The organism is Shinella sp. SUS2 (assembly GCF_001262505.1).
Lineage (GTDB): Bacteria > Pseudomonadota > Alphaproteobacteria > Rhizobiales > Rhizobiaceae > Shinella.
The window spans coordinates 226032-341374 of record NZ_KQ410727.1 but is presented as its reverse complement, the minus strand read 5'-3'; the positions used below and the strand labels follow the sequence as shown (position 1 = coordinate 341374).

Annotated in this window: 96 protein-coding genes, 1 tRNA gene and 1 pseudogene (2 of these 98 cut by a window edge); 49 read left to right on the top strand and 49 right to left on the bottom strand. The window is 63.5% G+C overall.

Features of this window, described 5'->3' with window-relative positions; all coding sequences use genetic code 11:
- Window positions 1-1380, bottom strand: the 5' portion of a protein-coding gene (locus AKG11_RS10185; RefSeq protein ID WP_050743796.1) for a glutamate synthase subunit beta. Its footprint begins 78 nt before the window's first position; the window shows 1380 of its 1458 coding nt (coding positions 1-1380); the start codon lies at window positions 1378-1380; its stop codon lies beyond the left edge, outside the window.
- 179 nt (window positions 1381-1559) lie between these two features.
- Window positions 1560-6284 carry a glutamate synthase large subunit gene (gene gltB, locus AKG11_RS10180; RefSeq protein WP_050743795.1) on the bottom strand — a complete coding sequence of 1575 codons (4725 nt, stop codon included), beginning with the start codon at window positions 6282-6284 and terminating at the stop codon, window positions 1560-1562.
- Window positions 6285-6419: 135 nt separating this feature from the next.
- Here gltB and AKG11_RS34515 point away from each other — a divergent pair, with 135 nt between their 5' ends.
- Both AKG11_RS34515 and AKG11_RS10175 read left to right on the top strand, forming a co-directional pair.
- Complete coding sequence (locus AKG11_RS34515) at window positions 6420-6746, top strand: hypothetical protein (RefSeq protein WP_156032032.1); 327 nt, start codon at window positions 6420-6422, stop codon at window positions 6744-6746.
- Between the two features lie 56 nt (window positions 6747-6802).
- On the top strand, window positions 6803-7849 hold the full coding sequence (locus AKG11_RS10175) for a threonine aldolase family protein (protein WP_050743794.1): 1047 nt from the start codon (window positions 6803-6805) through the stop codon (window positions 7847-7849).
- A 60-nt stretch (window positions 7850-7909) separates the two neighbouring features.
- Here AKG11_RS10175 and AKG11_RS10170 read toward each other — a convergent pair whose 3' ends face one another.
- Complete coding sequence (locus AKG11_RS10170; protein WP_023515711.1) at window positions 7910-8371, bottom strand: Hsp20 family protein; 462 nt, start codon at window positions 8369-8371, stop codon at window positions 7910-7912.
- A gap of 452 nt (window positions 8372-8823) precedes the next feature.
- On the opposite strand from AKG11_RS10170, the gene AKG11_RS10165 reads away from it, so the two are divergent.
- Window positions 8824-9786 carry an alpha/beta fold hydrolase gene (locus AKG11_RS10165; RefSeq protein WP_050743793.1) on the top strand — a complete coding sequence of 321 codons (963 nt, stop codon included), beginning with the start codon at window positions 8824-8826 and terminating at the stop codon, window positions 9784-9786.
- Between the two features lie 10 nt (window positions 9787-9796).
- Here AKG11_RS10165 and hisN read toward each other — a convergent pair whose 3' ends face one another.
- Window positions 9797-10570, bottom strand: coding sequence for a histidinol-phosphatase (gene hisN, locus AKG11_RS10160; RefSeq protein WP_050743792.1), 774 nt, complete (start codon window positions 10568-10570; stop codon window positions 9797-9799).
- A 270-nt stretch (window positions 10571-10840) separates the two neighbouring features.
- Window positions 10841-11725 (bottom strand): N-formylglutamate amidohydrolase, encoded by an 885-nt coding sequence (locus AKG11_RS10155; RefSeq protein ID WP_050743791.1) that lies wholly within the window; start codon window positions 11723-11725, stop codon window positions 10841-10843.
- A gap of 190 nt (window positions 11726-11915) precedes the next feature.
- On the opposite strand from AKG11_RS10155, the gene cpdR1 reads away from it, so the two are divergent.
- The 4 genes from cpdR1 (at window position 11916) to AKG11_RS10135 (ending at window position 15728) form a co-directional block, all read left to right on the top strand.
- Window positions 11916-12278, top strand: coding sequence for a response regulator CpdR1 (gene cpdR1 / locus AKG11_RS10150; protein ID WP_023512679.1), 363 nt, complete (start codon window positions 11916-11918; stop codon window positions 12276-12278).
- Between the two features lie 94 nt (window positions 12279-12372).
- Window positions 12373-12447, top strand: a tRNA-Val gene (locus tag AKG11_RS10145).
- Between the two features lie 610 nt (window positions 12448-13057).
- Complete coding sequence (locus tag AKG11_RS10140) at window positions 13058-14542, top strand: nucleobase:cation symporter-2 family protein (protein WP_023516035.1); 1485 nt, start codon at window positions 13058-13060, stop codon at window positions 14540-14542.
- A gap of 157 nt (window positions 14543-14699) precedes the next feature.
- Window positions 14700-15728, top strand: coding sequence for a sensor histidine kinase (locus tag AKG11_RS10135; RefSeq protein WP_050743790.1), 1029 nt, complete (start codon window positions 14700-14702; stop codon window positions 15726-15728).
- A 20-nt stretch (window positions 15729-15748) separates the two neighbouring features.
- Here AKG11_RS10135 and AKG11_RS34510 read toward each other — a convergent pair whose 3' ends face one another.
- Both AKG11_RS34510 and AKG11_RS10130 read right to left on the bottom strand, forming a co-directional pair.
- The gene (locus AKG11_RS34510) at window positions 15749-15886 is read right to left on the bottom strand and encodes a hypothetical protein (protein ID WP_023516037.1); all 138 of its coding nucleotides are present in this window, start codon (window positions 15884-15886) and stop codon (window positions 15749-15751) included.
- A 122-nt stretch (window positions 15887-16008) separates the two neighbouring features.
- Window positions 16009-16755 (bottom strand): FadR/GntR family transcriptional regulator, encoded by a 747-nt coding sequence (locus AKG11_RS10130; protein ID WP_050743789.1) that lies wholly within the window; start codon window positions 16753-16755, stop codon window positions 16009-16011.
- A gap of 163 nt (window positions 16756-16918) precedes the next feature.
- Here AKG11_RS10130 and AKG11_RS10125 point away from each other — a divergent pair, with 163 nt between their 5' ends.
- Window positions 16919-18448: a UxaA family hydrolase gene (locus AKG11_RS10125; protein WP_050743788.1), complete on the top strand. Its 1530-nt coding sequence runs from the start codon at window positions 16919-16921 to the stop codon at window positions 18446-18448.
- 3 nt (window positions 18449-18451) lie between these two features.
- Here AKG11_RS10125 and AKG11_RS10120 read toward each other — a convergent pair whose 3' ends face one another.
- Window positions 18452-18802: a VOC family protein gene (locus tag AKG11_RS10120; protein ID WP_023516040.1), complete on the bottom strand. Its 351-nt coding sequence runs from the start codon at window positions 18800-18802 to the stop codon at window positions 18452-18454.
- 10 nt (window positions 18803-18812) lie between these two features.
- The gene (locus AKG11_RS10115) at window positions 18813-19814 is read right to left on the bottom strand and encodes a GntR family transcriptional regulator (RefSeq protein ID WP_050743787.1); all 1002 of its coding nucleotides are present in this window, start codon (window positions 19812-19814) and stop codon (window positions 18813-18815) included.
- A gap of 239 nt (window positions 19815-20053) precedes the next feature.
- On the opposite strand from AKG11_RS10115, the gene ilvD reads away from it, so the two are divergent.
- Window positions 20054-21889 carry a dihydroxy-acid dehydratase gene (gene ilvD, locus AKG11_RS10110; RefSeq protein ID WP_023516042.1) on the top strand — a complete coding sequence of 612 codons (1836 nt, stop codon included), beginning with the start codon at window positions 20054-20056 and terminating at the stop codon, window positions 21887-21889.
- A gap of 45 nt (window positions 21890-21934) precedes the next feature.
- Here ilvD and AKG11_RS10105 read toward each other — a convergent pair whose 3' ends face one another.
- The gene (locus AKG11_RS10105; RefSeq protein ID WP_023516043.1) at window positions 21935-22339 is read right to left on the bottom strand and encodes a GFA family protein; all 405 of its coding nucleotides are present in this window, start codon (window positions 22337-22339) and stop codon (window positions 21935-21937) included.
- Window positions 22340-22424: 85 nt separating this feature from the next.
- Here AKG11_RS10105 and AKG11_RS10100 point away from each other — a divergent pair, with 85 nt between their 5' ends.
- The 16 genes from AKG11_RS10100 (at window position 22425) to AKG11_RS10025 (ending at window position 47435) form a co-directional block, all read left to right on the top strand.
- Window positions 22425-22904, top strand: coding sequence for a MarR family winged helix-turn-helix transcriptional regulator (locus tag AKG11_RS10100; RefSeq protein WP_050743786.1), 480 nt, complete (start codon window positions 22425-22427; stop codon window positions 22902-22904).
- A 63-nt stretch (window positions 22905-22967) separates the two neighbouring features.
- On the top strand, window positions 22968-23702 hold the full coding sequence (locus tag AKG11_RS10095) for a DUF899 domain-containing protein (protein ID WP_050743785.1): 735 nt from the start codon (window positions 22968-22970) through the stop codon (window positions 23700-23702).
- Window positions 23703-23731: 29 nt separating this feature from the next.
- Entirely contained in the window at window positions 23732-24508 is a 777-nt protein-coding gene (locus AKG11_RS10090; RefSeq protein ID WP_050743784.1) for a VOC family protein, read from the top strand.
- Window positions 24509-24697: 189 nt separating this feature from the next.
- Window positions 24698-26944 carry a methyl-accepting chemotaxis protein gene (locus AKG11_RS10085; RefSeq protein WP_050743783.1) on the top strand — a complete coding sequence of 749 codons (2247 nt, stop codon included), beginning with the start codon at window positions 24698-24700 and terminating at the stop codon, window positions 26942-26944.
- A 101-nt stretch (window positions 26945-27045) separates the two neighbouring features.
- Window positions 27046-30366 (top strand): transglutaminase family protein, encoded by a 3321-nt coding sequence (locus tag AKG11_RS10080; RefSeq protein WP_050743782.1) that lies wholly within the window; start codon window positions 27046-27048, stop codon window positions 30364-30366.
- A gap of 43 nt (window positions 30367-30409) precedes the next feature.
- Window positions 30410-32803 carry a circularly permuted type 2 ATP-grasp protein gene (locus AKG11_RS10075; protein WP_050743781.1) on the top strand — a complete coding sequence of 798 codons (2394 nt, stop codon included), beginning with the start codon at window positions 30410-30412 and terminating at the stop codon, window positions 32801-32803.
- A 22-nt stretch (window positions 32804-32825) separates the two neighbouring features.
- Window positions 32826-33713 (top strand): transglutaminase family protein, encoded by an 888-nt coding sequence (locus AKG11_RS10070; protein ID WP_050743780.1) that lies wholly within the window; start codon window positions 32826-32828, stop codon window positions 33711-33713.
- Window positions 33714-33853: 140 nt separating this feature from the next.
- The gene (locus AKG11_RS10065; protein ID WP_024270890.1) at window positions 33854-35095 is read left to right on the top strand and encodes a vWA domain-containing protein; all 1242 of its coding nucleotides are present in this window, start codon (window positions 33854-33856) and stop codon (window positions 35093-35095) included.
- 207 nt (window positions 35096-35302) lie between these two features.
- Complete coding sequence (locus AKG11_RS10060) at window positions 35303-37762, top strand: glycogen/starch/alpha-glucan phosphorylase (protein WP_050743779.1); 2460 nt, start codon at window positions 35303-35305, stop codon at window positions 37760-37762.
- Entirely contained in the window at window positions 37762-39975 is a 2214-nt protein-coding gene (gene glgB, locus AKG11_RS10055) for a 1,4-alpha-glucan branching protein GlgB (protein WP_050743778.1), read from the top strand. Before AKG11_RS10060 ends, glgB begins: the two co-directional genes overlap by 1 nt.
- Before the next feature lie 22 nt (window positions 39976-39997).
- Window positions 39998-41260, top strand: a complete 1263-nt coding sequence (gene glgC, locus AKG11_RS10050; RefSeq protein ID WP_024270891.1) for a glucose-1-phosphate adenylyltransferase — start codon at window positions 39998-40000, stop codon at window positions 41258-41260.
- Window positions 41261-41268: 8 nt separating this feature from the next.
- Window positions 41269-42708, top strand: a complete 1440-nt coding sequence (glgA, locus tag AKG11_RS10045) for a glycogen synthase GlgA (protein ID WP_050743777.1) — start codon at window positions 41269-41271, stop codon at window positions 42706-42708.
- A gap of 4 nt (window positions 42709-42712) precedes the next feature.
- Entirely contained in the window at window positions 42713-44344 is a 1632-nt protein-coding gene (locus tag AKG11_RS10040; RefSeq protein ID WP_050743776.1) for an alpha-D-glucose phosphate-specific phosphoglucomutase, read from the top strand.
- A gap of 1 nt (window position 44345) precedes the next feature.
- Window positions 44346-46319 carry a glycogen debranching protein GlgX gene (gene glgX, locus AKG11_RS10035; protein WP_050743775.1) on the top strand — a complete coding sequence of 658 codons (1974 nt, stop codon included), beginning with the start codon at window positions 44346-44348 and terminating at the stop codon, window positions 46317-46319.
- A gap of 106 nt (window positions 46320-46425) precedes the next feature.
- A complete protein-coding gene (locus AKG11_RS10030) occupies window positions 46426-46914 on the top strand; it encodes a MaoC family dehydratase (RefSeq protein ID WP_050743774.1) in 489 nt (162 codons plus the stop codon).
- Entirely contained in the window at window positions 46911-47435 is a 525-nt protein-coding gene (locus tag AKG11_RS10025) for a GNAT family N-acetyltransferase (protein WP_050743773.1), read from the top strand. Before AKG11_RS10030 ends, AKG11_RS10025 begins: the two co-directional genes overlap by 4 nt.
- A 6-nt stretch (window positions 47436-47441) precedes the next feature.
- On the opposite strand, the gene AKG11_RS10020 is transcribed toward AKG11_RS10025, so the two are convergent.
- The 5 genes from AKG11_RS10020 to AKG11_RS10000 are packed head-to-tail and all read right to left on the bottom strand — an operon-like array spanning window position 47442 to window position 52980.
- Window positions 47442-47990, bottom strand: coding sequence for a sarcosine oxidase subunit gamma (locus AKG11_RS10020; protein WP_050743772.1), 549 nt, complete (start codon window positions 47988-47990; stop codon window positions 47442-47444).
- Entirely contained in the window at window positions 47983-50976 is a 2994-nt protein-coding gene (locus AKG11_RS10015; RefSeq protein ID WP_050743771.1) for a sarcosine oxidase subunit alpha, read from the bottom strand. The genes AKG11_RS10020 and AKG11_RS10015 overlap by 8 nt, the downstream gene beginning before the upstream one ends.
- Window positions 50973-51317: a sarcosine oxidase subunit delta gene (locus tag AKG11_RS10010; protein WP_050743770.1), complete on the bottom strand. Its 345-nt coding sequence runs from the start codon at window positions 51315-51317 to the stop codon at window positions 50973-50975. Before AKG11_RS10010 ends, AKG11_RS10015 begins: the two co-directional genes overlap by 4 nt.
- A 14-nt stretch (window positions 51318-51331) precedes the next feature.
- Window positions 51332-51727: a hypothetical protein gene (locus AKG11_RS10005; protein WP_023514822.1), complete on the bottom strand. Its 396-nt coding sequence runs from the start codon at window positions 51725-51727 to the stop codon at window positions 51332-51334.
- Window positions 51727-52980 (bottom strand): sarcosine oxidase subunit beta family protein, encoded by a 1254-nt coding sequence (locus AKG11_RS10000; protein ID WP_024270892.1) that lies wholly within the window; start codon window positions 52978-52980, stop codon window positions 51727-51729. The genes AKG11_RS10005 and AKG11_RS10000 overlap by 1 nt, the downstream gene beginning before the upstream one ends.
- Before the next feature lie 327 nt (window positions 52981-53307).
- On the opposite strand from AKG11_RS10000, the gene rpsU reads away from it, so the two are divergent.
- Both rpsU and AKG11_RS09990 read left to right on the top strand, forming a co-directional pair.
- On the top strand, window positions 53308-53535 hold the full coding sequence (gene rpsU, locus AKG11_RS09995; protein WP_024270893.1) for a 30S ribosomal protein S21: 228 nt from the start codon (window positions 53308-53310) through the stop codon (window positions 53533-53535).
- Window positions 53536-53758: 223 nt separating this feature from the next.
- Complete coding sequence (locus tag AKG11_RS09990) at window positions 53759-54655, top strand: tetratricopeptide repeat protein (protein WP_023515778.1); 897 nt, start codon at window positions 53759-53761, stop codon at window positions 54653-54655.
- A gap of 118 nt (window positions 54656-54773) precedes the next feature.
- Here the strand turns inward: AKG11_RS09990 and AKG11_RS09985 are convergent, their stop codons facing one another.
- The 6 genes from AKG11_RS09985 to AKG11_RS09960 form a co-directional block, all read right to left on the bottom strand.
- Window positions 54774-56174 (bottom strand): NAD(P)(+) transhydrogenase (Re/Si-specific) subunit beta, encoded by a 1401-nt coding sequence (locus tag AKG11_RS09985; protein WP_023515779.1) that lies wholly within the window; start codon window positions 56172-56174, stop codon window positions 54774-54776.
- A gap of 10 nt (window positions 56175-56184) precedes the next feature.
- Complete coding sequence (locus AKG11_RS09980; RefSeq protein ID WP_023515780.1) at window positions 56185-56595, bottom strand: NAD(P) transhydrogenase subunit alpha part 2; 411 nt, start codon at window positions 56593-56595, stop codon at window positions 56185-56187.
- Window positions 56595-57749 carry a Re/Si-specific NAD(P)(+) transhydrogenase subunit alpha gene (locus AKG11_RS09975; protein WP_050743769.1) on the bottom strand — a complete coding sequence of 385 codons (1155 nt, stop codon included), beginning with the start codon at window positions 57747-57749 and terminating at the stop codon, window positions 56595-56597. Before AKG11_RS09975 ends, AKG11_RS09980 begins: the two co-directional genes overlap by 1 nt.
- Window positions 57750-57836: 87 nt before the next feature.
- Window positions 57837-58061 carry an aa3-type cytochrome c oxidase subunit IV gene (locus tag AKG11_RS09970; RefSeq protein WP_023515782.1) on the bottom strand — a complete coding sequence of 75 codons (225 nt, stop codon included), beginning with the start codon at window positions 58059-58061 and terminating at the stop codon, window positions 57837-57839.
- Window positions 58062-58292: 231 nt separating this feature from the next.
- The gene (locus AKG11_RS09965; RefSeq protein WP_050743768.1) at window positions 58293-59066 is read right to left on the bottom strand and encodes an N-acyl amino acid synthase FeeM domain-containing protein; all 774 of its coding nucleotides are present in this window, start codon (window positions 59064-59066) and stop codon (window positions 58293-58295) included.
- A gap of 184 nt (window positions 59067-59250) precedes the next feature.
- Window positions 59251-61560, bottom strand: a complete 2310-nt coding sequence (locus AKG11_RS09960; protein ID WP_050743767.1) for a putative bifunctional diguanylate cyclase/phosphodiesterase — start codon at window positions 61558-61560, stop codon at window positions 59251-59253.
- A gap of 454 nt (window positions 61561-62014) precedes the next feature.
- Here AKG11_RS09960 and AKG11_RS09955 point away from each other — a divergent pair, with 454 nt between their 5' ends.
- Complete coding sequence (locus tag AKG11_RS09955) at window positions 62015-62836, top strand: gamma-glutamyl-gamma-aminobutyrate hydrolase family protein (RefSeq protein WP_050743766.1); 822 nt, start codon at window positions 62015-62017, stop codon at window positions 62834-62836.
- 26 nt (window positions 62837-62862) lie between these two features.
- Here AKG11_RS09955 and AKG11_RS09950 read toward each other — a convergent pair.
- Window positions 62863-64010 (bottom strand): annotated as a pseudogene (locus AKG11_RS09950) (MFS transporter).
- Between the two features lie 93 nt (window positions 64011-64103).
- Between AKG11_RS09950 and AKG11_RS09945 the strand changes: the two are divergent.
- Window positions 64104-64622 (top strand): winged helix-turn-helix transcriptional regulator, encoded by a 519-nt coding sequence (locus tag AKG11_RS09945; RefSeq protein WP_050743765.1) that lies wholly within the window; start codon window positions 64104-64106, stop codon window positions 64620-64622.
- Window positions 64623-64645: 23 nt separating this feature from the next.
- Here AKG11_RS09945 and AKG11_RS09940 read toward each other — a convergent pair whose 3' ends face one another.
- Genes AKG11_RS09940 through AKG11_RS09925 form a run of 4 tightly spaced genes read right to left on the bottom strand, consistent with a single transcriptional unit; the run spans window position 64646 to window position 67744 of the window.
- Window positions 64646-65053 (bottom strand): hypothetical protein, encoded by a 408-nt coding sequence (locus tag AKG11_RS09940; protein ID WP_050743764.1) that lies wholly within the window; start codon window positions 65051-65053, stop codon window positions 64646-64648.
- A 60-nt stretch (window positions 65054-65113) separates the two neighbouring features.
- On the bottom strand, window positions 65114-66100 hold the full coding sequence (locus AKG11_RS09935; RefSeq protein WP_088016422.1) for a 2-hydroxyacid dehydrogenase: 987 nt from the start codon (window positions 66098-66100) through the stop codon (window positions 65114-65116).
- 29 nt (window positions 66101-66129) lie between these two features.
- Window positions 66130-67158, bottom strand: a complete 1029-nt coding sequence (locus AKG11_RS09930) for a LacI family DNA-binding transcriptional regulator (protein WP_023515982.1) — start codon at window positions 67156-67158, stop codon at window positions 66130-66132.
- Window positions 67159-67216: 58 nt separating this feature from the next.
- Window positions 67217-67744: a MarR family winged helix-turn-helix transcriptional regulator gene (locus tag AKG11_RS09925; RefSeq protein WP_023515981.1), complete on the bottom strand. Its 528-nt coding sequence runs from the start codon at window positions 67742-67744 to the stop codon at window positions 67217-67219.
- A 104-nt stretch (window positions 67745-67848) separates the two neighbouring features.
- Between AKG11_RS09925 and AKG11_RS09920 the strand changes: the two genes are divergently transcribed.
- The 5 genes from AKG11_RS09920 (at window position 67849) to cysE (ending at window position 72122) form a co-directional block, all read left to right on the top strand.
- The gene (locus tag AKG11_RS09920; protein ID WP_023515980.1) at window positions 67849-68640 is read left to right on the top strand and encodes a creatininase family protein; all 792 of its coding nucleotides are present in this window, start codon (window positions 67849-67851) and stop codon (window positions 68638-68640) included.
- Between the two features lie 121 nt (window positions 68641-68761).
- Window positions 68762-69880, top strand: coding sequence for a CobW family GTP-binding protein (locus tag AKG11_RS09915; RefSeq protein WP_050743762.1), 1119 nt, complete (start codon window positions 68762-68764; stop codon window positions 69878-69880).
- A gap of 19 nt (window positions 69881-69899) precedes the next feature.
- A complete protein-coding gene (gene imm45 / locus AKG11_RS34505) occupies window positions 69900-70310 on the top strand; it encodes an Imm45 family immunity protein (RefSeq protein WP_157255814.1) in 411 nt (136 codons plus the stop codon).
- Window positions 70310-71299 (top strand): WD40 repeat domain-containing protein, encoded by a 990-nt coding sequence (locus AKG11_RS34500; RefSeq protein ID WP_050743761.1) that lies wholly within the window; start codon window positions 70310-70312, stop codon window positions 71297-71299. The genes imm45 and AKG11_RS34500 overlap by 1 nt, the downstream gene beginning before the upstream one ends.
- Window positions 71300-71309: 10 nt before the next feature.
- Window positions 71310-72122 (top strand): serine O-acetyltransferase, encoded by an 813-nt coding sequence (gene cysE, locus AKG11_RS09905; protein ID WP_088016416.1) that lies wholly within the window; start codon window positions 71310-71312, stop codon window positions 72120-72122.
- Between the two features lie 88 nt (window positions 72123-72210).
- On the opposite strand, the gene AKG11_RS09900 is transcribed toward cysE, so the two are convergent.
- Complete coding sequence (locus tag AKG11_RS09900; protein ID WP_023516271.1) at window positions 72211-72495, bottom strand: hypothetical protein; 285 nt, start codon at window positions 72493-72495, stop codon at window positions 72211-72213.
- A 248-nt stretch (window positions 72496-72743) separates the two neighbouring features.
- Here AKG11_RS09900 and AKG11_RS09895 point away from each other — a divergent pair, with 248 nt between their 5' ends.
- A complete protein-coding gene (locus AKG11_RS09895; RefSeq protein WP_050743760.1) occupies window positions 72744-73910 on the top strand; it encodes a hypothetical protein in 1167 nt (388 codons plus the stop codon).
- Window positions 73911-73959: 49 nt separating this feature from the next.
- Here the strand turns inward: AKG11_RS09895 and AKG11_RS09890 are convergent, their stop codons facing one another.
- Window positions 73960-74406: a glyoxalase superfamily protein gene (locus AKG11_RS09890; protein WP_050743759.1), complete on the bottom strand. Its 447-nt coding sequence runs from the start codon at window positions 74404-74406 to the stop codon at window positions 73960-73962.
- Between the two features lie 249 nt (window positions 74407-74655).
- On the opposite strand from AKG11_RS09890, the gene AKG11_RS09885 reads away from it, so the two are divergent.
- Entirely contained in the window at window positions 74656-75288 is a 633-nt protein-coding gene (locus AKG11_RS09885) for a LysE family translocator (protein ID WP_050743758.1), read from the top strand.
- A gap of 42 nt (window positions 75289-75330) precedes the next feature.
- On the opposite strand, the gene AKG11_RS09880 is transcribed toward AKG11_RS09885, so the two are convergent.
- The 3 genes from AKG11_RS09880 to odc2 form a co-directional block, all read right to left on the bottom strand.
- Window positions 75331-76017: an OmpW/AlkL family protein gene (locus tag AKG11_RS09880; protein WP_050743757.1), complete on the bottom strand. Its 687-nt coding sequence runs from the start codon at window positions 76015-76017 to the stop codon at window positions 75331-75333.
- A gap of 200 nt (window positions 76018-76217) precedes the next feature.
- Complete coding sequence (locus AKG11_RS09875) at window positions 76218-76808, bottom strand: GNAT family N-acetyltransferase (RefSeq protein ID WP_023517129.1); 591 nt, start codon at window positions 76806-76808, stop codon at window positions 76218-76220.
- Between the two features lie 91 nt (window positions 76809-76899).
- The gene (gene odc2, locus AKG11_RS09870) at window positions 76900-78033 is read right to left on the bottom strand and encodes an ornithine/lysine decarboxylase (RefSeq protein WP_050743756.1); all 1134 of its coding nucleotides are present in this window, start codon (window positions 78031-78033) and stop codon (window positions 76900-76902) included.
- 559 nt (window positions 78034-78592) lie between these two features.
- Here odc2 and AKG11_RS09865 point away from each other — a divergent pair.
- From AKG11_RS09865 to AKG11_RS09855, 3 genes are all read left to right on the top strand, one after another.
- On the top strand, window positions 78593-79498 hold the full coding sequence (locus tag AKG11_RS09865) for a LysR family transcriptional regulator (RefSeq protein ID WP_024270902.1): 906 nt from the start codon (window positions 78593-78595) through the stop codon (window positions 79496-79498).
- 86 nt (window positions 79499-79584) lie between these two features.
- Window positions 79585-80226 (top strand): DUF1007 family protein, encoded by a 642-nt coding sequence (locus tag AKG11_RS09860; RefSeq protein WP_023512024.1) that lies wholly within the window; start codon window positions 79585-79587, stop codon window positions 80224-80226.
- Window positions 80220-81227 (top strand): nickel/cobalt transporter, encoded by a 1008-nt coding sequence (locus AKG11_RS09855; protein ID WP_050743755.1) that lies wholly within the window; start codon window positions 80220-80222, stop codon window positions 81225-81227. Before AKG11_RS09860 ends, AKG11_RS09855 begins: the two co-directional genes overlap by 7 nt.
- Before the next feature lie 111 nt (window positions 81228-81338).
- On the opposite strand, the gene AKG11_RS09850 is transcribed toward AKG11_RS09855, so the two are convergent.
- The 4 genes from AKG11_RS09850 to AKG11_RS09835 form a co-directional block, all read right to left on the bottom strand.
- Window positions 81339-81557, bottom strand: a complete 219-nt coding sequence (locus AKG11_RS09850) for a hypothetical protein (RefSeq protein WP_050743754.1) — start codon at window positions 81555-81557, stop codon at window positions 81339-81341.
- A complete protein-coding gene (locus tag AKG11_RS09845; protein ID WP_050743753.1) occupies window positions 81554-82234 on the bottom strand; it encodes a GNAT family N-acetyltransferase in 681 nt (226 codons plus the stop codon). Before AKG11_RS09845 ends, AKG11_RS09850 begins: the two co-directional genes overlap by 4 nt.
- A 98-nt stretch (window positions 82235-82332) precedes the next feature.
- Window positions 82333-83025 (bottom strand): tellurite resistance TerB family protein, encoded by a 693-nt coding sequence (locus tag AKG11_RS09840; protein WP_023512020.1) that lies wholly within the window; start codon window positions 83023-83025, stop codon window positions 82333-82335.
- A gap of 134 nt (window positions 83026-83159) precedes the next feature.
- Complete coding sequence (locus tag AKG11_RS09835) at window positions 83160-83798, bottom strand: 2-dehydro-3-deoxy-phosphogluconate aldolase (protein WP_023512019.1); 639 nt, start codon at window positions 83796-83798, stop codon at window positions 83160-83162.
- Window positions 83799-83951: 153 nt separating this feature from the next.
- Here AKG11_RS09835 and AKG11_RS09830 point away from each other — a divergent pair, with 153 nt between their 5' ends.
- Window positions 83952-84437 (top strand): CYTH domain-containing protein, encoded by a 486-nt coding sequence (locus AKG11_RS09830; RefSeq protein WP_023512018.1) that lies wholly within the window; start codon window positions 83952-83954, stop codon window positions 84435-84437.
- A 49-nt stretch (window positions 84438-84486) separates the two neighbouring features.
- Window positions 84487-85425: an oxygen-dependent tRNA uridine(34) hydroxylase TrhO gene (locus AKG11_RS09825; protein WP_050743821.1), complete on the top strand. Its 939-nt coding sequence runs from the start codon at window positions 84487-84489 to the stop codon at window positions 85423-85425.
- On the opposite strand, the gene AKG11_RS09820 is transcribed toward AKG11_RS09825, so the two are convergent.
- Together AKG11_RS09820 and AKG11_RS09815 are read right to left on the bottom strand one after the other, a co-directional pair.
- On the bottom strand, window positions 85426-87621 hold the full coding sequence (locus AKG11_RS09820) for a putative bifunctional diguanylate cyclase/phosphodiesterase (protein ID WP_050743752.1): 2196 nt from the start codon (window positions 87619-87621) through the stop codon (window positions 85426-85428).
- An 87-nt stretch (window positions 87622-87708) separates the two neighbouring features.
- Window positions 87709-89082, bottom strand: coding sequence for a GH1 family beta-glucosidase (locus tag AKG11_RS09815; RefSeq protein WP_050743751.1), 1374 nt, complete (start codon window positions 89080-89082; stop codon window positions 87709-87711).
- Window positions 89083-89289: 207 nt separating this feature from the next.
- On the opposite strand from AKG11_RS09815, the gene AKG11_RS09810 reads away from it, so the two are divergent.
- Window positions 89290-90195: an HD-GYP domain-containing protein gene (locus AKG11_RS09810; RefSeq protein ID WP_256364420.1), complete on the top strand. Its 906-nt coding sequence runs from the start codon at window positions 89290-89292 to the stop codon at window positions 90193-90195.
- Between the two features lie 50 nt (window positions 90196-90245).
- On the opposite strand, the gene AKG11_RS09805 is transcribed toward AKG11_RS09810, so the two are convergent.
- The 5 genes from AKG11_RS09805 to AKG11_RS09785 all read right to left on the bottom strand — a co-directional run bounded on the left by AKG11_RS09805 (window position 90246) and on the right by AKG11_RS09785 (window position 96391).
- A complete protein-coding gene (locus tag AKG11_RS09805) occupies window positions 90246-91430 on the bottom strand; it encodes a Gfo/Idh/MocA family protein (protein ID WP_050743749.1) in 1185 nt (394 codons plus the stop codon).
- A gap of 48 nt (window positions 91431-91478) precedes the next feature.
- A complete protein-coding gene (locus AKG11_RS09800; protein WP_050743748.1) occupies window positions 91479-92531 on the bottom strand; it encodes a sugar phosphate isomerase/epimerase family protein in 1053 nt (350 codons plus the stop codon).
- Window positions 92532-92761: 230 nt separating this feature from the next.
- Window positions 92762-93715 (bottom strand): substrate-binding domain-containing protein, encoded by a 954-nt coding sequence (locus AKG11_RS09795; RefSeq protein WP_050743747.1) that lies wholly within the window; start codon window positions 93713-93715, stop codon window positions 92762-92764.
- Window positions 93716-93808: 93 nt separating this feature from the next.
- Entirely contained in the window at window positions 93809-94819 is a 1011-nt protein-coding gene (locus AKG11_RS09790) for an ABC transporter permease (RefSeq protein WP_023517133.1), read from the bottom strand.
- A gap of 45 nt (window positions 94820-94864) precedes the next feature.
- Window positions 94865-96391: a sugar ABC transporter ATP-binding protein gene (locus AKG11_RS09785; RefSeq protein WP_023517132.1), complete on the bottom strand. Its 1527-nt coding sequence runs from the start codon at window positions 96389-96391 to the stop codon at window positions 94865-94867.
- A 219-nt stretch (window positions 96392-96610) separates the two neighbouring features.
- Between AKG11_RS09785 and AKG11_RS09780 the strand changes: the two genes are divergently transcribed.
- The gene (locus tag AKG11_RS09780; RefSeq protein WP_023517131.1) at window positions 96611-97642 is read left to right on the top strand and encodes a LacI family DNA-binding transcriptional regulator; all 1032 of its coding nucleotides are present in this window, start codon (window positions 96611-96613) and stop codon (window positions 97640-97642) included.
- Between the two features lie 36 nt (window positions 97643-97678).
- On the opposite strand, the gene AKG11_RS09775 is transcribed toward AKG11_RS09780, so the two are convergent.
- From AKG11_RS09775 to AKG11_RS09745, 7 genes are all read right to left on the bottom strand, one after another.
- Window positions 97679-99187, bottom strand: a complete 1509-nt coding sequence (locus tag AKG11_RS09775; protein ID WP_050743746.1) for a globin-coupled sensor protein — start codon at window positions 99185-99187, stop codon at window positions 97679-97681.
- A 351-nt stretch (window positions 99188-99538) separates the two neighbouring features.
- On the bottom strand, window positions 99539-100849 hold the full coding sequence (xylA, locus tag AKG11_RS09770) for a xylose isomerase (protein WP_050743745.1): 1311 nt from the start codon (window positions 100847-100849) through the stop codon (window positions 99539-99541).
- A gap of 27 nt (window positions 100850-100876) precedes the next feature.
- Complete coding sequence (gene xylB, locus AKG11_RS09765; RefSeq protein WP_050743744.1) at window positions 100877-102331, bottom strand: xylulokinase; 1455 nt, start codon at window positions 102329-102331, stop codon at window positions 100877-100879.
- 10 nt (window positions 102332-102341) lie between these two features.
- Entirely contained in the window at window positions 102342-103391 is a 1050-nt protein-coding gene (locus AKG11_RS09760; protein ID WP_050743743.1) for a LacI family DNA-binding transcriptional regulator, read from the bottom strand.
- An 89-nt stretch (window positions 103392-103480) separates the two neighbouring features.
- Window positions 103481-104620, bottom strand: coding sequence for a metallophosphoesterase (locus tag AKG11_RS09755; RefSeq protein ID WP_082342392.1), 1140 nt, complete (start codon window positions 104618-104620; stop codon window positions 103481-103483).
- Window positions 104621-104657: 37 nt separating this feature from the next.
- The gene (locus tag AKG11_RS09750) at window positions 104658-106250 is read right to left on the bottom strand and encodes a DHA2 family efflux MFS transporter permease subunit (RefSeq protein WP_050743741.1); all 1593 of its coding nucleotides are present in this window, start codon (window positions 106248-106250) and stop codon (window positions 104658-104660) included.
- A gap of 26 nt (window positions 106251-106276) precedes the next feature.
- The gene (locus tag AKG11_RS09745) at window positions 106277-107479 is read right to left on the bottom strand and encodes an HlyD family secretion protein (RefSeq protein WP_050743820.1); all 1203 of its coding nucleotides are present in this window, start codon (window positions 107477-107479) and stop codon (window positions 106277-106279) included.
- Window positions 107480-107622: 143 nt separating this feature from the next.
- Between AKG11_RS09745 and AKG11_RS09740 the strand changes: the two genes are divergently transcribed.
- From AKG11_RS09740 to AKG11_RS09715, 6 genes are all read left to right on the top strand, one after another.
- Window positions 107623-108282, top strand: coding sequence for a TetR/AcrR family transcriptional regulator (locus AKG11_RS09740; protein WP_050743740.1), 660 nt, complete (start codon window positions 107623-107625; stop codon window positions 108280-108282).
- A gap of 146 nt (window positions 108283-108428) precedes the next feature.
- On the top strand, window positions 108429-109181 hold the full coding sequence (locus tag AKG11_RS09735; protein WP_023515732.1) for a TerC family protein: 753 nt from the start codon (window positions 108429-108431) through the stop codon (window positions 109179-109181).
- Window positions 109182-109476: 295 nt separating this feature from the next.
- On the top strand, window positions 109477-111249 hold the full coding sequence (locus tag AKG11_RS09730; protein WP_023515733.1) for an SLC13 family permease: 1773 nt from the start codon (window positions 109477-109479) through the stop codon (window positions 111247-111249).
- 175 nt (window positions 111250-111424) lie between these two features.
- A complete protein-coding gene (gltX, locus tag AKG11_RS09725) occupies window positions 111425-112894 on the top strand; it encodes a glutamate--tRNA ligase (protein WP_023515734.1) in 1470 nt (489 codons plus the stop codon).
- 13 nt (window positions 112895-112907) lie between these two features.
- Complete coding sequence (lysS, locus tag AKG11_RS09720; protein ID WP_050743739.1) at window positions 112908-114401, top strand: lysine--tRNA ligase; 1494 nt, start codon at window positions 112908-112910, stop codon at window positions 114399-114401.
- A 199-nt stretch (window positions 114402-114600) separates the two neighbouring features.
- Window positions 114601-115343, top strand: partial view of a class I SAM-dependent methyltransferase gene (locus tag AKG11_RS09715; RefSeq protein ID WP_050743738.1) — the 5' portion only. 85 nt of this gene lie beyond the right edge of the window; only the first 743 of its 828 coding nucleotides appear in the window; it begins with the start codon at window positions 114601-114603; the stop codon falls past the right edge of the window.

The following is a 115343-nucleotide window of genomic DNA, read 5'->3' as shown; positions in this document are numbered from 1 at the left end:
GACGACCAGCGACTGGCCGCGACGCACGTCGCCGGCGGTCCAGAGCTTTTCCACCGAAGTCTTGTAGTCGCGGTCGTTGGCGATGACGTTCGAGGAGCCGCGCTTGTCGGTGTTGATCGCGAGCTTGTCGCCGAGATCCTTCAGCACGCTGTTCGTGAAGGGCCCGCGGAAGCCGATGGCGATGAAGGCAAGATCCGCCTTGATGATGAACTCCGTGCCGGGTATCGGCTTGCGGCGATCGTCCACCTGGCAGCACTTGACGCCCGTCAGCACACCGTCCTCGTCGCCGACGAATTCGAGCGTACCGACCTGGAACTCGCGCACGGCGCCTTCGGCCTGCGAGGAGGAAGTGCGCATCTTCGTCGCCCAGAACGGCCAGACGGCGAGCTTGTCTTCCTTTTCCGGCGGCTGCGGGCGAATGTCGAGCTGCGTGACCTTCACTGCGCCCTGGCGGAAGGCCGTGCCGACGCAGTCCGACGCGGTATCGCCGCCACCGACGACGACGATATGCTTGCCGCCGGCGAGAATCGGATCCGACGGCCAACCGACGCTGTCGATGTTCTCGCGGCCGACGCGGCGGTTCTGCTGCACGAGATAGGGCATGGCATCGTGCACGCCGGTAAATTCGACGCCCGGAATACCGGCATCGCGCGGCGTTTCGGAGCCGCCGCAATAGAGCACGGCGTCATGTTCGGCGAGCATCTCGTCCATCGGCTTGTCGACGCCGACATTGACGCCGTAATGGAAGGTGACGCCCTCGCCCCGCATCTGGTCGACGCGGCGGTCGATGAAGTTCTTCTCCATCTTGAAGTCCGGAATGCCGTAGCGCAGCAAGCCGCCGGCCTTGGATTCGCGCTCGTAGAGATGGACCTCGTGGCCGGCGCGGGCGAGCTGCTGGGCGGCCGCCATGCCGGCCGGGCCGGAACCGATGACCGCGGCCTTCTTGCCGGTCTTCACCGTCGCCGGCTGCGGCACGATGTAGCCCATCTCATAGGCCTTGTCAGCGATCGCCTGCTCGACGGTCTTGATCGAAACCGGCGCGTCTTCCAGGTTCAGCGTGCAGGCTTCCTCGCAGGGCGCGGGGCAGACGCGGCCGGTGAATTCAGGGAAGTTGTTGGTCGAATGCAGGTTGCGGATCGCCTCTTCCCAGTTGCCGTTATAGACGAGGTCGTTCCAGTCCGGGATCTGGTTGTGGACAGGACAGCCCGTCGGGCCGTGGCAATAGGGAATGCCGCAATCCATACAGCGCGCGGCCTGCTTCTGCACCTCGGGGTCCGACATCGGAATGGTGAACTCGCGGAAATGGCGGATGCGGTCGGAGGCCGGCTGATACTTCGCCACCTGCCGGTCGATTTCCATGAAACCAGTAACCTTGCCCACTTTTGTAATCCTTGCTCAAAACGGGGCGGCTGGGCCCCAGTACCAGTAGGCAACTCCCGCTACCAATCCCAGTACGATGAATTCGATCCTGATCTCGCCGTTCACGAGGGTCGCAATCCCGGGGACTGCGACCGCAACACCAAGCGCAATCAGTCGGTGAAGGTAGGTGAACCGCTGCCTCACTCGGCAGCGATCCCCATCCTCATGCGCTCCATCTCTTCGAGCGCGCGGCGGTACTCGACCGGCATCACCTTGCGGAATTTCGGACGATACTCGGCCCACTGGTCGAGGATCTCCTTGGCCCGCGGCGAGCCGGTATAGTGCAGGTGGTTCGAGACGAGCTGGTAGAGCCGCTCCTCGTCATGGCGCGTCATGTCGTCGGACACGTCGACCATGCCCTTGTGCATGAGGTCGCCACCATGGTGGTGCAGCTTCTCCAGCATGTCGTCCTCTTCCGGCACCGGCTCGAGCTCGACCATCGCCATGTTGCAGCGGCGGGCGAAATCGCCTTCCTCGTCCAGCACATAGGCGACACCGCCCGACATGCCGGCCGCGAAGTTGCGGCCGGTCTGGCCGATGACGACAACGACGCCGCCCGTCATGTATTCGCAGCCATGATCGCCCACGCCCTCGACGACCGCGACGGCACCGGAATTGCGCACGGCAAACCGCTCGCCGGCCACGCCGTTGAAGTAGCACTCGCCCGAGATCGCGCCGTAGAGCACCGTGTTGCCGACAATGATCGATTCATGCGGCACCGCCCGGTTGCCCTCCGGCGGACGCACGACAATGCGGCCGCCCGAAAGACCCTTGCCGACATAGTCGTTGCCGGCGCCAATCAGGTCGAAGGTGACGCCGCGGGCAAGGAACGCGCCGAAAGACTGGCCGGCCGTGCCGTGCAGCTTCACGGAGATCGTGTCGTCCTTCAGACCCTTGAAGCCGTAACGCTTGGCGACGGCGCCCGACAGCATCGCGCCGGCCGAACGGTCGACGTTCTTGATGTCGACCTCGAAGGCGACGGGCGTCTTCGATTCGAGCGCGGGCTTGGCCTCCTCGATCAGCTTGCGGTCGAGCACGTCATGGATCGGATGGTTCTGCCGCTCGGTCCAATAGGTCGCCTCCTTCGGCGCTTCGACCTTGTGGAAGATGCGCGAGAAGTCGAGACCGTTGGCCTTCCAGTGCGAGATCATCTTCTCCTTTTCGAGCAGCTCGGAGGCGCCGATGATCTCGTTCAGCGAGCGAACGCCGAGCGAGGCCAGGATTTCGCGCACCTCTTCGGCAACGAAGAAGAAGTAGTTGATGACATGCTCCGGCGCGCCCTTGAAGCGCTTGCGCAGCACTGGATCCTGCGTGGCGACCCCCACCGGACAGGTGTTGAGATGACACTTGCGCATCATGATGCAGCCGGCCGCAATCAGCGGCGCGGTGGCGAAACCGAACTCGTCGGCCCCGAGCAGCGCGCCGATGACGACGTCGCGACCGGTCTTCAGGCCGCCGTCAACCTGCAGCGCGATGCGCGAACGCAGCTTGTTCAGCACGAGCGTCTGGTGCGTTTCGGCAAGGCCGATTTCCCAGGGAGAACCGGCATGCTTCAGCGAGGTGAGCGGCGAAGCACCCGTGCCACCGTCGAAGCCGGCAATGGTGATATGGTCCGCACGCGCCTTGGCGACACCGGCGGCAACCGTGCCGACGCCGACTTCCGAGACGAGCTTGACCGAGATATCCGCCTCTGGGTTGACGTTCTTCAGGTCGTAGATGAGCTGCGCCAGGTCCTCAATGGAGTAGATATCGTGGTGCGGCGGCGGCGAGATGAGGCCGACGCCCGGCGTGGAGTGACGGGTTTTCGCAACCGTCGCATCCACCTTATGGCCGGGCAACTGGCCGCCCTCGCCGGGCTTGGCGCCCTGCGCGACCTTGATCTGCAGCATGTCCGCATTGACCAGGTATTCAGTGGTCACACCAAAGCGGCCGGAAGCGATCTGCTTGATCGCCGAGCGTTCCGGATTCATCGAACCATCCGGCAGCGGCAGGTAACGGTCGGCTTCCTCGCCGCCCTCGCCGGTGTTCGACTTGCCGCCGATCCGGTTCATGGCGACGGCCAGCGTCGTGTGCGCCTCGCGGGAAATCGAGCCGAAGGACATCGCGCCCGTCGAGAAGCGCTTGACGATATCGACCGCCGGTTCGACCTCGTCGATGGAGATCGGCTTACGGTCGGCCGCTTCCGCGCCCTTGATGGAGAACAGGCCGCGGATCGTGTTCATGCGCAGCGCCGAGCTGTTCACCAGTTCGGCGAATTCCTTGTAGCGATCGGCCGCATTGCCGCGCACCGCATGTTGCAGCGAGGCAATGACGTCGGGCGTCCAGGCGTGCTCCTCGCCGCGCATGCGGTAGGCATATTCGCCGCCGATATCCAGCGTGTTGGCGAGCAGCGGATCACGGCCAAAGGCGGCCTTGTGGCGGTTGAAGGTCTCCTGCGCGATGGCATTGAGGTCGATGCCCTCGATGGTCGTCGCCGTGCCGAAGAAGTACTTGTCGGTGAGGTCGGACGACAGGCCGATGGCGTCGAAAATCTGCGCGCCGCAATAGGACTGGTAGGTCGAAATGCCCATCTTGGACATGACCTTCAGGATGCCCTTGCCGATCGCCTTGATGTAGCGATAGACGATTTCCTCCGCATCCACCTCCTTCGGAAACTCGCCGCGCTTGTGCATGTCGGTGAGCGTGTCGAAGGCCAGGTACGGGTTGATCGCTTCCGCACCGTAACCGGCGAGAAGACAGAAGTGGTGCACTTCGCGCGGCTCGCCGGATTCAACGACGAGGCCGACCGAGGTGCGAAGACCCTTGCGGATCAGATGGTGGTGCACGGCGGCGGTAGCGAGAAGCGCCGGGATCGCCACGCGGTCCGGGCCGATCTGGCGGTCGGAGAGCACGATGATGTTGTAGCCCGAGGTGACCGCCTGTTCGGCGCGCTCGCAGAGCCGGTCGAGGATTTCCGGCAGGCCTTCGGCACCGCGCGAGACGTCATAGGTGAAGTCCAGCGTCTTGGTGTCGAAGCGGTCCTCGACATGGCCGATGGAGCGGATCTTTTCGAGGTCGCCATTGGTAAGGATCGGCTGACGCACTTCCATGCGCTTGGCCTTGGCCGCACCGCCATGGTCAAGGATGTTCGGCCGCGGGCCGATGAAGGAGACGAGGCTCATGACCAGTTCCTCGCGGATCGGGTCAATGGGCGGGTTCGTCACCTGCGCAAAGTTCTGCTTGAAATAGGTGTAGAGCAACTTGGTCTTGTCGGACATGGCCGAGATCGGCGTGTCCGTACCCATGGAGCCGATCGCCTCCTGGCCGGTCGTCGCCATCGGCGACATCAGGAGCTTGGTGTCCTCCTGGGTATAGCCGAAGGCCTGCTGGCGGTCGCGCAGTGAGACGTCGCGGCGCAGCGCCCGCGGCTCGACCGGGCCGAGGTCTTCGAGAATGATCTGGGTGTTGTCGAGCCATTCCCGGTAAGGGTGCTTTGCGGCGAGCGCGGACTTCACCTCTTCGTCGGAGATGATGCGGCCCTCTTCCATGTCGATGAGCAGCATCTTGCCCGGCTGGAGGCGCCACTTCTTGACGATGCTCTCTTCCTTGACCGGCAGCGTGCCGGCCTCGGAGGCGAGGATGACGCGGTCGTCGTCGGTGACAAGATAGCGCGCCGGACGCAGGCCGTTGCGGTCGAGCGTCGCGCCGATCTGCCGGCCGTCGGTGAAGGCGACAGCGGCTGGGCCGTCCCACGGCTCCATCAGCGCGGCGTGGTATTCGTAGAACGCCTTGCGCTGCTGGCCCATCAACTGGTTGCCGGCCCAGGCCTCGGGGATCAGCATCATGACCGCATGCGCCATGGAATAGCCGCCGCGCACAAGGAATTCGAGCGCGTTGTCGAAACAGGCGGTATCCGACTGGCCCTCATAGGAGATCGGCCAGAGTTTGGTGATGTCCTCGCCGAACAGCGGCGACGAAACAGAGGCCTGGCGGGCCGCCATCCAGTTGACGTTGCCGCGCAGCGTGTTGATTTCGCCGTTATGGGCGACCATGCGATAGGGATGCGCCAGCTTCCACGACGGGAAGGTGTTCGTCGAGAAGCGCTGGTGCACGAGCGCGACAGCCGATTCGAAGCGCGGATCGGCAAGGTCCTTGTAATAGGCGCCCACCTGGTAGGCGAGGAACATGCCCTTGTAGACGATGGTCGTCGAGGAGAGCGAGACCGGGTAGAAGTTGCTCTCTTCGCCCTCGTATTCGTCGTAGATACGGTTGGAGATCACCTTGCGCAGGGTGAAGAGGCGGCGCTCGAATTCGCCGTTCGTCGCGGCCTCACGGCCAGCGCCGACGAAGACCTGAACATGGCGCGGCTCGGTGGCGGCGATCTCAGGGGCCTTGGAGAGGGAAGAATTGTCGACCGGCACGTCGCGGAAACCGATGAGGACCTGTCCCTCTTCGGCAACGACATCCCCGATAACCTTCTTGAAATAATCGACGAGCTTCTCGTCCTGGGGCATGAAGATGTGGCCGACGGCATATTCGCCTGCCTTCGGCAGCGTGATGCCCTGCTTGGCCATCTCCTCGCGGAAGAAGCGGTCCGGAATCTGAACGAGAATGCCTGCACCGTCGCCCATCAGCGGATCTGCGCCGACGGCGCCGCGATGCGTCAGGTTTTCGAGCATGAACAGCCCGTCCTGCACGATCTGGTGCGACTTCTTGCCTTTCAGATGCGCCACGAAGCCGACGCCGCAGGCGTCATGTTCGTTGCGCGGGTCATAGAGTCCCTGTTTTTTCGGCAGGCCCGTTGTAGAAGCGCGCGTTTTGGCGCCCGTCGCAGTCGTCTGCGACCGGGTCTGCCGACAGTCATGTGCTTGGGTCTTCTCCATCATCGTCTTCCCTCCTGTGGCCCATCCTGCGGGCATTCGTTTTCGCCCGTGTGACCGTCATCTGCCTTTCGGCTGGGCCGGCCCCGCGAGCGACTGCTTCAAGAACCCGATGCGACCAACAAGCGACGGTCGACCGGAATGATCATCAGGACCGTCTGGACAGCCAGGGTTTCGGAAGAACTCTCTTCCCTCCCCCGGCGCCGTTTCGGCAACGCGCCGCAGTCGCGGACGGTGCCTCTTCGGTCTCTTGACCGAAATAGGACAGTAAACCTGTCCTATTTCATGGGCTCTATGCCAGAAACACCCCCCGGCCGCAAGGCCATCATGCCAAATAATCACCACCTCATGAAGAAAAATTGCCCGCCCCGCCATATGCTTGAAATTAAATTACGGACACCCGGCACATTGTTTCCATTCCTTTCATTCTGGAGCCATGCGGCACTTTCGGCGGTTTTCGGCGATTGATCGCCTTCATTTCTCCATTATGGTCCTTTCGCAGCCTCATTCGAACTGGAAACCGCATGTTTTTCGCTTCCGACAACTGGGCCGGCGCCCATCCCGACATCGCACAGAGCCTCGTGACCGCAGCCGGCGGCTTCGCCTCGGCCTACGGCACCAGCGACCTCGACAAGCGTGTGGAAAAGACCTTTTCCGAGATTTTCGAACGCGACGTCGCGGTCTTCTTCGTCGGCACGGGCACGGCGGCCAATTCGCTGGCGCTCGCCAGCTTCAATCGCCCCGGCGGCCAGGTCTTCTGCCACCGCGAGGCCCATGTGAATGTCGATGAATGCAATGCGCCGGAATTCTTCGCCACCGGCGCCAAGCTGGTGCCGATCGACGGCCCCGCCGGCAAGCTCTCCCCGGATGCACTTGCCGCCGCCATCGGCCGCTTCCCACCGGATTTCGTGCATGGCGGGCAGCCGATGGCCGTCACCATCACCCAGGCGACCGAAGCCGGCACGGCCTATACGCTGGACGAAATCGCCGCCCTTTCAGACGTCGCGAAGAAGGCGCACCTGCCGCTGCACATGGACGGCGCGCGTTTCGCCAACGCCCTAGCGCATCTCGGCACGACGCCGGCGGAAATGACCTGGAAACGCGGCATCGACATCCTCTCCTTCGGAGGCACGAAGAACGGCTGCTGGTGCGCCGAAGCGCTGATACTGTTCGATCCCGGCAAGGCGCAGCAGATGCATTTCCTGCGCAAGCGCTCGGCCCAGCTCTTCTCCAAGTCCCGCTTCATCGCCGCCCAGTTCGACGCCTATTTCAAGGACGGCCTGTGGCTGAAACTCGCCCGCCATTCCAACGCCATGGCCGCCCGCCTTGCGACCGGTTTTGCCACATCGGATACAGCACGCCTCGCCTGGCCGACCGGCTCGAACGAACTTTTCGTCGTCATCCGCAACGATGCGATGAAAGCCTTGAAGGACAGGGGCGCGGTTTTCTACGACTGGCCGGCCGGCCCCGAGCTGAAGGCGACCATGCGCGCGGACGAAACCCTCATTCGCCTCGTCACCAGCTTCGCCACGACAGAAGAGGACGTCGACAGGTTCCTGTCAGTGCTTTGACACACCAAAAAGGCGGCGCCCTGCGGCGCCGCCCTTGTTCATTCCCGAGACAGCGAAAAATCAGTTCGTCTGCGCTTCGATCTGCTTGGCTTCGCGCTGGACGGCGGCGATCTCGATACGGCGCGGCTTGGCGGCTTCCGGAATCTCGCGGAGAAGGTCAATGTGGAGGAGACCGTTCTTCAGCGAAGCGGCGCGCACTTCCACATGATCGGCGAGCTGGAAGCGGCGCTCGAAGGCGCGCTTGGCAATGCCGCGGTAAAGATACTGGTTTTCCTCAGCCGCTTCGTCCTTCTTCTCGCCCTTGACCGTCAGCGCATGTTCGCGCGCTTCGATCGACAGTTCACTCTCATCGAAACCGGCCACCGCCATGGTGATGCGATAGGTGTTTTCGCCGGTGCGTTCGATGTTGTAGGGCGGATAGGTCTGGGCCTGATCGGGCTGGCCGAGGCTGTCGAGCATGGTGAAGAGGCGATCAAAGCCGACGGTGGAGCGATAGAGGGGGGAGAAATCGACGTGACGCATGGTGTCCTCCTTTAGAGCAACGGTTGCGATCTTCCTGAAGGCAACACCCGATTTCTAAAGGTGCAGCCCGGTTAAACCGGCCTCCGCCCCATTCTGGCGACGGAAACCTCGACGGACCCTGTTGGCGCCCGTGACGATGAGATGGGAATGGGTTTTCGGCCGTTCAAGGGGTCCCAAGCGGCCGAAAAGGCCACGCCCTAAAAATTTTCGAGATGAACGGTGGATGAACGGCGACTTCGGGCAGCGTTCAGATTGATCCCGCTAGAACAGCATCATCGGAAGCGAAAACTTCTGACGACCGGGGTGTAACGTCCCTTCCTTCCCGGTCAAATTGCGCCGGACTGCATGTGAAGCCACCCCCGTGCCCACATGCAGCCGGCTTTTTTCTTTGACGACACTTGCGCCAGCGCCTATCCATCGATCATCGACGCCCGCCGAGACCCGCCAGCGCTATGGATTCCATCCTCAACGCCACCGCCGACAATCCCGTTCCGGAGAACCATTCCGCCGGTTTCCTGGAGGGCAGTGGCGGCGTGAAGATCCGCTATGCCGTGTTCCGCTCGAAGGAGCGCGAGGCCAAGGGCACGGTCGTGCTGCTGCAGGGCCGCAGCGAATGCATCGAGAAATACTTCGAGACGATCAACGACCTCACGGCCCGCGGCCTGTGGGTCGCCACCTTCGACTGGCGCGGCCAGGCCGGCTCGGACCGGCTGATACCGGACAGCCGTGCTGGCCACGTGATACGGTTTTCCGACTACGAAGCCGATCTCTCGCTCTTCCTGGAGAAGATCGTGCTGCCAGATGCCCGCCTCCCCTTCTTCATCGTCGCCCATTCGACCGGCGCGCTCGTCGCCCTCTCGCAGGCGCCAGCCCTTGAAAATCGCATCGAGCGCATGGTGCTCGCCGCGCCCTTCATCGCGCTCGCCGGCCAGTCGATGAGCCAGCGCAAGATCACCATCATCGCCCGCCTCGCCTCGCTGCTGGGTTTTGGCAAGCGCACCTTCCGCAAGGGTGATCCACCGCTGGACTTCGCACACAACATCGTGACGTCGGATCAAAGGCGATTTGCCCGCAATGCCGGTATCTTCACCGAACATCCGGAGCTTTCCATCAGCTGGCCCTCCGCCCGCTGGCTGAACGAGACGCTGAAGACCATGGCGCGCGTGACGCACCAGGATCATCTGACGCGCATCCGCATTCCCACCCTGCTGCTGTGCCCAACGCGGGACGCCCTCGTGCCGCGCAAGGCAATCGGCGATCTCTCACGCATCTTCCGCGCCGCCCGCCTCATCGAGATCGACGGCGCGCGGCACGAGCTGTTCCAGGAGGCTGACCGCTATCGCGCACAGGCGCTCGCTGCGATCGACGCCTTCATTCCGGGAAGCGACGCCGAGCGGACGGGGCTCGGCGCCTGACCGCGAAGCTTCATGCCTTCAGCAGCGCCATCGCCTCGTCATAGACCTTGCGGCTGCCCGCCGCGATGATCTCGCCACCCATTTCCGCCGGGCCGCCATCCCAGGCGGTGATGATGCCGCCCGCCTGCTCGATGACGGGAATGAGGCCGCCGACATCGTAGGGCTTGAGCCCGCATTCGACGACGAGGTCGATATGGCCGGCGGCAAGCAGCGCATAGGCGTAGCAGTCGACACCATAGCGGAAGAGCCGGACCTTTTCCTGCACGGCCTCGAACCGCGTCTTGCGGCTCTCCGTGAAGAGATGCGGCGAGGTGGTGAAGAGAATCGCGTCGGACAAGCTGTTGCAGGAGCGGGTCGAGAGGACCTTGCTGCCGTCCGGCCCGGCATAGTGCGACGCCTTGCCGTCAGCGAAATACCGTTCGCCGGTGAAGGGCTGGTCGATCAGCCCCATCACAGCCTCGCCATTGCGGTAGAGGCCGATCAGCGTGCCCCAGACCGGCACGCCGGAAATGAAGGCCCGCGTGCCGTCGATCGGGTCGATGACCCAGACATATTCCCGGTCGAGACCGACCGAACCATGCTCTTCGCCAAGGATGCCATGCTCCGGAAAATGCTGCTCGATCAGCGCCCGGATCGCCAGCTCCGCCCCCCTGTCGCCCTCCGTCACCGGATCGAAGCCAGCAGCTTCCTTGTTGACGACATCGGCACCGGCGCGAAAGCGTGGCAGGGTTTCCTTCCTTGCAGCTTCGGCAAGGCGGTCGAAGAAGGCGCGATCAGGCAACATGGGGGATCTCTCGGAGGGACTGCGGACCGCCCTTCCTTACTGCATCGACACGCAAAACGGAACCGGGATGGTGCGAAAGCCCGCGCAGCGCAGGCAAAGGAAATTGCTTAACGGATCGCAAATTTGTTCCGCAGTTGCGCTTGACATTTGTGCAGCGCAATATTATTGTTTTCTTACAGTCACTCGTGGCTGTAAATACCCTCCTTGGGTGTTTCCTCCCTAGACTTAACCGCGCCCCAAGCGCGGTTTTTTTTGAGAGGAGACCGGCCCCTATTCGGCCGCCAGCGCCCGGTCGACGGCGTATTCCTCGATATGGTCGGAAAAATCCTGCAGGAACGCTGAAATCGCCGTCTGCAGCACCGCGAAATCAGGTCGCTTGGCCAGTGTCGTTTCATCGACATAAAGGCCGCGGTTCACCTCGATCTGCAAGGCATGCAGCCCCTTGGCAGGCCGGCCGTAATGTTCGGTGATGAAGCCTCCCGCATAGGGCTTGTTGCGCACCACGGAAAAGCCCATGTCCTCCAGAAGCCGCATAGCAGTGCGTGAAAGCTCGCCCGACGCACTGGTGCCGTACCGGTCGCCGATGATGAAATCCGGCCGCATGCCCGTGCCGGAGACGCGGATATTGCCCGGCATCGAATGGCAGTCGATCAACACCGAGAAGCCGAAGGTGACATGGGTGCGCACGACAAGACGGCGCAGGCACGCATGATAGGGCTTGTAGACCGTCTCGACCCGCTCCAGCGCCTCCTCCACGGGAAAGCGCTGGCGGTAGATCTCCATGTTCTCGGCGACGACCCGTGGCACGGTGCCGAGCCCGCCGGCGACCCGAATCGAATTGATGTTCGCAAAGGAGGGTAGTGCCCCCTCGAACATGCGCGGGTCGAGCTCGTACGGCTCGCGATTGACGTCGAGCCAGGCACGCGGGAAGTGTGCGATCAGCATCGGCGCGCCGAGCGCCGGCGCGACCGAGAACAGCTCATCGACATAATGATCTTCCGAACGGCGGATACCAAGTGAATCGAGACGCGACTGCGCCAGAAAGCCCTGTGGATAACGTCGGCCGCTGTGGGGGGAATTGAAGACGAGGGGCACGCTTTGCGAAACCGGCTCCAGCACTTCGAAGTGGCTGTTTTCGCTCAAAGCCTCCGCCATTGTTGCCCTTTACCATGCCTTCAAGTCATTGCGTGTGCCATGTTGCCAGCGGCCACCCTGCGTGTCCATACTGAGAAACAAGGGATAAGGGCTTGCCCTGCCCCATTCACCGGATATTTACCGGAATACGCTCTTGTAACAGAACCGCCCGTCCGCGGGCAGACAACCTTAGCAACGGTTCCCGAACTCCATGACACCCAAGATTCTCCTCGCAGAAGACGACAACGATATGCGCCGGTTCCTCGTGAAGGCGCTCGAAAAGGCGGGCTACCAGGTGCTGTCCTATGACAACGGCGCCAGCGCCTACGACCGGCTTCGCGAAGAGCCCTTCTCGCTGCTCCTGACCGACATCGTGATGCCGGAGATGGACGGTATCGAGCTGGCCCGCCGCGCAACGGAACTCGACCCGGACCTGAAGGTCATGTTCATCACGGGCTTCGCCGCCGTGGCGCTCAACCCGGATTCCAAGGCCCCGAAGGACGCCAAGGTTCTGTCAAAACCGTTCCACCTGCGCGATCTCGTTGAAGAAGTCAACAAGATGCTGGCCGCCTAACCCCCGGAAAAGACCGCAAAATCGGCCCGTAAAAAAAGCTTCAAAAAGCTATTGACGCGCCTCAGGGTTTTGTGGTCTATGCCCCTCATCGGATGGGCGTGTAGCTCAGCGGGAGAGCACTACGTTGACATCGTAGGGGTCACAGGTTCAATCCCTGTCACGCCCACCATTCGAATTCCAGAGGCCTTTCGGGAAACCGGAAGGCCTTTTGCTTTTCCGCCATTGCGTCTTGCCGGCAAGGCCGGGCGCTGGGTACGAAGCATTCTCCCCCACAGCACAAAACCTGCTTCGCCGACCCGCCCCTGATCCTGACCGGAAACCGGCGCCTGCAAGGTGAGGATTCGGAGAATCCAACAGCGCGCTCCAGTTCCCCATCACACCGTCATGTTTTCAGCCCGCGCCGGCGCGGCTCTTGAAAATTGTCCGGCTTTCCTCGCGACACGCCGCATGCCGCCGGCTTTTGCTCCGTCCGGATGGCCACGCGGAAATACACATATGCCGTGCAGGAAAGAGTTGACGGCGAGGGGTATTTTGCGGTCATATATGTGGCACGCCCAGCCGCATATCGCACTGCGGACCAGCGCCAAGCAGGTGAAATTACACCCGAATCCGGCAAGCCGGCGGCACGCGGCGCGCATACTCCACCACTCGATTACCCCAGGAAACCGTAAAGTGTTTATCGCCTGGCTATGCTTGCGGCCGTCTGCCCCTCTACCAAAGATGGCGCACCCCGTTGGAGGACGGGCATTCGAAAAGTCGACGTGATCGGAGGAGTATCCATGAGCGACGCATCCAGCATACACCCGGTGGACGAGAAACTGCCCGCAGGCAGGCTCGCGACGCTGGGCATCCAACACGTACTCGTCATGTATGGCGGCGCCGTCGCCGTGCCGCTCATCGTCGGGCGCGCCCTGCAGCTCAGCCCCCAGGACGTGGCGTTCCTGATTTCTGCCGACCTCTTCGTCTGCGGCCTCGTCACCATCATCCAGTCGCTCGGCTTTGGCCGGCATGTCGGCATCCGTCTGCCCGTCATGATGGGCGTGACCTTCGCTTCCGTCGGCCCGATGGTCTCCATGGCAACGATGACGCCGGGAACGGAGGGTGCCCGCATGATCTTCGGCGCCATCATAGGTGCCGGCTTCATTGCGCTGCTGATTGCCCCCATCATGGGCCGGTTGCTGCGCTTCTTCCCGCCCGTCGTGACAGGCACCATCATCCTCGTCATCGGCGTGTCGCTGATGCGCGTCGGCATCAACTGGACGTTCGGCAACCCCTTCGGCCCGACCGCGCCCAAGCTGATCGACCCGGCGCATGCCGAATGGCTCGCCCAGATGAAGACGCTCGCCGAAAGTGGCGGCCCTGCCGTGCCCAGCGGCTTTGCGATCGCACCGACCGTGTCCAACCCGGTCTATGCCGAGCCGAGCCATATCGCGCTGTCGGCACTGGTGCTCGTCTCGATCCTCGCCATCGCTCGCTTCGGCCGCGGCCTCATCAGCAACATCGCGGTCCTCAGCGGCGTCGTCATTGGCTGCGTTGCTGCCTCCATCCTCGGCATGATGCATTTCGACCGCGTCGCCGATGCCGGCTGGTTCGCCGTCGTCACGCCGCTGCGCTTCGGCATGCCGATCTTCGATCCCGTGCTGATCGCCACCATGACGCTCGTCATGATCGTCGTCATGATCGAATCGACCGGCATGTTCCTGGCATTGGGCGAAATCACCGAAAAGCCGGTTTCCCAGCAGAAGCTGACTGCAGGTCTGCGTGTCGATGGTATCGGCACGATGATCGGCGGCCTGTTCAACACCTTCCCCTATACCAGCTTCTCGCAGAATGTCGGCCTCGTCGGCGTCACCGGCGTGAAGAGCCGCTATGTCTGCGTCGCCGGCGGCATCATCATGATCATCCTCGGCCTCATCCCGAAGATGGGTGCCCTCGTCGAGGCCGTGCCGACCTTCGTCCTCGGCGGCGCCGGACTCGTGATGTTCGGCATGGTGGCCGCGACGGGCGTGCGCATCCTCACGACGGTGGACTTCAAGTCCTCGCGCAACAACCTCTTCGTGGTTGCCGTCTCGGTCGGCTTCGGCCTGATCCCACTGCTGGCTCCGAACTACCTGATGTGGATGCCGCATGCGATCCATCCCATCATCGAATCGGGCATCGTGCTCGCCTCCATCGTCGCTGTGCTGCTGAACGCCTTCTTCAACGGCGTACGCTTCGAGCAGTCCGATGCCGTCGAGGCCGCCCGCATGGCCGACTCGCATTAAAGGCCATTCGCTCACCTCAAACCCGGCTTGCCTCTGCGCAAGCCGGGTTTTTCCGTGAACAAGGGAGCACGCGGCATTCTCCTGAGCCCACTTCCAAGGCATAGCTGAGGGCGTGGCGGACAACCGCCTCCGGGAAAGGCGGTTTCGAGGAGTACTCATGGCCGGCATGCTGAATGGACGCGAAGCGCTCGTGTTGGCCGTCACCCTGTGGACGGCGCTATCGATCAACGACATTCTCATGTTGCCCGGCGGCCTGCCCATCATCGCACCGGGCTGGCTGAGCAGCATCCTGCTCGCGCTGCTTCTTGCAAGGGTGTTGCAGCGCCTTCAAAATCTGTCGAAGGTCCAGGCGATAGGTTTCGGCACGCTTTGCGTGTTCGCCGCCGCGACCACCCAGGCGGTGTTCGACATCACCGTCATCATGACGGTCGGCCCGCACGCCTTGCCCGGCGGCCAGAGCGTGCCGGGCTTCGCCATCGCCAATACCTGGGAGAAAGCTCTCCTGCAGTTCCGCTTCAGCCTGATCTGGAACGGCATTGTCTTCGGCTTCTATGTGGCGGCGCTCTCCCTGCTCAATGCGCAGCGCCGCAAGCTGGACGCGGAGATGCGGGCGCTGCGCTACGAGCTCAACCCGCATTTTCTTTTCAATACTCTGAACTCCATCGCCGGCCTCATCGAGGAGGGATCGGCGGGGCGGGCTGACCGCATGGTCCTGTCGCTTTCGCGCTTTCTCCAGAAGACGCTTTCGCTCGACCCGCTCCACGATGTCCCGTTAGCCGAGGAAATCGCCCTGCAGCGCGACTACCTCGAAATCGAGCATGAGCGCTTCGCAGACCGCATGGCCTTCGATATCCGTCTGCCGACCGAACTGGAAGGGGCGATGGTCCCCAATCTCATTCTCCAGCCGCTGATCGAGAACGCCGTCAAACATGGCGTCGGCCCGTCGCGAAAACACGTCGCGATCGTGCTTGAGGCGAAACGGGAGGGGGATCATCTCGTGCTGAGTGTCGAGAACGACCTTCCAACTGAGGACATGGGCAGAAAACCGCCTGGAATGGGCATAGGCCTTCGCAACATCCGGGAGCGGCTGCAGGCCCGCTTCGGCAACCGGTGGCGTTTCTCGTCAGGTCCGGTGGATGGCGGCCGCTACCTGGCCACCATCACCTTGCCGCTCCGAAACGCCTGAAGGCGATCACCGGCATCCCATCAATTCAGAGGGATCGAAAGGCCGCCGCCCGAAGCCGCCGGGCGAGCATAGGTCGTGTTGTTCGCAGCGGTCGTGCTGCATCCTGCCAGCGACAGGACCGTAAGTGCGGCGACGACGAAACCGGTGATGGGGCGCATGAATCTCTCCTTTGCGGTGTGCCCGTATGACATAGGCATGACGAAGGCTTGCGTCCACCGCCGCCGCCCTCATATCCCGTGCGTTCATCGTCAAGCCCGGGATGCCACACCCGCCAGCTTCGTCATGGCACCTCGGTGCGCCCCATCAGGCCGGAGATATCTCGCGCGGCGAGATCGAGAATATGACGCGAGCAGGCCTCCGCGCGCGCACCATCCCGCAAACGCAGCGCATCGACCAGCGCCCGATGCACGCCGAGCGCTTCGTCATGACGCTCCGTCGCCCGGTTGGAGGCGTGCAACGCGTAGGAAAGGGCAGCGTGGATGATCGAGGACAACTGGTGGAAAACCTGGTTGTGGCTCGCTTTCAGCAGCGTCTCGTGGAAACGCGTATCGGCGGCGGTGAAGGCTTTGAGGTCGCCTTCGGCATCGCTCATGTCGTCACAGGCGCACTCGAGGTCGGCAATCTCCTGCGCCGTCGCGCGGGCGGCCGCGAGGAAGGCGGCGGCCGGCTCGACGGTGCGTCGTGCTTCGAGGATGGAGCCGAGAAGCTCGGCCGAGAGCACGTCCGGGCCCATCCATTCCAGGATTTGCGCGTCGAGCACGTTCCACTCCGAACGGTCGCAGACCAGCGTGCCGACCCTCGGCCGGCCTCGCACGAGCCCCTTCGTCTCCAGCACCTTCAGCGATTCACGGATGACGGTGCGGCTGACGCCATAGCTTTCGCACAGGTCGCTTTCCCGCGGCAGAGCCCCGCCGGGCGGAAAACGCCCGCCGCAGATATCGCCCCCGATCGCCGCGGTCACGTTATGACGCACCCGGGGTCGGCGCGATGACGGCCGATGCGCCTGCCTTGCGAGCTTCTCCGCCACGTTGCCTCCACCAGTTCAATCATTGATCATACAAATCGGAAGCAATCATACGACAAATTGACGGCCAGGGCCATTGCCACCTATTGCGGAGCACAGGCAAATCGCAATATTGACTTTTGCTGACAAAGTGCATAATGCGCCGACCTCAACAGCAGGAGCCGCCATGCTCGCCGACATCCCCCCCGTGCTCGTCCTCAACCCGAAAGACAATGTCGGGGTCGTTCCTGCCAATGTCGACGCCGGCCGCATGCTGATGAACGGCGTTTCCGCCATCGAGCGCATACCGCGCGGGCACAAGGTGGCAATCGCACCGATCGCGGAAAACGAACCGGTGCGGAAATACGGCCAGATCATCGGATATGCGACACGGGCGATCCGCCCCGGCGAACACGTTCACCTGCAGAACCTCGCCATTCTCGACGTGGCGCTGAAACACGAATTCTGCGTCGACAATGCGCTGCCGGCAATGGTGCCGGCGGCTGAGCGCCGCACGTTCGATGGCTACGATCGCGGCAACGGCCGCATCGGCACGCGCAACTACATCGGCATCCTCTCGACCGTGAACTGTTCCGCCACGGTCTCGCGCTATGTGGCGGAGCATTATGCCCGCAAGTTCCGCGAGACCGGCCATGACAATATCGACGGCGTGGTGGCGCTGACCTATGGCGGCGGCTGCGCGCTGAACCTCAAGTCCGAGGGCGGACGCATTCTCACCCGCACCTTCAAGGGCTATGCGCGCAACCCGAATTTCGGCGGCATCCTGATGATCGGCCTCGGCTGCGAGACCTTTCAGTACGGCCCGCTGGTCGAGGAGGCCGGGCTGGAGGAGGGGGAAACCTTCCGCACCATGATGATCCAGAACCAGGGCGGCACGCGCAAGACGATCGAGGCGGCTTGCGAGATGATCGACGACATGCTGCCGGATGTCGGCCGCATCCGCCGCACGCCACAGCCCTTGTCGGGCATCAAGCTGGCCCTCGAATGCGGCGGGTCGGACGGCTATTCCGGCATCTCCGCCAACCCGGCCCTCGGCATCGCCTCGGATCTCCTGGTCAAGGAGGGTGCGACGACGGTGCTGTCGGAAACGCCGGAAATCTATGGCGCGGAACATCTTTTGACCCGCCGCGCCGCCCGGCCTGAAGTGGCGGAAAAACTGCTGGCCCGCATCGACTGGTGGCGAGACTACACGGCAAAGAACGACGCCGAACTCAACAACAACCCCTCGCACGGCAACAAGGCCGGCGGCCTCACCACCATTCTGGAAAAATCGCTCGGCGCGGTCGCCAAGGGCGGCTCGATGCCGCTCAACGCCGTCTATGAATATGCCGAGGAGGTGACGGAGCCGGGCTTCGTCTTCATGGACACGCCCGGCTACGACCCGGCGGCCGTGACCGGCCAGATCGCCGGCGGCTGCAATCTTGTCGCCTTCACCACCGGTCGCGGCTCGGTCTCCGGCTACAAGCCGGCGCCGTGCATCAAGATCGCCACCAACACGCCGATGTACGAACACATCAAGGAGGACATGGATATCAATTGCGGCACGATCGTCGACGGCACCGAGACGATCGAGGAGGCCGGCCGCCGAATCTTCGAATTCGTCATCGAAACCGCCTCCGGCCGCAAGACGGCAAGCGAAGCGTTCGACTACGGCGACAACGAATTCGTGCCCTGGCAGGTCGGCGCGATCACCTGACCGTCAGAGGTGCATGACGATGTTGACGAGTGTGCCCGCAGGATCGCGCACGAAGAACCGTCGCACACCCCAGGGCTCGTCCGCCGGTCCGTATTCGACGATGTAACCGCCCTCAAGGACCGCCGCATAGACGGCATCGAGATCGTCCACCTCGACCGAAAGACCCGGCACCGGCGTGCCGGAACCGCCCTCGGAGGCAAAGCTCACCTGCAATGGCATACGATCCTGCGTGCCGTAGGTGACGATCCAGCCGTGGTCCATCAGCAGCTCCAGCCCGAGTATCCCGCGATAAAAAGCGGCCACACCCGCCGGATCGGCCGTTTCGATATTCGCGACGATGCGCCTGACCGTCATCCTTTCCTCCTCACCGGGTGACGGGCGTCGCATAGGCAGGCATGTCCGGCCGGTGCGCCGCACGCAGCTCCGCGACGCGGCCGATCACCTTGGGCAGAGAGACCGTGATGTGATGGCGGAGCGTTTCGGCCGCACGCGCCCTGTCGTCGACGTCGAGCGCACGGAACACCGCAAGATGCTCCGCTATGAAGGGCTCGTCGGCCGGCATCCGGTGCGAAACGCCGATAATGTGCTTGCTGACATTCAGCATGAAACGGGCACGGCGCAGCGCGATCAGCAATTCGCGGTTCGGGCAATAGCCAAGGCAGGTGATGTGCAGGTCGGTCTCAAGGTCGTCCATCGCTTCGACGGAGAGATCCGGATAGACGGCCAGCGCCTCTTCCAGTCGCTGCGTCATCGCACCGCGCTCCGCGGGCGGGATGAAGGGCGCAGCCTGGCTCAGCGCCAGCGGCTCCAGCGCGACGCGGATGTCGTGCAGGTCACGCATGCGTTGCTCGTCGAGCGGCACCAGCGTCCAGCGCATGCGCTCGTCTTTTTCCGTGATGCCGAGTGCTTCCAGCCGGGTCAGCGCATCACGCGCGACCTGCCGGCCGACGCCGCGCGCACGGGCCAGCTCCACCTCGTTGATGCGGTGGCGGCCGAAGACGGACAGATGCACCATCTCGCGCTCCAGGCTCTCGTAGATCGCCTCCCAGGCCGGTGCCTTGCGCAAGGCCGGCGCCTCCTCGTCGAGGCCGAGCATCTCGGCGGTCAGCACCGCCCGCTTCGGCCCGCCGCGCCCCTGCCCCACCAGAAAACCGCGCCCATCGAACCGCCGGATCTGCCCCGCCGCCTCCAGAAGCGCGAAAGCCTGGCGCACCGGCGTACGGGTGGAGGCAAAGAGGGTCGCGACCGGCCCTTCCAGCAGCAGAGTGCCCTTCGGCAGCCGCCCGGAGGCAATCGCCTCGGCAAGCACCTCGCGGATACGCAGATAGAGCGGGCTCTTGTCGAGGACCCCTTCGGCGCTTTCCATACCCGTTTCCGCCAAAGCCTGCCCCGTGCCGATCATGGCGCGGACCATTGCATGAATGCACCGTGCCGACAACGGTCATGTCTGCCACGGCTCCCGGCAAGGAAATTGCGTCGCACCGGCGAAAAATCTCCATTCCTTTCGTGACGCGCGGGGCATTTTGCGCTAGGGAACCCTGCTGAGGCTCGCAATGCGGCCCGAAAAAGCCCATATGTCAGCCGCGTCCACTCGAGGAATTGACCATGCCCGCATATCGCTCCCGAACCACCACCCACGGCCGAAACATGGCCGGTGCCCGCGGCCTCTGGCGCGCAACCGGCATGAAGGATTCGGACTTCGGCAAGCCGATTATCGCGGTGGTGAACTCCTTTACCCAATTCGTGCCCGGCCACGTCCATCTGAAGGACCTCGGCCAGCTCGTCGCGCGCGAAATCGAGAAGGCTGGCGGCGTCGCCAAGGAGTTCAACACGATCGCCGTCGACGACGGCATCGCCATGGGCCATGACGGCATGCTCTATTCGCTGCCGTCGCGCGAGATCATCGCCGACTCGGTCGAATACATGGTCAACGCGCATTGCGCCGACGCCATGGTCTGCATCTCCAACTGCGACAAGATCACGCCCGGCATGCTGAATGCCGCGATGCGCCTCAACATCCCCGCGGTCTTTGTCTCCGGCGGCCCGATGGAGGCCGGCAAGGTCGTGCTGCACGGCAAGACCCACGCGCTCGACCTTGTCGACGCCATGGTCGCCGCCGCCGACGACACGATCTCCGACGAGGACGTCAAGGTCATCGAGCGCTCCGCCTGCCCGACCTGCGGCTCCTGCTCCGGCATGTTCACGGCCAATTCGATGAACTGTCTGACCGAAGCCCTCGGCCTGTCACTGCCGGGCAACGGCTCCACGCTCGCGACCCATGCCGACCGCAAGCGCCTCTTCGTCGAGGCGGGCCACCTGATCGTCGACCTCGCCCGCCGCTACTACGAGCAGGAAGACGAGAGCATCCTGCCGCGCTCGGTCGCCAACAAGAAAGCGTTCGAGAACGCCATGTCGCTCGACGTTGCCATGGGCGGCTCGACCAATACCGTGCTGCACATTCTGGCGGCCGCCTATGAAGGCGGCATCGACTTCGACCTCGACGACATCGACGCACTGTCGCGTCGCGTCCCATGCCTCTCCAAGGTCGCGCCCGCCAAGCAGGACGTGCACATGGAAGACGTGCACCGCGCCGGCGGTATCATGCGCATCCTCGGCGAGCTCGACCGCGGCGGTCTCATCCATCGCGACACGCCGACCGTGCATTCCGAAACCCTCGGTCACGCCATCGACCGCTGGGACATCACCCGCACCAGCAGCGAGACAGTGCGCACCTTCTTCCGCGCCGCACCGGGCGGCATCCCGACGCAGGTCGCCTTCAGCCAGGAAGCACGCTGGGACGAACTCGACACCGACGGGGAAACGGGTGTCATCCGCTCCGTCGAGCATCCCTTCTCCAAGGATGGCGGCCTTGCCGTCCTCTCCGGCAACATCGCGCTCGACGGCTGCATCGTGAAGACCGCCGGCGTCGATGAATCGATCCTGAAATTCTCCGGCCCGGCTGTCGTCTTCGAAAGCCAGGATGCAGCCGTCAAGGGCATTCTCAGCGGCGAGGTGAAGGCCGGCGACGTCGTCGTCATCCGCTATGAAGGCCCGAAGGGCGGCCCGGGCATGCAGGAAATGCTCTATCCGACGAGCTACCTGAAGTCGAAGGGTCTTGGAAAGGCCTGCGCGCTGATCACCGACGGCCGCTTCTCCGGCGGCACGTCCGGCCTTTCGATCGGCCATGCCTCGCCCGAGGCCGCCCAGGGCGGCGCGATCGGCCTCGTGCGCCAGGGCGACCTCATCGAGATCGACATCCCCAACCGCACGATCAACCTTGCGGTCCCGGAAGAAGAACTCGCCGCCCGCCGTACCGAACAGGACAAGCTCGGCTGGAAGCCGGCCGCTCCGCGCAAGCGCAATGTCACGACGGCGCTCAAGGCCTATGCCGCCTTCGCCGCCAGCGCCGACAAGGGCGCCGTGCGCATCCTGCCGGAATAAGCTTCGACCGGGCGCGAACATCCTGTTTCGCGCCCGGCTGTTTGCTCAGAGGTGGCGCGTCTCGGCCGGCGTATTCCACCAGGCATTGTTCCGTCCGTCGAAATATTGCACCGGCAATGCTGCAAGCTCGCTGTGCTCGATATCGTCGAGGCAGGCGACGTTGATCGAGACATAGGCGCCGCCGATCGCCTCGACATAGCCCTGGCCGAACGGCGAGACACCGCAGGTCTTGCAGAAGTGGTGGTGCCCGCTCATCGTGCCGAACTGGTAGTCGCCGAGATCCGCCTCGTCGCATTGCAGGCGAAAGGCATCCGGCTTGATCTGGGCACCCCAATAGCGCTTCTTCGAGCAGATCGAGCAATTGCAGCGGCCCGTCCCGGCGGAGAGGTCAATATCGGCCTCATAGCGGATTTTTCCGCAATGGCAGCTTCCCTTGTAGGTCTTCAACATCACGTTCTCCTCGCTTGCACCGATCCAACTAAAATGACAATATGCTGTCAAAACCACATTTGCAAAATGACAGCATGTTGTCAATATGAGCTCTGACCGCACTCCCGCCGGCGATGCCTTCGCCACCTTTGCCATCTCGGTCCTGCGCCTCGCCGGGCATTTGCAGACGGCGGGCGATGCACTGGCCAAACCCGCCGGCCAGACCAGCGCCCGCTGGCAGGTGCTCGCCGCCGCCGCCCATGCGCCCATGTCCGTCGCCGATGCCGGCCGGGCGCTTGGCATGACGCGGCAAGGCGTTCAGCGCGTTGCCGATCTCCTCGAGAAGGACGGCCTCGTCGCCTATGCCGAGAACCCCGCCCACCAGCGCGCCAAGCTGATGGTGCTGACGGATGACGGCGTGGCGGCGCTGACGGCCATAAGGGCGCGGCAGGCAGTTTGGGCCAATGCCCTCGGCGGCCTGCTCGGCGAAAAAGACATTCAGGCGGCAACCAGAACCATCGCCGCAGCGTTACAGGCCGTCGAGAAGCAGACCGTGCCCGACGACCGAGACCGGGCGTCGCTTTGACACGGCCGAATAATGTTGATATCAACTTATTTGTCGAAAGCCCGTGAAAGAGGAGTCCCGAGCATGAGACCGCACCACGAGATCGTATCCGAAAATGAATGGCTGGCAGCGCGAAAGGCGTTGCTGGTGCTGGAGAAGGAGGAGACAAAGCTGCGCGACAAGGTGCGCGCCGAACGCCTCTCGCTTCCCTGGGTCAAAGTCGAGAAGATCTATACTTTTGAGACACCCGATGGCCGCAAGACCCTGGCCGACCTGTTCGATGGCCGCAGCCAGCTCATCGTCTATCACTTCATGTATGGTCCTGATTGGGAGGCAGGCTGTCCCGGCTGTTCCTTCATGGCCGACCATATCGACGGCATGCTGCCGCATCTCAACAATCACGATGTCACGATGATCGCCGTCTCCCGCGCACCGCTCGAAAAACTCACCGCCTACAGGAAGCGCATGAATTGGACATTCCCGTGGGTTTCTGCCTTTGGCAGCGACTTCAACTTCGACTACCATGTCTCCTTCACCAAGGAGGAGCTGGCGAGCGGCAAGGTCATGTACAATTACCGCGAGACGAACGCCGCCGATGCGCATGACGAGCTTCCCGGCCTCAGCGCCTTTTTCAAGGACGAGGACGGCACCGTCTACCACACCTATTCCGACTATGCCCGTGGCGGCGAGGAGGCGCTCGGCACCTTGATGATCCTCGACCGTGCGCCAAAGGGCCGAAACGAGACCGGCACACTCAGCTTCGTCAAGCGCAAGGATGAGTATGCGGATGCGCCCAAAGCGCGATCCTGCTGCGACTGAGTCCGTCCATCAAGAAAATGGAGAACCGCATGCACAAGGATTATGGCACATTCTGCTGGTACGAATTGATGACGCCCGACGTGCCCGCCGCCGAGCGATTCTACGCCTCGGTCGTCGGCTGGTCGACGCGCGATTCCGGCATGGAGGGCATGAACTACACCCTCGCCTATGCCGGTGAAACACAGGTGGCCGGGCTGATGGAACTGCCCAAGGAAGCCGAGGGCATGCCGCCGATGTGGATGGGCTACATCTTCACCGACACGATCGAGGAGACTCTTGACGATATCGCAGCCAATGGCGGGAAAATCCACCGTCAGCCGCAGGATATTCCCGGCATCGGCCGCTTCGCCGTCGCCACCGACCCGCATGGCGCCGTCTTCTCGCTTTTCTCCACCGAGGACCAGAGCCCCGACCGGCCGGAAATGATGACGCCCGGCCATATCGGCTGGAACGAGCTGATGGCCGGCGACCTCGACGAGGCTTGGGACTTCTACGACAAAACCTTCGGCTGGACGAAGGACATGGCCGTCGACATGTCGGACGCCGGCATGGGCACCTACCAGACCTTTGCCGTGCGCGGCGGCAATGCCATCGGCGGCATGATGACCAACCCGCCCGGCACGCCCATGCCGCCTTTCTGGAGCTATTACTTCGTGGTCGAAGGCCTCGACGCGGCCGGAAAACGCGTGACGGACGGCGGCGGCCAGGTGGTCATGGGCCCGATGGAAGTGCCCGGCGGCGCCTGGATCCTCAACTGTGTCGATCCGCAGGGCGCATACTTCTCGCTCGTCGCGACGAGCCGCTGAGCCTCGACTGCGCGGGGCGGCCCAGCCGCCCTGCCTTTCCACAGCCTTCATGAAACAGTCATGGAGCCGTCATGACGAGACGGTATGGATAGGCCGTCAGAACCGGACAGGCTCCGGCTGCAGGATGCGCCTTCTGACCGCCGACGCCGGCATGATCTGTAGCTGCGTATCTTTTTCAGAAATCATCCCATGCGCCTTTCCATCAAGCTTTCGCTTGCAGCCCTGCTGCTGGCTGTTATCGCCATTTCCGCGACCAGCATCGCAAGCCTCACGCTGAGCGCCAGCCAATCGACCGCGGCCGCCATGACAAAACTCGAAACGTTGGCCGACGGACGGCGCAACGAGCTGGCGCAATATCTGCAATCGGTCGTCAAGGAGACGCGCGATCTTGCCGGCCAGAAGGTGATCGCCAAGGCGCTCGACGATTTTTCCGGCGCGCTAGGCGCCATCGAGGGCGACCGCACGGGTGAGCTGCAACGCCGTTACGGCGGCAAGGCCGAGCTGAAATCCGCCGAGATCGATAAATTCGACCAGTTGCACGGCCGCTATCACGGCTTCTTCCAGCGCAACGCCGAGGCACAGGGTTTTGACGACATGCTGCTGGTCAACCTCAGCGGCGACGTCGTCTATTCACTGAAGAAACACGGCGATTTCGGCGGCAATGTCTTGAGCGGCGCAACGCTCAAGGACACCGGTCTCGCCAGGGTTTTCGCGGAGGCGGCACCGGGTACGGACACGGCCATCGTGTCCTTCGGGGATTTCGAGGCCTACGCCCCCGCCGGCCGCGCCACGGCCTTCCTTGCCGCGCCCGTCTCCTCCGTCGCCGGCAAGATCGGCGTGCTCGTCGTCGCACTGCCGAGCGAGCGCATCACTGCCAGGCTGAACAATCCAGTCGGCCTTGGCGAAACCGGCGAGGCCATGCTGCTGAACGCCGAAGGCACCCTCCTCACCCGCCCCGCGCATGGCGCCGATGCCGACATATTCGCCATGCGCATCGCACCGGACCTGCTGACTGCCGAAGACGGTACTGATATCGCCAAGGCGACCCTTCCCGATCATCGCGGCCGCGAGGCAAAACTCGCCGCCGCGCGCTTCGATTTCCTCGGCCACACCTGGACGGTCGCCGCCGTCATGGCCTCCAGCGAGGTTTTCGTCGGCCTCAATCGCCTCATCAACTGGACCCTGCTGATCTCGCTCGGCGTGCTCCTCATCACCGCCGCCGTCGGCTTCCTCTTCGCCAGCCGCCTCTCGCGCCCGATCACCGCCCTCGTCTCCGACATGGGGCGCCTTGCCGCCGGCGACACCACCATCGCCTGCAACGGCCAGGAGCGTCGCGACGAAATCGGCGACATGGCCCGCTCCGTCGTCGTCTTCCGCGACGCGGCAATCGAAAAGGAACGTTTGCAACAGGAAACGGCGACGATGCGCGAAGACGCCGAAAGCGAACGTGCCGCCCGCGATGCCGCCAAAGCGGCCGAGGACGCAGAGACGGAAGCCGCCGTCCAGCACCTTGCCGAAGCGCTGCAACACCTCGCAAGCGGCGACCTCACCCGACGGATCGACACGCCCTTCATTGCCGCGCTCGATCGCATCCGTACGGACTACAACGTCTCCATCGAGCGCCTCGCCGAAGCCATGACGACGGTGCGCATCAACACCCACCGCATCCGCGACGATTCCGGCGAAATGCAGGAGGCGCTCGTGCAGCTTTCCAGCCGCACCGAGCGCCAGGCCGCCTCGCTCGGCGAGGCCGCGACGGCGCTTGCCGAGATGACCCAGGCCGTGCAATCGGCCGCCGAGCGCACGACGGTCGCCGAGCGCCTCGCCTCCGATACCAAGAAAAGCTCCGCCGCTTCCGAACAGGTCGTCGACAATGTCGTCGGCGCCATCGGCAAGATCGAGACCTCCTCGCGCGAAATCGGCAACATCATCGGCGTCATCGACGATATCGCCTTCCAGACCAACCTTCTGGCGTTGAATGCCGGCGTCGAGGCCGCGCGCGCCGGGGAGGCCGGCAAGGGTTTCGCCGTCGTCGCCCAGGAGGTGCGCGAACTTGCCCAGCGCACGGCAAGCGCCGCGCGCGAGGTGAAGGCGCTGATCACCAAGTCCGCCGGCGAGGTGGCGCGCGGGGCGGGCCTCGTGCGCGAGACCGGCAGCGTGCTGCGCGATATTGCCGGCAAGGTCCATGCCATCGACGCCGAGATCAAGGAAATCGCCCGGGCCGCGCGCGACCAGTCCGTCGGCATCCACGAGATCAACACGACGATCCGCCAGCTCGATACGGTCACGCAGCAGAACGCCGCGATGGTCGAGGAAAGCAGCGCCGTCACGCACCGTCTTTCGGACGAGTCGGCGATGCTCGCCCGTCTCGTCGGCCAGTTCGAAATCCCGCATGAGGCACCGGCGGCGCGCCCCATGCTCCGGCGCATCGCGTAATCCTTTGAAAGCGCGCGGCGATCGCGCTTGCAATCTTTCTTCGCATTGCACAAACTCCCCTCGATGACGGCAGAAGACCGTCCGAGGGGATCAAAGCGCGCATGTCGATCAAGGCCGGTATCTACCACCTCACCCACTATATCTACGACAAGCCGGTCCGCCTCGGACCCCAGATTATCCGGCTGAAGCCGGCGGCGCATTCCAGAACCAAGGTCATCAGCCACTCGCTGAAGGTTTCGCCGGAAAACCATTTCGTGAACCTCCAGCAGGACCCCTACGGCAACTACCTCGCCCGCTACGTCTTCCCCGATCCGGTGACGGAGCTGAAGATCGAGGTCGATCTCATTGCTGACATGACGGTCTACAATCCCTTCGACTTCTTCGTGGAGGAGGAGGCCGAACACTGGCCCTTCGATTATCCGGAGGACCTCAGCGAAGACCTGAATATCTATCGCACGCCCGAGCCGCTGACCCCGGCGCTCGAAGATTTCCTGAAGACGATCGACCGCTCGCGCCAGCGCACCATCGACATGGTTGTCGGCCTCAATGCGAGGCTGCAGCAGGAGATCGGCTACGTCATCCGCATGGAGCCCGGCGTGCAGGCGCCGGAGGAGACGCTGACGGTTGCCCGCGGTTCCTGCCGCGATTCGAGCTGGCTGCTGGTGCAGATCCTGCGCAATCTCGGTTTTGCCGCCCGCTTCGTCTCCGGCTACCTCATCCAGCTCACACCGGACCTGAAGGCGCTCGACGGCCCCTCGGGCACCGAGGTCGATTTCACGGACCTGCATGCCTGGTGCGAGGTCTATCTTCCCGGCGCCGGCTGGATCGGTCTCGATCCGACCTCCGGTCTCCTCACCGGCGAAAGCCACATCCCGCTCGCCGCCACGCCACACTACCGCAACGCCGCGCCAATATCCGGCGGCTATTTCGGCGAGGCGAACACCGAATTCGACTTCGCCATGACGGTGAAGCGCGTCGCCGAGCACCCGCGCATTACAAAGCCGTTTTCCGACGAGAGCTGGGACGCGCTGAACGCGCTCGGCCGCGAGGTCGATAGCGTGCTCACCGCCAATGACGTGCGCCTCACCATGGGCGGCGAGCCGACCTTCGTCTCCATCGACGATTTCGAATCCGACGAATGGAACACCGCCGCCGTCGGCCCGACCAAGCGCGAGAAGGCCGACACGCTGATCCGCCGCCTGCGCGAAAAATTCGCGCCCGGCGGCTTCCTGCATTACGGCCAGGGCAAGTGGTATCCCGGCGAAAGCCTGCCGCGCTGGACCTTTTCGCTTTACTGGCGGCGCGACGGCAAGCCGATCTGGCAAAACCCCGATCTCATCGCCGAAGAGGGCGTCGTGCGCCCCGTCACCGAGGACGATGCCGGCCGATTGCTGACCGCCATCGCCGGCGAACTCGATATCGCGCCCGACATGGTGGTGCCCGCTTTCGAGGACCCGGCGGAATGGCTGGTCAAGGAGGCGAACCTTCCCGAAAATGTCGACCCGTCGAACTCCAAGCTCGAAGACCCGGAAGAGCGCAGCCGTATCGCCCGCGTCTTCGATCGCGGCCTGACCCGCCCCACCGGCTACGTGCTGCCCGTGCAGGCGTGGAATTCCCGCGCCAACGGCCGCCGCTGGTCGAGTGAGAAGTGGAGCACCCGTCGCGGCCGCCTGTTCCTCGTGCCGGGCGACAGCCCTGTCGGCTACCGCCTGCCGCTTACCACCCTGCCCTGGCTGTCACCGGCGGTCTACCCGTATATCAATCCGATGGACCCGTGCATTCCGCGCGACGACCTGCCGGATTTCGAAAAGGATCCGGGCCGTCCCCAGCAGGCCGCGCATTTCCAGCCCTTTGCCGGACAGCAGTCGCAGGTGCCGCAGTCCACCGACGAAATCGGCGGCCACGTGCGCACCGCCATCTCCGTCGAGCCGCGCGACGGCCGGCTCTGCGTCTTCATGCCGCCGACCGTCAGCGTGGAAGACTATCTCGACCTCATCGCCTCGGCCGAACGCGCCGCCGCTGCCCTCGGCCTGCCCGTCCATATCGAGGGTTATGCGCCGCCGCATGACGAGCGCATCAACGTCATCCGCGTCGCGCCGGACCCAGGCGTCATCGAGGTGAACATCCACCCGGCCTCCGATTGGGACGACTGCGTCGACATCACCAGCGCCGTCTACGAGGAGGCACGCCAATCCCGCCTCGGCGCCGACAAGTTCATGATCGACGGCCGCCACACCGGCACGGGCGGCGGCAACCATGTGGTCGTCGGCGGCAGGAGCCCGAACGACAGCCCGTTCCTGCGTCGCCCGGACCTGCTGAAAAGCCTCGTGCTGCACTGGCAACGCCACCCCGCGCTCTCCTACCTGTTTTCCGGCCTGTTCATCGGCCCGACCAGCCAGGCACCGCGCATCGACGAGGCCCGGCACGATTCGCTCTACGAACTGGAGATCGCGCTTTCCCAGGTGCCTGCCCCCGGCGAAGGCGCGCCGCCGCTGCCCTGGCTGGTCGACCGGCTGTTCCGCAACCTCCTGACCGACGTCACCGGCAATACACACCGCTCGGAAATCTGCATCGACAAGCTGTTCTCGCCAGATGGACCGACCGGCCGCCTCGGCCTCGTCGAGTTCCGCGGCTTCGAAATGCCGCCGAACGCCCGCATGAGCCTTGCCCAGCAATTGCTGATCCGTGCCCTCATCGCCCGCTTCTGGCTGACCCCGGCGAAAGGAAGTTTCGTGCGTTGGGGCACCACGCTGCACGACCGTTTCATGCTGCCGCATTTTGTCTGGCAGGATTTTCTCGATGTGCTCGCCGACCTCAAGGCGAACGGCTTCGACCTTCGCCCCGAATGGTTTTCCGCCCAGCTCGAATTCCGCTTCCCCTTCTGCGGCGAAGTCGAATACGAGGGCGCGAAGCTGGAGGTGCGCCAGGCGCTCGAACCCTGGCATGTCATGGGCGAACAGGGTGCGATCGGCGGCACGGTGCGGTATGTCGATTCGTCCGTGGAGCGCCTGCAGGTCAAGCTGGAGACGGCCAATCCGGAGCGCTACACCATCGCCTGCAACGGCCGGCCGGTGCCGCTGAGGCAGGCCGGCGCGCGGGGCGTTTCGGTTGCCGGCGTGCGCTACAAGGCCTGGCAGCCGGCCTCGGGCCTGCATCCTGTGCTGCCCGTCAATACACCGCTTACTTTCGACATTTATGATACATGGTCACGGCGCGCGATCGGAGGCTGCATTTACCACGTTGCCCATCCGGGTGGACGCAACTATGACACCTTTCCGGTCAACGGCAACGAGGCCGAGGCGCGCCGGCTGGCACGGTTCGAGCCCTGGGGGCACAGGGCGGGCGGTTATACGCTGTGGCCGGAAACCCCGCCGGCGGATTTCCCGCTGACGCTGGATTTGCGCCGGCCCGCCGGTATCTAGTGTTTAGCCTCCTCCAGGAGTGAATGGATTGAAGACCACGAGTATGGGGGCGGAACGCAGGGCGGCCAGTGCGGCGAAAGAGCCGGCTCACGCCTATGCCCCGCTTCCCGAGGTGGCCGACGAGATGGTCGACACCGACGGCAAGGTGCGCCCCGTCTGGCGGCATTTCCTGAATGCGCTCGGCCGCATGGACGAGGCCGACCTTGCCGGCCGCTTCGCCCGCGCCGACCGGTATCTGCGCGATGCCGGCGTCTTCTACCGCGCCTACGGCAAGGAGGCGAACACCGATCGTGCCTGGCCGCTCTCGCACATTCCCGTGCTGATCAACGAAGCGGAGTGGGAAAACCTCTCCCGCGGCCTCATCCAGCGCGCCGAACTGCTGGAGGCCGTCGTCGCCGATATCTACGGCAAGAACGAGCTTGTCGCGAGCGGCCTCCTGCCTCCTGCCCTCGTCGCCTCCAACAGCGAGTTCCTGCGCCCGCTCGTCGGCGTGCATCCTGCCGGCCAGCATTTCCTGCACTTCGTCTCCTTCGAGATCGGCCGCGGGCCTGACGGCAACTGGTGGGTGTTGTCCGACCGCACGCAGGCTCCCTCCGGCGCCGGTTTTGCGCTGGAAAACCGCGTGGCAACCACCCGCGCCTTCTCCGATGTCTACGCGGAGACCCACGCCCATCGCCTCGCCGGCTTCTTCGGCGCCTTCCGCAACACGCTGCAGGCCAACAAATCGGCCGAGGACCGCATCGCCGTCCTGACGCCGGGCCTTGCCAACGAGACCTATTTCGAACACGCCTATATCGCCCGCTATCTCGGCTTCATGCTGCTGGAGGGCGAGGACCTGACGGTCGTCGGCGGCAAGGTCATGGTGCGCACCGTTGCCGGCCTGAAACCGATCGGCGTGCTGTGGCGGCGGCTTGACGCCTCCTTCGCCGATCCGCTGGAGCTGAACCAGAACTCCCATATCGGCACGCCCGGCATGGTCGAGGCGCTGCGCTCCGGCTCCGTCACCTTCGTCAACGCGCTCGGCGCCGGGATCGTCGAGACGCGCGCCTTCCTCGCGTTCCTCCCGAACATCTGTCGGCAACTGCTCGGCGAGGACCAGCTCCTCCCCTCCGTCGCGACCTGGTGGTGCGGCCAGAAGAGCGAGCGCGAACATGTCGCGGCCCATATCGAGCGCATGGTCATCGGCCCGGCCTATTCCACGCGGCCGTTCTTCGACGACAACGAACAATCCGTGCTCGGCTCGACGCTGCGCGACACCGCGAAACAATCGATCGCCGAATGGCTGGCCTCCGACGGTGCCAAACTGGTCGGTCAAGAGGCCGTGACGCTCTCCACCACGCCGGCTTTCGTCGAGGGAAAACTCGTGCCGCGGCCGATGTCGCTGCGCGTCTTCGCCGCCCGCACGCGCGACGGCTGGCAGATCATGCCCGGCGGTTTCGCCCGCATCGGCGCCGGCGACAATGTCTCGGCCATCGCCATGCAGGAGGGCGGTTCGGCGGCGGACGTCTGGATCGTCAGCCCGAAACCCGTCGAGCGCACGTCGCTGCTGCCCGCCGAAGAGGTTTTTACCCGCAACATGCCCGGCAGCCTGCCGAGCCGCGCGGCCGACAACCTCTTCTGGCTCGGCCGCTACATCGAGCGGGCGGAAGGGGCGCTGCGCATCCTGCGCGCCTGGCACGGTCGCTACGCCGAATATGCCAATCCGGAACAACCGCTGCTGAAGGACGTCAGCGACTATCTCGAAGCGCTCGACATCGATACGTCGGAGGCGGTGCCGACAAGCCTCATCCGCAACATCGACAGCGCCGTCTTCTCCGCCAGCAACATCCGCGACCGTTTCTCGCCGGATGGCTGGCTGGCGCTGAACGACCTTTCCAAGACGGCGCGCCGCTTCCATGTCAACGTGCAGGCCGGCGACGACGCGACACGCGCCATGACCGTGCTGTTGCGAAAGCTCGCAGGCTTCGCCGGTCTCGTGCATGAAAACATGTACCGCTTCACCGGCTGGCGTTTCCTGTCCATCGGCCGCTATCTCGAACGCGGGCTGCACATGACGCGCCTGCTCGGCCACATGTCCGGCGAGGACGCGCCCGACGGCGCGCTCGACATGCTGTTGGAAATCGGCGACAGCGTCATGACCCACCGCCGCCGCTACAATGTCGCGACCGCACGCCTGACGGTCACCGACCTGCTCGCACTCGACCCGCTCAACCCGCGCTCGATCCTCTACCAGCTCAACGAGATCAAGAACGAAGTCGAGCAATTGCCGAACGCCTATGCCAACGGTCAGATGTCGCCCTTCTACCGCGAGGCGATGCGCCTGCATGCGGGCCTGGCGGTGATGACGCCGGAAACCATGACGGATGCGGTGTACAAGCGTTTCGAGGCGGAACTCGAAAAGCTGTCCGACATTCTTGCGAAGACCTATCTGAGCTGAGCGAGGGGGAGGCGCCGAAACCATGCTCTACGACGTCAACCTCCATATCAGCTACCTCTACGACACGCCGGTTTCCGGCGGCCGGCATATCGTGCGCGTGCTGCCGCTGTCGATCGGCGGGCGCCAGCGGCTGGTCGCCGGCACGGTGGGCGTAACACCCGGCCCCGGCGAACGGGTCGACCACAACGACTTCTTCGACAACCCGATGAGCGCCATCCTCTTTCGCAATGCGCATGAGCGGCTGGATATCCGCATGCAGGCGCGCGTGCATGTCGACGTGCCGGAACCGGCCGCCGACTTTTCCCCCCGCGTTGCCGACCTGCCGGAGGATATCGCCAACTACTGGTCGCTCGATGCCGGCTCGCCGCACCACTATACCGGCCCGAGCCCGCGGCTGAAGGATTGCCCCGAGATCGCCGAATACGCCCGTTCGATCGTCAAACCCGACATGACGATCCGCGCCATCGCCACGGCCGTCTGCGCGCGCATCCACAAGGACTTCACCTACGATCCGAAGGCGACCAACGTCGACACCACCCCGCGCGAGGCCTTCAAGCTGAAGCGCGGCGTCTGCCAGGACTTTACCCATGTGATGATCGTGGCGCTGCGCAGCCTCGGCATTCCCGCCGGCTATGTCAGCGGGTTCCTGCGCACCATCCCCCCGCCAGGCAAGGAGCGGCTGGAGGGGGCGGATGCCATGCATGCCTGGGTGCGCTACTGGTGCGGCCGGGTGAACGGCTGGATGGAGCTCGACCCGACCAACAACATCCCCGCCGGGACCGATCACATCGTCGTCGGCTACGGCCGCGACTATGCCGACGTCGCCCCGGTCATCGGCGTGCTCAAGGGCTACGGCCAGCACAAGACGAGCCAGGCGGTCGACGTCATTCCGGTGCGGCAGACGGCGTAAATCCCGTTTGGAAACAACCGGGAAGACCGGATTTTCAAGGTCTTTGCAATTTTACGAAAACTATACCACGCACCCGAACCGTTAAATAACACTTCGCTGCTAGCTTCCCCCCACATTATGAAGATGGTGGGTGAGTTCTCATGACGAAGAATACGGAAAGAAAGACCTGGGTCTCCCGCCTTCTGCGGGACCGCGGCGGTAATTTCGGAATGATGACGGCGCTCGTCTTCCCGGTCATGCTGGCCGCCGGTGGCGTCGCCATCGACCTGACCACCATGGTCATGAAGAAAGCCGAATTGCAGGACGCCGCCGACGCGGCCGCCCTCGCGGCGGCCTCCGCACTGGCCAACGACGGCAAGAGCATCTCCGAGGCGAAGGTCATCGCGATGAGCTTCCTGAAGACACAGATGAGCGGCTCGACCAAAGAGGAAGAGGAAAAGGCCAAGACGGAAGGGACGAGCGGTTCGGACGGCAACGAAAATGGCGTGGAAGAATACGATTTCGATGCCTCGACCGTCGTCGAGATCATCGAAACGGCGCTGGTCGGCAACGGCAAATCGTTCAAAGTGAACGTCTCGACAAGCTACGAGATGAAGTTCAACCCCTTCACGCGGCTTCTCGGCCAGACGAAGACCACGATGAACGCCGCAAGCTCGGCGGAAAGCGCGACGGAATCGAAGAACGCCCTCTCGATGTTCCTCGTGCTCGACAAATCCGGCTCGATGGCCTGGATCACCAACGAGAAGGACGCAGCGGTAAAGTCCTGCATCAACTGGACAGAATCGAACTGGGGCAACACCAAGACCAAGGCGACGAGCCCGTGCTACGTTTCCAAGATGGCCGCGCTGAAGCTCGCTGTGGCAAGCCTCTTCACTCAGTTCAAGGCGGCCGACCCGACAGACACCTTCGTGCGCACAGGCACCATCGCCTATGATTCGGTGAGCTATACACCAAGTGCGCTGGCCTGGGGCTTCACAAGCTCGCTGGACTACGTCAACAAGCTCGACGCCAATGGCGGCACGGCCTCCGGCGCAGCCATGAAGACGGCTTACAACAGGCTGAAGGAAGCGTCCGAAAACACCGCTCACAGGGATAAGAACGGCCAGGTTCCGACCAAATACATCGTCCTCATGACGGATGGCGACAACAACAACACGGCCGACGACACGAGCACGAAGGCAACCTGCACCTCGGCCAAGAATGATGGCATGGAGGTCTACACCGTTGCCTTCATGGCACCGACCCGCGGCCAGAATCTGCTCAAGGATTGTGCATCGAGCGCTTCGCACTATTTCCAGGCCGAGAACATGGCAGCCCTCGTCGCGGCCTTCAAGGTGATCGGCGAGCGGACCTCCGCGGTGGTCTCCCGCCTGACCAAATAAGCGGCATTCCGCTATAGGAAAAAGCAAAACCCGCTGGGCCGGCCCAGCGGGTTTTTTAGCATATTCAACGTGTTTCAGGCATGTCGAAAATGCATGCGGCCTTTCTAGAAAAGCCTGTTGCAAGCGCTTCGGATAGATGCATAAATTGATTTAAACGCGACTTTCGCGAGAACGGACGCACAGAATGCGAGGGGGCAAAGTTCACCAATGATGAACCGGGTTACCAACAACGATCTCGCTCCCGCCCCCCGATCATCCGATCGCGAACAACTTGCGACCGAGCTTCTGGAGCGCCTCAAATATCGTATCGGCAAGGACCCGAAAGTGGCCAAGCCGCATGACTGGCTGACGGCGGCCATCCTCGTCGCGCGCGATCGCATCACCGACAAGTGGATGGACTCCACCCGCCGAACCTATGCAACGGGCGCAAAGCGCGTCTATTATCTATCGCTCGAATTTCTCATTGGCCGCCTGATGCGCGACGCCATGACGAATATCGGCATCATGGACGAGATGCGCCACGCGCTCGCCTCGCTCGGCGTCGATCTCGACATCATCGCCGAACTGGAGCCGGATGCTGCCCTCGGCAACGGCGGCCTCGGGCGCCTTGCCGCCTGTTTCATGGAAAGCATGGCGACGGTCGACGTGCCGGCCTATGGCTACGGCATCCGCTACGTGCACGGCCTCTTCCGCCAGCAGATGGCGGACGGCTGGCAGGTGGAGCTTCCGGAAACCTGGCTCGCCCACGGCAACCCCTGGGAGTTCGAACGGCGCGAAAGCTCCTATGAAATAGGCTTCGGCGGCGCCGTGGAAACGATCAATATCGGCGAGGACAAGCAGCGCTTCGTCTGGAAGCCGGCCGAACGCGTCATCGCGACGGCCTATGACACGCCGGCCGTCGGCTGGCGGGCCAAGCGCGTCAACACGCTGCGCCTGTGGGCCGCCAACCCGATCGACCCGATCCTGCTCGATGCGTTCAATGCCGGCGACCATATCGGCGCCCTGCGCGAGAGCAACAAGGCGGAGAGCCTGACGCGCGTCCTCTACCCGGCCGACGCCACCTCCGCCGGCCAGGAACTGCGCCTCAGGCAGGAGTTCTTCTTCTGCTCCGCCTCGCTGCAGGACATCCTGCGCCGCCACCTGCAGCAATATCCCGACTTCACGTCACTGCCGGATGCCGTGGCGATCCAGCTGAACGACACGCACCCGGCCATTTCCGTCGCCGAACTGGTGCGATTGCTCACCGACGTGCACGGCATCGAGTTCGATACGGCCTGGGACATCGCCCACCGCACCTTCTCCTACACCAACCACACGCTGCTGCCGGAAGCACTGGAAAGCTGGCCGGTGCCGCTGCTTGAGCGCCTGCTGCCACGCCATATGCAGATCGTCTACGCGATCAATGCCAAAATTCTCATCGTGGCACGCAAGGAAAAGGGTTTCGAGGATCAGCGCATCCGCAACATCTCGCTGATCGAGGAATCGGGCGAGCGGCGTGTGCGCATGGGCAATCTCGCCTTCGTCGGCTCGCACTCGATCAACGGCGTTTCGGCACTGCATACCGAACTGATGAAGGAAACGGTCTTCGCCGACCTGCACAAGCTCTATCCGGACCGCATCAACAACAAGACCAACGGCATCACGCCACGCCGCTGGCTGATGCAGTGTAATCCGGGGCTTTTCAACCTGATCCGCGAAGCGATCGGCGATGCCTTCATGGACGATGCCGAGGCGCTGAAGGCGCTCGACGCCTTCGCTGACAACCGAGATTTCCAGGAGCGTTTCGCCGCGATCAAGCGGGAGAACAAGAACCGCCTCGCCAATCTCGTCGGCAGCCGCATGGGCGCCAGGATCGATCCCGCCGCGATGTTCGACATCCAGATCAAGCGCATCCACGAATACAAGCGCCAGCTGCTGAACATCATCGAGGCCGTGGCGCTCTATGACCAGATCCGCTCGCACCCGGAACTCGACTGGGTTCCCCGGGTAAAACTCTTCGCCGGCAAGGCGGCGCCGAGCTACCACAACGCCAAGCTGATCATCAAGCTCGCCAACGACGTGGCGAAGGTAATCAACAACGACCCGGCGGTGCGCGGCCTGCTCAAGGTCGTCTTCGTTCCGAACTACAACGTCTCGCTCGCCGAGATCATGGTGCCGGCCGCCGATCTTTCGGAGCAGATTTCCACTGCGGGCATGGAAGCGTCTGGAACCGGCAACATGAAGTTCGCGTTGAACGGCGCGCTGACGATCGGCACGCTCGACGGAGCCAATGTCGAGATGCGCGACCATGTGGGCGAGGAGAACATCGTGATCTTCGGCATGACGGCGGAAGAGGTGGCGAAGGTCAGGGCCGAGGGGCACAATCCACGCGCCATCATCGAGCAGTCGAAGGAGCTGTCGCAGGCGCTCGCCGCAATCTCCTCGGGCGTTTTCTCGCCTGATGACCGCAACCGCTTCGCCGGTCTCGTCGATGGCCTCTACAATCATGACTGGTTCATGGTCGCAGCCGATTTCGACGCCTATGCCAGAGCCCAGCGCGATGTCGATGCCATCTGGAACGACAAGGCATCCTGGTACTCCAAGACAATCCGCAACACGGCCCGCATGGGCTGGTTCTCATCCGACCGCACCATTCGCCAATACGCCAAGGAAATCTGGAGAGCCTGATGACCGCACCGCCGAAAAAAGGCACGACGGGGGGACCGTCAGAGCTTCTGGCGAAGGCAGACATCGACGCGATCTTGGAAAGCCGGCACTGCGACCCGTTCGCAGTGCTCGGCCTGCACGCGGCCGGCGACGGCCATGTCGCCCGCTGCTTCCTGCCCGGCGCCGCAGAGGTGACCGCCGAGACGCTCTCGGGCAAGGAGATCGGCGTGCTGACGCAGGTCGATCCGGCCGGCATCTTCGCCGGCGAGGTCTCCCTCAAGAAGCTTCAGCCGATCCGCTACCGCGCACGCAATGACAGCGGCGAGTGGGTGGTGGTCGATCCCTATTCCTTCGGCCCGGTGCTCGGCCCGATGGACGACTACTACATCCGCGAGGGCTCGCATCTTCGCCTCTTCGACAAGATGGGCGCTCATCCAATGACGCTCGAGGGCATCGAGGGCTTCCACTTCGCCGTCTGGGCGCCAAATGCCAAGCGGGTCTCCATTGTCGGCAACTTCAACAACTGGGACGGCCGGCGGAATGCGATGCGGCTACGCCGCGACACAGGCATCTGGGAAATCTTCCTGCCCGGCATCACCACCGGCCATGCCTACAAATACGAGATCGTCGGCATCGACGGCGAGGTCCTGCCGCTGAAGGCCGATCCTTTCGCCCGCCGCTCGGAGCTCCGCCCCGCCAACGCCTCCATGACGACAGGGCCGATCGACCAGGCCTGGGAGGACAAGGCGCACCTGGCGCACTGGGCCTCGGCGGACGCCCGCCGCCAGCCGATCTCGATCTACGAGGTGCATGCCGGTTCCTGGCAGAAGAACGACAATGGCGACTTCCTCACCTGGGACGAACTGGCGAACCGCCTGATCCCCTACTGTGTCGACATGGGCTTCACCCATATCGAGTTCCTGCCGATCTCGGAATTCCCCTTCGACCCGTCCTGGGGCTATCAGACGACCGGCCTCTACTCGCCGACCGCCCGCTTCGGCGAGCCGGAAGGTTTTGCCCGCTTCGTCAACGGCTGCCACAAGGTGGGCATCGGCGTCATCCTCGACTGGGTGCCAGCGCATTTTCCGACCGATGCGCATGGCCTTGGTCACTTCGACGGCACCGCACTCTATGAGCACGAGGATCCGCGGCAAGGTTTTCATCCGGACTGGAACACCGCGATCTACAATTTCGGCCGCGCCGAGGTCCTGTCCTACCTCATCAACAACGCGCTCTACTGGGCAGAAAAATTCCATCTCGACGGCCTGCGCGTCGATGCGGTCGCCTCGATGCTCTATCTCGACTATTCGCGCAAGCACGGCGAATGGGTGCCGAACGAATATGGCGGCAACGAGAACCTGGAGGCCGTGCGCTTCCTGCAGTCGATGAACGCCCATGTCTATGCCGCCCATCCCGGCATCCTGACCATCGCGGAGGAATCCACCTCCTGGCCAAAGGTTTCGGCGCCGGTGCACGACGGTGGCCTCGGGTTCGGCTTCAAGTGGAACATGGGCTTCATGCACGACACGCTGCAATATCTGTCGCGCGAGCCGGTGCATCGCAAGTTCCACCACAATGACATGACCTTCGGCCTGCTCTATGCCTTCACGGAAAACTTCGTGCTGCCGCTCAGCCATGACGAGGTCGTGCACGGCAAGGGCTCGCTGATCGCCAAGATGGCCGGCGACGATTGGCAGAAATTCGCAAACCTGCGCGCCTATTACAGCTTCATGTGGGGTTATCCCGGCAAGAAGCTGTTGTTCATGGGCCAGGAATTCGCGCAATGGCAGGAGTGGAGCGAGACCCGCGCACTCGACTGGAACCTGCTCGAATATCCGTTGCACGAAGGCATGCGCCGGCTCGTGCGGGATCTCAACGGCACATACCGCCGCAAGGCGGCGCTGCATGCGCGCGACTGCGAAGGCGACGGCTTCGAATGGCTGATTGCCGACGACCGGGAGAACTCCGTCTTCGCCTGGCTGCGCAAGGCGCCGGGCGAGAAGCCGATCGCCATCGTCACCAACTTCACCCCCGTCTATCGCGAGAATTATGGGGTCCCGCTTCCGGTGGAGGGCCGCTGGCGGGAAATTCTCAACACCGACGCCGAAATCTACGGCGGCAGCGGCAAGGGCAACGGCGGCGCCGTACAGGCCAAGAAACAGGCAAATGGAAGAATAACAGCCACGATCACCCTGCCGCCGCTGGCGACGCTGATGCTCGAGCTGGACGCATAAATTCGACTGTCGGGAGGACACTATGGAGCAAAAGCGGATTCAACCCCTCGCCCGTGACGCGATGGCCTATGTTCTGGCGGGGGGTCGCGGCAGCCGCCTCAAGGAACTGACAGACCGGCGCGCCAAGCCCGCCGTCTATTTCGGCGGCAAGGCGCGCATCATCGATTTCGCCCTCTCCAATGCGCTGAACTCCGGTATCCGCCGCATCGGCGTCGCCACCCAGTACAAGGCGCATTCGTTGATCCGTCACCTGCAGCGCGGCTGGAACTTCTTCCGCCCCGAGCGCAACGAGAGCTTCGATATCCTGCCCGCCAGCCAGCGTGTGTCCGAAACACAGTGGTACGAGGGCACCGCCGATGCCGTCTACCAGAATATCGACATCATCGAAGACTACGGCGTCGAATACATGGTCATCCTCGCCGGCGATCATATCTATAAAATGGACTACGAGCTGATGCTCCAGCAGCACGTCGATTCCGGCGCGCAGGTCACCATCGGGTGCCTGGAAGTGCCGCGCATGGAAGCAACCGGCTTCGGCGTCATGCATGTCGACGACAAGGACCAGATCATCGCCTTCGTGGAGAAGCCGGCCGATCCGCCGAGCATTCCCGGCAATCCCGACATGGCGCTCGCCTCCATGGGCATCTATGTCTTTCACACGAAGTTCCTGATGGACCTCCTGCGGCGCGACGCCGCCGACCCGACGTCGAGCCGCGATTTCGGCAAGGACATCATCCCCTACATCGTCGAGCACGGCAAAGCCGTCGCCCATCGTTTCACCGCCTCCTGCGTGCGCTCCGATTTCGAGCGCGAGGCCTATTGGCGCGACGTCGGCACGGTCGATGCCTATTGGCAGGCCAATATCGACCTCACCGACATCACCCCGGAACTCGACATCTACGACAGCTCCTGGCCGATCTGGACCTTCGCCGAGATCAAGCCGCCGGCAAAGTTCGTGCATGACGACGAGAACCGCCGCGGCTCGGCGATCTCCTCGCTCGTCTCCGGCGATTGCATTATCTCCGGCTCGACGCTGCATCGCAGCCTCCTCTTCACGGGCGTGCGCGCCAATTCCTATTCCCGTCTCGAAGGCGCCGTCGTGCTGCCCAACGTCATGATCGGCCGCCATGCCAACCTCAGGAATGTCGTCATCGACAGGGGCGTCGTCATTCCGGAAGGCCTCGTCGTCGGCGAGGACCCGGTGCTCGATGCCAAGCGTTTCCGCCGGTCGGAAGGCGGCATCTGCCTCATCACCCAACCCATGATCGACAAGCTGGAGCTCTAGTCGTCCTCATGAACATCCTTTCGGTGGCATCCGAAGTATTCCCGCTGATCAAGACGGGAGGCCTCGCCGACGTCGCCGGCGCATTGCCGATCGCACTCGCCGGGCATGGAACGCACATGCGCACGCTCATGCCCGGTTACCCCGCGGTCATGCAGCGGCTGGGAAGCGTCGAGGTGGTCGCCACCTTCGACGACCTTCTCGGCGAACCTGCGCGCATCCTCGCCACCGTGCACGAGGGTCTCGATATCCTCGTACTCGATGCCCCCGGTTTCTTCGACCGGCCGGGCGGGCCCTATACGGACGCCACGGGCAAGGATTTTGTGGACAACTGGCAGCGCTTCGCCGCCCTGTCCTTCGCAGGCGCGGAAATCGCCCGCGGCCTGTTGTCGGACTGGCGGCCGGACATCGTGCATGCCCATGACTGGCAGGCGGCAATGACGGCCGTCTACATGCGCTATACCGGCCTCCAGCACATTCCCACCATCGTCACCGTGCACAACCTCGCCTTCCAGGGCCAGTTCGGTGCCGATATCTTCCCGGGCCTCGGCCTGCCGCCGGAAGCCTTCACCGTCGACGGGCTCGAGTATTACGGCGATGTCGGCTTCCTCAAGGGCGGCCTGCGCACCGCCTGGTCGATCACCACGGTCAGCCCCACCTATGCCCACGAGATCATGACGCCGGACTATGGCATGGGGCTCGAAGGCCTGATCAATGCCCGCGCCGGCGACCTCGTCGGCATCGTCAACGGCATCGACACCACCGTCTGGAACCCCGAAACCGACAACCAGATCGCCCGCCCCTACGCCGCCGGCTCGCTGAAGCAGCGCGCGGTCAACCGGCAGGCACTGGCCGAACGGTTCAATCTCGAACAGGACGACGGCCCGATCTTCTGTGTCGTCAGCCGCCTCACCTGGCAGAAGGGCATCGACCTCATCGCCGAAATCGCCGACTGGATCGTCGATCAGGGCGGCAAGCTCGCCGTGCTCGGTTCCGGCGACCAGGGCCTCGAGGGCGCCCTGCTCGCGGCCGCCTCCCGCCATCGCGGCCGCATCGGCATCGTCATCGGCTACAACGAGCCGCTGTCGCATCTCATGCAGGCCGGCGCCGACGCGATCCTCATCCCCTCGCGCTTCGAGCCCTGCGGCCTCACCCAGCTCTATGGCCTGTGCTACGGCTGCATCCCGGTCGTCGCGCGCACCGGCGGCCTTGCCGATACCGTCATCGACGCCAACGAGGCCGCCCTTTCCGCCCGCGTCGCCACGGGCTTCCAGTTCACCCCGATCAATGCCGAGGGCCTGCGCCAGGCGCTGCGCCGCGTCTTCAAGGCCTGGCGCGAACCAAAAATCTGGGGCCGCATCCAGAACCAGGGTATGAAGTCGGACGTTTCCTGGGAAAACAGCGCCGCGCGCTATGCCGACCTCTATTCCAGCCTACTTTCGCGAGTGTAAGCCGATGACCATCAAGACCGTATCGACCACGCCCTATTCCGACCAGAAGCCCGGCACGTCCGGTCTGCGCAAGAAGGTCCCCGTCTTCCAGCAGAAGAACTATGCGGAGAACTTCATCCAGGCGATCTTCGATTCCCTGGAAGGCTTCGAGGGCCAGACGCTGGTGATCGGCGGCGACGGCCGCTACTACAATCGCGAGGTCATCCAGCTTGCCATCAAGATGGCCGCCGCCAACGGTTTCGGCCGCGTGCTGGTCGGCCGTGGCGGCATTCTCTCGACCCCCGCTGCGTCCAATGTCATCCGCAAATACAAGGCCTTCGGCGGCATCGTTCTGTCGGCCAGCCACAATCCCGGCGGCCCGACGGAAGACTTCGGCATCAAATACAATATCGGCAATGGCGGCCCGGCGCCGGAAAAGATCACCGACGCGATCTTCGCCCGCACCAAGGTCATCGACAGCTACAAGATATCTGACGTCGCCGACGTGAATCTTGACCTCGAAGGCACGCACGAAATCGAGGGAATGGCGATCACCGTCATCGATCCCGTGGCCGACTATGCCGAGTTGATGGAACAGCTCTTCGATTTCAACGCGATCCGCGGCTTGCTCGCCGGCGGCTTCCGCGTCGTCTTCGACGCCATGAGCGCCGTCACCGGCCCCTATGCCAAGGAGATCCTCGAAAACCGCCTCGGCGCCACCAAGGGCTCGGTGCTCAACTTCATGCCGCTGCCAGACTTCGGCGGCCACCACCCGGACCCCAACCTGGTACACGCCCGCGCGCTCTACGAGACGATGATGGCCGACGACGCGCCGGACTTCGGCGCCGCCTCCGACGGCGACGGCGACCGCAACCTGATCATCGGCAAGGGCATCTTCGTCACCCCGTCCGACAGCCTGGCGCTGCTCGCCGCCAACGCCCATCTTGCGCCCGGCTATGCCAAGGGCCTCGCCGGCATCGCGCGCTCCATGCCCACCTCGGGCGCCGCCGACCGCGTCGCGGAAAAACTCGGCATCGGCATTTTCGAGACGCCGACCGGCTGGAAATTCTTCGGCAACCTGCTCGACGCCGGCCTTGCCACGATCTGCGGCGAGGAGAGCGCCGGCACCGGCTCCGACCATGTGCGCGAGAAGGACGGCCTCTGGGCCGTGCTGCTCTGGCTCAACATTCTCGCCGTGCGCAAGGAAAGCGTTCTCGACATCGTCGAACAGCACTGGGCGACCTACGGCCGCAACTACTACTCCCGCCACGACTACGAGGAAGTCGACACCGATGCCGCGAACGGTCTTGTGGCGAACCTGCGCGACCAGCTAGCCACCCTTCCCGGCAAGAGCTTCAGCTCCCTCACCGTCGCAACGGCAGACGATTTTGCCTACAACGACCCGGTGGACCAGTCGGTCAGCAAGAACCAGGGCATCCGCATCCTCTTCGAAGGCGGTTCGCGCGTGGTCTTCCGCCTCTCCGGCACCGGCACCTCGGGCGCGACCCTGCGCGTCTACATCGAGCGCTTCGAGCCCGACGCCGCGCGCCACGACATCGACACGCAGGAAGCTCTCGCCGACCTCATCGCCGTCGCCGACGAGATCGGCGGCATCAAGACCCGAACCGGCCGCGATGCGCCGACCGTGATCACCTGAGATGACGATCACCGCCCCTTCCTTCGCGCCGGGCGCCACGCTCTCCGGGGACGGGGTGGAGTTCGCGGTCTATTCGCACAACGCCGGCCGGGTCGAGCTTTGCCTGTTCGACAACAATGGCGACAAGGAACTCGCCCGCCTCGCAATGGGGCGGGACGAGAACGGTTTCCACCGTGTCTTCGTCGAAGGCGCGACCGCTGGAACATGCTACGGCTTCCGCGCCGATGGTATCTATTCCCCCGACCACGGCCTCTGGTTCGACCCGACAAAACTGCTCGTCGATCCCTATGCCAAGAAAATCGACCGCCCCTTCGTGCACGACGGCCGCCTCACCCGCTTCGGTGTCGAGACGGCGGATATCGTGCCGAAGGCCATCGTCACACGAAACCGGCCGGTCGATGTAAAAGCGCCGCTCTTCCGCCCCGGTGGCTTCGTCTACGAGGTAGCGGTGCGCAGCTTCACCATGCTGCACCCCGACGTGCCGGAGGCGGTGCGCGGAACCGTCGGCGCGCTTGCCCATCCCGCCGTGCTCGCCCATCTCAAGCGCCTCGGCGTCGATGCCGTCGAGCTGATGCCGATCACCGCCTGGATCGATGAACGCCATCTGCCGCCTCTCGGTCTTTCCAACAGCTGGGGCTACAACCCGATCGCGCTGATGGCGCTCGATCCGCGCCTCGTTCCCGGCGGCATGAAGGAACTCGCCGACACCGTCGCGGCACTGCGCGCCGAAAACATCGGCGTCATCCTCGACCTCGTCTTCAACCATTCCGGCGAGAGCGACCTCCACGGCGCGACGCTCTCCATGCGCGGCCTCGACAACCTCACCTATTACCGCCATGTGGAGGGCCGCCCCGGCGAGCTGATCAACGACACCGGCTGCGGCAACACCATCGCCGGGGAACACCCGATCGTACGCCAGCTCGTGCTCGACAGCCTGCGCCATTTCGTGCGCCATGCCGGCGTCGATGGCTTCCGCTTCGACCTTGCCACCATCCTCGGCCGCGAGGCGGACGGTTTTTCCGCAAGGGCCGCGCTGCTCTCGGAAATCTGCGCCGACCCGCTGCTCAAGGACCGCGTGCTGATCGCCGAACCCTGGGACATCGGGCCCGGCGGCTACCAGCTCGGCAATTTCCCGGAACCCTTCCTCGAATGGAACGACCGCTATCGCGACGACACGCGCACCTTCTGGCGCGGTGACAGCCACCGGCTCGGTGCCTTCGTCACCGCGCTTGCCGGCTCTTCCGACATCTTCTCCCGCCACGGCGGCGACCGCACCCGCTCCGTCAATTTCCTCGCCGCCCATGACGGCTTCACCTTGATGGACCTTGTCTCCCATACGGTGAAACACAACGAGGCGAACGGCGAGGACAACCGCGACGGCCACAACGAGAACCATTCCTGGAACAACGGCGCCGAGGGCGAGACGACGGACGGCGCGGTGCTCTCGGCCCGCCGGGCGGATGTAAAGGCGCTGCTGGCGAGCCTCTTCCTCTCGCGCGGCACCGTCATGCTGACGGCCGGCGACGAGGGCGGACGCAGCCAGAACGGCAACAACAACGCCTATTGCCAGGACAACGCCATCACCTGGATGCACTGGGACCGGCTCGACGACGGTCTGATCGAACACACCGCCATGCTCTCTGCCATTCGCAAGCGTTTCCCCGCCCTCACGGAAACGACCTTCTGGAGCGGCACCGGCGATATCGAATGGCGGACACTGGCAGGCACCCCAATGACGGTCGGCGACTGGGAAGCGCCGTTCGCCGGAACCCTGCTTGCCATCCTCAAGACGCCTGATCTACAGCAGCAGCGGATCGTCCATCTCGCAATCGCCATCAACCGGACGCATGGTGAGCAGGCGCTCGCCCTGCCGCCACCGGAGGGACGCGACTGGACGAGCCTGCTTTCCACCAACCATCCCGCGACCAGCCTCATCCATCCCCGCAGCGTCGAGATTTTTGTCGAAAAGCACTGATCTTCATTGTCCGGACAAACCATCTCTCTAAAGCATGTCGCGCAAACGCGCCGCGCTCTTGCGAGAATACCGAATCCAGGCGCGCATCGAGCGGCAGGAAAACCCTATGCCAGAGACCATTCACCTGAAGGACATCGGCACCCTCGTCGGCACCGAACTCGGCCTGTCGCGCTGGTTCACGGTCGACCAGACGGTGATCGACCGTTTTGCCGAAGCGACGGAAGACCACCAGTTCATCCATACCGATCCCGTGCGGGCAGCCGCGGAAACGCCCTTCGGCGGCACGATCGCGCACGGCTTCCTGACGCTCTCACTGCTTTCAGCAATGAACTACGATTGCGTGCCGCGCATCGTCGAGCAGACGATGGGCATCAACTACGGCTTCGAGAAGGTCCGCTTCATGACGCCGGTGAAAAGCGGAACGCGTGTGCGCGGCCGCTTCGTTCTCGCCGAAGCGCGCTTTCGCGGTGCCGGCATGGTGACCATCCGCTATGACGTCTCAGTGGAGATCGAGGACGAACGAAAGCCCGCCCTGACCGCCGACTGGATCACCATCATCCAGTTCGATCCCAAGGACCGGCCGGAGGACGTGTGAAAATCCGTCTCGCCGCACCGGAAGACATCGCGATCCTCGGTGCCTGCGACTTTTCCTTCCTCGTCACCCGCGAAGCTGTACCACCTTTCGACGGCGACTGGTTGGCGCAGGCCCGGCCTGTGGAGCCCTATGCCAAGAGCTACGGCTTCGACGCGGATGACCTCAAAGCCGACCTGAACGACGAGAACAAGGCGCTCTTTGTCGTTGTCGGGGACGAGGCGCCGGTCGGCTATATCGTACTCTCGAAGGGATGGAACAATTTCGCCTTCATCGATGACATCGCCGTCGATACGGAGTGGCGTGGCACAGGCGCAGCGCAGCGCCTGATACAGCAGGCGTTTCGCTGGGCGAAGGACAACGGCCTGCCGGGTATTCGTCTCGAAACCCAGACGACCAATGTTGCCGCCTGCCGGTTCTATCTGCGCCAGGGTTTTACCCTCGGCGGCTATGACCGGCACCTGTACGAAGGGCTGTCCCCCGGGACGCGGGAGACAGCCCTGTTCTTCTATCGGTTCTTCTGATCGCGGTCAGAGCCCGGCGTCTTCCGCGCCCTCGGCAAGCAGGCCGAAGGCGTAGGGCGAGAACGAGCGCCAGCATTCCACGCGATAGTCTTCCTCGCCGGTGCGCAGGAGCACGATCTCGATCTTGCCAAGCACCGTGCGCGCCGCGGCGCCAACCGGGAAGATCGCATTGCCGAGATCGAGCGGGCAGCCACTGGCAATCGCTCCGGCCGCGTTGGGGCCGGAAACGAGGATCGCCGTGTTGCGATGCGAGACATCCGTCGCCGAATGCAGCGCGGAAACGCCCGATGCAATGCCCATCAGGTCGGCGCCGTTCTCGTCGATCAGCAGCCATTCGTCCGGCCCGAGCCAGAGCGCGTGGCGCCCGCTGACGGAGGCCGAGGTTTTCGGCCGTCTCGGCAGTTCGAGGCCGAAGGCCAGCGAAAGCGTGCCGATGGCATCTTCGCCTGCACGCAGCGAAAGACGGGTTGCAGGGGCGGCGGGCGTGACGCGCGCGCCGGCGGAACCACCATGACGGCCGGCGAGCGGCGCCTTGCGAAGAGCTTGATCAGCCATTGAGGCGTCCTCCTTCCTTGTCGATGAACACCATGTCGCTGACCTCGACCGCGATGGTACGGTCGGGCATCGGCACGTAGAGCGTCTGGCCAAGCCGTGCCTGACCACCGGCGACAAGCGCCATGGCGATCGAGCGGCCGCAGTTTTCCGACCAGTAGGACGAGGTCACATGGCCGAGCATTTTCATCGGCTTCGGCTCGTTCGGATCGGCGACGATCTGCGCGCCCTCCTCCAGCACCACGTTCGGGTCCTTGGTCAAAAGGCCGACGAGCTGCTTGCGCCCCTCCTTGACGAGGTCCGGACGCTTCAGGCCACGGATGCCGACGAAATCCGTCTTCTTCTTGGAGACGGCCCAGCTCAGGCTGGCATCGTGCGGCGTCACCGTGCCGTCCGTATCCTGGCCGACGATGATATAGCCCTTTTCGGCGCGCAGGACGTGCATGGTCTCCGTGCCGTAGGCGCAGGCCCCGAGCGGTTCGGCGCGGGCCCAGATGGCTTCCCAGACGGCCTGGCCATAATCGGCGGGAACGTTGACTTCGTAGCCCGCTTCGCCGGTGAAGGACATGCGGAAGAGCCGCGTCGGCACGCCGCAGATCTTTCCTTCGCGCACGCTCATATGCGGGAAGGCTTCGTTCGAGATGTCGATGCCTTCGATGAGCGGCTCGAGGATTTCGCGCGCCTTCGGACCCTGCACGGCGATGACTGCCCACTGTTCGGTGGTCGAGGTCAGCCAGACCTTCAGATGCGGGAATTCCGTCTGGAGATAGTCTTCCATGTGGTTCATGACGCGCGGCGCGCCGCCCGTCGTCGTCGTGACGTGGAAGCGATCCTCCGCGAGGCGCCCGACGACGCCGTCGTCATAAACGAAACCGTCTTCGCGCAGCATGATGCCGTAGCGGCAACGGCCGGGCTTCAGCGTATCCCAGGCGTTGGTGTACATCAGGTTCAGGAACTCGGCGGCATCGGGGCCGACGACTTCGATCTTGCCGAGCGTCGAGGCATCGAAGAGGCCGGCGGCATTGCGCACCGTGCGGCACTCGCGGTTGACCGCGTCGTGCATGGTTTCGCCGGGGCGCGGATAATACCAGGCGCGCTTCCAGTTACCGACGTCTTCGAAGACCGCGCCATGCGCTTCTTCCCAGGCATGCATAGGCGTCTTGCGCGCCGGATCGAAGAGTTCGCCGCGCGAATGGCTGATCAGCGCGCCGAAGGTGACGGGCGTATAGGGCGCGCGGAAGGTGGTGAGGCCGATCTTCGGGATCTCGCGGTTCAGCACTTCAGAGGCGATGGCAAGGCCGTGGATGTTGGACAGCTTGCCCTGGTCCGTCGCCATGCCGTTGGTGGTGAAGCGCTTGATGTGCTCGATCGAGTGCATGCCTTCGCGCACGGCAAGGCGGATGTCCTTGGCGCAGACGTCGTTCTGGAAATCGACGAAAGCCTTGACGGTCGTATCGACGCCGGCGCCCTCGCCCGCGCCGGCCATGCCGCCGGTCCATTCGAAGGCGTTTTCACCCGAGAGCTCGACCTTGCCGCCGCCCTCGTTGCCGGTAGCGCGGGCCATCAGCTCGCCCGCGGCCAGCGATTCCTCGATGGTCGCCTGGAGGCCGTCCGTGCCATTGCACGAACCGACCGAGAGGCAATCCTGCGCATAGGCTCCCGGCAGAAAGCGGCCGGAGGCGGCATCATAGGCCACCTTGCCGCGCGACTGCGAGAAGAGGTGGACGGAGGGCGTCCAGCCGGCGGACATCAGCAGCGCATCAACCGGGATGGCGCGGGCCGAGCCGCCGCCATTGCGGGCGACCGACATGGAGGAGACGCGCAGCTTGCCCTTGGTGTCGACGACCGAATGGCCGGTCAGCACCTCGATGCCAAACTTGCGGGCTTCCGCCAGAACGGCTTCGCCCGGCTTCTCTCTGTTGTCGACGATGGCGGCGATGGTGACGCCGGCACGCTTCAGGTCGAAGGCGGCCTCATAGGCCGAATCACTCGCCGTGTAGACGCCGACCTTGCGGCCGACGGCGACGCCGAAATGGTTGAGATAGGTGCGCGCCGCTGAGGCGAGCATGATGCCCGGCCGGTCGTTGTTGGCGAACACCATATGGCGCTCGATAGAACCGGTGGCGAGGATGACGCGCTTGGCGCGCACCTGCCACATCCGCTCGCGCGGCAGCTTCTTGTCAGGCTTTGCGAGGTGGTCGGTGACGCGCTCGACGAGGCCGACGAAATTGTGGTTGTAGTAGCCGAAGGCCGTCGTGCGGGTGAGGACGGTGACGTTCTCCATCGCCTTCAGCCTGGCGGCCGTCGCCTGCGCCCAGTCGTAGCCGTTCCGACCGTCGATCGTCACCGACGTGTCGTAATGCAGCGCACCGCCGACTTCCGGCTGCTCGTCGCAGAGGATGACGCGCGCGCCGGCTTCGGCAGCGGCAAGTGCTGCCGAAAGGCCGGCGACGCCGCCACCGGCGACGAGCACGTCGCAATAGGCATAGCGGCTGGCGTAGTGGTCCGGATCCTCTTCCGTCGGCGCGACGCCGAGGCCGGCGGCCTTGCGGATGAAGGGCTCGTAGACCTTTTCCCAGGCGGCCTTCGGCCACATGAAGGTCTTGTAGTAGAAACCGGCGGCGAAGAACGGCGACATCAGGTTGTTGACGCCGCCGATATCGAAGGCGAGCGACGGCCAGCGGTTCTGCGAAGAAACCTTCATGCCGTCAAAGACTTCTTGCACCGGCGCGCGCACGTTCGGCTGGCGGCGGGCGGCATCGCGCGAAACATCGATCAGCGCGTTCGGCTCTTCCGGGCCTGCCGACAGGATGCCGCGCGGGCGATGGTACTTGAACGAGCGGCCGACGAGGTGCACGCCGTTGGCGAGCAGCGCCGAGGCGACGGTATCGCCTTCCAGCGCGTCGAATGTCTTTCCGTCGAAGGTAAAACGCGCTGTCTTGGCCGGCGTCAGGCGGCCCTGACCGGCAATGCGATTGGCGCCGCTCATTGCGCGGTTCCTTCCGTGGTTTCAAAGGTTTCGGCGGGTTTTTCGGTGGTTGTCGGCGCACCGGAGAGATCAGGCTTAGGCTCGCCCGCCTTGTAGCTCATGACGAACTTGTCGCTCACCGTGTCGCGTGCCGCGTTGAAGAAGCGGCCGCAGCCATGGATATGGCGCCAGCGTTCGAAGATCAGGCCCTTCGGGTTGTCGCGCAGGAAGAAATACTCCTGGAACTCCTCGTCGGTGATATCGGCCATGTTGGTCGGCCGGGCGATGTGCGCGTCGCCACCGTGGCGGAATTCGAGCTCCGAGCGCTCTTCCTCGCAGTAGGGGCAGTAGATCAGCAGCATGGTATCCTACCTGTTTAAAGCTCTGGTTCCGTCACGAGCGTGCCGGGTTCCTGGTCGCAAAGTCGCTGGCCCATGGAGACGAAGGGCACAAGCCGATAAAGCAGTTGCGCGCTATCCTCGTAGGGGGCCAGCACATCCGTTATTCCGACATTGGCCATACTCATCGCAAAGAGGTTGATGTCGATGTTGTAGGCGCGTTCCATGTCGTCGCCGGGGATGAAGTAGACCACCCGTTCGCCGAGCATCGTCGTGCACCCCAACATCCCGCTCTCCGCGAGAAAGGGCCAGTTCCGCTCGCCGGCCGCCTTGCGGATCGTCTGGAAACGGAAATCATCAGGCTCGGGAATGATCGAGCCCGCCGGCATCACACCGGCCGTCATCAGCAACCCGGCAAGGAGCGCGCCGTTCATCAATGGGCCACGGCCGCCGCCGCGGCCTCGTCGATGAGGCGGCCTGTACGGAAGCGGTCCAGCGTCAGGCCGGAAGCCAGCTTGTGCGGCTCACCCTTCGCGATGAGGTGCGCGAAGAGATGGGCCGAACCCGGCGTCGCCTTGAAGCCGCCGGTGCCCCAGCCGCAATTGACGAAGAGGTTCTTCACCGGCGTCACGCCCTGGATCGCCGAACGATCCGGCGTGTTGTCGGTGATACCGCCCCACTGGCGCATCATCTTGACGCGTCTGAACATCGGGAAGAGTTCGCAGATCGCATCCAGCGTATGCGTGATGATCTGCAGACCGCCGGTCTGGGAATAGGAGTTGTACTGGTCCGTACCCGCGCCGATGACGAGTTCGCCCTTGTCCGACTGCGAGATATAGGCATGCACCGAGTTGGACATGACCACGCAGGGGAAGATCGGCTTCATCGGCTCGGAGACCAGCGCCTGCAGCGGCACGGAATGCAGCGGCAGCTTCACGTCGGCCATCGACAGGATGACCGAGTTGTGGCCGGAGGCCGACACCGCGATCTTCTTCGCGCCGATGAACCCCTTCGAAGTCTCCACACCTGTCACCGCGCCGTCGGGCCCGCGGCGGATGCCCTTGACCTCGCAGTTCTGGATGACATGCACGCCGCGATCCGACGCGGCACGGGCATAGCCCCAGGCGACGGCGTCGTGGCGAGCGGTGCCGCCGCGACGCTGGAGGGCCGCACCGTTGATCGGGTAGCGGGCGGAGGCAGAGATATCGAGAACCGGCACGAAGTCCTTCGCCTGCTGCGGCGTCAGCCATTCGTTGTCGATGCCGTAGAGCCGGTTGGCATGGACATGGCGCTGGAAGGACTGCTTGTCGTGCACATTGTGCGACAGCATCATCACGCCGCGCGGCGAGTACATGACATTGTAGTTGAGATCCTGGCTGAGCCCTTCCCAGAGCTTCAGCGAATGCTCGTAGATGTCCATGCTCTCGTCATAGAGATAGTTCGAGCGGATGATCGTCGTGTTGCGGCCGGTATTGCCGCCGCCGAGCCAACCCTTCTCGATGACAGCGACATTGGTGATGCCGTGTTCCTTGGCAAGATAGTAGGCCGCGCCCAGGCCATGGCCGCCGCCGCCGACGATGATCACGTCATATTCCTTGCGCGGCTCGGGCGAGGTCCATTGCGCCTCCCAGCCCTTGTGGCCACGCATCGCCTCGCGGGCGACGGCGAAAACCGAATATTTGCGCATCCCATGTCCTCAAAATCGCGCCGGCCCGGCCGGCTTGTTTCCTGCCCAGAAAGAAAGCAAATCCTGACGCTCCACGCCGTATCCTTTGCGACGCATTCAGGCGCACCTTGTACCACATGCGACATGAGCGTCACGGAAGCTTTGCCATGCTTTCCCACCGGCACCCCACAAATATCCTCAGCTTCCCGGCGCTTCAGGCTGGACTTCGCTGCTGCGATCTGGTATCCGACCCACCAATTGCCAGCCTGGTGGGCTGCGCGAACGCAATCTATTTGCCCGGCGACCCGTGCTCGGTGGGCGTACAACAAACAAAGGAACGGGATTCTCGTGCAGGTACTTGTCCGCGACAACAACGTTGATCAGGCTCTCCGCGCTCTCAAGAAGAAGATGCAGCGCGAAGGTATTTTCCGTGAAATGAAGATGCGCGACTTTTACGAAAAGCCGTCGCAGAAGCGTGCGCGTGAAAAGGCTGAAGCCGTCCGTCGCGTTCGCAAGCTGGCTCGCAAGCGCGCCCAGCGCGAAGGCCTCATCGGCGGTCGTCCCGGCGCCCGTTGATCGGCCGTCTTTTCGACGTTTTCGGATGCAAGACCGGGCGGGGGCGAACATTTCGCCGCCGCCTTTTTTGACGTGACCGGACGTTTTTTCACAGATGTGAAAGACTTCCCGTGCAATTCCGGGCGCTATCGCTACGCACCGTCGCCGGAATTGCTTTCAAGCGTAGCGTTTTCATCGCGCATGAGGCGCGACAGAAGCCCACTTTGAGGATTCGCACTTGGACATGGCTGCATCTACCGGGTTCCCGACCGACCGCTTCTCTCCCTCGGCTGCCCGCCTGCGCCGCCCCCTGATGGCCGCCGTCGCCGCCACGTCCATCGCGCTCCTTCTGACCGGCTGCCAGTCGACCGCTACGTCGACGGACGTGCTGAAGGTCGAGCGCGCCCAGGGCTCGGAAGAGAACATCTCCTCGCTCTCGGCAGTGATCGCCGCAAACCCGCAGGACCCGGCCGGCTACAATGTACGCGGCTCCGCCTATGGCCGCGCCGGCCAGTATCGCCGCGCGATCGACGACTTCAACCGCGCGATCGAGCTCAATCCGCGCTTCTACCAGGCCTACGCCAACCGTGCGCTCGTCGAGCGCAGCCAGGGCAATCAGGCGCAAGCGGCGAGCGACTACAACACTGCGCTGCAGCTCAGCCCGAACTACGACGTCGCCTATATCGGTCGCGGCAATCTTTATCGTCAGGCTGGCCGCCTCGACGAGGCCTTCCGCGACTTCAACCGCGCGATCGAACTCGATACGACCGATCCGCGCGCCTATCACAATCGCGGCCTGATCTTCCAGGCCCGCCGCCAGCACGACAAGGCCATCGAGGACTTCTCGAAGGCCATTTCGCTCTCGCCGAACTCGGCCGAGCCCTACAATGGTCGCGGCATTTCCTATGCCGCGCAGGGCGACGACGACAATGCGTTCCAGGACTTCAACACGGCGATCAACCTCGACGGCAAGCTTGCCGAATCCTGGGCAAACCAGGCGCTGATCTACGAGCGCCGCGGCGACATGGCCCGCGCGGCAAAATCCTATTCGCACGCCCTGAAGCTCGACCCGAACTACAAGCCGGCCAAGGACGGCCTTGCCCGCACAAGAGGCGCCGCCTCGGCTGCAAAGCCCGCTTAAGCTACGCACCTCTCGTTCGTCATCCTCGGGCCAGCCCGGGGTTCTCCTTCCGGGAGATTCTGAAACAAAAAAAGCCCGCGATCATCTCGCGGGCTTTTTTGTCTCGGTTGAAACCCTCTTAGTGGTTCATCGCCTTGACGATATCGTCGGTCATCTTCTTGGCATCGCCGAGCAGCATCATCGTGCCGTCCTTGTAGAACAGCGTGTTGTCGATGCCGGCATAGCCCGAGCCAAGCGAGCGCTTGACGAAGAGGCAGGTCTTCGCCTTGTCGACGTCGAGGATCGGCATGCCGTAGATCGGCGAGGACTTGTCGTCGCGCGCCGCCGGGTTCGTCACGTCGTTGGCGCCGATGACATAGGCGACATCCGCCTGGGCGAACTCGGAGTTGATATCCTCGAGCTCGAACACTTCGTCATAGGGCACGTTCGCCTCAGCAAGCAACACGTTCATGTGGCCGGGCATGCGGCCCGCCACGGGGTGGATCGCGTACTTCACCTCGACGCCGTTCTTCTTCAGCGCGTCGGCGAGTTCCCGTACCGCATGCTGCGCCTGCGCCACCGCCATGCCGTAGCCCGGCACGATGATAACCTTGGAGGCGTTCGCCATCAGGAAGGCCGCGTCGTCGGCAGAACCCTGCTTGACCGTGCGCTGCACACCGTCATCCGCCGCTGCCGCGCCGCTGTCGCCGCCGAAGCCGCCAAGGATGACAGAGATGAACGAGCGGTTCATACCCTTGCACATGATGTAGGACAGGATCGCACCCGAGGAGCCGACCAGCGCGCCGGTGATGATCAGCGCGAGGTTGCCGAGCGTGAAGCCGATGCCGGCCGCAGCCCAACCCGAATAGGAGTTGAGCATCGAGACAACGACGGGCATGTCGGCGCCGCCGATCGGCACGATGAGCAGCACGCCGAGCGCCAGCGCCAGAATGACGATCAGCCAGAAATCGAAATGGCTTTCCGACAGGGTCAGGCCGACGATGAAGAAGACGATCGCCGCGAGCAGCACGATGTTGATGACATGCCGGTAGGGCAGCATGATCGGCTTGCCGGACATGCGCCCGTCGAGCTTCAGGAAGGCGATGATCGAGCCGGTGAAGGTGATCGCGCCGATGGCGGCACCCAGCGCCATTTCGATGAGCGCCTGGCCGTGGATCTCGCCGACCTGGCCGAGGCCGAAGGACACCGGCGAGTAGAGCGCGGCGGCAGCGACCAGCACGGCGGCAAGGCCGACGAGCGAGTGGAAGCCCGCCACGAGCTGCGGCATCGAGGTCATCGGGATCGAGCGCGCGATATAGGCGCCGGCACCGCCGCCGATGGCAAGGCCGAGCACGATGAGCACGAGGCCACCGAAGGACGGCGTCGCGAGCAGCAGCGTCGTGCCGATGGCGATGCCCATGCCGATCATGCCGAGCATGTTGCCGCGGCGGCTGGTCGTCGGATGCGACAGGCCGCGCAAGGCCATGATGAAGAGCACCCCGGAAACGAGGTAGAGGAAGGCTGCGAAGTTTGCGTTCATCGGGCCGCCCTCACTTCTCTTTTTTCTTGTACATCGCCAGCATGCGCTGGGTGACGAGGAAGCCGCCAAAGATGTTGACGGAGGCGAGGATGAGCGCGACGAAGCCGAAGCCGGTCGCCACACCCGAGAGCGAGATACCGACGGCGAGCAAAGCGCCGACGACGATGACCGAGGAGATGGCGTTGGTGACGGCCATCAGCGGCGTGTGCAGCGCGGGTGTCACCGACCAGACAACATAGTAGCCGACGAAAATCGACAGCACGAAGATCGCCAGACGGAAGACGAAAGGATCGATCGCCCCGCCGGAAACGCCGTGCGCCGCCGCAGCGGCCGCATCCGGCACATATTCGGAAGCGGCGCGGACAGCTTCCACCGCACGTTCCAGATCGGTGATCGCCTTGTCGAGAAGTTCGTTCGCCATCACTTGCCCTCCCCTTGCTGAACGCTACCGCCAAAATTCGGGTGCACCACGGCACCGTCCTTCGTCAGCATCGTCGCCTTGACCAACTCGTCCTCGACATTGACCGAAACCGACTTCGTTTCCTTGTCGACCATGGTCTCCAGGAAGGTGAGAAGGTTCTTGGCGTAGAGCGCCGAAGCGGAGGCCGCGATACGGCCGGGCACATTGAGATAGCCGATGACCTTGACGCCTTCGACCTCGGCAACGCGGCCTGCCTCAGCGCCCTCGATGTTGCCACCCCGCTCGACCGCGAGATCGACGACAACGGACCCCGTGCGCATGGCCGCCAGCATCTGGCGCGTCACAAGCCGGGGGGCAGGACGGCCGGGAATGAGCGCCGTCGTGATGATGATGTCCTGCTTGGCGATATGGTCGGCGACGAGCGCGGCCTGTTTCGCCTGATACTCCTTGGACATCTCTTTCGCATAGCCGCCGGCGGTTTCGGCGGCCTTGAACTCGTCGTCCTCGACGGCGATGAACTTGGCACCAAGCGAAGCGACCTGCTCCTTTGCGGCCGGGCGCACATCCGTCGCGGAGACGGCGGCACCGAGGCGGCGCGCGGTCGCGATAGCCTGAAGGCCGGCAACACCGGCGCCCATGACGAAGACTTTCGCGGCCGGAACCGTACCGGCAGCGGTCATCATCATCGGCATGGCGCGGTCGTATTCATGGGCGGCGTCGATGACGGCCTGATAGCCGGCAAGGTTCGCCTGCGAGGACAGGATGTCCATCGACTGGGCGCGTGTGATGCGCGGCATCAGTTCCATGGCGAAGGTGGTGAGACCGGCACTGGCCATCTCGGCGATGGCGGCTTCGTTGCCGTAGGGATCCATCGTGGCAATGACGATGGCGCCGGCCTTGTAGGCGGCGATTTCGGCCGAGGTCGGCCGCCGGACTTTCAGGACGACGTCCGCTGCCCTTGCCTCTTCGGCCCCGACGATGCGTGCGCCGACAGCTTCGTAATCCGCATCCAGGATGCGGGAGGCAAGGCCGGCACCGGTTTCCACCAGCACGTCGAGCCCCAGGCTTTTCATTTTCTTGACTGTTTCAACGGAGCCCGCGACGCGGCCCTCCGCCGGATCACTTTCCCGTGCTACAAAAACACACTGACTCAAACCGTGGTCCTCCCCCCGAGACTGGCCGTGTTAAATCACGGCGCCGGAATGGCGCCGTGTGAAAATCCGCAGATGCGGTTGTTTAGGTCAACGCAGCAGGAAGTAGCCGACGACGTTGAGAATGATGAGCAGCAGCAGCGCGCTGAAGAAACCGGCGCTGGTGAAGAAGCCGGCCGCCATGGCGATCAGCAGTGCGACGCAGAACAGCGTGCCGTATTTGGCGCCGGCGATGAAGAGGTCGTAGGTCTTCTCATGCTCCGGGTAATCCATCGCAGCGCCCGTCTCGACCGGTCCGGAATGATGTTCAGCCATAGTCTACCTTCTCCTAAGCACCCGCACCCGTCAGCGGAAAAGCCTCGCTGACAGGCACCGAAAACAGATTCCCTCAAGCGTGAAGACACGCGTCTTTCTGGCCATACACAATGGATCGGCAAAGCGCAACGGCAAGGCAGGCAGAGCGTTTCGACCTTTCTCGTTTCCGAAACAGAACGGGCCGGTTTCGCAAGAAACCGGCCCATCATGCGACATCAGAACGCGGAGCGCTTATCCGGCAAAGGCATTTCCGGAAAGCTGGATGCGCTCGCCGCCGAAATGCGCGCGGCGCGCGGTCGGACGCACGGTCAAAGGGCTGAACGGCAGGCCGTCGCCCCGGGCAAACATCATACGGCGCTCATAGGGTTCGGATTTGAAGAACGGGAAGCGCTGGTAGAGCGAGGGCAACGTCTCCTTGACGTTGGTCGCCAGCAGCATCAGGTCGATAATGAACTTGCCGTGGTTGCTCTTCGGCGAAGCCACGAAATCGGCATCGAAGACGCGCTTGTAGAAGGCCGAATGCGCAGGCTTGACCATCTGCACGCAACGGTCCGTCTGGAAGTAATCCGTCGCCATGGTGGCGATACGCAACGTCAGATACGGGATTGCCGGCATCTCGCTCCAGATTTCCGGGTCGGCGGCCAGACGAACCGGGTCGATCAGCGACATGCCGGCATCGAGGAAGGCATTGATTTCATCCGGAAAAACCTTTCCCGACGAAGTGACGCGGTGCTCCGGCGTGACGTGGTGCAGGCGCACCGTCGAGATCAGCCGCTCCTCGTAATAGATGCCGAAGACATAGGCATGGCTATCGAAATCGACCTCGTCGATCAGGACCGCCTGCTCGTCGAGATGCATGACGGCGCCCGCCTTATAAGCCTTGTAGCGGATGCGGGCGACGTCTTCCATGTCCTCGCCCGTCTCGACGCGGCGGTACTCGATCCTGTCGAGCAGCCCCAGAAGCTTGTCCGAAAAGCGGTTGGTCGCCGTCTCTACGCTGGCCATTGTCCCCGTATCCTCGATTGCAAGAGCACCGGCAGCCACCGCGCTGCCACCATTACAATCGTCGATATAAGACAATTTGTGTAAAATACCATTCATTAACCTTAATAAATGGTTAACGCTAATTTTGAAGACACTGATACGCCGTATCGAATTCATACGTCACGGAGGAAGAAGACAGGAAGGATCAGGCGACGCGGCGGCCGCGGCGGCGGGATTCGCCGGATTTGCGGGCGAGAGTCTCGTAGAGATCACGCAGTGCGTCAGGCGACATGGGCGCTGCGAAGACATAACCCTGCACGAGATCGGCACACTCGTACTTGTTGATAAGCGCAAGCTGCTCGCGCGTTTCCACGCCCTCGACGACGATACGCAGGCCGAGTTCGCGGGAAAGGTTGACCGTGCCGCGCAGGAGCTTGAAGCGGCGCGGGTCCTCGCCGATGTTGCGCACGAAGGACCGGTCGATCTTGATGACATCGAGCGGCAGCTGGTCGAGATAGCTGAGGCTGGAATAGCCGGTGCCGAAATCGTCGATGGCGATGGTGATGCCGCGGGCACGCAGCTCCTGCAGGATGGCCTGCACCTTGACCGGCTCTTCCATGAGGCAGCTTTCGGTGACCTCCAGGTGCAGCCGGTGCGGCGCGAGCCCCGCCACTTCCAGCGCTTCGGCAACGAGGTCGATGATGCCGGTGCCGCGCAGGTCCTGCACCGAGAGGTTCACCGAGACACCCATATGCGCCGGCCAGCCCGCGCAATCGGCGCAGGCACGCATGATCATGAAGCGCGTGATCTCGGAGACGATGCCCATCTCTTCGGCAAGCTGGATGAAGACGTTCGGCGGCACCGGACCACGCTCCGTATGCGTCCAGCGCGACAGCGCCTCGCAGCATTCGATGCGCGTGCCGTCGGGCACGAACATCGGCTGATAGGCGACGGACAGCGTGTTGCTGGCAAGTGCCTCGCGCAGATCGTCCTTGAGCTTCTGGCGATCCATGTAGCGTGCGTCCATCTCCTGCTCGAAGACGGTGACGCTGCCCTTGGCGCGCGACTTCGTCTCGAAGAGCGCGAGGTCGGCGCGGATCTGCATTTCCTCCAGCCGGAAATCGTCGCTCGAAACCATAACGGCACCGGCGCTGAAGGAGACGAGGAAGGTCATGCCGTCAAATTCGTAGGTACCGCGCAGCTGCTCGTGGAACCGGCGCATGCGCGCTTCGAGATCGCGGCGGTTGGTCTCGTTGGGGAAGAAGAGGATGAATTCGTCACCCATCAGATGACCGGCGAGCACCTTGTCGCCGGCAAGCTTGCGCAGCCGCTCGGCAATGGCGCACAGCAGCCGGTCGCCGGTAACGTGCCCCTTCATGTCGTTGACATGTTTGAAGTCGTCGACATCGAGCACCATGAAGCCGACCGTACCGGCCTTCTTGCGCTCGCCCAGCGCCTCCTGCACGAGATCGGTGAAGTAGGCGCGGTTCGGCAGGCCCGTGAGACTGTCGTAGCGCACCATGTGCAGGATCTTCTTTTCCGCCCGAACGCGTGCCGTCACATCCTCGAAAATAAGCACGGCGCCACCGTTTTCACGCGGCGAGGCGGTGAACTCCAGATAGAGCCCGTCCGTGACCTGCACCAGCGCGCGGGAACGCTCTCCCTTCAACAGCTCGTCGAGCTGGCGCAGGATCACCCTGCTCTGCTCGGTGTTGAGGAAGGTGTTGCGCACGCCGAACCTGAGGACGACGTCGAGATGGCAGTCTTTCAGCCGCTCCTGGTTGCCAAGATGCAGAAGCTCGCAAGCCCGGCGGTTTGCGACGAGGATACGGTGGTCGGCGTCCAGCATGAACAGGCCGTGCGGCATGTTGTTCAGCGCCGTGTCAAACCGGTCGGCGATGATGGAGACCTCGCGCGTCGCTAGCACGTTCTTGTAGAGAAACTCGCGCACGCCGTTCGCCATCATGCGCGTCGTCATCACGAAAGGCAGGATGAGCACCGCGAGCACGGCATGGTAGAAATCCTGAAGCCCCAGGAAGCCCACGACCATCGGAAAACATGCGGAAAAAGTCATGTAATCAACGGCGCGTTTCGAACCGCAGTTGCGCCCGACGACGGAGACCATGGTGGCAAGTGTCACCGCGATCGTGGCAAGCTCGGCAAAGCTGTCGCGGCTGAAGAGCAGGCTGTACCCGCAGGACGTACCGAGCGCCAGCGTCGTACCGACGGCACCGAGATTGTACCAGTTCTCCCAGTAGCGGATGCCGTCCATGTCGAGCGCTGCGTGGTCCACCCGGTCGAAATGGCGCATGCCGACGGCACGCAGCGACCAGATGGCGATAACCAGCCCGCTCCAGATCAGGAAAAAGGGGTCGGCGGTCTTGGCGTAAACGAAGGAGAACGTGATGACATGCGAAATCATGCCCACGAAAAGGGTCTGGCGGTTCCCGTACAGCGAGCTGACGAACGACAGGTAGACATCAGCCGGCAGTGTGTTTTGACCCTTATCCTTCATGGACTCGGCACTCCCTTGACACGAGAGGGTTACCGACCAAAATTTAATGAATGATTTCGGGAAATTACCCAATAACGAGGGTATTGCCCTGCATCATTGCACGCGCACTCAACCCAGAGAAGACGCTCTCAACCTCATATTGCAACATTGAGGCCGTTCGCGCAGCCAACTCAACCTAACATGGGCCGCCCGCGCAATATCCTGTCTCCGGAGCGATACAGTATTACGCGCACGCAAAGCGAAAAAAGTCGTATATGCAATCGCTGTTTGCAAGCATGTAGTTAACAAGGCGTCGCCGAACCACACCGGGATTCCCCGAACCTAGATCAGTATATCCTTCCGTCTACCGCCTGGAAACCGGGCTTCGGCCGTCATTTCGCCAGAATGGGGGAATTGACTGATCGGAGATTTGATAGCAAATCGTCAATTGGTATTTCTTTTTCCGGAGCCCATCATGTCGAAACCCGTTGTCGCCATTCCCGCCGATATCAGGGAGATCGAAGGCAACGTCTGGCAGGCCACCCCGAACCAGTATGTGCGCGCCGCCGTCAAGGGCGCCGACGTCACGGTGTTCCTCGTGCCGGCGCTCGAATCGGACAACGATTTCGACGGCATTCTCGACCGGGTGGACGGGCTCCTCGTCAGCGGCTCGCGCACCAACGTGCACCCTTCCCTCTACGGAAAAGAAGCGACCGATGCGGAAGGCCCCTATGATATGGCACGCGATGCCACCAGCCTGCCGCTGATCAGCCGCGCGCTGGAGCGTGGCATTCCGCTGCTCGCCATCTGCCGCGGCATTCAGGAACTGAACGTCGTGCTCGGCGGCACACTCGCCAACGAGATCCAGGAACAGCCCGGCATGTGGGATCACCGCAAGCCGGACACTCCCGTGCTCGACGTCGCCTATGGCATCCGCCAGACGGTCCACGTCAAGGAAGGCAGCTGCCTTGCCACCGTCGTCGGCGCCGGCGACGTGCAGGTCAATTCCCTGCACCGGCAGGCGATCTCCGACATCGCACCGCGTCTTGCCGTCGAAGCCGTCGCCGAAGACGGCACGATCGAAGCCGTCTCCGTCCTCGGGGCCAAGGCCTTCGCAGTCGGTGTACAATGGCATCCGGAATATTGGGTCGGCTCCGACCAGCCGTCGAACAAGCTGTTCGCCGCCTTCGGCGAAGCGGTTCGCAACTATGCTGCCGCGAAGCAGGGCGCGCCCCGCCCCGCCAAGACGGCCGGCGAGGCCGACGTGCTGGCTTTCGGCTCGGCCAAGACCGCCTGAACGGCCCGGCCTCGCACGACGCGTCGTCATGAAGCGCGCCGTGCCCTCTCTCGCGAAACCGCCCAGAGGAACAGGCCCGCAAGGCTGAAGGTCGCCCCCGCAAGGCAGACCCCTGCCCAGCCGAAACGGGCATAGCTCACCGTCGAGACGATGGCGCCCAAGGCGCTACCGGCCGAGTAGAAGACCATGTATCCGCCGACGAGGCGGCTGCGGGCATCAGGCCGGCGAGCAAAGATAAGGCTTTGGTTCGTGACGTGCACCGCCTGCACCGCGAAATCGAGCAGCACCACACCGATGGCAAAGACCGCGAGCGAGTGCGGCAGGAATGCGATTGCCAGCCAGGAGAGGCAGAGCAGCACAAGGGATAAACCGGTCGTGCGCTCCGCAAGGCCGCGCTCAGCGGCAGAACCATCGCAGTCCAGAGCGTGCTGAAGCTGGCGAAGATCAGGAAAGCCAGCCCCGCCCGCAGGCGCAGCACCGGCTCGTTCAGAAAGATGAGCGGCATGGATTTCAACACGCTGCCATAGCGTTCCGCACTTGCTACCGGGATCGTCCGTGGCAAGACTCGCATGAGCAACGCGCCCAGGAGCAGCATGAAGCCGGCGGAGACAAGATAAACGATCCGCCACCCGCCCACATCGGCCAGGATGCCGGCAACGAACCGCGCCGCCAGGATACCGATCACCACGCCCCCGGTGACGAGGCCAACGGCCGCACCACGCTCTTCCGGCCGCGCCAGCGTGGCGCTGAGGGCTACCAGCACCTGGAGCACGACTGCCAGCAGGCCCACAACGATCATCGCACCGAACAGGGTAAGGGCATTCGGCGCCCCGGCGACGACAGCAAGCGCCAAGGCGGAGAGCAGTGTCTGGCCGATGACCAGCTTGCGGCGATCGAGCAGGTCTCCGAGCGGCACGAGGAAGAGCAGGCCCACCGCATAGCCGACCTGCGTCAATGTGACGACGAGGCCGACAGCGGCCGGATGAATGGCAAAGGTCGCCGCGATCGCATCGAGCAGGGGCTGGGCATAGTAGATGTTCGCCACGCTGCTTCCGCAAGTGACGGCGAAGACCAGCAATGTCAGCCGCGAGAGGCCCGATGTTTCAGGCGCTTGCCTCGGTCCATCGGCGGGCTGGCACGGGCGGGACTGGGAAAGGGTATCGCACGTTTTCATAATCAACCTCATCTTTGTCTTATGATGAGACCACCTTCGGAACACCTCTTCCAGTTCTATTTTAGAACCAGTTTGTCGCCGAGGGTACCCGATATGAAACGCAAGAGTTTTCGCGAGGCCGAATGCCCCGTCGCGCGCACTTTGGACGCCATCGGCGACTGGTGGTCGCTGCTCATCGTGCGCGATGCCTTCGACGGCATCCGGCGCTTCAGCGCCTTCCAGCAGAATCTCGGCATCGCCCGGGGCATGCTGAGCACGCGCCTGCGCGACCTCGTCGAGGCCGAGGTCCTCGCTCTCGCCCCGGCATCGGACGGCAGTGCCTACCAGGAATACGTCCTGACCAAGAAGGGCCGCGACCTCTTTCTCGTCATCGTCGCCATGAGGCAATGGGGGGAGGACCACCTCTACCGAGCGGACGAACGCCATTCCGTGCTGGTGGAAACGGCAACCGGCGCGCCCGTCGGCCGCCTCAGGCTGCAAGCCGGGGACGGGCGGCGGCTCGGCTGGGCCGAAACCTGTGTATCGGGTGCGAAGCGCGATACCTCCGCGGCAGACGAACCGAAAGGGCGAAGGGCGTCCCCGGCAGGATCCAATCCGCCGAGGCAGCTCTAGTTCCTTGTTTTCTTGGGCGTTTGCTAGTCGGCCGAAATCATCGTGATCATGGCATCGGCAGGTTCGACGGCCTCATAGGCGAGACCGTCGCCATCGACGACGGTCAGAATGGCCTCACCCTGCGCATCAGCAACGATGACTGTACCATCGCCGTTGTCGACCCAGGTGCGTGCAGCCGAAAGGCGTGGCCAGACGGCGTCGCAGTCGCTGTTGGCAGTGAAGCGCTCGCTGCGGCTCGAAATACGGTCACCGCGCTCTGCAAGGCAGGCGGTATTCGCCACCACATTGGAAATGGTATAGCTGTGCGCGAACACCGAAGCGGGAACGGAACTCGTCGTCACCGGGTCCACAGCCGGTGCGCGCTCCGCCGCAACACTCCAGAGCCCCAGCGACAATGCGCCGGCCACGGCGGCAATCATCAGCGTCTTCATGGGCTCTCCTTCGCGATCGACTCGATGGCAAAAGCATGCGCCCGCAAAATTGCCGAAAGGTTAACGAAGGCTTTCCAGATCGTTCCCTGCTTTTCGCACAAAGGGCGTTTCAGGCACCGGGGTCAGGGCCGCACCACGCTCGAACCAGGCGAAGAGATTGTCTGCCACGAGGTCGGCCATGGCATCACGCGTTGCCACCGAAGCCGAAGCGACATGCGGCAGGAGCGAGACGTTCGGCAGGTCGAGCAGTGCCTGCGGCACGTTCGGCTCATCATAGAAGACGTCGAGCCCGGCCGCCGCGATTACCCCGTCCCCAAGTGTTTCGGCAAGGGCGCCCTCATCGACCGTCCAGCCACGCCCGACATTGATCAGCACGCCATTGGGACCGAGCGCGCGAAGGATATGCGCATCGATCGTCCGGTGCGTCTCGGCCGTCTTCGGCACGATGGCGATCAGGATATCCACCGCCTCCGCCAGTTCCGCCAGCGAGGGATAATAGGCAAACGGCACGTCCTCGCGCGGGCGCCGCGTGTGGTAGGCGATCCCGACGCCGAAGCCCTTCAGCCGCTCGGCGATCGCCATGCCGATGCGCCCCAGCCCGTAGATGCCGGCCTTGCGGCCCCGCAGGCTGAGCGGTGTCAGCGGGAAGGCGCCCTCGCGCACCCAGCGCCCTTCGCGCAGCCACGCCTCGGCCTGCGGAAGGCGGCGCACCGTATTGAGCAGCAGGCCGATCGTCGTATCGGCCACCTCGTCGTTCAGCACATCGGGCGTATTGGTGACAGCTATGCCGCGTGCCGCGGCAGCCGCCACATCCACACCATCGTAACCGACGCCGAAGCTTGCGATGATTTCAAGCGACGGCAGGTGCTCGATCATCGCCGCGCCAAGACCGCCGGAAACCGCGACACCGGAAATGCTCGCAGCCTCGGAGCGAGCGAGCAACGCCGGATCCGCCCGCTCGATACGCACCACGTCGAAGGCGTCCTTCAGGCGGTCGAGCACCCGGTCGCGGATCGTGCCGGGCACGAGAAGACGCGTCTTGGCCACCATGGCGAGATCTCCCTTTACCCGACGCCTCAGCCTTCCGGATGGGCCTTGAGCGGTCCGGTGGATTGCCGGATGCGCATTTCCGGCTTGATGAGGTGGATGCCGTCAGGCTCGTGGCTGCCCGAGAGCTTGTCGAGCAAAGCGCGGGCGGCATTGCGGCCGACTTCGGACTGGCCGTTCCAGACGGTGGTCAGCGCCGGGGTGGCGATCGCCGCCTCTTCCAGGTCGTCATACCCGGTTACGGAGACGTCGCGGCCCGGCACGAGGCCGGCGCGGGCGATGCCGTTCATCAGGCCGATCGCCACGAGGTCGTTCCAACAGACCGCCGCGGTCGGCTTCTGCGGCAGGGAGAGGAAGTGCACCGCCGCCTCGAAGCCGCCCTGCTTGGTGCGCGGCCCGGGGATGCGCAGGCCCGGATCGACCTCGATATTCGCCTTGCGCAGCGCATTGACATAACCCTGGTAGCGATCGCGACCGGTCGACGTCTGGTCCGTGCCGCCCACCATGGCGATGGTGCGGTGGCCGAGGCCGATCAGGTGGTTGGTCGCAAGCGAGATGCCGTAGCTGTCATCGCCGCGGAAGATCGGCACGTCCAGCCCCTCGATCGAACGGGCGATCAGGATCGCCGGCATGCCATTGTCCTCGGCAAGCCGGATATCCTCCGGTGGCGTGCCGATGGCCGGCGACATGATGACCCCGTCGCCGCCGAGCTGCAGCAGCGTCTCGACGAAATTGCGCTGCTTTTCGACCGAATCGTAGTGGTTGGAGAGAATGAAGGTCTGCCGGTCGCGGTCGAGCTCGCTTTCGATGGCCTTCAGGATTTCCGCATAGAACGGGTTCATGATGTCGTGCACCACGACGCCGATGATGCCGGAGCGGGAGGTGCGCAGGCTGGCGGCGCGGCGATTGTAGATATAGCCGAGCGCGCGGGCCTGTTCCTTGATCTTGTCACGGGTGGTGGCTGCGACGAGCGGGCTGTCCCTGAGCGCAAGCGATACCGTCGCCGTGGAAACACCGAGCGTTTCCGCGATGGTGGAAAGCTTGATTTTCTGTGCCACGACCCCTCCCCGACGAACGCCAAGCAATGCGGCGTTTAAAACCGTTTATTTAAACAGTTTAAATCTCGTCGGCAACTGCCTTTTCGACCTCACGAGGGGCGTCCGCCAGGCCACCGTGCAGGTTTTCGTCCATGGCGCGCAGGAGCTTGAGCAATTGGCGCACATCCTTCTCGCTCAACCCTTCCGCCGCCTGCTGCTCGCTGAGCCGGCCGGCCTCGGTGATGTGATCGACGGAAGCCTCGCCGGCCTCGGTGAGATGCACGACGGTCAGCCGACCGTCCGTCTCGTCCGGCCGCCGCTCCACGAACCCTTGCGCCTCCAGGCGCCCGATCGTGCGCGTCATCGTCGGCGCCTTGACCCCGAGCCGGGCAGCGAGCGCACCGGCGGTCAGGCCGCCATCTTCCGCAAGGGCCAGGATCACGCCGTCCTGGCCGGCATAAAGACCGGTGGCGAGAAGATTGCGCGACAGGACCGTGCGCATGGAGCGGGCCGCATTGACGACGGCGGCGGCAAGTCCGGCGCCCGAGACATCATCATGCCCCTTCTTCTTCTTGCCCTTCTTGCCGTCCTTGTGCTTCTTGCCCATCGATTGCCTCCGCCTCACCGTACCTTGCATCACCCTTGCATCGCGGGCATGGCCTTGTATGACTCATGTGACAGTCGGGCGGCAAGACGGGATAGAGGCAGACGATGACGCATCCGAAGATGCGGTGGGGCGACAACGATCCGGCGCTTTCGGCACGGGACCGTGCCGGCTGGATCGCCATTCTGCCGCTCGGCGCCCATGAAGGCCACGGCCCGCATTTGCCGCTCGAAACGGACACGTTGATCGCCGACGGCATTGCCGCGCGTCTGATGGCCGTGCTGCCGGCGCACCTGCCCGTGACCATCCTGCCCGCCGAGCCTGTCGGCTATTCGCCGGAGCATCTCGACGTGCCCGGCACGCGCTCGCTCGGCTATGCGGAGGCGGTGGAACGCTGGCTGGGCATCGCGGGAGACCTCAACGCAAAGGGCGTCCGAAAGCTTGTCCTGCTCAACGCTCACGGCGGCAATTCCCCCCTGCTGACGATCGTCGCCACCGAGGCCCGCATGCGCTGGAACATGCTCGTCGTTGCGACGGCCTGGACCCGTTTCGGCCAGCCGGACGGCTGGATTGCGCCGGAAGACAAGGCGATCGACATCCACGGCGGCGATATCGAGACCTCCGTCATGCTCGCCCTGCATCCGGAACGCGTTCATATGGACAAGGCGGAACATTTCGGCTCGCGGCAGGTGGAGTTCGCCGCACGCTTTGCGCATCTGCGCGCCTATGGCCCGCATGCTTTCGGCTGGAAGATGGCCGACCTCAATCCGAAGGGCGTCGCCGGAAATGCCGCAGCAGCAACCGCAGGGCGCGGCGAGATCCTGATCGCACACGCCCTCGGCGGCATCGTCGCACTCCTCGAAGACGTCGCAGCCTTCGACGTGGAGACGCTACGCTAAGGAGCACCAAGCCGTTTTGCGTGACAACAAGGCCGGATCGCATTTGCGCTGGCCCGTGCGATCTCCTATATCAGACGCCAACCGGACGCTGCAGGCGTCCCCGCCATCGCTCGAGGTTCCCATGACCGAAACAGCCCTCCCCAAGCCCATTCCCGTCACCGTGCTCACCGGCTATCTCGGCGCCGGCAAGACGACGCTGCTCAACCGCATCCTGACCGACAATCACGGCAAGAAATACGCCGTCATCGTCAACGAATTCGGCGAGATCGGCATCGACAACGACCTCATCGTCGAATCCGACGAGGAAATCTATGAAATGAACAACGGCTGCATCTGCTGCACCGTGCGTGGCGACCTGATCCGCGTGGTGGAAGGTCTGATGCGCCGCCCCGGCCGCTTCGACGCCATCATCGTCGAGACGACGGGCCTTGCCGATCCGGTACCGGTCGCCCAGACCTTCTTCATGGACGACGACGTGCGCCAGAAGACCGAACTCGACGCCGTCGTGGCGCTGGTCGATGCAAAACACCTGCCGCTGCGCCTGAAGGACAGCCGCGAGGCCGAGGACCAGATCGCCTTCGCCGACGTCGTGCTGATCAACAAGACCGATCTCGTCAGCCCGGAAGAGTTGGCCCGGATCGAGGCGACCGTGCGCGTGATCAACCCGTCGGCCCGCATCCACCGCACCACCCGCTCGGAAATCGATCTCGCCAAGGTTCTCAACCAGGGTGCGTTCAACCTGGAGCGGGCGCTGGAAAACGACCCGCATTTCCTCGACCACGATGCCCCGGACCATGTCTGTGGCCCCGACTGCGGCCATGACCATGGCCATCACCATCATGGTCACGACCACGATCACCACCATCATGATCACGACCATCACCACCACGATCATGACCATCATCGCCACGACCACGGCGTCTCGCCGATCCACGACGTGACGGTGCAGTCGATCTCGCTGCGCGGCGGCGAGATGAACCCGGACCGCTTCTTCCCGTGGATCCAGAAGATCACCCAGACCGACGGCCCGAACATCCTGCGCCTCAAGGGCATCATCGCCTTTGCCGGGGATGACGAGCGTTACGTCGTGCAGGGTGTGCACATGATCGTCGAAGGCGATCACCAGCGCGCCTGGAAGGACGGCGAGAAACGCGAAAGCCGCCTCGTCTTCATCGGCCGCGACCTCGACCGCGAGAAGATCGAACGCACCTTCAAGGCCTGCGAGGCGCAAGCGAACTAAGGGTCGCGGGAGCGGATGCGTGGAAACCTGGTCTGCAAACGGCCTCGGCCGGAACTGGGTTCCACTCTTCGAGCTTCCGGACCAAAGCCTGTGGCGAGGAGATGTCATTCGTCTTCCCCATCACCCCTCCATCGGTCCCCATGCGGGGCCGGTGGATCTTCTCCTGTTTGAACTGTGGGGATATGATAGGATTTTGGGGCTGATGATGACCAAGGGCTACAAGGCTGGAATGCCCTGGATCTACTTGCCGCCAGAAAGCCAGGGCACCAATCGCCTTTCTCTCGAAACCGCTTGGTTGCGTGAAAACTGGGACCGGTGGTTTTGCTACAGGGATTTTCCCGATGAACTGGACGCTCCTGTTCCTTTGCCAAAAGATGGCGTATTGGTCCGTCGCAACTCCTCACCCGCACCAAGACTGAAAGTGCCGTAATGCCGACTGTCGCTCCTCTTGATCTCGACGGCCACGTCGTCGCGGCCGCCTTCCTCGGCGATGTGCCGTTCTTCGCCACCGCCTCCGGCGCCATCCATCGCCTCGACCACGGCCAGAAGGTCACGGAAGCGCATGACGGGCTGCTCGCCTGCACCAGGGACGAGGCGAACGACACGCTGATCACGGGCGGCGAGGACGGCAAGGTGCAGCGCATCGCCGCCGACGGCACCGTGGCGCTTCTCGCCGAAGTGCCGCGCAAGTGGATCTCGATCGTCGCCGCCGGTCCGCAAGGCACCGTCGGCTTCGCGGAAGGTCGCACGGCGCGCGTGCGTCTTGGCGACGGCACGATCAAGGAATTTACGGAAAGCCGTTCGATCGAGGGCATCGCCTTCGCGCCGAAGGGCCTGCGCATTGGCGTGGCGCGCTACAATGGCGCCTCGCTGCATTGGGTAGCAATGGCCGGCCAGCCCGTCGATCTGGAATGGAAAGGCGCTCACACCGGCATCACCTTCTCCCCCGACGGCCGCTTCGTCGTGACCAGCATGCAGGAAAACGCCCTGCACGGCTGGAAGCTCGACACGAAGCCTGGCGCAGACGCCCGCCATATGCGCATGACAGGCTACCCGGCCAAGGTGAAGTCGCTCTCCTGGTCGGTGAAGGGCAAGTGGCTCGCCTCGTCGGGCGCACCGGCGGCCATCGTCTGGCCGTTCTCCGCGAAAGATGGTCCGATGGGCAAGCCACCGCTGGAGCTTGGCACCCGCGCCGACGTCATGGTCACGTCCGTTACCTGCCATCCCGCCGAAGAGGTCGTCGCCATCGGCTATTCCGACGGCATGGTGCTCGCCGCCCGCTTCGCCGACAGCCGCGAGGTGCTGCTGCGCCGCCCCGGAAAGGGCGCCATCACCTCGATGGCCTGGAGCAAAAACGGAAAACTTCTGGCTTTCGCCAGCGAAGCCGGCGATTGTGGGGTCATCGATCTTGCGGGATAGGAGCGGCATCGTGGCGCGTCAGGTGATCGATTTTGCCTCGCCCATCGCCAGCGACACGGAAGGGCGGGTCTGGACCGACATCCGGGCCGCGGCGCAACTGCGCGCCGACGAGCAACCGCGCCTTGCCACGTTGCTGCACCCTATCCTTGCGGCCAAAACAGGCCGCCAGATGTTGATCGGTACGCTCGCCGCGCGGCTCGCCCACACAGCCGGCGACCGGGCGCTTGCGGCGAAAGTCCTTGCCTCCACCGAAGACGGCGCACTTCTGGAGGAGACCGAGGCCGATCTCCTGGCGATCGTGACACGCGACCCCGCCAATCCCGATCCACTCACCGTCCTCCTTCACCTCAAGGGTTTCCAGGCCCTGCAGGTCCACCGCTTCGCCCATCGCCTCTGGCAGGCAGGTCGCATGGAAGGCGCACGCTGGCTATCCTCGCAGGCCTCCCTCGCCTTCGGTCTGGATATCCATCCCGCCGCACGCATGGGCCGCGGCATCATGCTCGACCATGGTTCCGGCATCGTCATCGGCGAGACGGTCGTCGTGGAAGATGACGTCTCGATGCTGCAGCAGGTCACGCTCGGCGGTACCGGCCGCGACAAGGGCGACCGCCACCCGAAGGTGCGCCGCGGCGTGCTGATCGGGGCTGGCGCGAAGATCCTCGGCAATATCGAGATCGGCGCTTATAGCAAGATCGCCGCCGGAAGCGTGGTGCTGGAGCCAGTCCCTGCACATACGACGGTCGCCGGCGTGCCCGCCAGGATCGTCCGCGTCCACTCTGAAGACGAGATGCCGGCCGCGACGATGGACCACCGGATCGACTGAATTCCTTACGCTTCCTTGAAAACGGGAAGGCCCGAGAGAGCGTTGCTCTCCCGGGCCCCACAGACCGCACGGGCGGGGGTGAATGCGGTCAGTGCTTGCGCTTCTTGCAACCGCAGTCGCTGCCGCCGAGAATGCCCAGCGTGTTGCCGTTGAGGACACCCGACAGGGTACCGTTGAGCACGCCGTTCAGCACGTTGTTGCCGTCATTGTCACTGAGGATGTCGCCGACGCCGACGCTCGGGGCGATCACAACGCCGCCCGTCTTGTTGTTGTTCAGGATGCCGATACCACCGAGCAGGCCGCCAGCCGATGCCTGGCCAGCGCCGGCGATTGCGAGGACGGATGCGATTGCGATGATGCGGGTCATGTTCATGCTCTCTCTCCTTCGGTTGTGTACCTCGCTGGTACGCAACCGAAGGTAATATAAGCACGGAATTACTCAACCGGATTCCCTAGTCATAGCAAATAGTTAACCATAACATAGACAAGTTTAACGAATCCCGCCCTTCCTCAAGCTAAAATAGAAAAACACGCATATCCCGGTCGAACATCAACCATCGGGGGAATTTTTAACCATACAACTCTAGGATTCTGTTCCAGAAACAGACAGGAACAGACCCGATGCGCTTCCTTGGTGGTTTCCTCTGCGCGGCTGTGATGCTGACCGGATACAACCCGGCAAGAGCCGATTCAACCGTCGACTACAGGACGGGCATGGGCTGGTCGTCGAACATTTTTCAGGACCCAACCAACCTTTCCGCCGCCTTCAGCGAAGCAAAACTCGCCCTTCGCGGTACCCTTGCTCTTGAGGACTCCCAGGTTGCCTATGCGGTGAGCGCGAGTGCCCGGTGCGTGCCGAAATACCGTTTCGCCGACCAGCGCACGATCGGGCTCGAAGTTGGCTTCACCTACGATGTCAGCAAGGCGGTGAAGGTCACGCTGAAGGGCGGCATCGAGCGCCGGCGCAACGGCGATATCTTCCTCGCTCTTCCCGGCGCACTCATCGGCTATCGCAAGGACGATGTCTTCGCAACGGGGAGCGCCGGCCTGACGGTCGATCATTGGGGCGGACGCAACCACCTGACGACAACCCTCTCGAACCTCGACCGCGGCAAGGCGCATTTCACCCTTCCCGGCCTGAAGCCGACCCAGCTCGAAGCCGGGTACAGTCTGCTGGACATCACCGGTGGTCATATCCGGCCACTGCTCGGCGGTGAGGTGGGTGCGACACTGCAATACAGAGCAAGCCATATCGCACGTTCCGAGCGCAGGATGTTCGAACGCTTTCCGGCGGAAACCCTGCGTGGCTCGCTCGCCTATGGCCGGGCCTACGCCAACGGTATCACCCTGATGGCCGAGGCCGGCGTCGTCGGCATCACCAGCGCCTATCTCGGCACGACCGTCGAGCGCACCCGCCCCTTTTTCAAAGGCGAGGTGACCTGGCAATTGCCCCACAAGGCCGTGCTGAAGGCCAAGCTGGCACGCGACCTCCAGCTCGCCGACATCGACGATCCGCTCGCCGAGGACGTGCGCACGATCGGGCTCTCGCTTGAAAAGGAACTGACGGAAAAGCTGAAGCTCACACTCGCCTACGAGCAGGCCTATAGTGACTGGCTTTACTACGACTATCGTACACGCACGAAATCGGCCGCCGTCACGCTGGCCTACACGCTGCCCAAGGGAGCGACGGTGGCACTGGAATACAGCCACCTCGTGCGCCGCGAAAACGACAAGGCCGCCGATTTCACGGTCGACGGCCTTGCCGTACGGTTTGCCGGCTCGTTCTAGAACCGTCGCAGCGGTGGCATGGAGCGCTTTTGCGGAACGCCAGAAGGCCTCACCATTCGAGCTCGAGATGCGGCCGGCCGTTCGAGGTCTTTTCCGTGGTTCTGCCGGTTTCATCCACGGTGCAATGCACGCGCTGGCGGAAGGCGGAAAAACTATCGAAGGTCACCACATCCACCGGCTCATCGAAATGCAGCACCATGCGGTAGCGGCCGGGCTGGCCGGTCAGCGCCTGCACCCCGAGCACCTGTGCGTCGAAGGGTTGGCCGAGATAATGGCCGCGCACGCGAGCGCCCAGCATCCATGGATTGAACGGTGGCCGGTTGCCGACGACCGCATGCAGCGTGTTCCAGTCGCGAAAACCGTATTGGGCGGCGATGAGTTCGAGGGCGCGGGAATGGGAAATCGCCTGGTCGTCCTCGGAAAAGCGGGCGCGCAGCCGCTTTGCCTGATCTTTCAGGGCGTCAAGCGATGGAAGGGGCGTCGGTGATGGACGCATGTTAGATCTCCAGTAGGTGCATGCGTCGTTTCGGAGGGAGCCCGCATTGCCACCGGTTCGCATGCCTGATGCTGGAAGACCGATTTTTCTGAAAGAGAGACTTCACCAAAGCTTGCGCTCGCGGGCGGCAGGGGCTCTCACCCTAGCCCTGCACATAAGGCCTCGCCGGCCTCCTGTCAAATCAGGCCCGTATGGACCCTTGCAGGATTTCCGTTGGCGTGGGAGCAATCTCACCGGGAGGAACCGACCATGACGCTCATCACCCTGCTTGCCTTCGCCGCCGTTGCCTTCATCGGGATCGCCACGCCTGGCCCGACGGTGCTGTTGACCCTCACCAACGGTTCGCGCTACGGCCTCCGGCGCGCCCTGCCCGGCATGGTCGGCGCCGTGCTGTCGGATTTCGTTCTGATCGGCGCGGTGGCGCTCGGTCTCGGCGCGCTGCTCGCCGCCTCCGAATTCTGGTTCTCCGTCGTCAAATGGCTGGGCGCCGCCTATCTCGCCTTCCTCGGCATCCAGATGCTGCGCTCCACCGGCTCGCTCAGCCGGGCGCTCGATGCAGCGCCGGCAAATCTCGGCTCCTCAAGGGCGATCTTCGCCAAAAGCTTCCTCGTCGCCGTCACCAATCCGAAGGGCTATCTCTTCTTCTCGGCTTTCCTGCCGCAGTTCATCGATCCCGCGGCTGCGCAGGCGCAGCAATATGTACTGCTCGCCCTCACCTTCGCGGCAATCGATTTTCTTGTCATGTTCGGCTATGCGGCACTCGGCTCGCAGGCCGTGCGTCTTTTGAAGACATCCGGCGCCATATGGCTCGACCGCATCTGCGGCGGCGTGCTTTTGGCGCTCGCCGGATCCCTCGCCTTCTACCGTCGCGCGACGGGCTGATGCGCCTGCTCCGCCCGGCTGGGACGGAGCAGGTCGATCATTCTAGAACCGATAGGTGACACCCGCACCGACCAGCCAGGGATTGAGCTTCGCCTTGCCGGTGAGCGGCGCCCCATCGAGATCAACTTTCCATTTGGGCTCGAGGAAGATCTTCTTCACGTCGAAGTTCACGCCCCAATGCTCGTCCAGCATATAGTCGAAACCGACCTGCAGGGCCGCGCCGAGCTTGTTCTCGATGTCGAGATTGGAGAACTTGCCCGAGCCGGACTGCTCGTAGAACAGGCTGTAGTTCACCCCGGCACCGACATAGGGCTTGAACGCACCGAAATCGGTGAAGTGGTACTGCAGGGTCACCGTCGGCGGCAGCAGCCAGGCCTTGCCCACCTTGCCAAGCCCCTTGATCCCACCATCCGCATGCACATTCGCATAGGTCGTGCCGAGAATGAGTTCGGCCGCGACGTTGTCGGTGAAGAAGTAGGAGATGTCGAGTTCCGGGATGACCGTGTCCGAATAGGAAAGGTCGGACCCCGGGATACCGTTCACGAAGCCGGAATCGTTCGTGATGACGCCAAGACCGCGCACACGGATCTGCCAGGGGCTCTGCGCTGCGAAATCAACCGTCGCCTCCGGCGGCGCCATGCGCTCCTCAAGGTCAGCTGCGGCAGCCTGTCCGGCCAGCAGCGCCAGGCCGGCGGCAAGGGCGGCACGCCCCATCCAATTTCCCTTCATGTCGTCTCTCCATCAAACGCGACTCGTCTTTGCGAGGGCGACTATGAAGCGAGGCGGCACGATGCTCCTTTGAGATGGATCAAACAGCGGCACATGAAAGGAGGGATTGGCGAGAAATTCGCGCCAATCTTGACAATTGCCCAATTAAAACAATGGGAGATATCAAACGGAAGAGGGCCGGCCGGTCGCCGGCCCGAATGTCAGGCCGCCTTGCGCGGCTCCGCCACCATCCGCCGACGTCCGCTTGCAACGAGCACACCGGCAGCACCGTCCAGCCAGCCGTCCTTCAGCTCCAGCGCGAGAAAGCGGCGACGCTCGAACGGACCAGGCATGACGAGATGCTGTGCCTTATCGGCAAAGAAACCGAAGCGCTCGTAATATTCCGGATCGCCCACCAGCAGCACGGCCCCGTGACCACGGCCCTGCGCCTCGGTGATCGCAGCCCGCATCAGCGCACCGCCGATGCCCTTGCCTTCGTGCTCGCAATCGACGGCAAGTGGACCGAGCAGCAGCGCCGGCACGGCATTGCCTTCGGAATCGACCCCGGCCTCGACATTCCACAGACGCACGGTGCCGATGACGTGGCCGTCCAGATCCCGTGCGACAAGCGCGAGACCTTCGGCCGGCATGCGGCCGCGGCGGATCTTTTCCGACGACTTGCGGAACCGGGCTTCGCCCATGACGCGATCGAGCAGGCGCTCGCGCGCAACGACGTCGCCGGCATTCTCCTGGTCGATGGTGAAGGCGGCATGCGCGAAGAACGCGCGGACAGAATCAAGAACAGTGGCCATCTCTGGGCCTCCCGCACTCAAAACCGATTCAAACGGTATCCAGAACAAATTGTGAGGGTGGCGCTCCCGCAGGGACGGGAGCGCCGGGTGGTCAGATCACGTAGGCCTTGAGCGGCTCGAAGCCGTTGAAGGCGACGGCCGAGTAGGTCGTCGTGTAGGCGCCGGTGCCTTCGATCAGAACCTCGTCGCCGATCGAAAGCGAGACCGGCAGCGGATACATGTTCTTCTCGTACATCACGTCGGCCGAATCGCAGGTCGGGCCGGCGAGAACGCAGGGCTCCATCTCGTCCGTATCGCGCGCGGTGCGGATCGGGTAGCGGATCGCCTCGTCCATCGTTTCGGCGAGGCCGCCGAACTTGCCGATGTCGAGGAAGACCCAGCGGTGATTGTCGTTGTCGGACTTCTTCGAGACGAGAACGACTTCCGCCTTGATGACACCCGCATTGCCGACCATGCCGCGGCCCGGCTCGATGATGGTTTCCGGGATCTGGTTGCCGAAGTGCTTCTTCAGCGCACCGAAGATCGCCTTGCCATAAGCTTCGGCAGACGGGACGTCACGCAGGTACTTCGTCGGGAAGCCACCGCCCATGTTGACCATCTTGAGCTCGATGCCCTGCTTGGCAAGCTGCACGAAGACGCGCTTGGCATCGGCAAGCGCCGAATCCCAGGCATCGACCTTCGTCATCTGCGAGCCGACATGGAACGATACGCCATAGGAGACGAGACCGTTCTGGTGGGCATAGACGAGCACGTCGACGGCCATCTGCGGTACGCAGCCAAACTTGCGCGACAGCGGCCATTCCGCACCTTCACCATCCGTCAGGACACGGCAGAACACGCGTGCACCGGGAGCGGCACGGGAAATCTTCTCGACTTCCTCATGGCTGTCGACGGCAAAGAGCGAAACGCCGAGCGCATGCGCCTTGGCGACGTCGCGTTCCTTCTTGATCGTGTTGCCGAAGGAGATGCGGCTCGGGGTGGCACCGGCGTCGAGCGCCATTTCGATTTCGGCGACGGACGCGCAATCGAAGTTGGAGCCCATGGAGGCGAGCAGGCGCAGGACTTCCGGGGCCGGGTTGGCCTTGACAGCGTAGTAGATCGAGCTGTCGGGCAGCGCGTGGCGGAACGCCTTGAAATTGTCACGCACGACATCGAGGTCGACCACGAGGCACGGGCCGTCGGGACGTCGGGTGTTCAGGAAGTCGATAATACGTGCAGAGGCCATTTCGGTATTCCCCATATCCAGGTTGCTCCGGGAAAACCCCAGAGGACAAAGGGCAGATGCGAGCACGCTCTGGAACCAGCCGGTGGAGACCCCGGAACCAAGCATGCGCATCATGCGCGAACGGTGAACCAAAGCCCGCCTAGGCTTTAATTCGGCTTTGTCTGCCATGGATTGGCGGGAGAACCCGACCGCACGTCCGGCAATGAAGGTGTGCCTCTTCAGTAACCCCGGCTGTTGGAAAGCCGGCAGACACCAGAAAGGCCCGCACCGTCGTTGCTTCAAGATGTCCTCGCTCTTCCGGTTGGCCGGAGAAACGACTGGAGGGGTTAGTTCCAGGTACCTTACCGAGTTCCTCACCAAATCGAGGGTCGGCGGACACCCACAGGCACGTGCGACTTTGGGCAAGGCGGGAGATAAGAAGAATCGCTGTCGTAATCAAGAGGTTTTTTGCGGAACGCTATTGAAAATATTCTGACAGCCACGACATTCGCCGAACTGGTTTTCACAGAATGGTGATTACGCCCCGGCCACCGTTTCGGCCGCAGCCGCATGGGGACACATGGATACTCTGACCCGAATCCGGGCCTTCATAGACGTCGTGGACGCCGAGGGCTTTTCCGCCGCCTCCCGCAAGACCGGCCGGTCCAAGGCGCTGCTGTCGAAATATGTGCGCGAGCTGGAGGACGAATTGGGCACGCTGCTCCTCAACCGCACCACGCGCCAGTTCTCTATGACCGAGGCCGGCCACACCTACTACCGCACCGCCTCCGATATCCTGAAGGAGATCGACAATCTTGCCGATCTCGTGCGCGAGAAGAACACCGACCTGCGCGGCAAGCTGAAGGTTTCCGCGCCACGTACCTTCGTCGACGCCGACATCGGCCAGTCAATCATCGATTTCGGCAAGGAGCACCCGGAACTCTCGCTGGAAATCGTCTCGGACGACCGCTTCGTCGACCTCGTTGAAGAAGGTTTCGACGTGGCCGTCCGCATTACGCGCCTGGAAGACTCGGCCCTCATCGCGCGCAAACTCGGCGATTTCTACCTGAAGATCTGCGTCAGCGCGGAGTTCCTGGAGCGGGTCGGCCCGATCAACCACCCAAGCGACCTTGCCCGCCTGCCCTGCATCATCGACACCAACGGCAAGTCGCACAGCAACTGGCGCTTCATCGACGAGAAGGGCGCGGGCTTTTCCGTGCCTGTCGGCGGCCATATCGAGGTGAACAGCCCGACGGCAGCCGTGCGCGCGGCGGCGAGTGGCCTCGGCGTCGCACAGGTGCCGGCCTTCATCGCCCGCCATTGCCTCGACAGCGGCAAGATCGTTTCGATCCTGGAGGATTACCTACCGACAGACCGCGGCATCTACGCGATCTATCCGCACCGCCGCTACCTGCCCGCGAAGGTGCGCACCTTCGTCGACTTCCTGCACGGCTGGTTCCGCCGCAATCCCGGCATCGAAGCATAAGGTGCCGCGGCGAGGTCCCAATTCCGACCCATTTGCGTTACATTCAGCCGGTCGATTCTGAACGCTGCCGCGAGAGGATATACCCCATGCGATTCCTCCCCCTCCTCGTTGCCGGAGCAGCCTTCCTTGCCCCGGCTGCGGCCTTTGCCCATCCGCATATCTTCGCGGAAGCGCGGCTTGAAGTGGTGGCCGGCGAAGACGGCACGGTCAGCGAACTGCGCAATGTCTGGCGTTTCGACGAAATGTTCTCGGCCAGCGTCGTGATGGATTTCGACAAGAACAGCAATGCCGCGCTCGATCCGGACGAACTGGCGGAAGTCGGCCAGACTGTTCTCGAGTCGCTGGAAGAGTTCAGCTACTACACGACGATCACCGAGGATGGGAAATCCATCAAGATCGCCAAGCCCGACGCGATCAACGTCGATTACAAGGACGGGCAGCTCCTGATGTTCTTCACCGTCAAGCCAGGCGAAGCCATGCCCCTCAAGGGCAAGCTCACCTTCGGCGTCTATGACCCCACCATGTACGCTGCCATGGACTTCGCCTCGGACGACGACCTCATCGCCGTCGGCGACAAGTTCACTGCCTGCAAGCGGGCGGTCGTGCGGCCGGATGCGGACGAGGTACTCGCCCAGAACCAGGACAGCCTGACGGAAGCCTTCTTCAACGACCCCGCGGGCACCGACATGTCGAAACTCTTCGCCACCCGTCTGGAGCTGACATGCTGACCCGCGGCCGGGCTCTTGCCCTTCTCACGCTGACAGTCGCGATCGCGACCGCTGCCGGTCTTGCCCACGCACAGTCGCCGCTCGGCATCGGCTCGGCGGAGCCGGGTTTCAACACGACCGGCACCTTCGGCAGCCTGTTCGGCTGGATCAACGCCCAGCAGCAGGGCTTCTACCGCGCCATGACCGGCGCGTTGAAGGAGATGCGCGGAAATCCCTGGGCAGCGTCCACGCTGGTCGGCCTCTCCTTCGCCTATGGCGTCTTCCATGCCGCCGGCCCTGGCCACGGCAAGGCCGTCATCTCCTCCTACATGCTGGCAAACGAGGTGGAGCTGAAGCGCGGCGTTGCTCTCTCCTTCCTCTCCTCGATCCTGCAGGGCATCGTCGCGATCCTGCTCGTCGGCGCGGCTTATCTCTTCCTGCGCGGCACCACGGTCTCAATGACCGATGCCACCCGCGCACTCGAAATCGGCAGCTACGCCCTCATCGCCCTTTTCGGTGCCTGGCTGCTCTTCCGCAAGCTGCGACCGGCGGAACGACGGGCCTCGGCGCTTGGCGCGCAGGCGGTCGAGGTACACGATCACGACCATCGCGACCATGCGCATCATCACCACCATGCCGGGGAGACCTGCTCGACCTGCGGCCATGCCCATGCACCGGATCCCTCGCTCCTGAAGGGTGAGCGCTTTGCACTGCGCGAGGCCTGGTCGGCCATCGTCGCCGTCGGTCTCAGGCCCTGCTCGGGTGCGCTGATCGTGCTCAGCTTCTCGCTTCTGAACGGCCTCTATCTCGGCGGCCTGCTCGCCGTCTTCGCCATGTCGATCGGCACGGCGATCACCGTCTCCACCCTCGCCACGCTCGCCGTCACGGCCAAAGGCGCGGCCATTCGTTTCGCCGGCAACGGTTCGGCCGCCGCCCGCGTGGGTAGCGCCATCGAGATCGGTGGCGCAGCGCTGGTCATGGTCCTTGGATTGCTCCTGCTCGGCGCTGCACTGCAGGGCTGATAACAGCGCCCTCGATCATTTGCAGGAAAGTGCGAAGCGGTTTTCCGTCCGGAAAAGCGTTAAAACAAAGAGATCGAGTGTTTTCGCGATTCAGAGAAAAACGGAAACGCTCTAGTCGCCGCGGCTGCGCTGATAGCGCGCCCGGAGCCAGAAGAGCAGGAAAAAGCCGAGCACGAGCAGCGCGCCGAAGACGCCCGCCAGCCACGGCGAGACATCGCCAAGCGCGATCATCACCCGCGGCAGGAAATAGAACACCGCGCCCGTGCCGAGCAGAATGAAGAGCGCTGCCAGCGCCGGCGACTTGCCCTTGCGTTCCGGTGCTTCGGTCATGCTGCAATCTCCGCGCGGATGTCTTCCAGGCGACGTTTCTGCTGGCCGTCGGCACCGAAATTGTCAGGTGAGAGCCAGGCGTCGAAAGCCTTGGCAAGGAGTGGCCACTCCCCGTCGATGATCGAGAACCATGCGGTATCGCGGTTCTCGCCCTTGGACAGCATATGCTGGCGGAAGACGCCCTCGAAGGTGAAGCCGAGGCGGGCGGCGGTGCGCTTGCTGGCCTCGTTGCCGTTGTGGCATTTCCATTCGTAGCGGCGATAACCGAGACCCTCGAAAGCGTGCTTGGCAAGCAGGTATTGCGCCTCGGTCGAGAGCGGCGAGCGGGACATGCCGCCACCATGGGCGATGCCGCCAATCTCAACGACGCCGTTTGCCGGGTCGGGCCGCATGTAATGCGCCATCCCGACAACCTTGCCGGCCGCCTTGTCGATGATCACCTCGCGCACCCAGCCGGACGTGATGACCGCTTCCGACCAGGAATCAAAATCCTCGATGCTGGCGAAATCGGCCTGCGTGAAATAGCGCAGCAGCGGGTTGATCTGCATGCCACCGAAGGCCTCCCAGAGGGCCTTTAGGTGTTTTTCCCGCTGGTAGGGCTCAAGGCGCACGGTACGGCCTTCGAGGGTGACGGGCGCCGGCGGCGGGCAGCCTTTCCAATCCTTGAGGTCGCGCATGAAAATCCTCCTTCGGTCCTTGCCGAAGGGATAGAGCAGCGCGCGGGCGCGCGCAATGTTGAAAGCGGGGAGCGGCGTTCCGCCGCTCCCCCAAATCCTCAGACGGTGGCGGCGGAAACCGTCGCCTCGATGTGGTCGACCAGCGCATCGGCAAGGCCGAGGCGGCCGGCGAGCAGGTCGAGATAGCCGCGTTCGGCGCGCGACTTCGGCTCGATGGCGAGGCGCGAGGCTGTGTAGAGTTCGACGCGCTGCTCTTCGGTCGTCGCAGCAGCGATGATCGCGTCGAGATCGACCGGGTTGGCCAGCTCCTCTTCGAGGAACTGCGTGGCATCCGCACCGAGGCCGGAAACCTTCAGCTTGTCCATGATGCGGGCGCGCTCGGCCTCGTCGATATGGCCATCGGCACGCGAGGCGGCGATCATGGCGCGCACGAGGATGAGGGCGAAATCCGTGCTGACGGCTTCAGGATGGAAGCCGGAATCGGTCGGCGGCGGCAAGAGCTCTGGCGTTCCGCCCTGCGTCGTCTCGACCGGGTTCTGGCCGGCCTTGTAGTTCTTGTAGGCCTGGTAGCCGAGGCCGGCGATGGCGGCAAGGCTACCGATCTTCAGCGCGGAGCCGGCCACCTGGCGTCCGGTGCCCGTACCGAGAAGAACGCCGGCGATGGCGATCGAGGCAAGTGGATTGTCCTTGGCGAGCTGCGTCACCTGGCCCGCGCGGTCGCGCACGGATCCGCCGGCACCAGGCACCTGCGAACCGAGGAACTGGTCAAGCAACTTCTTGGCGTCAAACATGGGCGGTCTCCGTTTCACTTGTTCTCTTGCTTCGCAAGGGCCGACAGCAAGGCAAGATAGGAATGCACGCCCTGAATTACAAATGCATAACGGGCGACCAAGGGCCGCCCGTCTGCAAAACCGCTGAACCTGCCTCAGCCCTTCAGCGCCGCCGCTTCCGCGGCGAGCTTGGTGATGCCCGCCCAGTCACCCTTGGCAACGAGGTCCTTCGGTGCCACCCAGGAGCCGCCGACGCAGACGACATTCGGCAGCGAGAGGTAGTCGCGGGCATTCGCGAGCGAAATGCCACCCGTCGGGCAGAACAGCGTGCCGGCGAGCGGCGAGGACAGCGATTTCAGGTAAGCGGCTCCGCCCGCCTGCTCGGCCGGGAAGAACTTCAGAACCTGATAGCCCTCTTCGCGAAGACCCATGACCTCGCTGGCCGTGGCGGCACCCGGCAGCAGGGGGATGTCGCTGTCGGCGGCCGCGTCGATCAGCTCCTGCGTCGTGCCGGGGCTGACGATGAACTGCGAGCCGGCCTCGACCGCCGCCTCGAACTGCGCAGCATTGAGGATCGTGCCGGCACCGGCAACGGCACCTTCAACCTCGTTGGCGACCGCGCGGATCGCCTCCAGCGCGGCGGGCGTGCGCAGCGTGATTTCGATGGCCTTGAGGCCGCCCGCCACCAGCGCGCGCGCCAGCGGAACGGCAGTCGAGAGGTCCTCGATGACCAGCACCGGCACCACCGGCTGCAGCTTCAGGACGGAAAGGAGCTTGGCGTTCTTCTCGCTCATGGCACGACCTTTTAAAACGATTGAATTTTGACCCGAATAGCGCGTCTGCGACGTCGTGTCGAGCCTAAAGCATGAAGGCTTCTCTTGTCATGACAGACTTATCGTGTAGTGTTCCCCTCGCCCAAGCCCATCTCCAACTGCGAAAGCGAGCCTATGGCGAAAGAGATCGAGCGGAAGTTCCTGGTATCGGGGCAGCGGTGGCGTACCTTCGCAGACGAAGGCATCGCCATACGGCAGGCCTATATCGTCGCCCAGGACGACCGGTCTCTACGGGTCCGCATCTACGGCAACGGGCAGTCACGCATTACCCTCAAGGTCGGACACACCGCGCTCGTACGCGATGAATACGAGTTCGAAATCGACCGCGACGAGGCTGAGGACATGCTGCGCCATGCCATCGGCAACGTCATCCAGAAAGTCCGCTACAAGGTGCCGCACGAGGGCCACGTCTGGGAAGTCGATGTCTATGAGGGCGCCCATCGCGGGCTTGTCATCGCCGAGGTAGAGCTTGCCTCGATCCACGACGATCCAGAGCTGCCCAACTGGGTGGGCCGGGAAGTGACGGGCGAAAGCCAGTATTCCAACCAGTCCATGGCGCTCGGCATCAGCGACGGCGCGCGGCTGCATCAGCTCGCCTGAGCCGCTACGCCGCATTGCCTGAAAAGCGGCGAGGTTGTATGTGGCGGCCATGACCCACGAGATTTCTTCGCCCGTCCCGGCCAGCGGCTTTCTTGTCGCCGCGCTCTATCATTTCGTCGCGGTTCCGCGCTTTGCCGAACTGCGCGCCCCCCTGCAGGCGCTTTGCGAGGAATACGGCGTGCGCGGGACGCTGCTGCTCGCCCATGAGGGCATCAACGGCACGATCGCCGGCCCGGCCGATGGCCTCCGCCGTGTGCTCGCCTTCCTGCGCAACCAGCCGGAATTCGCCGCACTGGAACACAAGGAAAGCCACGCGGCCGAGATGCCCTTCCTGCGCATGAAGGTGCGGCTGAAGAAGGAGATCGTCACGATGGGCGTCGAGGACATCGACCCCACGCGTTCCGTCGGCACCTATGTGGCGCCCGAGGACTGGAATGCGCTGATCTCCGACCCGGAGACGATCGTCATCGACACGCGCAACGACTACGAGACCGCGATCGGTATGTTCAAGGGCGCCGTGGATCCGAACACCAAGACCTTCCGCGAGTTTCCGGACTGGGTGCGGGAGAATACCGGCCTGCACAACAAGCCGAAGATCGCCATGTACTGCACCGGCGGCATCCGCTGCGAGAAGGCGACCGCCTTCATGAAGGAACAGGGGTTCGACGAGGTCTACCATCTGAAAGGTGGCATCCTGAAATATCTCGAGGAAGTGCCCGCAGAAGAAAGTCTCTGGGAGGGTGCGTGTTTCGTCTTCGACGAGCGCGTCTCCGTATTGCATGGCCTGGAAGAGGGCGAGCACAGGCTCTGCCGCGCCTGCCGTCACCCGCTGACGGCAGAAGAGATCACTTCGCCGCTTTACGAGGCCGGCGTCTCCTGTCCGCACTGCCACGCAGCACGCAGCGAGGACGATCGCCTGCGCTTCCGTCAGCGCCAGTTGCAGATGGACCTTGCGAAGAAACGCGGCGAACGCCACCTCGGAAAATAATCAGCCGGCCGCAGCCTCGATATCGGCCGGCGGAGCGAGCAGATCGCTGATCGCCGCCTCGCTCATTGGCCTGCCGAAGAAATAGCCCTGCAGCTGGTCGCAGCCGCACAGGTGGAGGAAGGCGGCCTGTTCCGCCGTCTCCACCCCCTCGGCCGTCACCGGCATGTCGAAGGATGTGGCGAGTGCCACCGTCGCCTGCAGCATTGCGCCGCCCTTCGGCGACTGCTCGCCGGCGATCGTGAGCGAGCGGTCGATCTTCATGCGGTCGAAACCGAAGCGGATGAGATAGCCGATGCTGGAAAAGCCGGCGCCGAAATCATCGAGCGCGATACGCACGCCACCGGCCTTCAGCCGGTCCATGACGAGTTTCGCCCGGCCCGGGTTCTGGATGAAATAGCCCTCGGTGATTTCCAGCGTCACACGGGACGGCGCAATGCCCGCCTCCGCGATGATGCTCAGCGCCCGGTCCGGGAAATAGGGATTGCGGAACTGCGCCGGCGACACGTTGATCGAGACGCCCACCTCCGGCCAGTTGCGTGCCGCCTCGCAGGCCCGCTTCAGGACAAGCGGCCCGAGCGCATCGATGATGCCGGTCGATTCCGCCAAGGGGATGAAGACGTCCGGCGGCACGGGCTTCGTTCCGCCGCGCGACCAGCGGGCAAGCGCCTCGACGCCGCAGATGGTCCGGCTCCGCGCGGCGACGATCGGCTGGAACACGACGTCGATCTCACCGCGCGCAACGGCGGACCGCAAGGCCTCCTCCATCTCCCGCCGCTCGTCACGGTCGTCGTCCATCAGCGTTTCATAGTGCATGGCGCGGCCGCGGCCGGCATGCTTGGCGCGGTACATGGCGACATCCGCCCGCCGCAGAAGCTCCTCGCCGCCGACGCCGCCCCGGCGCGAGACAGCAAGGCCGATGCTGGCACCGACCACGGCAACGCGCTCGCCGATTGCGAGAGGTTCGGAGAAGAAATCCAGAATGGACCGGGTGAGACGCTCAGCCTCCGGCCCATCGGGCCCGTCGATGAAAACGATGGCGAATTCATCGCCGCCGATGCGGGCCAGCATGGCCTTGGCCGGAACGAGACGCGAGAGCCCGGCCGAAACACCGCGGATCAACCGGTCGCCGACCGCATGGCCATAGAAATCGTTGACATCCTTGAAACCGTCGAGGTCGAGATAGAGCATCACGACGTCGCCCTCCTCCTCCGTCGCACGGGCATTCAGCTCGTCAAGGCCGAGATAGAGGCCGGTGCGGTTCCGGAGCCCGCTCAGCCTGTCGGTGAGAGCCTGGGTCCGGGCCGTGTTCTCGTCCGCCTTGAGACGGATCGTAAAGGCCGCGCCGGTCAAAACGAGAAGCACGAAAAAGAAGACGACACCGGCCAGCGCCAGCAGCACCAGGGGACGCACTTGCGCATAGCTCTGGTCACCCGGCGCATCCGGTGTCCAGGAAAGAAAACCGATGGCCCTGCCGCCCGGATCGTTCAGCGGAACGGCGAGGCCTGCCGGCGGGGCGGCCTCGGTCAGCATCAGGCCCGAGATCAGGAAGTTGTCGGCGATGCGGGCAATGCGGGCCGGTGTCAGGTGCCGGATGATGAAGAGCGTGCGCAGGGCCTCCGAGGGTGTCTTGACCGCATCGGACATCGGCCGGATCGCGGAAATGGCGCCGACCGCCGGCCCGTCCGGCGTTTGCAGGAAGGCCCCCAACTCTTCGCCCGGATCGAGCCCGGCCTCAAGGATCTTGCGGTGCATGTCCGTGAAGGTCGGGCCGCCATAGGCGCGTGCATCGGCCTCGACAGGCGCACCATTGCGATAGGCAAGCATCGTCTTGCCCGCTTCATCGATCAGAAAGACCGTGTCGAAGAGCGGCCCGCCTTCCGTGGCAACCCCCATATTGGCAACCAGCCACGGCATATCGGGCGTGCCGTAGGTGGCCTGCACCGCGTCGTCCCAGACGGCATAGTCGCGCACGGTGGTGACCATGGAACTGCGCATGGAGGAGAGCGCGCCAAACACCGTCTGGCGCGTGCGCTCGGCATCGAGCTCGTTCGCCCGGTTCGCAAGGAAGCCGAGCGCCATCATGACGAGCACGGTCGCAAGGCTGACGACGACGGCAAAGGAGGCCAGAACGCCCAGTACGACTGCAAGCCGTCGGGCGCCGATCATGCCAGAAAGGTGGCGCGCTAGCCGCAGCATCGTCTTCTCCAACCAAGCGGAAATGATGCGGCAGAACCGTTATGAATCCTTTACGGCCGGCACGACAATACAAGGGAGTGCGGGCCGCTAGGCGGCCCGATGATTGCCCTTGGGAAAGGCCCCGGCAAGTTCGGCATACCACTTGCCGCTTTTCTTGACCGTGCGGACCTGCGTGCCATAGTCGACATGCACGATGCCGAAGCGCATCCGGTACCCTTCGGCCCATTCGAAATTGTCCATGAGGCTCCAGGCAAAATAGCCGCGCATCGGATAGCCTTCACGGATGAGATCTGCCGTAACGCCGAGATGTTCGGCGATGTAGTCGAGGCGCGGCTGGTCGTCGACCGCACCGTTTTCGACCTCCATATTGTAACAGGCGCCGTTTTCCGTGATGTAACAGGCGGGCAGCGCATAATCCGCATTGAGCTTGCGGATGAGATCCCCGAGCGCCGACGCAAACACCTCCCAGCCTATATCCGTCCTGATATCGGTAACCGGCGGTGCCGGCACGGTCGCAGGGAATTCCGCCCCTTCCGACACATCGTGCGCAACCCGCATCGGCGTATAATAATTGAGCCCCCACCAGTCGAGCGGCTGGCTGATCGTCTCCATGTCGCCCGGCTCGATCACCGGCATGCGATCGCCGAGCGCCGAGAGGAAGCTTTCGGGGTATTCACCCTTGAAGACCGGCCCGAAGAAGACGCCGTTGTGAAAATCGAAAGCGCGCGTGGCCGCCGCCAGGTCGGCTTCCCCGGCGCTACCGGCATAGATGGAATGCGCATTGAGAACGAGACCGGTGGCAAGCTGCGGGCGCTCCGCGCGGATCGCCGCAACACCGAGGCCATGCGCCAGGTTGGTAAAGTGCAGGGCGTGCAGCGCGGCGTCCATGTTGCGCTCACCCGGTGCGTGAATGCCGTAGAGATGGCTTAGCCAGACGGAACACCAGGGCTCATTGAAGGTCGCGACCGCATCCAGCCGGTCGCCCAGCCGGGCGATCACGGTCTTCGCATAACGCTGGTAGGCATAGGCCGTCTGCCGCGCCGTCCAGCCGCCATCGCCGGCCAGCATCAACGGCAGGTCCCAGTGATAAAGCGTCGCAAAGGCCTTGATGCCACGTGCCTTCAGGCCATCCACGAGGCGATCGTAGAAATCCAGCCCCTTCTCGTTCACCGGCCCCGTGCCTTCGGGGATGACGCGCGGCCAGGCGATGGAGAACCGGTAGGCCGACACGCCGAGCGACTGGATGAGATCGAGGTCCTCTTCCAACCGGTTGTAGTGATCGCAGGCCACATCGCCATTGTGCCGACCATAGACACGGCCCGGCATGTTGGCAAACGCATCCCAGATAGAGGGCTTGCGACCATCCAGCTTCGTAGCGCCCTCGATCTGGAAGGCCGCCGTCGCCACGCCGAACACGAAATCGCCGGGAAAGCGGTCGGCAAGGATCTTGGGATCGTTCATTGTCGTCTTTCGTGCGCGGCAAACGCTTGTCATTGAAACTGCAACGTTGCAGTAAGAGTCCTGGCCGCAAAAATCAATACCTTTCGCATTCAGCCGAATTTTGTAACTTGCAGCAAAGGGTCGCAAGACTCGTCAAACAGGGATTGCTTAAACAAAGGTTAGGAACTTGTCCCTTAAACTACCAATAGCTGGGACGGAGACACTGGCGTGGTACGACGAATTGCGAAGCATCTCGTGCGGAAGGGCATGTTCGTAGAATCGCTGGAATGCCCGAACGCCGAATTTTCAGGGCGTCGCTTCCTTGTCCAGTCCGACGAAACCGTACGGGCGATCCTGGCGACTTCCGCCGCCTATGCCCTGATCAATCCACAAAAAAGCACGGTGGACATAGACCTCGCCACCGGCCCCGCCCCTGCAACGCAAGCCGCCGAAGAGCGCAAGCGCACGCTGGAGACAGTGGCAGAATCGGCCCGATCCCTGCGCACCAGCTTCGACGCAGCGAGAACCGGCCAGCTGGAAATCGACGCGCTATCCCCGGTCGCCGACGAGATTTCCGACCGTATCGACGCCGACCCCGATGTCTTCCTGAAGGTCACGCGCCTGAAGACGAAGGACGAGGGCACCTACGTGCATTCGCTGGCTGTCAGTGCGCTGATGATGCGCCTTGCCCGCCTGCTCGGCCATGACGACAGCGCCGTGCGCGAGCTCGGCGTTGCAGGCTTGCTGCACGATGTCGGCAAGCTGATGATCCCGAATGCCGTTCTCAACAAGAGCGGCCGGCTGGACAGCGACGAAAAACGCCTGGTGCGCGGCCATCCCGAACTCGGATATCGCCTGCTGAAGGAGCAGGCCAACGTTTCCGATCTGGTGCTCGACATCTGCCGATACCATCACGAAACCCTGGATGGCAGCGGCTACCCGCTCGGTCTCAAGGCCGACAAGCTGAGCCAGGAAATCCGGATCGCCACCATCTGCGACGTCTTCGAGGCCCTGACGAGCACCCGTCCCTACAAGCGGCCGTGGACCACACGGGACGCCCTGAACTGGATGTTCGACCGAGGCCACCTGTTCGACAAGAAACTGGTGATCCGCCTCGGCAGCATTTTTGCCTGAAAGGTACCCGGCCGCCACCCCTGGAGGCGGCGACCGGCGATCAAAAAACCTCAGACCTTGACCCAGGCTCCGTTCTTCTTCGAAGACTGCACGCAGGCATCAACGAAAAGCATGCCCTTGAGGCCGTCATCCACCGTCGGATAGGTGACGGCGGGATCGACCGGCGCGCCCTTGCGCTTGGCGTGAATGGCCCGGGCCGCTTCGGAATAGATGTTGGCGAATCCTTCGAGATAACCTTCCGGATGGCCAGCCGGCACGCGGCTGACGCGGGCGGCCGCGGCGCCGGAACCGGCACCGCCCCGGGTGATCAGGCGTTTCGGCTCGCCGAAGGGCGTGTACCAGAGGTAGTTCGGATCGGCCTGCACCCATTCGAGACCACCCTTGGTGCCATAGACCCGCACCTTCAGGCCGTTCTCATGGCCCGGGGCCACCTGGCTGCACCAGAGCATACCCTTGGCGGCGACGCCGTTCTTTTCCTTGAAGCGCATCATCACATGGGCATTGTCGTCGAGACGGCGGCCCGGCACGAAACTGTCGAGATCGGCGGCAAGTTCGGCAAGCTCCAACCCGGAGACGAAGCACCCGAGATTGTAGGCATGCGTTCCGATATCCCCTGTCGAACCACCGGCACCAGATTTCGACGGATCGGTGCGCCAGGCCGCCTGTTTCTGGCCGCCGCTTTCGATGTCCTCGGTCAGCCAGTCCTGCGGATATTCCATCTGCACAAGCCGGATCGCGCCGAGATCACCATTGGCCACCATTTCCCGCGCCTGGCGAACCATCGGATAGCCGGTGTAGTTGTGCGTCAGCACGAAGAGTGCGTCGCTCTCCTCCGTCAGCTTCTTCAGCTTGCGAGCATCCGAGAGGGTGGAAGTCAGCGGCTTGTCGCAGATGACATGGATGCCCCGCTTCAGAAACTCCCTCGCCGCCTCGTAATGCACATGGTTCGGCGTGACAATCGCCACAGCCTCGATGCCGTTCTTCAGCTTCGCCTCGCGGATCGCCATTTCCTTGAAGCTGCCATAGCTGCGGGAGGGGTCGAGCCCCAGTTCGCGGGCCGACTGTTCCGCCTTTTCCGGCGAAGACGACAGCGCACCGGCGACAAGTTCGTATTGATCATCGAGACGCGCCGCGATGCGGTGCACCGCCCCGATAAACGCGCCCGAACCGCCGCCGACCATGCCGAGCCGGATGCGGCCCTCCCGCGCCTCGCTGGCGCTTCCTTCGATTGCCATGAATGTTCCTCCTAAAAGTTCAAGCGCGGAATGAGCCCTTCGCCGGTATCAAAGCCCCAGCATGCGCCGGTTGGCCGCCTGATCCGTCCCGGCATCGGCAAAGTCATCAAAAGCCTTCTCCGTCACACGAATGATGTGGGCCTTGACGAACTCCGCGCCTTCGCGCGCGCCGTCCTCCGGGTGCTTTAGCGCACATTCCCATTCCACCACCGCCCAGCCGGCGAAATCATTGGCCGCCATCTTGGAGAAGACGGCACCGAAATCGACCTGGCCGTCGCCAAGCGAACGGAAGCGGCCGGCGCGGTTCCCCCAGCTCTGGTAACCGCCGTAGACGCCTTGCCGGCCCGTCGGGTTGAACTCGGCATCCTTCACATGGAACATGCGGATGCGGTCCTTGTAGATGTCGATATTGTCGAGATAATCGAGGCACTGCAGCACATAGTGCGAGGGGTCGTAGAGCATGCAGGCACGGGCATGGTTGCCGGTGCGCTCCAGGAACATCTCGTAGGTGATGCCGTCATGCAGGTCCTCACCGGGATGGATTTCGTAGCAGACGTCGACGCCATTTTCCTCTGCATGGTCGAGAATCGGCTTCCAGCGCTTCGCCAGTTCGTCGAAGGCCGTCTCGACGAGGCCGGCCGGCCGTTGCGGCCAGGGATAGACGAAGGGCCACGCGAGCGCGCCGGAAAAGCTGGCCATGGCATCAAGGCCAAGGTGCCGCGAAGCCGTCAGCGCCATCTTCACCTGCTCAACCGCCCATTCCTGCCGCGCCTTCGGATTGCCGCGCACCTCCGGCACCGCGAACCCGTCGAAGGCCTCGTCATAGGCTGGATGCACGGCGACCAGCTGGCCCTGGAGGTGGGTGGAAAGCTCGGTGACCTCGACGCCGTTCTCACGCGCCCTGCCGGCGAAGTCGTCGCAATAGGCCTTGGATTCGGCGGCCTTCCTGAGATCGATCAGGCGAGCGTCCCAACTCGGGACCTGCACGCCCTTGTAACCGATATCGGCGGCCCATTTGGTGATGGAATCCCAGGAGTTGAACGGCGCGGCGTCACCGGCGAACTGGGCGAGAAACAGGGCCGGGCCCTTGATCGTCTTCATCTGTGGCATCCTCCCATGGACCGGGCCGTTTCCTGTGGCCGGCCAACGATACTTTTTTGCGGTACGTACCGCAGCGCGTGGAAAGCTATCGGCGTTTGGCGGGGTGGACAATGCCGAATCGCAAGGCTGGCGCCCTTCTCCTCCGCCATGGCCGGGCCTGACCCGAGGATGACGCGAGCGCAGCGCAACCGCCCGGGCCATCATGTCCCGGGCGGCATGTCTTTGTCAGATCAGAACGGGGAATCCGGGAAGTAGAAGTCCTTCGCGTTGTCCTTCGTCACCAGCGTCGCATCGATCGTGTAGACGCCGCGGACCGGAACCTGGCCGTAGAAGTTGGCGACGGTCATTTCGAGCGCGGTGCCAACCATTGCCGGCGGATAGAGCACATCGACCGGGATCATCTTGTCGCCGTCCATGACCTTCTTGATCATGTCCTTCGAACCGGCGCCCGCCACGACATACTGGATATCCGTGCGGCCGGCCTGCTCGATGGCCTGCAGGACGCCGACGGCCATGTCGTCGTCCTGGCACCACACGACGTCGATCTTCTGGTACTTGGTAAGGTAGTCCTGCATGACCTTGAAGGCATCATCGCGGTTCCAGTTGCCGTACTGGCGATCGAGAACCTTCACGCCGGAGCCTTCGATACTCTTGTCGAAGCCGTCCTGACGCTCCTGGTCGATCGGGATCGGCATACCGCGGATGACGACGACTTCGGCCTCCGGCGTGGTGGCCTTGATGTATTCGCCGGCCGTCTGGCCGAGCGCGAAGTTGTTGCCGGCGACATAGAGGTCGCGCACGGAATTGTCGTTCGTGCTCGGCGCACGATCGACCAGCGCGACGAAGGTGCCGCTGCCCTTGATTTCCTTGATGGCATTGACCAGCGGATCCGGATCTGTCGGCAGGATGACGAGCGCATCGATGCCCTGCGTTGCGAGATCCTGCACGGCATTTGCCTGGCTTGCCGGATCGGGCGACGTCTTGACCACGACGTTGAGGCCCGGATGGCTCGCCATCAGGAGCTTGGCGACGCGCTCGGCATGGAAGATCACGCCTGCCGTCCAGCCGTGGCTGGCCGCCGGGATCGAGACGCCGATCGTCACCTTCTTCTCTTCCTGTGCATGAGCGAAGCCGGTGAAGACGGCGAGCGCCGCAACCGTCAGGCCCAGTAGTTTCTTGCGCATGAGTTTCCTCCCAAAATCAGGTCTTCCTCAGAGGCCGGGCGACCTGTAGACCCGGCTACTTCCCCGCAATTCCATGACTGGAACTGCCTGGTCTCACGATTTGCGCACCAGCGAACGCTGGACGAGCATCGCAATGATGATGATCGCGCCCTGGATGGCTCCGATCAGATATTCGCTGATGAAGTTGGAGAGCAGCATGATGTTGCCGACCAATTCGAGGATGAAGGCGCCGCAGATCGTGCCCCAGACGCGGCCTGCTCCCCCCTTCAGCGCCGTGCCGCCGACAACGACAGCGGTGATCGCCTGCAATTCCCAGAGGATGCCCGTCGTCGCCGAGGTGGAGCCGAGACGCGGCACGTAGAGCAGCACGGCGATGGCGACGCACAGGCCCTGGATGACGAAGGCAATGGTACGCACGCGGTCAACCGGAATGCCCGAATAGCGCGCGACATCCCTGTTCGAGCCGACGGCGACGACATGCCGGCCATAGCGCATGCGATAGAGGACGAAGGCGGCAATGGCGGTGACGACGAAGATGACGGCGATCGGCACCGGCACGCCCAAGATCGAACCGAAATAGGCCGGGCGATAAAGCGCCTGCAATTCGGGCTCGCGCAGCGTGATCGCACCGCCCTGCGACAGCCAGGTCGTCAGGCCGCGATAGATGCCCATCGTGCCGAGCGTCGCGATGAACGGCTCGATCTTGCCGACGGTGGTGATGAGGCCGTTCAAAAGGCCACAGCCCGCGCCGATGACGACCGTGAGGACCATGGCGGCAGTCAGCATCAGCGAGGGATCGGCGATCGCACCGGAATTCATGAAGAGGATCATGAGACTGGCGACGAAGGCGACCATGGCGCCGACCGAGAGATCGAGGTCGCCGGACGAAATGACGAAGGTGGCGCCGACCGCAATGATCGCGATGAAGGCGCTACGCGTCGCCACGTTTGCCAGGTTGGTGAAGCCAATGAAGTTGGGGTTCACCAACGCGCCGACGACGAGCAGCAGGGCCAGTGCCGCGAAGGGCGCGACGGCTCTCAGATCGACATCCCGCCAGCTGCGGCCCTTGCCCTTCGTTTCGACCGCGTCTTCGCTTGCCGTCATGTTCGTCCCCAAACCTGATTCTGTGTGATGCCGCCGGCGCAAGGCTCAGGCAGCGGTCTTCTTCTTCAACCCTGCCGAATAGCGCATGATCTCCTGTTCCGAGATCTCCTCGCCTTCGAGAATGCCGACGATCCGTCCTTCCCGCATCACGGCGACGCGAGTGCACAGGCCGATGATCTCCGGCATCTCGGAGGAGACGACGATGATCGACTTGCCGTCGCGGGCGAGCGCGGAGATGAAATGGTAGATCTGCTGCTTGGTGCCGACATCGATGCCACGCGTCGGCTCGTCGATGATGATGACGTCGGGTTCGGTCTCCATGACCTTGGCAAGCAGCAGCTTCTGCTGGTTGCCGCCCGACATGCGGCCGGCAACGACGCGCCCGTCACGCACACGGATATCGAACCGGCGGCGCGCCCGTTCCAGCGCCTCGGCTTCGCTCTTCGGGCTGAGATAGCCGTACTTGCCATGCTTCCCCAGCGATTGCAGCGTGAGGTTCGCCGTCATGCGGGAGTTCAGGAGAAGCCCCTTTTGCTTGCGGTCCTTCGTCATATAGGCGATGCCGACGCGATTGGCGGCATGCACATCGCCGCCGGGCACGTTCTCGCCCCGCACCAAAACCTCGCCGGCAAGGCGCGGGCGAAGTCCGGCCACCGCTTCCATCAGCTCCGAACGGCCGGAGCCGATCAAGCCGGAAAAGCCGAGGATTTCCCCTTTGCGGACCTCGAAGCTCGCATCCTTGACGTAGTGGGTCGAAAGTCCCGCCACCGAAAGCGTCACCTCTTCATCGACGCTCGGCTCCTGCTTGGAGGGATAGAGACTTGAAAGCTCACGGCCGACCATCAGCTGCGCGATGGACTCGCCATCGAGAATGCTGGTCGGCGCGGTCTTCACCCATTGGCCGTCGCGCAGCACCGTGACCCGGTCCGTGAGTTCCATCACCTCGTCCAGCTTGTGCGAGACGAAGACGAAGGAGGTTCCCTTTTCCCGCAGCTTGCGCACCTGGCGGAAGAGATAGTTCGTCTCCTCGCGCGACAGGACGGCGGTCGGCTCGTCCATGAAGATGATGCGCGCGTCGCGACTGATGGCCTTGGCGATCTCCACCATCTGCTTGTCGGCGATCGAGAGCGAGCTGATCAGCGCGGTTTCATCGACATGGGACCCGAGCTGGTCGAGCACGCGGCGCGTTTCGGCGCGCATGAATTTCCGGTCCAGCACGCCATAGCGCGTCACCTCCCGGCCGAGGAACAGGCTTTCGGTGACGGTCAGATGTTCGGCGAGGTTGAATTCCTGGTGGATGATGACGATGCCGAGCTGTTCGGCCTGGCCGTTCGGCGGCAGCTTGACCGGCTGGCCATCGAGCAGGATCTCGCCCGAGGTCGGCTGCTCGAAGCCGGAGAGGATCTTGACGAGCGTCGACTTTCCGGCACCGTTCTCGCCCATCAGCGCATGAATCTCGCCGGCGCGCAGCTCGAAATTGACGCTGAAAAGCACCTGCACGCCATTGAAAGACTTGGCGATGCGGCGCGCAGCGAGAACGACGGGAGCCCCGTCGGCAGCGTCCGGATTCATGATTTCCTCCCTGCGGCTCCTCGACCGCTTGAGATGTGATGTAAACCTTTACACTCCCAATGTAAAGGTTTACATCATTGGATATCAGGAATTTTCGCCAAGCGCCGTTTGACCCTCAGTCCAGTCTGTGTAGTGTCCCCGCACTTCGTTTGTTAATGCAGTTCCGGATGCATCGCTTCGCACCCCTATCGGAATTGCCCGTGCCGAGTGAGAGCCAGTTTGTCGACGTCCAGCCCTGCCACGATCGAGGATGTCGCGCGCATCGCGCAGGTCTCGATCGCGACCGTATCGCGGGCAATCCACACGCCGGAAAAGGTGGCGAATTCGACCCGGCTGAAGGTCAACCAGGCGATCGCCATCACCGGCTATACGACCAATGCGATGGCACGGAGCCTGCGCCTCGGCCGGTCGAACATGATCCTCGTCGTGGCGCCCGATATCGGCGACCCAAACTTCTCCAACATCCTCGTGGGCCTGGAAAACGAGGCGCGCGCGCACGGCTACGGCATCCTGATCGGCCATACGCAGAACGATCCGCAACGCGGCCTGGAATATCTGAAATTCCTGAACTCCAACCAGGCGGCGGGGCTGATCCTCTTCACCGGCATCCTGCCCTTCGGCCACCAGTCCATGACGGCCCGCCTGCCGCCCAGCGTCGGGGTCTTCGAACCGGTCTACAATGGCGGCATCCCCTATGTCGGCGTCGACGACATCGAGGGTGCGCGCAAGGCGGTCGATCTCCTCATCGCCGAAGGGCATCGCAAGATCGCCTTCATCGGCGATTCGCGCACCCGCCTCGCCTATAGTCGCCGGCGCCAGGGCTACGATGCCGGGCTCGACGCCGCCGGCGTGCCGGTGGGTGAGCGTATCATCCTGGAGGGCGACGGCACGATCGAGAGCGGGCGCCTCGCGCTCGAACAGCTCTTCATGCGCGATACGCTACCGAGCGCCTTCATGTGCGTGAACGACCAGACGGCGATCGGCGTAATGATCGGCCTCGGTGCCCGCGGCTACGACATTCCGAACGATTTTTCCGTCACCGGCTTCGACGACGTGCCGCAGGCAAGCTTCATGACCCCTGCCCTCACCACGATCCGCCAGCCGCGCACCGCCATCGGCAAGAGCGCCATGGCGCTGCTGTTCGAGCTTCTCTCCAACAGCGAGCCGGCCGAAACGGAAATCCTGCTCCGGCCGGATCTGATCGTGCGCAATTCGGTCTCCGCACCATCGCGGCGGCTTCAAAAACGATAGACGGCAGCACGCGACCCGGACGTGGCGCGCCTCCCCTTACCCGTAGCGGCGCTGCGCCGGTCGTGCCGGCCTCTGGCTGCGTTCGGCCGAAACCGTGAAGCGGTCGACCAGGCCCTTCAGCGTCGTGCTGATCTGCATCAGGTTGTGCGTCGCGGCATTGGTCTCCTCGACCATCGCGGCATTCTGCTGGGTCATCTGGTCCATGCTGCCGACCGCCGTGTTGATCTCGGAAATCCCCGCCGACTGCTCGCGAGCGGAGCTGGCGATGGCGTCGATATGCGTGTTGATGTGAACGACCTGCTCGCCGATGTGATGCAGCGCCTCGCCTGTCTTGTTGACCAGCGATACGCCGAGCTGCACATCCTCGAAGGATTTGTCGATCAGCACCTTGATCTCCCTGGCAGCATCCGCGGATTTCTGCGCAAGCTCGCGCACCTCCTGCGCGACGACGGCAAAACCCTTGCCCGCTTCGCCCGCCCGTGCCGCCTCGACACCGGCATTGAGCGCCAGAAGGTTGGTCTGGAATGAAATCTGGTCGATGACGCTGATGATCTGCGTGATCTTTCCGGAGGACTCCTGGATGGCGCTCATCGCGGAAACCGCCTGTTCGACAATCTTGCCGGAGCGTTGCGCCTCGTCCGTGGCACTGCCGACGACACGGCGGGCCTCTTCCGCGCGCTGCGCCGATTCGCGGGAAATGGTGGTGATTTCCTCCACGGCGGCGGCAGTCTCTTCGAGAGAAGCAGCCTGCTGCTCGGTGCGCTTGGCCATGTCATCCGTGGCATTCACCAGCTCGCCGGAATTGCCGGCAGCATCGTCCGCGGCCGTGACGATGGCGCCGAGCGTATCGTCCAGCTTCTCGATCGCCGCATTGAAATTGGAGCGCAGGCGCTCGAATTGCGGCGCGAGCGGCTTGCCGATGGACGCCGTGAGATCGCCGCCAGCAAGACGCGTCAACGAGGTATCCAGCGCCGCCAGCGCCTCCTCCTGCTCGGCATTCAGGACCTTCCGTTCGGCCTCCGCCTTCTCGCGCTCCTCCTGCAGCGCTTCCAGATAAACGGAGATCGCGTAGTCCATGTCGACAAGCGCGGCCTTGACGATGGCTGAAATCTCCTCGCCAAGCGCGGCCGCCTTCTTGCGATAGATGAACCCTTCAAGGTGCTTTGCAATGACGCTTTCGACAATCGCCTCGAGGATCAGCGCGTAGCCACCGATGTACCAGCGCGGCTCCAGGCCGAGGCGGGCATGCGTCTTGCCAATGGTGGTGACGGCGTCGACATATTGCGTGTCGAAGCGCGCCGAACCGATCAGTTCCCAATGCCTGACCTGCCGGCCCTTGGCACTCTGGATATGGGCTTCGCTGGAGAAGAACCGCGCTGTTTCGGGTGTCGCCCGCGCCTTGCGGTAGAAGATGTCCAGCGCACCATCGAGCGACGCAGAGATCGTCGGCAGGGCGCGCTTCAAGGCATCGCGCTGACCGCCGTCGAGTTCGACGAAGGAGAGGCGCTCATTCAATTGCTGGGTCTTGGCATCCTGCGCTGACATCCGAAACATCCTCGTGCGGTTGGAGTGTTGACTGATGCTCAGCCCCCGAATCAGGCGCCTAGCTTCCGGTCACCCACGATTCTCCGCGAAGGATGGTAAATAAACAACTATAAATAGAAGACCATTACTTGCCGGGAGTTGACAAAAGAAAAGCCCATGACGGTAAAAACGGAATTTCGGGCTGAATGTTATGAACCATATCTATTATATCCGGACATTTTGAATAAAAACTCACGTTACGTGAAATATAACTCACCCTACGTAAGGCACTACACTAAATCCTGTCCACAACCAAAAAGGGCGCCACAACGGCGCCCTTTCCGATATCCTGGTTTGCGCCCTTCAACCGGCTCAGACGTAGCGGTTGACCACGTTTTCCAGCAGCTCCTGCTTGCCGGAGCGCGGCTGCGGATTGATGTTGCCAGCAAGCACATAGGCCTCTAGCGCGTCCAGCGACGAGCCACCCGACAGCACCTTCTGCGCTTCCGGCGTCTGCCAGCCGGCATAACGCTCGGCAAGCGGGCCGGACAGCGCCCTGTCCTCGATCATCCGGGCAGCCGCCTTCACGCCGCGTGCGCAGCAATCCATGCCGCCGATATGGCCGATCAGGAGATCCGCCGGGTCGATCGACTGGCGACGCAGCTTGGCGTCGAAGTTCGTACCGCCAGTGGTGAAGCCGCCGCCCGAAAGCACTTGGTAGAAGGCAAGCGCCATTTCCGGCACGTTGTTGGGGAACTGATCGGTGTCCCAGCCGGACTGGTAATCGTTGCGGTTCATGTCGATCGAGCCGAAGATGCCGAGCGCATTGGCAAGCGCCAGCTCATGCTCGAAGGAGTGGCCGGCGAGGATCGCATGGCCCTGTTCGATGTTGACCTTCACCTCGTTCTCCAGGCCGTACTTCTTGAGGAAGCCGTAGACCGTCGCAACGTCGAAGTCATATTGGTGCTTGGTCGGCTCCTGCGGCTTCGGTTCGATGAGGATTGCCCCCTTGAAGCCGATCTTGTGCTTATACTCGACGACCATGTTCACGAAACGGCCGAGCTGATCGAGCTCCTGGCCGATATTGGTGTTGAGCAGGGTCTCATAGCCCTCCCGGCCACCCCAAAGCACATAGTTGTCGCCGCCAAGGCGGTGCGTGGCGTCGATGCAGGTCTTCACCGTGGCGGCAGCAAAGGCAAAGACGTCCGGATCCGGATTGGTCGCGGCGCCACCCATATAGCGGCGGTTGGAGAAGAGGTTCGCCGTTCCCCACAGGAGCTTGACGCCCGTCTCCGCCTGCTTCTTCGCGAAGTAATCGACGATCTCGTTGAGGTTCTTCGTGTTCTCGACGAAGTCCCGGCCTTCCGGCCGCACGTCGGCATCGTGGAAGCAGTAGAAAGGCACGCCGAGCAGCTGGAAGAATTCGAAGGCGACATCGGCCTTCAGCTTTGCCGCCTGCATGGAATCCTCGAACCACGGACGTTCGAAGGTCTGCCCGCCGAAGGGGTCGCCGCCCGGCCATACGAAGGTGTGCCAATAGGCGACGGCAAAGCGCAGATGCTCCTCCATACGCTTGCCGAGCACGATCTCGTCGGGATTGTAGTGACGGAAGGCGAGCGGGTTGGTGCTTTCGGGGCCTTCATATCTGATCTTGGCGATATCGCCGAAGAAGCCGGTGGCCATGGGGATCTCCTCTGGTGTGTTTTCTGGTCAGTAGGCGGCGCGCACCGCCGGATAGAGGCGGCGATAGCGCTGGTAGGCATCCTCATAGGCGGCCGTCAGAGCCGCCTCGGGTTCGATCGTCTCGGCCGTGGCCGGCGCGCTGCAGACCGCAACGGGATCCGCACCGGTTGCCGCGACGAGGCCGAGGCGGGCGGCGCCGAAAGCGGCACCGAAATCACCGTCCGCCGGCAGGTCAACCGGCAGGTTCAGCGCCGTCGCAATCGATTTCAGCCAATAGCGCGAGCGCGAGCCGCCGCCGATCGCAGTGACGCGGGTAAGCGCCGTACCGGCGGATTTCAGCGCCTCCAGACTGTCGCGAATGGCGAAGGATACCCCTTCGAGCACGGCCTGCGTCAGCACCGCCCGGCCGCTTTCATGGCCGAGGCCGAGGAAGGCGCCACGGATCGCCGCGTCGTTGTGCGGTGTGCGCTCGCCCGAGAGATAGGGCAGGAAGGTGACGCCGGACGGCGCCTTCAGCATATCACCGAGTTCTTCCGTCAAATCGGCGGCAGAGGCGCTGGTGACGCGCGAATGCCAGTTCAACGCATCGGTGGCCGAGAGGATGACGCCCATCTGGTGCCAGGTTCCGGGCAGCGCATGGCAGAAGGCGTGCACCGCGCTTTCCGGGTTCGGCAGGTAGCTGGCATTGGCGGCAAAGAGCACGCCGGACGTTCCAAGCGAGACGAACGCCGCCCCTTCGCGCACCGTGCCCATGCCGCAGGCCGAGGCCGCATTGTCCCCGGCCCCACCGGCAACGACGACACCGGTATCAAGACCCCATCGCGCGGCAAGTTCCGGGCGCAGGATGCCTGCAACATCCGTGCCTTCCACCAGCGCCGGCATGTGGCGTTCTTCAAGCCCGGTCGCCGCCAGAAGCTCGCCGGACCATTTGCGCCCGCCCGTATCGAGCCAGGAGGTACCGGCCGAATCCGACATCTCCGACATGTGCTCGCCGGTGAGCCAGACACGCAAGAAATCCTTCGGCAGCAGAACCCAGCGGATCTTCGCAAAGACATCGGGCTCGTTGTTCTTCACCCAGGCGAGCTTCGGCGCGGTGAAGCCCGGAAAGACGATGTTGCCGGTGATCCTGCGGAAACGCGGATCGGCATCGAGCGCGGCCGCCTCGCGATGACTGCGCGTATCGTTCCACATGATGCAGGGGCGAAGCACCTTGTCCTCGGCATCGAGCAAGGTCGCACCGTGCATGTGGCCGGAAAGACCGATGCCGCGCACCACGGCAAACGCCGCGGGGTGGGCGGCGCGGAGGCCGGCGATCGCCTCCTCCGTCGCACGGATCCAGTCCGCCGGGTCCTGCTCTGACCAGCCGGCCTGGGGCCGCGCGGTCTTCACCTCCTTGCTGGAAGCCGAGCCGACAACCGTCTGCTCCGCGTCGATCAGCATGGCCTTGACGCTCGACGTGCCGAGGTCGATCCCGAGATACATGGCGTTCTCCCTAGTTGCCGTCATCCTCGTCCGGGCCGGCCGGGAGGTTGTCCTTGATGAAGATGTCGAGGCGGATGCGCTCCTGCGCCGCGATGACGGGCAAGCCATCCGCCTTGGCCCGAAGCACGCGGATGGCGCTGCGTACCTCGTGGCCGGCATCCTGGTTGAGCACGGCATCGATGGTGCCGGTTTCGAGCGCGGCCCGGGTATGGGCCGTCAGTTCATGGGCGATCACGCAGATATCCGTAGCCCGACCGGCGGCAAGCGCAGCAACAAGCCCCTGGTTGCCGGCGCCGAGGCTGTAGATGCCGGCAAGGTCGGGAACAGAAGCGAGGCATTCGGAAATCAGCGCGAGGGAACGCCCAGGATCGTCCTGCCCCTCCAGCACCGGCAGGATCGTGCGGGCGACAGGCATATCCGCCATCGCCGCGCGAAACCCTTCCAGACGCTCGCGGTGGTCCCGCACACGCATCGAGCCGGCGAGAACCGCGACGGGGCCAAGCCGGCTCCCGAGGAAACGCCCCATCAAGCTGCCGGCCGTGCGGCCCGCAGCGACGTTGTCGACGCCGACGAAATGGTCGCGGCCGGAAGCGGCAAGATCGGAGACCAGCGTGACAAAGGGAATGCCGGCCGCGTGCGCCCGGCCGATGACCTCGGAAACCTCCGGCGCATCCACCGCAACGGCTGCGATGCCGGCGACCTTTTCTGCAATGGCACCATCGATCGCGGCCGCCAGCGCACCGGCATCGAAGGCGGGAACGGTGACGACCGACAACTGGGTACGCTCGCTTGCCGAATGCAGGCCGGCGCGGCGCACTTCCGCCTCGAGCCCACGCATGAAGGGATTGTCGCCCGCCGGCAGGATGAAGACGAGGGGGTAGACGCGGCTCTTGGCAAGGTTCGCCGCCGCTACATCGCGCACATAGCCGAGCGCGGCAATCGCCGCCTCGACCTTGGCGCGGGTCACGCCGCGAACGCCCGGGCGGTCGTTCAGCACGCGGTCGACGGTCGCAAGGCTGACGCCCGCCCTGTCGGCAATATCGTGAACCGTGGGTCTCATCTCTCCTCCGTGCCGAGACCCATAGAGGAATTTCTGATGTACGTAAATCAGAAATTTTCCAACGATACCTTCCAGGGGATTTTCAAGGCCTAGAAGCGCTTGCTGAAGGCGTACGTAAAGACAGGAGTGGAGGGAGTATCACCAGCACGGGCGAGCGCCACATCCATGAAGGCGTCGGTGACGCGCACCAACGCAAAACCGCCCATGAAGGCCGCCACGGGCTTGAAGATGTCATAGCCCTCTCGATTGTAGATCATCGGCGTCGGATGCTCGTGGCCATGGAAGATGCCCACGACGTTGTATCCCTTGAGTGTCGAAAGCAGGCCGGCGCGCTCTTCGTCCGTCCACCAGTGCGCAGGGCCGCCCCCCTGCGGATCGAAGGTCTTTGCCGCGGGGTCCCAGTGCTCGGTGGAAAAGCGGTCCCAGCCATAGTGCTGGAACAGCACGACCGGTCGCCCGTCAGCCGCATACGTGGCGAGATCCTGCTTCAACCAGGGCAGGCCGCTGATGGCACCCTTCGTGTCGTCGCCGCCAAAGCGCTGCAACTGAACCAGATGCAATCCGCCCCAGTCCCAGGAGAAATTGTCCGAGTCGATGTCGTAGTTCGTTACCGGCACGGGTGCCTTGTAAAAGACGGTGGAACGGTGGTTCAGCTCGACATAGTCGCGCAGTTCACGACGGTACCAGTCGGGATGCGGCGGCACACCGTCCTGGTCGAGATCGTGGTTGCCGAGGCCGTTATAGACCGGGTAGTGCACGCGATCCGGCCCGGTGCCCTGCTGATAACGACTGGCAAACTGCTGGAGCTGCCGCCCTTCGCCCGGCACCTTCATCTGTCCGCCGCCATCGTCCGTCATATCGCCGCCGAGCACGAGGCCGAGCGGCGTTGCGATGGCCGTGCCGGCGCCGGAGAGGCCGGACGGCCTGCCGTCGATCTCCGCGGGCCAGGCAAGGCCGCCGATGGCGTTTACCGCCGCGACATGCCGCAGCAGCGCCGCATCGGTCTTGCCTTCGTCCGCGCAGTTGGGGCTGAGCCCGTCTGCCGAGACGAGACAGGCATGCACGTCGCAGGAGAAGAGGAAGGTCGCATCCGCCGCCGGACGGGCCGCGCGCGACGAGAACGCCGGCAGGGCCAGCGAAAGCCCCAGGCCGCCGGCGGTGGCAAGGAGATGGCGACGCGTGGGTTCGAATGGCAAGCGGGCCTCCGGGCAGGAACAGAACCGCCCCATTGTGACCGAGCGATCCCGGCCACGGCAAGGGGCAGTTTCAGTGTCCGCCGCCGCCCCGCACCGCGCCCTGCGGCTTGCGGATCGCCAGCACGCAGAGGACGAGCGTTCCAAAAAGGCCGGTGAGCAGCACGAAGATATCGATGAAGGACAGGATATAGGCCTGCTGCTGCACCATGCCGGCCATCTGCTTGACGGCGATGGCAGGGCCATCGAGACCGTGCGCGCTGTAGTTGGCGGCCATGCTGTTCATGCGCTCGACGGCTTCCGGATTGCCCCACTGTACATGCTCGGAGAGGCGCAGATAGTGCTCCTGCGAGCGCTGCGTAAGGATCGTGTTGATGACAGCGAGCCCCACGGCACCGCCGAGGTTGCGCGTCAGGTTGAAAAGGCCCGAGGCGTTGCGGATGCGGTCGGGCGACAGCGTGCCGAGCGCCACGTTGTTGATCGGCACCATGCAGATCATCAGCGAGACGCCGCGCAGGATCTGCGGCGCGAGCAGCTCGTAGAAATCCCAATCGGCCGTCATCTGCGTCATCGACCAGGTGCCGAGCGCAAAACCGCCAAAACCCATCATCATCATGACACGCGGATCGAGCCGCGACGACATCATACCGGCGATCGGTGCCGTACAGAACATGGCAAGACCGGAGACGAACATGGTCTCGCCGATCATCAGCGAATCGTAGCCGCGGATGCGCGCCAGATAGAGCGGATAGAGATAGGTCAGCCCGTAGAGGCCGACGCCCATGACGAAGGAGAAGATCGAGCCGAAGGCAAAATTGCGGTTGGAGAACGCGCGCAGATCCACCACCGGAAACGGCACCTTGAAGGCCCGCCAAAAGAACACGACCCCGCCGATGACCACCGCGACACTACCAAGGACGATATGCCCGTCGCTGAACCAGTCCTTATTGTTGCCCTCTTCCAGCACGTATTCGAGCGAACCGAGGAACACTGCCATGGAGATGAGACCCCACCAGTCGAAGCGCTTCATCAGGCTGAATTCCGGCTTGTCGAAATCGATGAGGTTCCAGGTGAGAACCGTGACGATGATGCCGGGGATGATGTTGACGAGGAACAGCCAGTGCCAGGAGAAGGCATGGCTGAGATACCCGCCGACCGTCGGCCCGATGGTGGGCGCGAGCGTTGCAACGAGGCCGATCATCGGCGAGACGATGTTGCGCTTGGAGGGTGGGAAGATGGTGAAGGCGGCCGCGAAGACCGAGGGGATCATGCCGCCGCCGATGAAGCCCTGAATGGCGCGGTAGACGATCATCTGGTCGATGTTCGTCGCCGTCGCGGCGAGCGCGCTCGCCACGGTGAAGCCGGCGGCCGAGAAGGCGAAGAGCACCCGCGTCGAGACGATGCGCGCCAGCGTGCCCGACAGCGGGATCATGATGACTTCGGCGATGAGATAGGAGGTCTGCACCCAGGCGATCTCGTCAGCACCGGCGCCGAGGCCGGCCTGGATTTCCGAGAGCGAGGCAGAGACGATCTGGATGTCGAGGATCGACATGAACATGCCGAAGACCATCGCGAAGAACGCGACGACGCGGCGGACGGGAACCTTGTCGGCCTGCGCAGGCGCCGCCGTCAGGGCGCCTGATGCCGGTTGAGCGGTCGCGGCCATCGCCCGCGCTCCCTTGCTGGAGGTCTCTACTCGGCCTTGGCGGCGACCGCCGTACCGTCCGGCGCCGTGCGGCTGTCGACATCGACGACGACGCTGAGGCCGGCGCGCAGCTTTCCGGTGTCCAGCGCCTCCCGGGGGATGGCGATACGGACCGGCACGCGCTGCGTGACCTTGGTGAAGTTGCCCGTGGCATTTTCCGCCGGCAGCAGCGAGAAGACCGAGCCGGAGGCCGGCGCGATCGAATCGACCGTGCCGAGGATGTCGTCGTCCTCGTAGGCGTCGACATGAAGGTGCACCTTCGAGCCCGGCACGAGATGGGCGATCTGCGTTTCCTTGAAATTCGCCTCGACATAGAGGTCCTTCACCGGCACGAGCGCGGCAAGACGCTGGCCGGCAGAGACGAGGTCGCCGACCTGCACCGAGATATTGCCGACGACACCGTCATAGGGCGCCTTCAGCACGGTGAAGCCAAGGTCGCGTTCGGCCTTGTCGCGGGCAAGCTCAAGCGTGCGAATCTGGCTTTCGGCCTCCGCACGCTGCGCTTCCAGCACGGTGATCGCCGCCTTGGCGGCGACGATATTGGCGTCCGCGCCGACGAGATTTGCCTTGGCCTGGTCCAGCGCCACGGTGGCGCTGTCGAGCGACGCGGTGGTGCCGACAGCCTTGGCATTCAGCTCCTTGGCGCGTTTTTCCGCAACTTCAGCTCCGCTGAGGGCAGCCTGATAAGCTGTCTTCTGGGCGTCCGCCTGGGCAAGGCTCGCCCTGGCACCCTCGATCTGCGCATCGATGCGGCCGAGCGCAAGCTTCTGCGTCGCGATCTGCGCTTCGGCCTGCTCGCGGGCGAGCCGGTAGTCGCCGTCATCGAGCGTGACGAGCGGATCGCCGGCCTTCACCGTCTGGTTGGCAACGGCGTTGACCACGGCCACATAGCCGGAAACCTTGGGAGAGATGGAGGCGATGTCGCCCTCGATATAGGCGTCATCCGTCGAGATCATGAATCGGCCGTTCGTCCACCATTCATGGCCATACCACCCGGCGGCGGCAATGAGGGCGACCGCAAGGATCGGCAGCGCAAGGCGCCGGCCGCCCTTCCTGGCCTCCGGCTGGGCGACGACCGCGGCAGGAGCAACCTCTGCGGTGCTTGCCGGCCGCGCCTCGGCGGTCTCGGCCTCGAAATCATCGTTGACCGGGCGAACCTTCGCCGTGCCGGGGCCATGGGAAGTCGACATGGGCTTGCCACCATCTCTGGGATAAAATTCGAACTGAACCGTTCGGTTCGATTTGACATAGACTTCTTTCTCGCGCATATCAAGTACAAATCGAACCAGACGGTTCGAAATTGATCGCACAGGTCTCGAACACGGGAACGGAGATGCAGACGACGGAAGACAAGCTGGACGCCCCGCAGACCGGGCGCCGCATTGCCGGCGAGGACCCCGCCAAGCGCGAGCAGATCCTCGACGGTGCAAAACGCGTGTTCATGGAGCAAGGCTTCGAAGCCGCCAGCATGAACGATATCACGCGCGCCGCCGGCGTCTCCAAGGGCACGATCTACGTCTATTTCGAGAACAAGGAAGACCTGTTCGGCTCGATGATCGAGCGTGAGCGCCAGCGGATCACCGAGACGGTACGCCACGTGCTCGACGGCCGAAAGCCGATCGCCGAGACGCTGAAGGAGTTCGGCCTGCTCTTTGCTACCCACATGACGGCGGACCAGACGATCCGCGCCATGCGCATGGTGATTGCCGCCAACCATCGCCTGCCGAAGCTCTGTAGCCGCTTTTTCTCCGCGACACCGATCAACCCGGTCTCGGTGCTGCAGGAATATCTCGACCGTCAGGTGGCGGCCGGCATCGTCATTTCGGACGACACGGCCCATGCGGCCAAGCAGTTCATCGAGCTTACAACGGTCGGCCTTTTCAAGCCCCGCATCTTCGGCGCGATGGAAGAGGTGCCGCAAAGGAGCGTGATCGAAGAAAACGTCGCTTCGGCAATACGGGTCTTCCTCGCCGCCTATGGCGCAAAGCCCTGAGGACGTGGACGGCCGCTATCCATCGTCCATCAGATGACGAAATCGTGATCAGGGCCTGAACGGCTGCCGCTCAGCTTGCCACCGGTCAATTTCTGCATAAATACGGAAGTCCATTCTCAAACCGTATTTTTGGAGAGGAAGACCGGATGGACAGCATTCTTGCGCTCATGCAAGACCCGGCCGCCTGGGTAGCCCTCGTCACGCTCGTCGTGATGGAGGTCGTTCTCGGCATCGACAACCTTATCTTCATCTCGATCCTGACGAACAAGCTGCCCCCCGAGCATCGCGAACGCGCCCGCCGCATCGGTATCGGCCTCGCGCTCGTCATGCGCCTTGCGCTGCTCGGCACCGTCGCCTGGATCGTCCAGCTCACCACCCCGGTCTTCGAGGCCTTCGGCCATGGCTTCTCCTGGAAGGACATGATCCTGATCGCCGGCGGCCTCTTCCTCGTCTGGAAGGCGACGAAGGAAATCCACCACAATGTCGATCCCATCGACCACAAGGAAGACATGGTGGGCGGCGCGGCATCGACGACCTTCGCGGCAGCGATCAGCCAGATCCTGCTGCTCGACCTCGTCTTCTCCGTTGACAGCATCATCACCGCCGTCGGCATGACGCCGCACCTGCCGATCATGGTGGTCGCTGTCCTCGTCGCCGTTGCGGTCATGCTGCTGGCGGCAAACCCGCTCGCCAACTTCATCGAGAAGAACCCGACGATCGTCATGCTGGCACTGGCCTTCCTGCTGATGATCGGCACCACGCTGATCGCCGAGGGCATGGGACTGCATGTGCCGAAGGGCTATATCTACGCCGCCATGGCGTTCTCGGCCCTCGTCGAGGTGCTGAACATGTTCTCCCGCAACGCGCGGCAGAAAGCCAAGGGTTCGGTCAAACACTGAAAAAGCAACCGGCGGGATCCTCATCCCGCCGGTTTCGCTTTTGCGACCTGCTGAAGGCGGACCGGACAGGTGGAGAGTTCAACCGCCGTTCCGTTGGCCACCGGAAGAAACCGGAAAAACGTCCATGTCCTCCATCTCCGTCGCGTCCGGTTGACACGGCCCGCCTTCTCTTGGCAAACCGGTCGGCGGGTGGATTGTTCCGCGAAAGTTTATGCCCGGTTTGCGCCTCGCGCTGGAACCGGAAAGGCCCGTACGGAATTCATGCCGAGCATCGTCCCGCCGCACGGACCAGAACATGACCCTTGAGCAGACCTTCGCCTTCGTCGTCATCGCCCTGATGATGGCGGCGTTCATCTGGGGACGGTTTCGCTATGACCTCGTCGCCTGTTGCTCGCTGCTCCTGGCGCTCGCACTCGGCATCGTACCCTTCAACAAGGCCTTTTCCGGCTTCAGCGACGATATCGTCATCATTGTCGGCAGCGCGCTGATGGTGAGCGCGGCCGTCGCGCGCTCCGGCATCGTCAACCTCGCGGTGAAGCGTTTTTTCCCGAACCTCACGTCCGGGCGCGCGCAACTCGCGCTGCTGCTCGTCTCGGTGGCGGTGCTGTCCGCCTTCATCAAGAATATCGGCGCGCTCGCCATCATGATGCCGCTCGCCTTCCAGTTCGCCCGCAAATCCGGCATGCCCGCCTCGAAGTTCCTGATGCCCATGGCCTTTGCCGCACTGCTCGGCGGCCTGATGACGCAGATCGGCACCTCGCCGAACATCGTCGTCTCGCGGCTGCGCCAGGAGATTACCGGCGAGAGTTTCACGATGTTCGATTTCACGCCGGTCGGCGCACTGCTCGCCGTCTGCGGCATCCTTTTCATGCTGTTCTTCAACCGGATCGTACCGGAACGCACCAACAGCAATGCCAGCATCGAGGAGTCGCTGGAGGCGGCCGCCTATTCCTCAGACGCCACGGTGGAAGAAGGCTCTCCCTCGGTCGGCAAGTCGCTGAACGACGTGCTGAAGCACGGTGACGGCGAGGTGATCGCCACCGCCATCATCCGTGGCCATGTCCATCTCTCTCCCCTGCCGGATGTCCGTCTTGCCGCTGGCGACACGATCCTGATGGAGGGCACGGCAAGTGCGCTCGACAAGGTCGTTTCCGCCGCCGGCCTCATGCTCTCGGGCAAGCCGATCCGCGCCGGGCGCGGTGAGGAAGGGGAGATCAGCGCCATCGAGGCCGTGGTCGGCAACGATTCCCGGCTCATCGATATTTCGGCCCGCAGCATCGCGCTGTTTCATTCCTACGGCATCAACCTGCTTGCCGTCAGCCGCCAGGGCGCGCGATTGCGGGAAAAGCTCTCCGAGGTGCGGTTGCGCCCCGGCGACATGGTCGTGCTGCAGGGCAACAATCGCACCCTGCCGACGCTTTTGCCGGAACTCGGCCTGCTCCCCCTCGCCCAGCGCGAGATTTTGCTCGGCGCACCCCGCCGGGCAATCATACCCGTCTTGATCCTGATCGCCGCCATGGCCTCCACAGCGCTCGGATTCGTGCCGGTTGCGACCGGTTTCTTCGCCGCCGCCGTTGCCATGGTGCTCTTCCGCGCCGTGCCGCTGCGCGAAGCCTATGCCGCGCTCGACGGGCCGATCCTCATCATGCTCGCCTGTCTCATTCCGGTCTCCGACAGCCTGCGTACGACAGGCGCCAGCGAACTCATCGCCGGCTGGTTGGGCGACGTCGCCGTACACCTGCCACCCTTCGGCGCGCTCGCCCTCATCCTGCTCACCGCCATGGCGATCACCCCCTTCCTCAACAATGCCGCAACCGTGCTCGTGATGGCGCCGATCGCGGCAAGTTTCGCAGGTGCGCTTGGCTACCGGCCCGAGGCCTTCCTGATGGCAGTCGCAATCGGCGCGGGCTGTGATTTCCTCACCCCTGTGGGACACCAGTGCAACACATTGGTGATGGGCCCGGGCGGCTACAAGTTCGCCGACTATCCTCGGGTCGGCCTGCCCCTGTCCTTCCTCATCGTACTCGTCAGCGTGCCCGCGCTGCTCTACGTCTGGCCGGTGCAATAGGCAGGGCTGACTTTTTCTTGACGTGCCGGGCTGAATATGGTCTCAACCAGCCCAACGGAAAGCCTTTTCCCGCCGCATATCCGGCACAAAACCGGGCTTTCCCTCCCTAACGTGACGCCTTCGACGCCGGAACCGCCGGCCGGGGGCGTAAAACCATGTCAAGACGGGCCAAACCATGAGCACTTCCGCAACCGCCTCCGGCGTTCGCGTACGCATCGCACCCTCCCCGACCGGCGAGCCGCATGTCGGCACTGCCTATATCGCGCTGTTCAACTATCTCTTCGCCAAGAAGAACAACGGCACCTTCATCCTGCGCATCGAGGATACGGACGCGACGCGCTCCACGCCCGAATTCGAGCAGAAGGTGCTGGACGCGCTGAAATGGTGCGGCCTGGAATGGTCCGAAGGCCCGGATATCGGCGGTCCCTACGGCCCCTACCGCCAGTCCGACCGCAAGGAGATCTATCGTCCCTTCGTCGACAAGATCGTCGCGAACGGCCACGGCTTCAAGTGTTTTTGCACGCCCGAGCGGCTGGCGGAAATGCGCGAAGCACAGCGCGCCGCCGGCAAGCCGCCGAAGTATGACGGCCTTTGCCTGCATCTTTCGGCCGAAGAGGTGACCAAGCGCGTCGACGCCGGCGAGCCGCATGTCGTGCGCATGAAGATACCGACCGAGGGCTCCTGCAAGTTCGTCGACGGCGTCTACGGCCCGGTTGAAATCCCGTGGGATGCCGTGGACATGCAGGTCCTGCTCAAGGCCGACGGCATGCCGACCTATCACATGGCGAACGTCGTCGACGACCACCTGATGAAGATCACGCATGTCGCGCGCGGCGAAGAATGGCTCGCCTCCGTGCCGAAGCACATCCTCATCTATCAATATCTCGGGCTCGAGCCTCCGGTTTTCATGCACCTGTCGCTGATGCGCAATCACGACAAGTCGAAGCTGTCGAAACGCAAGAACCCTACCTCGATCTCCTACTATTCCGCGCTCGGCTACCTGCCGGAAGCGCTGATGAACTTCCTCGGCCTGTTCTTCATCCAGATCGCCGAAGGTGAAGAGCTGCTGACCATGGATCAGCTCGCCGAAAAGTTCGACCCGGAAAACCTCTCCAAGGCCGGCGCGATCTTCGACATCCAGAAGCTCGACTGGTTGAACGGCCGGTGGCTGCGCGAGCAGCTTTCGGAGGAAGAGTTCGTCCAGCGCGTGCTGTCCTGGGCGATGGAGAACGACCGCGTCCGCCAGGGCCTGAAGCTCTCGCAGTCGCGCATCTCCAAGCTCGGCGAACTGCCCGACCTTGCCGGCTTCCTGCTGAAGTCCGATCTCGGCCTGACGCCGGAGGCCTTTGCCAAGGTGAAATCGACGCCGGAAGAAATCCTCGAAGTGCTCAATCAGGTCCAACCCGACCTCGAAAAGATGCCGGAATGGACCGTCGAGAGCATCGAAGCGGAACTGCGCGCCAGCGCCGACAGGCTCGGCAAGAAGCTGAAGGTCGTGGTCGCCCCGCTCTTCGTCGCCGTCTCCGGCTCGTCGCGCTCGCTGCCGCTGTTCGATTCGATGGCCATCCTCGGCCGCTCCGTCGTGCGCCAGCGCCTGAAGGTGGCCGCACAAGTGGTCGCCTCGATGGCCGGCAGTGGAAAGTAAGGAAGCAACAACAATGAACGAGAAGACAGAAACCGCCCTTTCCTCGGACCCGACGGAAGTCCGCCGCCAGAAGCTCGACCAGCTGCGCCAGACCATCGGCGACGTCTATCCGGCGCATTTCCACCGGACGATGACCAATGCCGAGCTTGCGGCGAAATACGAGACGCTGGAACTCGACACCGAGAGCGGCGACGTCGTGACGGTCGCCGGCCGCGTCTATTCCTCGCGCAACTCCGGTATGTTCATGGATATCCATGACGCCTCGGGCAAGATCCAGATCTTCAGCCACAAGGACACCACGCCGGAAGAGGCGCGTGCCCTGCTGCCGATGATCGACATCGGCGACATAATCGGTGTGACGGGCGTCGTGCGCCGCACCAAGCGCGGCGAACTGACGATCAACGCGCAAGAGATCGTCATGCTGACGAAGACCCTCTTGCCGATGCCGGAAAAGTGGCATGGCGTGGCGGATGTCGAAATCCGCTATCGCAAGCGCCATCTCGACATCATGACCAACGAGGAATCCAAGCTCCGCTTCCAGCAGCGTTCGAAGATCGTCTCGGGCATCCGCCGCTTCATGGAAAACGACGGCTTCATGGAAGTCGAGACGCCTATGCTACACTCCGTCTATGGCGGCGCGACGGCCGAGCCCTTCAAGACGCACCACAACACGCTGAAGCTCGACATGTTCCTGCGCATCGCGCCGGAACTGTTCCTGAAGCGCACGCTGGTCTCGGGCCTGACCGACAAGGTGTTCGAGATCAACCGCAACTTCCGCAATGAGGGCGTATCGACCCGGCACAATCCCGAATTCACGATGATGGAGTGCTACTGGGCCTATGCCGACTACGAGGACATCATGGACCTCGTGGAGCGCCTCTTCGCCGAGCTGGCAGTCAAGATCCACGGCTCGACAGAATTCGCCTATGGCGACAAGGAACTCTCCTTCAAGGGTCCGTTCAAGCGCGTGCCGATGCCTGACGCCGTCAAGGAAGCGACCGGCATCGACTTCCTCGCCATCAAGACCGACGAGGAGGCTCGCGCCGCCGCCAAGGCAGCCGGCTTTGAAGTCGAAAAGGACTGGACCTGGGGCGAATGCCTTGCCTTCATCTTTGAAGAGAAGGTCGAGCCGACGCTGATCCAGCCCTCGCATGTCACGCATTTCCCGAAGGACATCTCGCCCTTCGCCAAGGAAGTACCGGGCGAACCGCGTCTCGTCGAGCGTTTCGAGACCTACTGCAACACCTGGGAACTCGGCAACGCCTTCTCCGAGCTCAATGACCCCGAAGAGCAGCGCGCCCGCATGGTCGAGCAGCTCGAACAGGCCCATGCGCGTGGTGAGAAGTCCAAGCAGCTCGACGACGAGTTCCTCGACGCCATTGACCAGGGCATGCCGCCGGCCGGCGGCCTCGGCATCGGCGTCGATCGCCTGATCATGTTGCTCACCAACGCACCGTCGATCCGCGACGTCATCCTCTTCCCGGCGCGCCGCGCGAAGAGCGACTGAGCACCGACGCTGCACCAGCCTTCCACCCTTAAAAAGCGCTCCCCGCGGGGCGCTTTTTTGTTGCGTGGCAGCGCCGCACAGCACCAGCCACACACAAGCCATCGCCGCGAGAATGGGCGGACTTACGTGTGCCCATGGGTTCGTCACAGGCTGTTTCGGAACGTATCAAGCACGCGCGCTGCCACCACCGAGGATAGACATGACGAACTACAGCGCCCATATCAACGAAGACGTGCTCCGGACCTGGTTTTCAGCAAAAACCCTTGCGGATCCTCAACTGGCACGGTTCATCGAAACCCATGACCTGCAGAAGATAAAGCCGACGTTCAAGGATATCTGCAACCGCCTGTTCGGTTGCGACAATCCTTATCATGCCTATCGGCCGGAGCTCCTGCCTTCACCGATGTCCTATACCCCGCATATCGGCCCGGCGACGCTGGGCGCGATCGAGGCTGCACTTGGCCGCCGACCCAGCTTCGGCCTGGAGGTCGGCAGCTTCATCGGCAGCAGCGCAACGATCCTCGGTTCCTGGCTGCGTGAAACCGGCGGAACCCTGATGTGCATCGACACCTGGTGCGGCGACATCAACATGTGGCTTCTCGGGAATTTTTCGGGAACCATGCGGAAGATGGACGGAAATCCGGTCATCTTCGACCATTTCATGAACGCGATGTTCAACAACGGCCTCACCGAAACGGTCGTGCCGTTCCGCGTTTCCTCGATCGTTGCCGCCAGAACCCTCAAGGTTCTCAACTACGACATCGATTTCGTCTATCTCGACTCCGCCCACGAATGCGGCGAGACCTTCCTCGAACTGTCGCTGTACTACGACCTTCTTCCGCAGGGCGGCGTCATCATCGGCGATGACTACCTGATGTTCCCCGCGGTCAAGCACGACGTCGACCTGTTCTGCAAGATCAACAACCTCCAGCTGAACTTCAC

Bases quoted from the DNA above. Each gene is read 5' to 3' on its own strand.
- AKG11_RS10175 (WP_050743794.1), top strand. From the start codon at position 6,803: ATGTTTTTCGCTTCCGACAACTGGGCCGGCGCCCATCCCGACATCGCA.
- AKG11_RS09990 (WP_023515778.1), top strand. From the start codon at position 53,759: ATGGCTGCATCTACCGGGTTCCCGACCGACCGCTTCTCTCCCTCGGCT.
- xylB (WP_050743744.1), bottom strand. From the start codon at position 102,331: ATGTATCTCGGGATCGACCTCGGCACGTCGAGCGTCAAGGCCATGCTG.
- AKG11_RS09760 (WP_050743743.1), bottom strand. From the start codon at position 103,391: ATGAGACCCACGGTTCACGATATTGCCGACAGGGCGGGCGTCAGCCTT.
- AKG11_RS10135 (WP_050743790.1), top strand. From the start codon at position 14,700: ATGGCCGGCATGCTGAATGGACGCGAAGCGCTCGTGTTGGCCGTCACC.
- AKG11_RS10090 (WP_050743784.1), top strand. From the start codon at position 23,732: ATGCACAAGGATTATGGCACATTCTGCTGGTACGAATTGATGACGCCC.
- AKG11_RS10100 (WP_050743786.1), top strand. From the start codon at position 22,425: ATGAGCTCTGACCGCACTCCCGCCGGCGATGCCTTCGCCACCTTTGCC.
- AKG11_RS09855 (WP_050743755.1), top strand. From the start codon at position 80,220: ATGCTGACCCGCGGCCGGGCTCTTGCCCTTCTCACGCTGACAGTCGCG.
- glgX (WP_050743775.1), top strand. From the start codon at position 44,346: ATGACGATCACCGCCCCTTCCTTCGCGCCGGGCGCCACGCTCTCCGGG.
- AKG11_RS10030 (WP_050743774.1), top strand. From the start codon at position 46,426: ATGCCAGAGACCATTCACCTGAAGGACATCGGCACCCTCGTCGGCACC.
- gltX (WP_023515734.1), top strand. From the start codon at position 111,425: ATGAGCACTTCCGCAACCGCCTCCGGCGTTCGCGTACGCATCGCACCC.
- AKG11_RS09875 (WP_023517129.1), bottom strand. From the start codon at position 76,808: ATGGCCACTGTTCTTGATTCTGTCCGCGCGTTCTTCGCGCATGCCGCC.
- gltB (WP_050743795.1), bottom strand. From the start codon at position 6,284: ATGATGGAGAAGACCCAAGCACATGACTGTCGGCAGACCCGGTCGCAG.
- AKG11_RS09985 (WP_023515779.1), bottom strand. From the start codon at position 56,174: ATGAACGCAAACTTCGCAGCCTTCCTCTACCTCGTTTCCGGGGTGCTC.
- AKG11_RS10065 (WP_024270890.1), top strand. From the start codon at position 33,854: ATGACGAAGAATACGGAAAGAAAGACCTGGGTCTCCCGCCTTCTGCGG.
- AKG11_RS10105 (WP_023516043.1), bottom strand. From the start codon at position 22,339: ATGTTGAAGACCTACAAGGGAAGCTGCCATTGCGGAAAAATCCGCTAT.
- AKG11_RS10080 (WP_050743782.1), top strand. From the start codon at position 27,046: ATGTCGATCAAGGCCGGTATCTACCACCTCACCCACTATATCTACGAC.
- AKG11_RS09880 (WP_050743757.1), bottom strand. From the start codon at position 76,017: ATGAAGGGAAATTGGATGGGGCGTGCCGCCCTTGCCGCCGGCCTGGCG.
- AKG11_RS10095 (WP_050743785.1), top strand. From the start codon at position 22,968: ATGAGACCGCACCACGAGATCGTATCCGAAAATGAATGGCTGGCAGCG.
- hisN (WP_050743792.1), bottom strand. From the start codon at position 10,570: ATGTTGCCTGATCGCGCCTTCTTCGACCGCCTTGCCGAAGCTGCAAGG.
- AKG11_RS09860 (WP_023512024.1), top strand. From the start codon at position 79,585: ATGCGATTCCTCCCCCTCCTCGTTGCCGGAGCAGCCTTCCTTGCCCCG.
- AKG11_RS09825 (WP_050743821.1), top strand. From the start codon at position 84,487: ATGACCCACGAGATTTCTTCGCCCGTCCCGGCCAGCGGCTTTCTTGTC.
- AKG11_RS10060 (WP_050743779.1), top strand. From the start codon at position 35,303: ATGATGAACCGGGTTACCAACAACGATCTCGCTCCCGCCCCCCGATCA.
- AKG11_RS10125 (WP_050743788.1), top strand. From the start codon at position 16,919: ATGCTCGCCGACATCCCCCCCGTGCTCGTCCTCAACCCGAAAGACAAT.
- AKG11_RS10170 (WP_023515711.1), bottom strand. From the start codon at position 8,371: ATGCGTCACGTCGATTTCTCCCCCCTCTATCGCTCCACCGTCGGCTTT.
- AKG11_RS34500 (WP_050743761.1), top strand. From the start codon at position 70,310: ATGCCGACTGTCGCTCCTCTTGATCTCGACGGCCACGTCGTCGCGGCC.
- AKG11_RS09740 (WP_050743740.1), top strand. From the start codon at position 107,623: ATGCAGACGACGGAAGACAAGCTGGACGCCCCGCAGACCGGGCGCCGC.
- ilvD (WP_023516042.1), top strand. From the start codon at position 20,054: ATGCCCGCATATCGCTCCCGAACCACCACCCACGGCCGAAACATGGCC.
- AKG11_RS10165 (WP_050743793.1), top strand. From the start codon at position 8,824: ATGGATTCCATCCTCAACGCCACCGCCGACAATCCCGTTCCGGAGAAC.
- xylA (WP_050743745.1), bottom strand. From the start codon at position 100,849: ATGGCCACCGGCTTCTTCGGCGATATCGCCAAGATCAGATATGAAGGC.
- AKG11_RS09745 (WP_050743820.1), bottom strand. From the start codon at position 107,479: ATGTCGACTTCCCATGGCCCCGGCACGGCGAAGGTTCGCCCGGTCAAC.
- AKG11_RS09915 (WP_050743762.1), top strand. From the start codon at position 68,762: ATGACCGAAACAGCCCTCCCCAAGCCCATTCCCGTCACCGTGCTCACC.
- AKG11_RS09835 (WP_023512019.1), bottom strand. From the start codon at position 83,798: ATGAGCGAGAAGAACGCCAAGCTCCTTTCCGTCCTGAAGCTGCAGCCG.
- AKG11_RS10070 (WP_050743780.1), top strand. From the start codon at position 32,826: ATGCTCTACGACGTCAACCTCCATATCAGCTACCTCTACGACACGCCG.
- AKG11_RS09970 (WP_023515782.1), bottom strand. From the start codon at position 58,061: ATGGCTGAACATCATTCCGGACCGGTCGAGACGGGCGCTGCGATGGAT.
- cpdR1 (WP_023512679.1), top strand. From the start codon at position 11,916: ATGACACCCAAGATTCTCCTCGCAGAAGACGACAACGATATGCGCCGG.
- AKG11_RS09940 (WP_050743764.1), bottom strand. From the start codon at position 65,053: ATGAAGACGCTGATGATTGCCGCCGTGGCCGGCGCATTGTCGCTGGGG.
- AKG11_RS09750 (WP_050743741.1), bottom strand. From the start codon at position 106,250: ATGGCCGCGACCGCTCAACCGGCATCAGGCGCCCTGACGGCGGCGCCT.
- AKG11_RS09845 (WP_050743753.1), bottom strand. From the start codon at position 82,234: ATGCGCGACCTCAAGGATTGGAAAGGCTGCCCGCCGCCGGCGCCCGTC.
- AKG11_RS09790 (WP_023517133.1), bottom strand. From the start codon at position 94,819: ATGACGGCAAGCGAAGACGCGGTCGAAACGAAGGGCAAGGGCCGCAGC.
- AKG11_RS09965 (WP_050743768.1), bottom strand. From the start codon at position 59,066: ATGGCCAGCGTAGAGACGGCGACCAACCGCTTTTCGGACAAGCTTCTG.
- AKG11_RS09815 (WP_050743751.1), bottom strand. From the start codon at position 89,082: ATGAACGATCCCAAGATCCTTGCCGACCGCTTTCCCGGCGATTTCGTG.
- AKG11_RS09895 (WP_050743760.1), top strand. From the start codon at position 72,744: ATGCGCTTCCTTGGTGGTTTCCTCTGCGCGGCTGTGATGCTGACCGGA.
- AKG11_RS09820 (WP_050743752.1), bottom strand. From the start codon at position 87,621: ATGCTGCGGCTAGCGCGCCACCTTTCTGGCATGATCGGCGCCCGACGG.
- AKG11_RS10115 (WP_050743787.1), bottom strand. From the start codon at position 19,814: ATGGAAAGCGCCGAAGGGGTCCTCGACAAGAGCCCGCTCTATCTGCGT.
- AKG11_RS09785 (WP_023517132.1), bottom strand. From the start codon at position 96,391: ATGAATCCGGACGCTGCCGACGGGGCTCCCGTCGTTCTCGCTGCGCGC.
- AKG11_RS09800 (WP_050743748.1), bottom strand. From the start codon at position 92,531: ATGAAGACGATCAAGGGCCCGGCCCTGTTTCTCGCCCAGTTCGCCGGT.
- glgA (WP_050743777.1), top strand. From the start codon at position 41,269: ATGAACATCCTTTCGGTGGCATCCGAAGTATTCCCGCTGATCAAGACG.
- AKG11_RS09890 (WP_050743759.1), bottom strand. From the start codon at position 74,406: ATGCGTCCATCACCGACGCCCCTTCCATCGCTTGACGCCCTGAAAGAT.
- AKG11_RS10020 (WP_050743772.1), bottom strand. From the start codon at position 47,990: ATGGCTGATCAAGCTCTTCGCAAGGCGCCGCTCGCCGGCCGTCATGGT.
- AKG11_RS09885 (WP_050743758.1), top strand. From the start codon at position 74,656: ATGACGCTCATCACCCTGCTTGCCTTCGCCGCCGTTGCCTTCATCGGG.
- AKG11_RS10040 (WP_050743776.1), top strand. From the start codon at position 42,713: ATGACCATCAAGACCGTATCGACCACGCCCTATTCCGACCAGAAGCCC.
- AKG11_RS09920 (WP_023515980.1), top strand. From the start codon at position 67,849: ATGACGCATCCGAAGATGCGGTGGGGCGACAACGATCCGGCGCTTTCG.
- AKG11_RS10085 (WP_050743783.1), top strand. From the start codon at position 24,698: ATGCGCCTTTCCATCAAGCTTTCGCTTGCAGCCCTGCTGCTGGCTGTT.
- AKG11_RS09830 (WP_023512018.1), top strand. From the start codon at position 83,952: ATGGCGAAAGAGATCGAGCGGAAGTTCCTGGTATCGGGGCAGCGGTGG.
- AKG11_RS09730 (WP_023515733.1), top strand. From the start codon at position 109,477: ATGACCCTTGAGCAGACCTTCGCCTTCGTCGTCATCGCCCTGATGATG.
- AKG11_RS09925 (WP_023515981.1), bottom strand. From the start codon at position 67,744: ATGGGCAAGAAGCACAAGGACGGCAAGAAGGGCAAGAAGAAGAAGGGG.
- AKG11_RS09955 (WP_050743766.1), top strand. From the start codon at position 62,015: ATGTCGAAACCCGTTGTCGCCATTCCCGCCGATATCAGGGAGATCGAA.
- AKG11_RS09960 (WP_050743767.1), bottom strand. From the start codon at position 61,560: ATGAAGGATAAGGGTCAAAACACACTGCCGGCTGATGTCTACCTGTCG.
- lysS (WP_050743739.1), top strand. From the start codon at position 112,908: ATGAACGAGAAGACAGAAACCGCCCTTTCCTCGGACCCGACGGAAGTC.
- AKG11_RS10155 (WP_050743791.1), bottom strand. From the start codon at position 11,725: ATGGCGGAGGCTTTGAGCGAAAACAGCCACTTCGAAGTGCTGGAGCCG.
- AKG11_RS09865 (WP_024270902.1), top strand. From the start codon at position 78,593: ATGGATACTCTGACCCGAATCCGGGCCTTCATAGACGTCGTGGACGCC.
- AKG11_RS34510 (WP_023516037.1), bottom strand. From the start codon at position 15,886: ATGCGCCCCATCACCGGTTTCGTCGTCGCCGCACTTACGGTCCTGTCG.
- AKG11_RS09735 (WP_023515732.1), top strand. From the start codon at position 108,429: ATGGACAGCATTCTTGCGCTCATGCAAGACCCGGCCGCCTGGGTAGCC.
- AKG11_RS09795 (WP_050743747.1), bottom strand. From the start codon at position 93,715: ATGCGCAAGAAACTACTGGGCCTGACGGTTGCGGCGCTCGCCGTCTTC.
- glgB (WP_050743778.1), top strand. From the start codon at position 37,762: ATGACCGCACCGCCGAAAAAAGGCACGACGGGGGGACCGTCAGAGCTT.
- AKG11_RS10010 (WP_050743770.1), bottom strand. From the start codon at position 51,317: ATGCTGCTGATCTACTGCCCCTACTGCGAGGAAGAGCGCTCGGAGCTC.
- AKG11_RS10000 (WP_024270892.1), bottom strand. From the start codon at position 52,980: ATGCGCAAATATTCGGTTTTCGCCGTCGCCCGCGAGGCGATGCGTGGC.
- AKG11_RS09900 (WP_023516271.1), bottom strand. From the start codon at position 72,495: ATGAACATGACCCGCATCATCGCAATCGCATCCGTCCTCGCAATCGCC.
- AKG11_RS34515 (WP_156032032.1), top strand. From the start codon at position 6,420: ATGATCATCAGGACCGTCTGGACAGCCAGGGTTTCGGAAGAACTCTCT.
- AKG11_RS10015 (WP_050743771.1), bottom strand. From the start codon at position 50,976: ATGAGCGGCGCCAATCGCATTGCCGGTCAGGGCCGCCTGACGCCGGCC.
- AKG11_RS09850 (WP_050743754.1), bottom strand. From the start codon at position 81,557: ATGACCGAAGCACCGGAACGCAAGGGCAAGTCGCCGGCGCTGGCAGCG.
- AKG11_RS09755 (WP_082342392.1), bottom strand. From the start codon at position 104,620: ATGGGGCGGTTCTGTTCCTGCCCGGAGGCCCGCTTGCCATTCGAACCC.
- AKG11_RS09805 (WP_050743749.1), bottom strand. From the start codon at position 91,430: ATGGCAATCGAAGGAAGCGCCAGCGAGGCGCGGGAGGGCCGCATCCGG.
- AKG11_RS10005 (WP_023514822.1), bottom strand. From the start codon at position 51,727: ATGAACGGCGCGCTCCTTGCCGGGTTGCTGATGACGGCCGGTGTGATG.
- AKG11_RS09775 (WP_050743746.1), bottom strand. From the start codon at position 99,187: ATGTCAGCGCAGGATGCCAAGACCCAGCAATTGAATGAGCGCCTCTCC.
- glgC (WP_024270891.1), top strand. From the start codon at position 39,998: ATGGAGCAAAAGCGGATTCAACCCCTCGCCCGTGACGCGATGGCCTAT.
- AKG11_RS09840 (WP_023512020.1), bottom strand. From the start codon at position 83,025: ATGTTTGACGCCAAGAAGTTGCTTGACCAGTTCCTCGGTTCGCAGGTG.
- AKG11_RS09945 (WP_050743765.1), top strand. From the start codon at position 64,104: ATGAAACGCAAGAGTTTTCGCGAGGCCGAATGCCCCGTCGCGCGCACT.
- AKG11_RS10140 (WP_023516035.1), top strand. From the start codon at position 13,058: ATGAGCGACGCATCCAGCATACACCCGGTGGACGAGAAACTGCCCGCA.
- AKG11_RS09980 (WP_023515780.1), bottom strand. From the start codon at position 56,595: ATGGCGAACGAACTTCTCGACAAGGCGATCACCGATCTGGAACGTGCG.
- odc2 (WP_050743756.1), bottom strand. From the start codon at position 78,033: ATGGCCTCTGCACGTATTATCGACTTCCTGAACACCCGACGTCCCGAC.
- AKG11_RS10120 (WP_023516040.1), bottom strand. From the start codon at position 18,802: ATGACGGTCAGGCGCATCGTCGCGAATATCGAAACGGCCGATCCGGCG.
- AKG11_RS10075 (WP_050743781.1), top strand. From the start codon at position 30,410: ATGGGGGCGGAACGCAGGGCGGCCAGTGCGGCGAAAGAGCCGGCTCAC.